Genomic DNA, 115343 nt, shown 5'->3' on the forward strand with positions numbered 1-115343 from the left:
ATTTGTCTTCCCCTATTACAGGGATTTGAGCTGCTCTTCCGGCAAGGCGAGCGCATCGTTGTGGTTTACACCCACCCCACGAGCCAGCACGTTGCGGGCAATATCCTGAGCTTCATCCAGAGAGTGCATGGCATAGGTGCCGCACTGATAGAGGTTCAACTCGGGGATCTGGGACTGATCCTGCACCTTGACCACATCCGCCATGGCCGCCAGCCAGGCTTTGCCAACCCGCGCCTCATCCGGCGCGCCTATCAGGCTCATGTAGAAGCCGGTGCGGCAACCCATGGGGGAGATATCGATGATCTCGACCCCGTCACCGTTGAGGTGATCGCGCATGAAGCCAGCAAAGAGATGTTCGAGCGTATGGATGCCACGCTCGGAGAGGATCTCCTGATTCGGCAAGCAGAAGCGCAGATCGAACACGGTAATAGTGTCTTTGCTCGGGGTCTGCATTGTCTTGGCCACCCGCACGGCAGGGGCTTCCATACGGGTATGGTCGACGGTAAAACTGTCCAATAACGGCATGTCTGAACTCCTGATTAGTTACGAAAACCAGCCCCCGCTGGAGAGCTGATCCTTGCATTGTCGATACTGGGCTCCGTAGCGCTGGGCACGGGCCTCTACCTTGCGGGAGACCTTCATCAGCCACCCCTTGCTGCGGTAGCTGCCACGGCGATAGCCACCCCAGCCTTCGTGATAATTCAGATACTGGCCGTAGGCATCCCACTTGGAGGTGCCATTGAGCTTCTGAGCCTTGTTAGTGTACCAGCCCATAAAATCGATGGCGTCGGCAAAGTCATCGCGGCTGCTCCAGCTGTTGCCGGTCTCCCGCTGATAATCATCCCAGGTATCATCTTTGACCTGGGCATAGCCATAGGCCGAACTGGCCCGTCCCGTGGGGATAAAGAGGAAATACCCCATAGGTGGCTGGGCATCATGTACGAAGGAGGACTCCTGATACATCATGGCCATCACCACCTGGACCGGCGTGCCCCAACGCTTCGACATGTCGAGGGCCGCCTCATGCCAGTCAGGCTTCTCACGAAAGATCTGACACAGATTTTCCGGCTGGGCCGGCGGCGAACTACTGCAGGCGGCGAGCCCCAACGACAGGCTCCCAAGCACGAGGCGCTTCCACATCAGATAGCGTCTTCGTTCTCTTCGCCGGTGCGGATGCGGATCACCCGTTCAACCTCACACACGAAGATCTTGCCATCCCCTATCTTGCCGGTGCGGGCCGTGTTCTGGATAGCCTCGATGCAGGCGTCCAGCTCCTCGTCTTGCACGATCAGCTCAACCTTGACCTTGGGCAGGAAATCCACCATGTATTCGGCGCCGCGATACAGCTCGGTATGACCCTTCTGGCGTCCGAAGCCTTTGACCTCGGAGACCGTCATGCCGTTGATGCCGATCTCGGCCAGGGCTTCCCGTACATCGTCCAGCTTGAATGGCTTGATGATGGCTTCAATCTTCTTCATGGTGACTCCTTACCAGTTCTGTTTGCCAAACCCGGATGTGATGGGGTAACGGCGATCCTTACCAAAATTACGGGGCGAGATACGTGGCCCCACCGCGGCCTGACGGCGCTTGTATTCGTTGATGTCCACCAGCCGGATCACCTTGCGCACCGTGGCTTCCTCAAAGCCCTCCGCCACCATGTCGGCGACCGAAGCATCTTGCTCCACATAGCGTTGCAAGATGGCATCGAGGATCTCATAGGGGGGCAAGCTGTCTTGATCCACTTGGTCAGGGGCCAGCTCTGCCGAAGGCGGCCTGTCGATGACCCGCTGCGGGATCACATAATCGACGCTGTTGCGGTATTCGCAGAGTTGGAACACCAGCGTCTTGGGTACGTCCTTGAGCACATCAAAGCCGCCCGCCATGTCACCATACAGGGTGGCATAACCCACGGCCATCTCGCTCTTGTTGCCGGTGGTCAGTACGATGCGGCGCCGCTTGTTGGAGAGCGCCATCAAGAGCACACCGCGGCAGCGCGCCTGCAGGTTCTCTTCCGTGGTATCTCGGGCGGTGCCCTCGAACAGGGGGGCAAGCTGAGTCATGAAGCCCTCAAACATGGGCTCGATGGAGATGATGTTGAATTCAACTCCCATTCGCTCGGCCTGCTCCTTGGCATCTTCCACGCTCATCTGAGCCGTGTAGCGGAACGGCATCATCACCGCCTGTACCTTGTCGTTGCCAATCGCATCGCCGGCGATAGCGAGGGTCAATGCCGAATCGATACCGCCGGACAGACCCAGCACGGCGCCCTGGAAGCCATTCTTGGTGACGTAATCACGTACCGCCAGCACCAACGCCTGATAGACCTCGGCCAGGGGAGCCAGAGGCGCCGCAGGCTCGCGCTCCTTGCGGGGCTGACCATTGTCAAAATGAACCAGCGCCAGCTCCTCTGCGAAGGGAGCCAATCTGTGAGTCAGCTCCCCCTGGCCGTTGAACACCTTGGAGCAGCCGTCGAACACCAGCTCATCCTGACCGCATACCTGATTGAGATAGACCAGCGGCAGGCCAGTCTGGCCGCAGCGCTCCGTCATCAGCTCACGGCGGATCCAGGGCTTGTCCTTGTCATAGGGCGAGGCGTTGATGGTGAGCAGCAGTTCAGCCCCCGCCGCCTTGGCGGCCATGGCCGGACCCGGTTGCCACAGATCTTCGCAGATAAGCAGGCCCAGTTGATGGCCTCGCAAGTTCACCACACAGGCCTCGTTGCCGGCGCTGAAGTAACGCTTCTCGTCAAAGACCCCGTAATTGGGCAAATCTTGCTTGAAATAGCGGGCCAGCAGTTCACCGTTATCGTACAAGGAAGCGGTATTGTAGAGTTTGCCATCCTCGCGCCAGGGGTGGCCCAGCAAGATGGCACAGGAGCCCTGCCAGGCGGCAACGCGAGCCAGGGCCGCCTCGACCCGTATCATGAGATCGGCGCGCAACAAGAGATCTTCCGGCGGATAGCCGGTCAGGGCCAGTTCGGAGCAGACCAGCAGATCGGCCCCTTGTGCTGAGGCTTGCTCGGCAGCGGCCAGAATTTTGTCACAGTTATCTTCGATGGCGCCTACCGTCAGGTTTAACTGGGCAAGCATCAGGGAGAGGGCTTTTGCCATGGCGATGATTCTTTCAACCGAAATGATGGGGAATGATAAAGAAAAGGCGCTGGCTGTGCCAGCTCAACCCTTGTACTTTGCCTGGCACTCTGGCGTGAAGCAGATAAGCTGTAGTCAATCAGCGGAGATTTCATCCATGGAAAGGCAGATGAAGGGGTTTACCTTGCTTGAACTGATGATAGCCGTCAGTCTGGGGGTCATTCTGCTCGGTATCGGTGCTCCCGCCCTGTCCAGTCTGGTAAATGAGAATACCCTCAAGTTTGAATCCCGCACGTTATTAAAGCACCTGCGCTTTGCTCGCAGCCAAGCCATTGACAATCAGTTCTCGGTCACTGCCTGCCTGGCCGATGCCAACGACAGTTGCGTCCTCGCCAACCCGACCCAGATGCTGATCTTTATTGATGATGATGCGAGCAATGCCTTCAATGGAGGAGAGCTGTTACTCGCTAGGAGTCACCCCTTCCCGGGCAACATGACCGTTGTCAATAACAGGCGTACCACACTGTTCAGCCCCGATGGTTCCAGCCTGGGTACAAATGCGACCCTCAATCTTTGCGCTCAAGGCATGGCTCAGATTAATCTGGTCATTGCCCCATCAGGACGCTCCACTCAGGCAACCCAGAACAACATCTGTCCTTAACGTTACCTCAGCTGATTCGCATCCTGCAGCTTCGCTTCTTTCGACTGAAAGACCTCCCCCAAAGGCAAGCACTCCAACACCTTGTTCACAGGTTGAATGACACCATTGACCTCGTATCCCTTGCCCTTGAATTTTTCCTGTATTGCCATGGGGGACGCGTCCCCCATAGTGCCCTGTAACACCACTCGCTGGCCGCTGGCCAACTCGACATAACACTTCATATCGGCAGCCTGCGCTCCTACCGGCATGCTCAGACCAAGCGCCACCATCCAAGAGAGAAGCCTCATTGTGTTTCTCCTTCATACAGGTAGATTTTCTTGGGCGACATATCCATCTCAGCTTCTTCCGCCCCCTGGACACATTCGCCAGCTCCGGTACAGCGCTCTGGTTCGCCGCTGCCATCATCTTTCAGGATAACTTCATCGCCAGTACCACCACCAATGATCCGAATTTTTGCGTCATCCCCTGCATGCACCACCAGATCATCGGCCACCTTGTTTTGCACTTCGACATACCTTTCTGGCGTCTTATTGCCATCCAAGTCGACCACATATTTAAATGAAGTGCCGTAGTGCATATCCACCATGTACTGACGAGCGGCCCCGATGGATTGAATGGTACATTGCTGGAAAGACTGAACTTGTGGCAAGAAGGAAGTGAAGTAGAGTTTTCCCTGCAGAACCACACCGGCACCCATGGATTTCTCGCCCGGCTCATTGAGCCAATTTACCCACCCCTTGGCACTGGTGATCCCCGCTTTAACTGTCAGTATGCCGTCATCTGTGGTTTGTGCTGACAAGGGATCGTTCGTCACATCATAAAGATTGGAGGCGAGAATGGGAGCAGGCACGGCACTAGTAGAACTTCGCACGGCCACATCATAGTCACGCAACATAAAGTAACCATTGTGGACCGTTGACTCCGATGAGGGACGGTTACGATCGCCACTGCCGATCAACACAGCATCGAAGGGACGCTCCTGGTAGGAGTATCTAGGGTCTCCTCCCACAACGGTACGGGTGACCTGCTTATTGATGGTTCGAACCACTATCGGTTGGGTAAAGAATCGACGATCATCGGCCTGAACATTGTCGGACCCCAAGTTTGCCAATTTGATCACACTGAGCCGGCTGAGGGTCAACGCTGCCTGTGGGCTGTTGGCATCAGTGAATATATCCATACGCCAGATATTACCGCCGGTGTCACCCACATAGACTCTATCTATCTTGCCATCACCGTCACTATCCAGTGTGGCAACAGAGCCAGGCATACTATCGTCCATACCTGACACCTGAAGGTTTTTAGTCGACGTCACACCAGGTGTGGCACTGAATAGCAAGTTGCCATTGGTCGAGTCCACGATATAAATCCCGCGCCCCAGGCTATCGCCACTTCCCAAGCCCAGCTCGTCCTTATTCACGTCATATCCACCTGCAAAAATCAGCACTGGATCCGTGACCCCTGGAATAAAGGCAACCTCCGGCACAGACCATGTCAACCCTAATCCGCCAAAGCCTGCTGTTTGAGCATTAAGATTCCATTTCAGACTTGGCGTATCTGGTGAGGATATATCGAACGCATAATAGGCATTACCACCACTGCGCAGTCCGGTGAAAAGCCAGACAAAATCCCCCTCCGATGATTTCAGAACACCATTTCTATTGGCATCTTTTATCAAGGCCACAGGGGAAGAATCAACACCATAAATATGCTCTGCCGATTCAGCGTTGATTCGCAGGGCTTGCTGGTTTCTCATAAATTCATAAGGGATGGTCGCCCAGCTTTCATCTACTGTTCTCCCCATATCTTTAAACATGTGCAGGAAGCCGGCATTTGTACCAAACAGAATCCTTAAGTCAGGGGCATCGCTAGGATTACCGGATTGGGGGCCATAGTTCAAAACCAAAGGACGAGAGTGGAGGGGGTCACCCATAATATGGCTTCGAATAAGGGTCGATGAATCAAAATCCTCATCATCGACATCAGACCCTTTGGACCAGTTAATTAACTTATCTAACTCAGTAGTATCACTGACCTCCATAAAGCTCATCAATGCAGCTTCACTACCCGCTTGCGCTACCAGATTAGCTTTAGTGAGCGAATCCAGCCTGCCTTGTCCTTTATTGATGACATAAAGGTTTCGATTGCTCTTGGCCGCTAACATCTCCTGAGCCCCACCCTCGGCGACTTTGTTACCATCTCTTCCAGATGACCAGAAGGTTTGTGCACTATCAATAATAGTTCCATCCGCTTTAATGGCTGGCAGCCCTCTACTGTCCACCACATAGCCATCGGCAGAAAACTCCAGTTTTTTGAGATTACCACGCCATCTGGGGCCATCATCTGGTTCGAACATGGCATAGTAAATATTGTTCAGACTTCGGGTACGGTCAAAGTTATTACTGGCGATAGCCGGTGACACTAAAGATGTATTTATACGAAGGATGGCCAACAAAGATGATTTAAGTGCATCCGTTAATGCTGACGCATTGGTCGCGGGATAGTACTCACCACCACCTCTTCTCGCTGCCTCGGCCAGTAAATTCCCCGCACCGGTAATCGCCTCATCACCAAACCCAACAGTAAAGGTCGTTACTGTTTGAGTTCCGGGTGACACACTATTAACATCCTTGTGCTTCATATAACCAGCCAAAGCAGCTAAATAACTACTCCTTCTGTTATTCCCTGAACCATAAGAAACAGTAGAGCCATAAGCCGCTTTCTCGTCGGCTGTGAGTGTGTTTACCAACCCCTGAACGAAAGTATCTGAAGAGGTATCTTGGGTCGGTTCACCGTCGGTGATATAAATAACATAACCATTATTTGAACAGTTATCATAGGGTGCCTCATAGGTTCCCTCTGGATTCTCGGCAGACTTATCTCGAGTTCCTCCTTGCAAGCCATATACGACTGACTTACCACCAAAAAACTGATATGCCTCACGCAACGTTTCACACAAAGGTGTATTGGTACTAGCTGTCAATTCTTCCACTCTATCCAGCAAATCTTGCTCACCCGTTTTACCATTTGCCAAGGTTATCTCGTTCCCTAGGATATCCCGTAAAATACGGCCACCATTGTTATCACTATCATCATTTCGATTGAACACCGCCAGACCGAAATCAACACCGGGCGTGGATGATATCAGCCCACTCACCGCATCTTTGGCAATGCGCAGCCTCGATTGAATAGAAAAACCTGTGGGCCCATAATACCAGCGAATATAATTGGCAGAATAGAGTAGCACGCTAGTGTTGCTGGCGTTATCATAGTTATTTATATTTGTGGTATAAAACCAAGTTCCGCTATTATTACCTGTTTTATCAACTGGATATCCACTCCCAACGGACCAGCTCCCTGTGTAAGGATTTGCAGGGTTACTGGCAAGAACGTCCTGTTTGCAGTCGACCAAATATATACTGCTTTCCCGATAACTACTGATTGAATTCCAATCACCTCGACCACGTCCAGGCGGGGTGCCGTTGTTGACCTCGTATGTCCAAACTTGCGATTGAAAATAGCCTATGTTAGCCAATGGTGTTTTTGATGTAGCGCAAGCATTTATCTTATCGGAAAAACGCTTGGTGCTGGTTATTTCTGGCACCGAACCATCTGTCGAAAAATATATATATTTTTTACTGCTATTTGTATCTGGATCACTGGAGAGAGGGGGGTAGGTTGTCGCTGGATTATAAGACTCTTTCACCTGCTCCATGGTTTCGCTCATGCTGCCGGAATTATCAAATATCAGCAGCACCTTGGGTCTGAAGTCACCAGCTTTATTGAAGTCATAGATAAACAGTTCGGTATCATCCGCCCTGACGGTCGTTGCACACAGCACCAGACAGCTCCAGCACAATGCCACTCCAGCTTTGCGTAACCACATATCTTTGCTCCTATTTGGTGAGCAGTGGTTGCTCAACCCCGACAGTCCAATCCATTGGTCGAGCATGCTTGCCATAATTCAGCTCCGCTTGCATCTCAACATATTTACAAGCGGGGATCACATTCTGGCTGCTGGCATCGAACTTGCGCTTGCACACGGTTTCGGCGCGATCGATCAAGGCAACGGATGCCGAGACATTGCTGCTGTTTACATTGACGGCCGCACTGGCGCCCATATTAGCGATCAGAGTCGAGACATTGTTACTTCGCATGGCAGCCTCAATGACTCCCTCCAACTGATGTTCGGCCTGGCGCAAGCTGGCGGCAGAGCCCGCCATCTTGAGATCTTGGCCTGATGACTGCATGACCACCACGGCAATCAGGGTCAACGGCAGCAGGATAAAGAGTGCAACAATCAACGCCACACCACGCTGGGTTTTCATGCCCCTCCCCCTAAGATCATCGCCGGGTTACGCAAGGAGACACTCGTCTCCAACAACAGCCGACGAAAGCCATCGCCATTCCCTTGTACGCTGACGCTGCCAACCTGATAGATATTGTTATTTACATAATTGGTCGAAGCGCGCAGCGATCGCACCAGAATAAAGACTCTGGCGGCAATAACACGCCCCTCACTCCACTCTTGGTCAGTCACATTATTGGTCGCTACATATCGCTCAATAGTTCCGTCCGGTACCAAGCTATCATCGACCCCAAACAGCACACTCAGCCTCTCGATCCCTTCGGCCATGGCACCACCAATGAGAAGTGACCCACCATTTGCAGTCAGGTAGCGCTTTCTCAGCTCTGGATTACCTGTCGCTGTATTTGGGGAGAGATAGTAGACAAAATGCTGGTATTCCCATAGCTGACGCGCTGGCATGGCCGCATCACTAGGCACAGCCTCACCCCCTTTAAACATCTGGGCCGCTTGGGTGGTTGTCGCAAGGTAGAAACGGTTTCCCGTGGCAACCCCATCAGCTAGAGGGCGCCCGATCAGTCTCTTGATGCTGATCACATCTGTATTGGCCATACGTGACGCTGCAGGTATGCAGGCAAAGGCGCCACCTGTGATCACTTTACTGTTATCAACCCTAGTCACCCAGAGTGGGCGGATTGAGCCTGCACTAGCTGGCAAACTGCCGCGTCCCAACTCATCCAAGCAGTCATCTGAACCCGCAATCGCAGCACCACTGCTAAGGGTCACCCCTTGCCCAACCGTCATGGGCAGACCAGTATAATCTCCCCAGAAGCCAGCCCACTTTAGATCCTGAGTCAACAAGCGCATTGCCACCCGGCCATTTTCCTGCAGTTCACTCTGGTCAAAGGAGTCTTCGGTAGTGGATCGAGACACCACAAAGATACTCAGTCCGCCTCCCACCAGAAACACGCCAATCACCATGGCGATCAGCCACTCAATCAACGTGAATCCCCCGGACTTCATAGCGTCGTCGTCAGGACAAACTGACGCCTTTGGTTATCTGCCACATCATCCACCCCACAGTCGTCCCGAACATCGGCCACGGCACTGGCTCCATCGGACAGCGCCTCCTTGCCACGCCAGAAGATACCGACAGTGAGACTATTGTTAGCACCCCGTATTACGCAGCCTACAGGGGCCTGCAAGGAAGAGGCCGCCCCCGATACCCCTGCGCCCAATAGCGACTGTTGCCAGTAAAAGAGGTCTAGGTTGCGCAAGTCGCTGCGGCTGCACGCGGCCATGGTGCCATCTGCGTTAGCGCATCCAGGCAGGGCCTGATTAGTGCCTCCGGAGATCAGGTCAACTGTTTGACCCGACCAGCTGTCTTTGTTGATCCTCACCCTCTCGACCAGATCGTTGGCGAGCCAGCTGGCAATAGTGCGTTGACGGGATTCGTAACTGGAGAATTTGGCAGTGGCCTGCATGGCAACCAGCCCCAGCAGACCGAAGGAGAGCACCACGGCGGCGATCATCACTTCCAGCAGACTAAAGCCATGCTGGAGTTGCCGCCTCTTCAGAAGAGTGCTGGTTAACATTGTCTCTTACCAGCATTCATCGTTTTGACTCCCGGCCAAATTTTCTGCCTGTGTGGCTCCATCTTGATCGAGGGAAAAGATAATACAGTCGCTGTCTTGCCCCTGAGCACCTGATGCCGTCGCAAACAGAATGTAGCTATTTGCTGCGGCAGAGATCACCAGATGGTAGTAGCCGGAATCAGAAACGTCAGGCATGTTGAGAGGACCTGCCGCCGAGGCGTAGCTGTTAAAGTCCATAAAATAGGTTTCTTGCCGGTTAGCGGCATCCAACAGCATCTTTTTGGCTTCAACACGGTGGCTAGACAGCACATAGCGCTGATAAGAGGGGTAACCAATTGCACCGAGGATCGCCACTATGGCGACCACGATCATCAGTTCAATGAGAGAAAAACCTCGAAAAGACCCAATCATGACCCATCCTTGGCGATTGAATATTTCTTAGTCTAACGCCAGATTTGTCATTGCAACAAACCTGGCGTCAGTATCTTCACACTTTGTTCTTAAGCCTGATCAGGGCTAACTAAATAATTCTAAGTTCAGGGGGAACTTCGAACACCACGTTCTCTTCGCGGCCCGGGTGTTCGGCTACGATCTTGCCCCCCAGCTCACGCAGCCGGGCGATGACATTCTTCACCAGTACCTCAGGCGCTGAGGCACCCGCCGTCACACCTATGGTCTTGACCCCCTCCAACCAGACTGGCTCTATCATGGTAGCGTCGTCGATCAGGTAGGCACGGGCCCCCACTTTCTCGGCTAGCTCGCGCAGGCGATTGGAGTTGGAGGAGTTGCGCGAACCGACCACCAGCATGGCATCCACCAGCCCGGCCATTTCCCGTACCGCATCCTGGCGGTTCTGGGTGGCGTAGCAGATATCGTCCTTGCGCGGCCCCTGGATCTTGGGGAACTGCTTGCGCAGGGCATCGATGACATCCGAGGTCTCATCCACGCTCAGGGTGGTCTGGGTGACAAAACAGAGATCATCCGGGTTCTTCACCTTGAGTTTGACCACATCGTCCGGCGTCTCCACCAGATACATGCCGCCCTCAGGGTTTTCATACTGCCCCATGGTGCCGATCACCTCAGGATGGCCTGCGTGGCCAATCAACACGGCTTCTGAGCCCTTGCGGCTAGCGCGGTGGACTTCCATGTGCACCTTGGTCACCAGCGGACAGGTGGCATCGAATACCTTGAGGGCACGGGATTTGGCCATCTCGCGCACTGTCTTGGCCACGCCGTGGGCGGAGAAGATGACGATGCTGTCGTCCGGCACCTCGTCGAGCTCCTCGACAAAGACGGCTCCCGCATCTTTCAGCTTGTTCACCACGTAGCGGTTATGCACCACTTCGTGACGCACGTAGATGGGAGCACCGAATTTTTCCAGCGCACTCTCGACGATGCTGATCGCACGATCGACACCGGCACAGAAGCCACGGGGATTAGCCAGTAGAATATCCATCAGATCACCTCACTCATGCTGAGGGCACCATCGACATCAACGCGACAAAAGCCACGGGGGTTAGCCAGTAGAATATCCACTATCCATGCACCTCTTCCACGTCATCGACGGCCAGGATCTCCACCTCGAAGGTGACGGTATGACCGGCCAGGGGGTGGTTGAAATCGACCGTGACCGATATGCCTTCCACCGCCCGCACTATGCCGGGCAGCTCGCCGCCATTGGGCTGGTCGAAGACGATGATGGCGCCGACGGTGGGCTCCACATCCGCACCGAATTTGGCTCGGTCCAGATGGTAGATGTTGTCCGGGTTGGACAGACCAAATGCCTGCTCCGGCGCCAAGGTGAAGCTCTTGGCCTCCCCTTGCCGCAGGCCCAGCAAACACTGCTCGAAGGTATCGGTCAGGCTGCCATCCCCCATTGTCAGACGGGCCGGTTTGCCGTGCAACTGAGTGCTGTCGGCGACGGAGCCATCTTCCAGCTTGATGGTGAAGTGGAACAGCACAGTGCTGTCATGGCTGATGAGCTTGCTCATACCGACTCCTTGCCGTGCTTGCTCGCCGCCTTTTCGCTTCGAAAACCTTCCAGCACTATCATGGTCGCACCGATGAAGATGAAGCTGTCGGCCAGGTTGAACGCAGGCCAGTGGGAACGCTGCCAGTAGAAATCGAGGAAATCGACCACATGGCCCAGCACCAGCCGATCGAACACGTTACCAAGGGCCCCGCCGATGATGAGCGAATAGGCGATACCGCTCCAGCGCATGCTCACCGGCTGCTTGCGCAGCCAATGTATCAGCAGGCCACAGATAGCGAAGGCCAACAGGGCGAAGAACCAGCGCTGCCAGCCCCCCTGTTCGGCCAGGAAGCTGAATGCCGCACCCTTGTTGTAGACATGCACCAGGTTGAAGAAGGGGGAGATCTCCACCCCCGGGTAGCCAAACGGCAGCATCTTGACCACAGCCAACTTGGTCGCCTGGTCAAGGATGAAGGCCACAGCCGCCAGCCACAGCCAGCGCAGGCCACTCTTTTCATGAGTCATCTTCATCAGGCAAATTGACGAGCTTCGCCGTCACCCTCAACGTTGCTGACGCAGCGGCCACAGATCTCTTCGTGACCTGCTATGGTGCCCACGTCTTCCACATGGTGCCAGCAGCGATCGCACTTGGCGGCCGCAGACTGGGCTACATTCAGCCACAAATCGTCACGCTCGGTCGCAACGCTACCTTCCGGCATGCTGTCTGCCAGGACTACGTTGGCCTTGGAGGTAAGCAGCACGAAACGTAACTCGTCGCTCAGGGCATTGAGACGCTCGGCCAGAGCAGGCTTGGCGAACAGGGTCAGCTCGGCCTGCAAAGAACCGCCGATACGCTTCTCACCACGGGCGGCTTCCAGGGCCTTGTTCACCTCACCGCGCACGGTCAGGAGCTCGGCCCAGAACTCATCCCCCATCTGTTCACCGGCAGCCAGGCCATAGAGGCCGTCATACCACTCTTCGGTGAACACGAACTCGGCACGCTCACCCGGCAGCAGCGCCCAGATCTCATCGGCGGTGAAGCTCATGATGGGCGCCATCCAGCGCACCATAGCCTCGGCGATGTGATACAGCGCGCTCTGGCAGGAACGACGGGCCAGACCATCAGCCTTGGCGGTGTATTGACGGTCCTTGATCACATCCAGATAGAAGGAGCCCATCTCGATGGAGCAGAACTGCATCAGCTTCTGAGTCACCCCATGGAAGTTGTAGGACTCATATGCTTCGATGATCTCGGCTTGGACAGCCTGAGCACGGCCCACGGCCCAGCGATCCACCACCACCATGTCGGCAGGTGCCACCATGTCGGTTGCCGGGTTGAAACCGCTGAGGTTGGCCAGCAGGAAGCGGGCTGTGTTGCGGATGCGGCGATAGGCATCCGCGCTGCGCTTGAGGATCTCGTCGGAGACCGTCATCTCGCCGGTATAGTCGGTGCTGGCTACCCACAGACGCAGTATGTCGGCACCCAGCTTGTTCATCACATCTTGCGGGCTGACCACGTTACCGATGGACTTGGACATCTTGCGACCCTGACCATCGACGGTGAAGCCGTGGGTCAGAACCTGGTTGTAGGGCGCCTTGTTATTCATGGCCACCCCTATCATCAGGGAAGACATGAACCAGCCACGGTGCTGATCCGAACCTTCCAGGTAGAGGTCGGCGGAGTGGCCGTTGAACTCGGGGCGTGCAGCGACTACAGAGGAGTGGGTCGAGCCCGAATCAAACCAGACATCCAGGGTGTCAGGCACCTTGTCGTAGTTGTCGGCATCGGCTCCGAGCAGCTCGGCCTTGTCCAGATCCCACCAGGCCTGGATGCCTTCTTGCTCGACCCGCTTGGCAACTTCGTGCATCAGGCGCACGGATTCCGGGTGCAGCTGCTGGGTCTCTTTGTGGACGAACAGGGAGATGGGCACACCCCAGGTACGCTGACGTGAGATACACCAGTCCGGGCGATTCTCGACCATGGCCTGGATGCGGTTCTTGCCCCAGGCCGGTACCCAGCCGCTCTGACCCTGCTGCGCGATGCCATCTTGTTCGATGCGCTCAATCTCGGCCAGCGCCTGCTTGCGCAGCCCTTTCTGTTCCATGCTGATGAACCACTGGGGGGTGGCACGGAAGATGATTGGGGTCTTGTGACGCCAGCAATGCGGATAGGAGTGATTGAACATCTTGTGATGGAGCAAGGCACCATGAGTCTTGAGCACTTCGACCACTGCGGTATTGGCCTTGAACACATGCTGGCCGGCGAACAGCTGGGTATCCGGCAGGTAGACGCCGTTGCTGCCAACCGGGTTAGCCACTTCCAGACCGTACTTCTGGCCGACCACGAAGTCTTCCTGACCGTGACCAGGTGCCGTGTGCACGGCGCCGGTACCGGCATCCAGGGTGACATGATCACCCAGTACTATGGGCACATCAAAGTTGTAGAACGGGTGCTTGAAGCGCAGCAGATCGAGGGCTGCGCCCTTGGCATAGCCCAGATTGTGGAACTTCTCGAACCCGGCACGATCCATCACGTCCTTGACCAGATCGGCGGCCAGGATCAGGCGCTCCGGGTGCTCACCTTCAACCTGGACCAAGGCATAGTCCAGATCCGCATGCAGCGCGACGGCACGGTTGGCCGGCAGGGTCCAGGGGGTGGTCGTCCAGATAACGACGGAGAGCGCGCCACGGCCAAAATGACCCTCGGCACAGTCGAACCTGGCCGCCACGTCAGCCTCATCGACGGCCCTGAAACGCACATCGATGGAGGGCGAGTCCTTGTCGTAATACTCCACTTCGGCTTCAGCCAGGGCGGAGCCACAGTCGGTACACCAGTGCACTGGCTTGGAGCCTTTGTGCAGGTGGCCGTTGTCGACGATCTTGGCCAGGGAGCGGATGATGTTGGCTTCGGTGCCAAAGTCCATGGTCAGGTAGGGTTTCTCCCAATCCCCCAACACGCCCAGACGGACGAAGTCGGTCTTCTGGGCCTCAATCTGGGTCTTGGCGTACTTGCGACACTCGGCGCGGAATTCGGCAGCGGAAACCTTGACGCCAGGCTTGCCAACCTTGCCTTCCACTTTCAGCTCGATGGGCAGACCATGGCAGTCCCAACCCGGCACATAGGGGGAGTCAAAACCGGACAGCCCCTTGGACTTGATGATGATGTCTTTGAGGATCTTGTTGACCGAGTGACCGATGTGAATGCTGCCGTTCGCATAGGGAGGGCCGTCATGCAGGATAAATGAAGGCTTGCCCGCTTTGGCGCGGCGAATGGCCCCGTAGAGATCCTGATCGTACCAACGCTTGAGCATACCGGGTTCGCGCTTGGCCAGATCGCCACGCATCGGGAACTCGGTTTCCGGAAGATTCAGGGTGTGTTTATAGTCGCTCATCAGTCCTGGGTTCCCTTCTTTTCTAAAAGAGTGCTGGGTAAATTGAATAACGGCAGCCCAAACCAGGCTCGGGCTGCCTGGGCATCTCGTTCGATCTGCTCTTTCAAGGCGGAGAAAGAGGCAAATTTTTGCTCTTCGCGCAGTTTGTGGCGAAGCAGCACCTTGACCTGTTGACCGTAGAGATCGCCAGAAAAATCAAATAAATGTACTTCCAATCTGGCCTGCGAGCCGCTCAACGTCGGCCTCACACCCACATTGGCGACACCGGGGAATAGATTGCCGGAACATACCACTTCCACCGCAAACACGCCACCGACCGGGCTGACCCGGCGCTTGAGGGCAAGGTTGGCCGTCGGAAAACCTATGGTGCGCCCCAGCTTGTCACCATGAGCCACCCGGCCAGTGATGGCATAGGGACGACCGAGCATCAGTTCCACCTCGGCCAGGCGGCCCGCGCTGAGGGCTTCCCGCACTAGGGTGCTGCTGACCCGCTGGCGGGCAAGCTGGAAACTCTGGGTGCTGACCACCTCGAAGCCGTGACGGCGCCCGGCTTGTTGCAGCAGTTGAAAATCCCCTTCCCGGCCCTTGCCGAAGCGGAAATCATCCCCCACCACCAGGTAGCGAACCCCCAGTTTCTCGACCAGCAGCTGCTTGATAAAGGTGTCGGCGGACTGGGCGGCAAACTCGCGGCTAAAGCGCACGCAAAGCAAACGGTCTATGCGCAGCGCCGCCAGCGCCTCCACCTTCTCTCGCAGGCGGGAGAGGCGGGCAGGTGCGTCATCCCCTGCAAACAGCTCCAGAGGCTGAGGCTCAAACAGCATGACGCAAGCTGGCAGCCCAAGCGCCGCAGCCTTCTCCTGCAAGCGCGTCAACACAGCCTGGTGACCCTGATGGACCCCATCAAAGTTGCCAATGGTCAACACACAGCCCTGGTGACGGGGCTTGAGATTGTGAATACCGCGGATAAGCTCCATCAGTGCCTTGTGTTCTGCTGCTGTCGAAATCGCCGGATTATATATCAGGCGGCGGTCTGGATCAGCCCTCGCGGCTGGATTTCAGGTGTCGTGGCCGAATTCCGAGCACAAGCAGGCAGATCCCGTAGACGCCGCCCCCTATCAGCAGCAGCAGCGTCAGCTCCCAACTCGCCTTGGCCATGCTCCAGGCTCCCCATTGAGCGAGATCCGGTGACAGGTAGCCAAGCAGCCCCCCCATCATCAGGGTCGCCGCCAATAACTTGAGGCAGAAGAACCCGGTCTGACGGGATGGGCGATAGACGCTCTGTTGATACAAGCCTTTGAATAACAAGGCGGCGTTCAGGGTCCCGGCACAGGCAGTGGCCAGCGCCAATCCCACATAGCCGAGGGGGTAGATGAAGATGAGGTTGCACACCATGTTGGTCACCATCGCCATGATGCCGATCCGCACCGGAGTCTTGGTGTCCTGGCGTGCATAGTAGCCTGGGGCCAGCACCTTGATCAGCATCAGTGACAACAGGCCCGTGGTAGAGGCCAGCAGACTGGCACTGGACATCGCCACCTCATGCAGACCGAACTCACCACGCATGAACAGCACCCGCAGTATAGGCTCACGGAGCATGGCAATCCCGATCATGGCGGGCAGGCCGAGCAGCATCACCATGCGCACCCCCCAATCCATGGTGCGGGAAAAATCGGCAGGATCTGAATCCACATGTTTTTTGGCCAAGGCAGGCAAGATGACGGTGCTGATAGCCACCGCAAACAGCCCGAGCGGGAATTCCAGCAGCCTATCCGAGTAGTAGAGATAACTGATGGCACCGGTGGCCAGGAAGGAAGCGAGCATGGTGTTGATCAACAAGTTGATCTGACTGACCGAGACGCCAAACAGCGCCGGGATCATCAGGGTACGGATCTTGACCACCCCGGGGTGATGCCAGCCCCACTTTGGCCATACCAACATGTTGATTTGGCGAAGGAAAGGATACTGGAATAGAAACTGTACCAAGCCGCCCAAGAAGACCCCGATTGCCAGGGAGAGCTCGGGCCTCTCCATTAGCGGGGCTATCCACCAGGCCGACGCTATCATGGTGATGTTGAGAAAGACGGGGGTAAAGGAGGAGACGGCGAAGCGGCCGAAGGTGTTGAGTATGGCCCCCGCCATGGCGGTAAAGGTGATAAACCAGAGGTAAGGGAAGGTTATCTTGAGCATCAAACTGGCCAGCTCGAACTTCTCGGCGGCCGGACCACCATGTAACCAGTCCCAGAACCAGCCCCAGCCAAACAGCGCCGTCAGCACACCGGAGCCCAGCACACCGAGCAGAGTCACTATGGTGACTATGCCGCCAAGGGTCCCCGCCACCGCCGCCAGCAGCTCGCGCACCTCCCGCTCATCGCCATTTTTTTTGTACTCGGTCATGACGGGGACGAACGCCTGGTTGAAAGCACCTTCGGCAAAGAGCCGCCGCAGGAAGTTGGGAATACGATTGGCAAAGAAGAAGACGTCGGCAGCCGCGCCGGCACCGAGCAGATTGGCGATGACCACATCGCGAACCAAGCCCATCACACGGGATACCAGTGTCATTGAGGACACTATCATACCGGATTTGATCAATTTCTTACTCAAGACGAGGCCTCTGGAACTGTCAGAATGGAAAGAATGCTGCTAGAATCGGCCGACAGTTTAACCGCCTCCCAACTGACACACCACCGGGGGGCGGTGTTTATTTGCACAAATCATTTGACAATATGTGGTTGAGAAGGCATATTTCCGGGCCTTTTCAATACACTCGCTAAGACAGTTTTAGGAGTTTTACCTTGGCTAATATCAAATCTGCTAAGAAGCGCGCGATTCAGTCAGAGAAACGTCGTCAACACAACGCCAGCCGTCGTTCAATGACCCGTACCTATCTGAAGAAAGTAATTGCTGCCATCGCTTCTGGCGACAAAGCTGCTGCCGTTGCTGCTTTCGCTACCGCTCAGCCGATCATGGATCGCATGGCTACCAAAGGCCTGATCCACAAGAACAAAGCTGCTCGTCACAAGAGCCGCCTGTCTGCCCAGATCAAAGCTATGGCTTAATCAGCTTCCGCTGAATAAAGCAAAAAAACCGGCCTCTGTGCCGGTTTTTTATTTATCTGTCGTGCAGTAAAGTGTGTGCAACAAACCTATCATCTCGCGCACCTCATGGCTGCGCAGCGAATAATAGACCGTCTGGGCCTCTTTTCGCGTCTCCACCAACTCATCCCGCCGCAGTACAGCCAAGTGTTGTGACAACGCAGACTGGCTCAAGCCAAGTACTTCATTCAATTCGCCCACCGACAACTCCTTGTCTAGCAGCTGACAAAGAATGAACAGCCTTCTCTCGTTGGCCAGCGCCTTGAGCAAGGCTACCGCCCTGCCTGCATTCGCCTCCAGTACCATGGCGCTCTCCTCTGACGTCAATGGCGATAATAGCTTGATTGGCCTCAATTTAAAACGACAGGGTCGCTGGCTGTATGGTGGAAAAGTTCTCCTGCCCGGCAAACAGGAAAGAGAAGTCACTCTCGCATACCCGCTTGACCGCCGGGTGCTGGATCATCCGCTCGGCAAAGATGACATAATACTCCTCCATCAAGTCCTGGGTCTCGCCGATCAGCATGACCCCCTCCCCTTCCAGTATCTCTTCCCGGTAGATGGTGGGCGCCATAAAGATACCCTGGTTGAAGAAACCGAACGCCTTCATCAACGCCGCGTCATCGAACTCGCCCAAAATGCTGGGGGAGATGCCTTGCTGCTCGAACCACTGGGTCAATTGACGCCCCATGGCGGTACGGCGACCCGGAATGAGCAACTTGCGCTCCTCCAGACAGGCGGGAAAGGGTTTCTCAGGCAATGGTGCCTTGCAGAAGAAGCTGACCCCACAGCCGCCGAGCCGCTTGGAGAGCAGGCCGGCATGCTGGCTGGAGTCCACCGGACAGTCGGAGAGGATCATGTCGAGCTTGTGCTCGCTCAATTGCTCGAGCAGCAACTCGTGGGTCGATTCGAAGCAACGCAGATGGATGGAGCCATCATTAGGAATGACGGAGAGCAGTACCCGGCTAGCCAGGCGCTTGGAGAGCGCATCGGCGATACCGACGTCGAACAGTATCTGGCTCTCCTTGCGGTAGTTGACGATATCCAGCATCTCGTAGGAGAGGCTGAACATCTTGTCGGCGTAACGAAACACCAGCTGGCCCAGCTCGGTGGCCTCCAGAGAGCGTCCCTTGCGTTTGAGCAGCTTGCCCCCCAGTCGATGCTCCAGCAGCTTGATCTGGCCTGTGACCGTCTGGGGAGTGAGGAAGAGTGCCTCCGCCGCCTGAGTGACGGAGCCCTTCTTCTGAGTCATCCAAAAATAGTAGAGGTGGTTGTAATTAAGGTGTGACATCCGATGGGGTTTCCGCGCTGCGCGGACTCCGGTAGCAGCTGAGTTCAACCGCCAGAATGTCATACATGTCGCTGACCGAGTCAACCTTGTTTGCCGCGAACTGGTTAATCAGGGTCTGTTTCAACTTGACGGCATCGGGTCGGCGCTGGTCACAGTAGCGTTTGTTGTCATGCTTGAGTCGCTCACCGACCCGGCTGCGCAGCGCTCGCTCCTGGAAGGTTTCCCCAAAGCGGGCGCGGGCCTGTTGATCGCCCATGCCCAGGGCGCCATCCACTACACCATCGAGATAGGCGGAGCAGTCAGGCGAAACGGCATCCTGCTTGCATTGTTCCAACCCGCTGGCCCATGCCATGGTCGGCCCAAGCAGCATCAACATCACCACAATCTTCCTCATAACCCCTCCGTACTCTGATTGGCGATCCCCTTGGGCAGGGACAAGCGCAGGGCGACATAGCCCACCACGGCGGCCAGGGTAGAGCCGACCAGTATGCCCAGACGCGAGTAGCTGCCGTAATCCATGCCGCCGTGCTCGAATGCCAGGGAGGCAATGAACATCGACATGGTAAAGCCTATGCCGCACAGAATGCTGACCGCAAAGATCTGGCGGAAGTTAACCCCAGGTGGCAGCTGAGCTATGCCCAGACGCACCGACAACCAGCTGATGGTGAATACGCCCAGTGGCTTGCCCACGAACAGACCCAGCACGATGCCCATTGGCACAGGGCTCAGCAAGGTGTCCAACCCTATGCCATCGAGGGAGACGCCAGCATTGGCAAAGGCAAACAGCGGCAAGATCAGATAAGCACTCCAGGGATGGAGCTGATGTTCCAGGTGCTTGAGCGGCGATACATGGCGCACCCCCTTGAGGGGGATCAGGAAACCAACCACTACCCCGGCAAGGGTCGCATGGACACCTGACTTGAGCACGGCAACCCAGAGCACCAAACCGACCAGCATGTAGAGGGAGATGCGATCCACACCCCGGCGATTCATCCACACCAGGATCAGCGTGGCCACCAGACCCACCGCCAGCGCCGTCAGTGACAACTGCTGGGTGTAGAAAAGGGCAATGATGATAATGACCCCCAGGTCATCCATGATGGCCAGCGCCAGCAGGAACACCTTGAGGCTGGTCGGTACCCGCTTGCCGAGCAGCGCCATGACACCGAGGGCAAAGGCGATGTCGGTAGCCGCCGGTATGGCCCAGCCTGCCCGGGTCACGTCGTCCGAGTAGTTAAAGAAGGAATAGAGCAGCGCAGGCACCAACATGCCCCCCACGGCAGCAATGGCCGGGAAGGTCGCCTGCTCCCTGGAAGAGAGTGCCCCTTCCATCATCTCCCGCTTCACCTCCAGACCGACCAGCAGGAAGAAGATGGCCATGAAGCCATCGTTGATCCAGAGCAGCAGGGGCTTGTGGATATCCAGTGCAGAAATACGCACCTGAACCGGGGTGTTGAGAAAGGCTTGATAGGCATCAGCCAAACTGGAGTTGGCGAGCAAGATAGCAACCAGTGCCGCCAGGATAAGAATAATCCCCGAAGCGGACTCCAGTTTCAGAAAGCGTTTTAATACATCACTCATGGTCAAGCTATCCCCCAAAAATCCTATTGGATTCAGTCTAGACAGGGATGGGAACAATGAAAAATCGTTTCTTACAGCCTAAACCAACGGAAAAACCGAAGGCAAAATCTTAATGAGCGGCTATAAGCATATATCAAGCCACTGGGCATTAGGTCAAACCGGCACTCTATCAATGAATAGTTACCTTCATATTTGCATATTTTGCATATAAAGAAGAGATGAAAAAGGCGCCCGCAGGCGCCTGAGTATTAGATGGCGACGGGCGCCTTGATGCCAGGATGGGGATCGTATCCCAGGATCTCGAAATCCTCGAACTGGTAGTCGAAGATGGTGCCCGGCTTGCGTTTGATTGCCAGTTGCGGCAGTGCGCGCGGTTCCCGGGAGAGTTGCAGCGCCGTCTGCTCCATGTGATTGGAGTAGAGGTGTACATCACCGCCGGTCCAGACGAAGTCGCCTACCGCAAGATCGCACTGCTGGGCCACCATGTGGGTCAACAGGGCATAGCTGGCAATATTGAACGGCAGACCCAGGAACACATCGCAGCTACGCTGGTAGAGCTGGCAGGAGAGCTTGCCGTCCGCCACATAGAACTGGAAGAAGGCGTGACAGGGGGCCAGCGCCATCTTGTCCAGCTCACCCACGTTCCAGGCCGAAACGATGATGCGGCGAGAGTCCGGGTTGTGCTTGATGTCATCGATGGCCTTCTGGATCTGATCGACCACGGTGCCATCGGCCGCCGGCCAGGATCGCCACTGAGCACCATAGACAGGGCCCAGATCGCCATTCTCATCGGCCCACTCATCCCAGATGCTGACGCCATGTTCCTTGAGATAGGCGGTATTGGTATCGCCATTGAGGAACCAGAGCAGCTCGTGAATGATGGAGCGCAGGTGGCACTTCTTAGTCGTGACCAAGGGGAAACCCTCGGCCAGATTGAAGCGCATCTGATGACCGAACAGAGACACAGTCCCCGTGCCGGTACGATCAGATTTGACCGTGCCCTCATCCAGGATTTTCTGCATCAGGTCAAGATAGGCTCTCATTTGGCCTCCTTGGGGGCATTACCAAACAGGCGAGGCTGCTTGTAGGCGACCCAGACCATGAGGGCACCGGCCAGTATCATGGGGGTAGAGAGGATCTGTCCCATGCTGATCTCCTGGAAATAGAGACCAAGCTGGGCATCCGGCTGGCGGACAAACTCCACCAGGAAGCGGAACAGACCGTAGCAGAACAGGAAGAGGCCCGAAATGGCACCACGGGGCGGCTGCTTGCGCCAGAACAGATTGAGGATGATGAACAGCACCACCCCTTCCAGGGCAAACTGGTAGAGCTGGGATGGGTGGCGCGGCTCGGGGCCAGCCTCCGGGAAGATGATAGCCCAGGGCACATCGGTGACCCGGCCCCACAGCTCGCCGTTCAAGAAGTTGCCGATGCGGCCAACGCCCAGTCCGAACGGGATCAGCGGCGCCACAAAATCTGCCACCGTGAAGAAGTGACGCTTGGTCTTGTGGGCAAACCAGACCATGGCGGTGATGACACCAATCAGGCCACCGTGGAACGACATACCGCCGGTCCAGATCTTGAACAGATAGAGGGGATCGGCCAGGAAGAGGTCGAAATTATAGAAGAGTACGTAACCGACTCGTCCCCCCAGGATCACCCCGAGGAAACCGTAGAACAGCAGATCCGAGACCTCATCACGAGTCCAGCCACTGTTGGGACTGTCGGCGCGGCGGCCAGCCAGCCACATGGCGAAGGCAAAACCGAACAGGTACATGAGGCCATACCAGCGTACCGACAACGGCCCCAGGCTGAATGCGACGGGATCAATCTGTGAGAAAACCCAATATCCATCGTGCTGCATAAGCGTCTCTGTCAAACGAAAAGCCGCATTTTGCGATGAATCTCGCAGGGGGACAAGGTTTGATGTTAATCAGTTAAGGCTTATGACCGGCTCGCAGCAGACCACCCAGGCCCTGTTCTTCCAGATAGCGGGCGAACAGACCGCGCAGCACATGGGGGTTGTCATGTTTGAGCCCCTCGGCCAACAGGCTGCTCAGCTCGCTCAGCCTTGATTGGCGCAACACATACTTGATGCGGGCTATGTTGTGGGTGTTCATGCTGAAGCGGCGATAGCCCATGGCCAGCAGCAGCAGCACGCCGACCGGATCCCCAGCCAGCTCGCCGCAGACCGACACCGGCTTCTTGTATTGATGGGACGCATCGACCAGCAGTTGCAGGGCCCGGATCACCGCCGGGTGGAAGGCGTCATAGATGTTGGCCACCCGGGCATTGTTGCGATCTACCGCCAGCAGATACTGAGTCAGATCGTTGCTGCCCACGGACCAGAAGTCGATGAGGGGGGCCATCTCCGGCAGGATGTAAAGGGCGGAAGGCACCTCTATCATGGCGCCAAGGCTGGGATAATTGATGGTGGCGCCGCGGGTGGCCGCCTCTTCCGAGACTTCCCGCCAGGCCTGATCAAGCAGACGACGGGAGGCTTTTATCTCCCCCACGCTACTGATCATCGGCAGCATGATGGTGAGGTTGTCCAAGCCTTCGCTGGCGCGCAGCATCGCCTTGAGCTGCACCAGGAAGAGCTCAGGGTGATCCAGGGTGAGCCGGATCCCCCGCCAGCCGAGGAAGGGGTTCTCCTCGACGATGGGGAAGTAAGGCAGGGGTTTATCGCCGCCGACATCCAGGGTACGCATGCAGACGGGGCGATCGCGATAGGTTTCGAGAATGCCGCGATATCGCGCCGTCTGCTCCATCTCCGAGGGGAAACTGTCTTGCAGCATGAAGGGGATCTCGGTGCGATAGAGTCCCACCCCATCGGCCAGCTGATTGAGGGATATCTCGGTGTCGGCGCTGAGGCCGGCGTTGAGCAGCAAGGAGACCTTGACGCCATCCGCCGTCTCGGACGGCAGGCTATCGACGCTGCGCACCAGGGTATCGAGGGCCCGCTCCTCATCGAGCAACTGGCGATATTCGGTCAGCAGCAGGGCGCTAGGTTCGATGAAGAGATCGCCGCTGTAGCCGTCCAGGATGAGCGGACGGCCGCCAATGTCACCGAGGGGCAGCTCGACCCCCATGATGGCGGTAATGCCCATGGCCCGTGCCAATATGGCGGCGTGGGAGTTGGTTCCCCCCTTGAGCGACACCACCCCGCTCAGAAACTCTCGCGGGATCTCGGCCAATATGGTGGCGGTCACCTCATCCGCCACCAAGATAACGGGTTCACCTATGGTGAAATGTTCGGGTTCATTCTGCACCAGACGGCTGATGAGCCGCTGGGCTATGTCCTTCACATCGGTGGAGCGCTCCCGCAGATAGGGATCTTTCATGCTCCGGAACTGATCGATCAGCCGATCGCTGACCAGCTTGACCGCCGAGACCGCAGTCCAGTGCTCCTTGCTGACCTTATGACGGATCGGCTTGATGTAGCTGGGATCATCGAGCAGATGCAGATAGATGTCGAAAATGGCGACCGAATCCTGGCTGTAGCTCTCGCGAAAGCGCAGCGCCAGACTCTCCAGATCGTGACGCACCTCTTCGACCGCCTCATCGAGACGGACCAACTGAGCCTGGTGATCCTCATCCTTGCGTGGATTGATGGTATTGAGCGCCTTGCGCGGGCGCCAGACCCAGGCCTTGGCGATGGCAATGCCACTGGCGCCAGCGATGCCGCGCAGTGGCTTGCTCCAGTCGGTTTTCTGCAACCAGCCCTTGGTCTGGGCATGGGCGATCCGGGCCGCCAGTTGGGCGGCCAGCGTCACGAGGAAGGACTCCTCGCTCTCATCAAACAGCCGGCTCTCTTTTTGCTGCACCACCAGGATGCCCACCACTTGGCGCTGATGCATGATGGGAGCGCCGAGGAAGGAGCGAAATGCCTCCTCGGCCACATCGGGCAGAAACTTGAAACTGGGGTGGGAGGGGGCATCGGCCAGGTTGATCAGCTCTTCGCGCTGACCCACCAAACCGACGATGCCCTGTTCGAACGGCAGCGTGGTCTTGCCTACCGCAGCCTGTGCCAGGCCGTCAGTGGCCGCCAGCCGGTAGCAGCGAGCCTCGGGCTCGGAGACGTAAACAGAACAGCAGGATACCTGCATGGCGAGCCGGGTCTGGCCCACCAATGCTTCCAGTGCCTGTTCGAGGGTGTTGGCCTGGGCCATGCTCTCGACGATACGCCTCAATTCCGTCAGCAAATACTCTGCTCCTTAGCGAGAACGGTGGCGCCGTCCTTCCTTCTTGTTACTCACCTGCTGCACCACTGGCATAGCCAGCGGAGCAAACTCCTTCATCACCCTGCGATACACCTCCCGTTTAAAGGAGACGACCTGCCGCACCGGATACCAGAAACTGACCCAGCGCCAGTCATCAAACTCAGGATGACCATAACAGCCAAATTGAATGTGCGACTCGCAACCAGCATTCAACTGCAGCAGAAACCATTTCTGTTTTTGGCCAACACAGACCGGTGAACTGTCCCAACGGACAAGACGTTTGGGTAAGCGATATTTGAGCCAGTTACGGCTGATAGCCAGTATGGTCACATCCTCGGGCTTGAGGCCAATCTCCTCATACAATTCCCGAAACATGGCCTGCTCTGGTGTCTCACCCTCATCCACTCCCCCCTGGGGAAACTGCCAGGAGTGCTGTCCATAGCGCTTAGCCCACAGAACTTGTCCTTCGCGGTTACAGATCACGATGCCGACATTGGGACGAAACCCGTCACCATCTATCACGTGATCACCTTATAAAGGCTGAATCTATAAGGAGATTGTTCCACATTCACCCCTTGGCAGCAAACGGCGGTTACATCCCGCGAATCATGAATAACTTTCAATTTCAACCCAAGTTATAAACAAACTCAGGGATCCTCATCCAGGAGTTGCTCACGCTAACTGTGTATAACACTGTGAGCAAACGGGTATACCCCCACATACTAGCAAACGAGATCCCGAACGAACAGTCATATCCACCTTGGAACAGTTAAGAATAACTTCTTTAAATACATATAAATAACCATAAACAACTGGATCAAGATCCATGACTTTATCGCCTCAGGATCCCGGATCCAGATTGTGAACAAGTCTGGGTGCTCAAAGATCCATCAAGAGGAAATTATCCACAAGGCCTGAGCTCTTTCTCATCAGGATCCCGGCTGAAAAAGCGGTCAGATCACATTTTTTTTCTCCCAAAGTAGGAACTGATCCCCATGGGGATCAGTTATCCAAGTTTTCTGTGGATAACTATGTGTAACAAGCAGGGCAAACCCTTGGACAAGTTCAAGGCCTGAGGATCCTGATAACAACAAAGCCAGATTTCCTCATCAAAATCATTTAAAATCATGGTGATAAGTAACAGCATCCCATTAAGAGCCCCCCACTTTTCCCATTCAGCCCACTGCTGATAAAATCAGCAGATCCAGATCCGGGTCGCGGATCCCAACCCTTTCAACCACAGGAGAAGCTATGCCTATGCCCATGCCACCCCAGTCAGAGCAGGAGCTGCTGACTCGTGCTCATGCCATCGCCGGGTTCACCCTGGCCCAACTGGCAGCTGAAGCCGGCATCAAGGTGCCCCGGGATCTGCGTCGGGACAAGGGCTGGGTAGGTCAACTCATCGAGTGGCAGTTGGGTGCCAGTGCTGGCAGCAGACCGGAGCAGGATTTCCCCGAGCTGGGCATAGAGCTCAAGACAATACCGGTGGATCCCAGAGGCAAGCCGCTGGAAACGACCTTCGTCTGCGTGGCGCCGCTGGTCGGCATCAGTGGCCAGCACTGGGAGGCATCGAATGTGCGCAACAAGCTCTCCCGGGTGCTCTGGATCCCGGTCGAAGGCTGTCGCGATATCCCGATAGGAGAGCGCCGGGTTGGCATGCCGTTGTTGTGGATCCCCAGTGCCGAGGAGGATGCCTTGCTGCGCCAGGACTGGGAGGAGCTGATGGACATGATAGTGCTGGGAGAGGTCGAACAGATCAGCGCCCGTCACGGCCAAGTGATGCAACTGCGCCCCAAGGCCGCCAACAACAAGGCACTGACCCGCGCCATTGGTAGATCTGGCCAGCCGATCATGACCCTGCCCAGGGGCTTCTATCTCAAGATCCCCTTCACCCACGCCCTGCTGATGCGCCATTTCGCCTTGCCCGAATGAGACTTTATCTATCGTCTTGTCATGAATTGGTATAAAAATAACCAATCTGGTTTCTTCGTAGCCAATGACAAGGAGGCGTCATGCCTATCAACAAGCAGTTCCTCAAGTCCCGTCCGGAAGTCAAGGTCACCTTCGAAGTGGAGAAAGCCGCCGCAGAGGGGGCTGAGCAGGTGTTACTGCTGGGGGAGTTCAACCAGTGGCAACCGATCGAGCTCAAGCGCATGAAAAGCGGCGAGTTCAAGGCGACCCTCAACCTGCCCACCGATGGGCCCAGCCACTTCGAGTACTGTTATCAGCTGGTTCACTCCGATGGAGAGAGCCGCTACGACAACGACTGGGCGGCGGATGCCTATGTGCCAGGCCCGTTCGGGCGTGACAACTCGGTGGTGCGAGTCAGCGCCTAGACCGCACGCCAGCAACAAAAAAGGCTCGCCATTGGCGAGCCTTTTCACTATCCGTCGATAAATCGACACCAATTCGAATCGAATTAGTTGAGCTTCTCTTTGATACGAGCAGCTTTGCCGGACAGGTTGCGCAGGTAGTACAGTTTGGCGCGGCGAACATCACCACGACGCTTCAGTTCTACACTGTGGATCAGCGGAGAGTGAGTCTGGAATACACGCTCAACACCTTCGCCGTTGGAGATCTTGCGAACGGTGAAAGCAGAGTGCAGACCGCGGTTACGCTTGGCAATAACGATGCCTTCGAAAGCCTGCAGACGCTCTTTGCCACCTTCTTTAACACGCACTTGAACACGTACGGTATCGCCCTGGGCAAAAGCCGGGATGTCGCTACGCAGTTGCTCTTGTTCAAGCTGCTGAATAATCTTGCTCATTGTCTTTCCTTACCTAGGATAAACTGAAAACTCTACTAAACGTTGTCACGCACTTCGCGGACATACTCGGCAAGAAGTGACTCTTGCTCGTCAGTCAGAGCTAGGTTGTTAATAAGTTCCGGCCTACGTTGCCAGGTTCGTCCGAGCGATTGCTTGAGCCGCCAGCGTCGAATCACTTCGTGATTGCCGCTTGTCAGCGCCTCCGGCACCGCCAATCCATCCAACACCTCTGGCCGAGTGTAGTGGGGATGATCCAGCAAGCCATCCGTAAAGGAGTCCTGCTCGGCACTGGCCTGATCCCCCAATACCCCTGGAACCAGACGCGAAACCGCATCGATCAGGGTCATGGCAGGCAACTCGCCACCACTTAGCACGTAATCGCCGATAGACCACTCTTCGTCGACTTCGGTTTGTATCACGCGCTCATCGACACCTTCGTATCGACCTGCGATCAGAATAAGCTTCTGATCCCTTGCCAGCTCGGTTACGCCCGCTTGAGTCAGCTTGCGTCCCTGAGGGGAGAGATAGATGACTTTCGCCCCGTCTCCCGCCGCTTGCTTGGCCGCATGAATCGCATCACGCAGCGGCTGAACCATCATTAACATGCCGGGCCCACCACCATAAGGACGATCATCGACCGTACGGTGTTTGTCGTGGGTAAAGTCCCGGGGGTTCCAGCACTCAATCTGCAGCAGGCCACTCTTGACGGCCCGACCCGTTACCCCGTGTTCGGTAATGACTCGGAACATTTCCGGGAAGAGGCTAATCACCCCAATCCACATAAGAAACCTCCGATACTCTGTTACCGCGGGAAACTAGAAACCAGGATCCCAATCAACTTCGATTGTGCGAGCAGTCAGGTCAATATGCTTGACCACCTGCTCTTCCAGGAACGGAATCAACCGCTCCTTTGCGCCAAAGGCATCTTTTACATTGGCCTCAACCACCAACACATCGTTGGAGCCGGTTTCCATCAATTCGGTCACCTTGCCAAGGTCATATCCTGTGGTGGTCTTTACTGCACAACCTATGAGGTCGCGCCAGTAGAACTCACCATCGGGCAGACTCGGCAACTGATCGGCGGGTACGCCAATCTCGACATTGGTCAATGCCAGGGCATCCTCGCGCACATCGATACCATCGAGTTTGCAGATCAGACCCTTGTTGTGACGCTTCCAGGCCGAAACCTTGAGTTCACGCCACACCCCGTTCTGATTGATCAGCCAGGGTTTGTAATCGAAAATCGCTTCGGCAACATCGGTGAAGGAGTTCACTTTCAGCCAGCCCTTGATGCCGTAGACGGTACCCAGGGTGCCCAGAACTATAGGTTTATCCACCTTAACTCCCTACCGTTTGACTGATTAAGCAGCTTTAGCAGCGTCTTTGATCAGCTTGGCAACACGGTCAGAAACAGTGGCACCAGTACCAACCCAATGCTCGATACGAGCCAGGTCCAGATTCAGCTTGTCAGCGGAACCAGAAGCAACCGGGTTGAAGAAACCAACACGCTCGATGAAACGACCGTCACGGGCGTTACGGCTGTCAGCAACTACTACCTGGTAAAACGGACGCTTTTTCGCGCCACCACGTTGTAAACGAATGGTTACCATATCGTCCTCATTAACATCTAATGAACAGGGCCCGCAAACACGCGAACCCTAGCTTAAAATAAGCCGCGTAATACTACTTGAATTCATGCTAATTGCAACTGAACCAGCCAATTTTTGCGCAGCTTGCAGACAAAAGAGGCTCCCTCGAGAGGAGCCTCTTGCAACAGAGGGGATGATACCGATTAGAAGGGGCCGCGGCCACCGCCACCGAAGCCCGGCGGCAGCATGTTCTTCATCTGGCCCATCATCTTGCGCATGCCGCCCTTGCCGGACATCTTCTTCATCATGCGCTGCATCTCGGTGAACTGCTTGAGCAGCTTGTTCACGTCCTGCACCTGCATGCCAGAGCCTGCGGCGATGCGGCGCTTGCGGGATCCCTTGATGAGATCGGGATGAGCTCGCTCCTTCGGGGTCATGGAGCTGATGATGGCCTCCATGCGAATGGTGAGCTTGTCATCCATCTGATCTTTCACGTTGTCCGGCAGACCAGACATGCCCGGCAGCTTGTCGAGCATGCCCATCATGCCGCCCATGTTGCGCATCTGGGCCAGCTGCTCGCGAAAGTCCTCCAGATCGAAGCCCTTGCCACTCTTGACCTTGCTGGCCAGCTTGGCCGCTTTCTCTTTGTCTACGGTGCGTTCCACCTCCTCGATGAGGGAGAGCACATCGCCCATGCCAAGAATGCGCGACGCCAGACGATCGGGGTGGAAGGGCTCGAGCGCATCGATCTTCTCCCCCATGCCGATGAACTTGACCGGCTTGCCGGTGATGTGACGCACGGACAGCGCGGCACCACCACGGGCATCGCCATCGGCCTTGGTGAGGATGACGCCGGTCAGCGGCAGCGCCTCATTGAACGCCTTGGCCGTATTGGCGGCATCCTGGCCGGTCATGGCATCGACCACGAACAGGGTCTCAACCGGCTTGATGCTGGCATGGAGATCCCGGATCTCGTCCATCATGGCGCCGTCGACGTGCAGGCGACCAGCGGTATCCACGATCACCACGTCATAGAATTTTTTGCGGGCCTGATCGATGGCGGCAGTGGCGATGGCCAGCGGCTTCTGGGTCGCGTCGCTCGGGAAGAAGTCGACGCCGACGTCCCCGGCCAGGGTCTCCAGCTGCTTGATGGCGGCAGGGCGATAGACGTCCGCACTGACCACCAGTACCTTTTTCTTGCTGCGCTCTTTCAGGAGCTTGGCGAGCTTGGCCACTGTCGTGGTTTTACCGGCGCCCTGCAGACCGGCCATCAATATGATGGCTGGCGGCTGGGCAGCCAGGTTGAGCTGCTCGTTGGCCTCGCCCATGACGGAGACCAACTCCCCATGCACTATCTTGATGAAGGCCTGGCCCGGGCTCAGGGACTTGGCCACTTCCTGGCCGACGGCTCTCTCTTTGACCCGCGCCACGAAATCGCGCACCACGGGCAGCGCCACGTCCGCTTCGAGCAGCGCCATGCGCACCTCGCGCAGAGTCTCTTTGATGTTCTCTTCGGTCAGTCGCCCACGGCCACTGACGTTGCGCAGGGTGCGCGAGAGTCGTTCTGTCAAATTCTCAAACATGACGCTTTCCGGTTCTTGGCATGGTAAATGGCGGCATTATACCTCAGCCATTGCCTGAGGACGATTATTCGCCGCAGCGACTGCGACGACCTGCTCCCTATATATGGGCAGATTGCCGATTGCACAACTGGCGAGCACCTCACCCGCAGGGTATACTGCCTCTCTTGTTCACCTAACTGCTTGTTCAACAACGACCTGGTTATGATCGTGATCTCTGTTCTGGCCCTGGCGTTTTACCTGCTGGCCATCATCGCCTCTCTGCATCTGTTGCTGAGCGCCAAGCCTGCGGGGCAGCACAAGCTGTTCGCCTGCGTGGCGTTCGCCCTGCTCGCCCACGGCATCACCCTGGGTGCCGAGGTGACTCAGACCAACTCGGGCCAGAATCTCAGCATGTTGAACGTGGCCTCGCTGGTGAGCCTCATCATCAGTACCTTCATGACCTGCGCCGCTCGCCGCTTCAACGGCTGGATCCTGCTGCCCGTAGTCTATGGTTTTTCCGCGCTGCTGCTCACGGCAAGCGCCCTGATCCCGAGTCGCTACATCACCCATCTGGAAGCCCATCCCCAGTTGCTGCTGCACATCGGCCTGGCGCTGATGGCCTATTCGGTGCTGATGATAGCCTGCCTGTTTGCCTTGCAGCTGGCCTGCCTCGACCGCCAGCTCAAGTCCCGCAAGCTCAGCCAGCTGCCGGCCATGCCGCCACTGATGACGGTGGAGAAACGGCTGTTCCAGCTCATCTCCGCCGGTCTGTTCCTGCTCACCCTCTCCATCGCCTCCGGCCTCTTCTTCCTGGAAGACATGTTCGCCCAGGGCAAGTCCCACAAGGCAGTGCTCTCCATTCTGGCCTGGTGCGTCTATGCGTTTCTGCTCTGGGGTCATCATACCCGTGGCTGGCGCGGCCGCCGGGTCATCAGTCTGAGCCTGATAGGTTCAGCAATACTGACCCTCGCCTATTTTGGCAGCCGCTTCGTCAAAGAAGTTCTGCTCAACTGAATCACTCATAAACCAGCACCTGTTAGGAGCCCTTTTTGGACAGCATATCAACGAGCACGTTATTGATTGTTCTCGTTATTCTGATCTTACTATCCGCGTTTTTCTCGAGTTCCGAAACCGGCCTGATGTCGATCAACCGTTACAAGTTGCGCCATCTGGCACAGACCAAGCACAAGGCTGCCCGTCGGGTAGAGCGCTTGCTGGCGCGTCCGGATCGCCTCATCGGCCTCATTCTCATCGGCAACAACCTGGTCAACATCCTGGCATCGGCCATCGCCACCATCGTCTGTATCCGGCTATTTGGTGACTTCGGGGTAGCCATTGCCACGTTCGGCCTGACCATAGTGGTGCTGATCTTCGGCGAAGTGACGCCCAAGACCCTGGCGGCCATGTACCCGGAGAAGATTGCTTATCCGGCGTCCTGGATCCTCAAGGGGCTGATGGTGCCCCTCTACCCCTTCGTCTGGCTGATCAATGGCATCACCAGCAGCCTGCTCAAGCTGCTCAAGATTGCTCCCAAGCAGCGCGACTCCCTCAACACGGAGGAGCTGCGCACCATAGTCAACGAGGCGGGCAGCATGATCCCCCAACGTCACCAGGACATGCTGCTCAGCATCCTGGATCTCGACAAGATGACGGTGGAGAACATCATGGTGCCGCGCAACGAGATCTATGCCATCGATATCAATGACGACTGGAAAACCATACTCCGTCAGCTGGTGCACTGCGCCCACACCAAGATCCTGCTCTACCGGGGCAGCATAGATGATGCGGTCGGTTTCCTGCACGCTCGCGACGCCCTGCGCCTCATCGCCAAGGATCAGTTCAACAAATCGAGCCTGCTGCGGGCGGTCAAGGAGATCTATTTCATCCCGGAGGGGACTCCTCTCAATGTCCAGCTTGCCAAGTTCCAGCGCAACAAGGAGCGGATCGGCCTCATTGTCGACGAATATGGCGACATCCAGGGATTGATCACCCTGGACGACATACTCGAGGAGATTGTCGGTGACTTCACCACCTCCATGACGCCCACGCCGAGTGACGAAGTCCACCCCCAGCCAGACGGCTCCTTCCTGGTCGAGGGCTCGGTCAGCATCCGCGAGCTCAACAAGGAGATGAACTGGCACCTGCCGACCGACGGCCCCCGCACCCTCAACGGCGTCATCCTGGAGTATCTCGAAGAGATCCCCCAGCCCAACATCAGCATAAGGCTGGCGGGTTATCCCATCGAGATCCTCGAGGTAGAGCAGAACATGGTCACCATGGCGCGCATCATGCCGCAGTTTTACCGCAGCACCGCATCGGACGAGGATGACGACGACTGATGCCAGCCGCGCCCTGACTGCCAAAATGAAGAAGGGCTGCCCGCAGGCAGCCCTTCTTCATTTTGGAGAGCGACTCAGAAGTCGTTATCGTCGGCGGGGATGTTGAGGGTCGGGATCAACTGGCCGAACACCTGCTCCAACTCGTCGCGGTTGGCCAGCAAGTCCTGCAGGCTATAGCCATCCATCACGGCCAAGAAAGCATTCATGGCATCCTTCAACGCCCCCTTGAGCAGGCAAACCGAGATGATGTGGCAGACGGGTGAATGACAGTCGATGCCATCCAGGTTCCCTTCCAGCTCGCGGATCACCTGACCAATGTTGATGGTATCGGGGGCACAGGCCAGCCGTATGCCGCCATGCTTGCCCCGCTGGGATTGCAGATAACCCAGTTTCACCAGCTGATTGACCACCTTCACCATGTGGTTACGGGAGACGCCATACAAGGCAGATACCTTGGCGACACTCGACAACTCACCCTCCGGCAGCGTTGCCAGATAGAGCAAGGCTCTTAATCCAAAATCCGTATAACTTGTCAGTCTCATAATGCCTGTTTAGCGCAAAGCGAAAGAGGGAGGATTGATCCTCATCAAATAAACATCTAGGATGCCACTTATAAAATGACATTCTGAATGCTCAATTAGAGAGGTCCTATGTTAGATCAAGCCACCATCGCCGTCATCAAAAGCACCATTCCCCTGCTCGAATCGGCCGGGCCTGCCCTGACCGAGCACTTTTACCAGCGCATGTTTCGCGATAACCCCGAACTCAAGGATGTATTCAACCTGGCTCATCAGCGCAGTGGCGGCCAACCGCTGGCACTGTTCAATGCCGTGGCGGCCTATGCCCGAAACATCGACAACCTGGGTGCCCTCGCTGGCGCCGTGGAACGCATTGCTCACAAACACACGGGTTTCCTGATCCAGCCAGCACAATATCACATTGTGGGTAGTCATCTGCTGGCCACCCTCAAAGAATTGGGCGGTGAAGCGGTCACCGAGGAGATACTGACCGCCTGGGGCAAGGCTTACGGGGTGCTGGCCAATATCTTCATCGGCCGGGAGAGCGAGATCTACCAGGAGAAGGCCGAGCAGCCCGGTGGCTGGCAAGGGGGCCGCCCCTTCGTCATCACACACAAGCAAGCCGAGAGCGACACCATCACCTCCTTTGTCCTGACGCCTGTCGATGGGCTGCCCGTCCTCGACTTCCAACCAGGTCAATACCTCAGCCTCAAGCTGGCGCATCCTGACCTGAGCTATCAGGAGATCCGCCAATATTCCCTCTCCGATGCGCCCAACGGGCACAGTTACCGCATCAGCGTCAAACGTGAGTCCCGGGGACAAGTCTCCAATCTGCTCCATGACAAGCTGCAACAAGGGGATCGATTGGAGGTGATGCCACCGGCGGGGGACTTCGTACTGACGGCCAGGCCCGATCAGGCCGTGGTGCTCATCTCGGCCGGTGTGGGCCAGACTCCCATGCTCAGCATGCTCAATCAGCTGCTGGCGATGGGTCATGGCGCCGACATCCGCTGGCTCCACGCCTGCGAGCAGGGCGCGCTGCATGGCTTCAAACAGGATATTCACACCAAGTCTCGCCAGCATGAGCGACTGCTCAGCCGGGTCTGGTATCGCGTCCCGACCGAGCAGGATCAACAGGGGGAGGACTATGACTTCACCGGCACCATGGTATTGGCGCAGGTGCAGGAGTTGTTGCCCGTTGACGCGCATTACTACTGCTGTGGCCCCCTGTCCTTCATGGCCAGTATCAAGCAGCAGTTGCTGGCCCTCGGGGTGAGTGGCGAGCGCCTTCATTACGAAGTATTTGGCCCGCATCAAGATCTATAACAACCGGCTATCCATACCAATGAAGGGGAAACAGCCTGCACAGCACGGCGGCTGACCTCCCCATAACAAGAGGGCCCCTGCTGCAAACAGGGGCCCTCTTCTCATCACTGGGAAAAAGGCATCAACCCATGGCCTTGGCCCGCGCCACGGCATTGGCGGGCATGCGACCGGCAAGACGCGACAGCAGGCTGGCCGCCCGACCATGGAGCGCCTTGTCGCCAATCACGGCCCCGTGCAGCAAATGGTAGGCTTCTTCATAATCGAGAGGGCTGCCGAGTCCCGCCAGCAACATTTCGACCCACTCCAACTGCGCCTTGAGCAGACCCTGGCTCGCCGCCTCCCGCATCAGGGTCTCGGCACGCAGCAGATCCTTCTGCACCAATATCCCCTTCCAGTAGTAGCGGCCCAGTTGTTCCAGCGCGGGCGCCAGGCCTTGATCCGCCGCAGCCCACAGGTACTTGACCCCCTGCTCGGCATCGGGCTTCACACAGACGCCCCAGGCCAGCATGTCCCCCCACAGAAACTGATAGGAAGGGATCTTCATCACATTGGCCCGCGCCTCTATATCCTGGGTCAGCTGACACCTGTCCTGTTTGACCTGCTTGAGGTGGCGGCCTTGCTCAATCCAGTCGAGCAGCTCGTCCTGACGATAGAGGGGCACAACCTGCAACGGTGCCACCGAGACCGGAGGCAACTTGGCCGCAGGATCCACGATCTCGACCAGGGTGGCGGGGGCCGCCGAGGTCTGGTTAACGGGGGCAGGCCACTGGGGCAGACCTGCACCGGGCAAGGCGGATGGCGTGGCGGCCTTGGCCTGGGTGAGCGGCTGACCAGAGTTGGATGTCGCGGTACTCTCGGCAGGCAATACAGTCGCCTTGGCAGGTGCCGGTTCAGATGCGGCCAACAACTTGGTGTCGGCCGAACTGGCGTCACTGGGTACTGCCTGAGCCTGACCAGCCAGCGCACACGTAAAGACAATGAGGGGGAATACGTTCATCATGGGTTCTCCTGCTGCTCTCCTGTATCGGCCGCAGGGAGCCATCCCTTGAGTCAGGATGAAATCCGGATGGCAATTCGCAGCGCCAAGATAACGAAAAGGGGGGCCTGAGCCCCCCTTTTTCAACCGTCAGGCGCTTTATTTGACGAAGTCGACACCCAGCTGGATGTCGGCTTTCAGGGTGGCCAGCATGCCATCCATCGCTTCCTGCTCGAAGGCGCTCAGCTTGCCGTAGTCCAGTATGGTCTCGACGCCGTGCTTGCCCAGCAGGATAGGTTGCGCGAAGAAGCTGGCGTGCTCGCCATTGCCTTCCACGTAGGCGCACTCGATGACGTTGGCCTCGCCTTGCAGACCCTTGATCAGCGACAGACCGAAGCGGCAAGCCGCCTGACCCATGGACAGGGTCGCCGAGCCGCCACCGGCTTTGGCTTCCACCACTTCGGTACCGGCATTCTGGATGCGCTTGGTCATGGCAGCCACTTCCTCGGCGGAGAAGTTGGCACCCTCAATCTGGGACAACAGCGGCAAGATGGTCACGCCGCTGTGACCGCCAATGACGTTGACTCGCACTTTATCAACGTTCAGGCCCTTGGCCTCGGCCACGAAGGTCTCGGCACGGATCACGTCCAGGGTAGTGATCCCGAACAGGCGGCGCTTGTCATAGACACCGGCTTTCTTCAACACTTCAGCGGCAATGGCGACTGTGGTGTTAACCGGGTTGGTGATGATGCCGATCAGGGCCTGCGGGCAGGATGCGGCACACTTCTCGACCAGATTCTTGACGATACCGGCGTTGATGTTAAACAGATCGGAACGATCCATGCCGGGCTTGCGCGCGACACCGGCAGAGATCAGCACAACATCGGCGCCGACCAGAGCAGGGCTAGGGTCTTCACCACAAAATCCTTTTACTTTCACGTCAGTCGGGATGTGGCTCAGATCGACGGCCACACCCGGGGTGACGGGGGCGATATCATACAGGCTCAATTCGGAGCCAGCAGGCAGGCGATTCTTCAGCAACAGGGCAAGGGCTTGGCCTATCCCACCGGCGGCACCCAGAACGGCAACTTTCATGATCAACTCCATGTTTAAGCAGGTTTAAGGTTGTTTCTTGTTGTGCGCCCAACCTTAAAGGATCCCCCCCTAAAAAACAATCTGATAACAGTTGCGATAACAGGTTCTGTGAGCTACGGAACAGCCAGCGCCGAAAGCGGGGGGGAAATGTGAAAAGTGGAAGGAGAAGCACAGATTTTCTGTGTTTCTCCTTCCATCAGAGGGTCAATATCTGGTGTTTAGCCTTGGAAAGCCAGGGCTCGGCGCTCGCACCAGCGAAAGCCAATTGTTAACAAACCATTCATGCAGAGGTAGAGGGCCCCCGCCACGGTAAACACCGCCAGGGTGTCATAGGTCTGGGCATTGAGACGCTGGGCCAGCCCCATGATATCCATGATGGTGATGGTGCTGGCAAGGGAGCTCCCCTTGAGGACCAGGATCACCTCGTTGGAGTAGGCAGGAACCAGGCGACGGGCGGCGTGACGCACCTTCATCCACAGGGTTTGGCCCGGCGTGAAACCCAGGGCACGACAGGCTTCCACCTCCCCCGCCGGAATCGCCTCCAACGCCCCCTTGAACAGGCGGGTCGAATAGGCGGCCGTATTGAAGCCAAGGGCCAACACGGCGCAGAACCAGGGTTGCTTGAGCAGGGGCCAGAGTGGCCCGCTCTTGAGCCACTCGAACTGGCCGGGCCCGTAATAGATAAGGAAAATCTGGATCAGCAGAGGGGTACCGGTGAACACCAGCACCCACAGTTGCACCAGCTGAGTCGCCAGCGGGATACGGCGCTCCAACACCCAGGTCATCAGGGCCGCCATGGCCACCCCGAGCAGCAGGCTCAGGGCGGTCAGCTGCAAGGTGGTACCAAGTCCACCGAGCAGAGTCATCAGATAGTCTTGCATCCCTAACCTCCGTAGCGCCGGCTATAACGGGACGCCTGCTTGAGCCCGAATTCACTGACCAGGCTGATCGCCAAATAGATGAGGGCCGCCGTGGCGTACCAGGTGAAGGGCTGGTAGGTACTGGCCGACGCCATCTGTGCCTGACGCATCATCTCGTTCACCCCGATGAGGGAGACCAGGGCGGTATCCTTGAGCAGCACCAGCCACTGATTGCCCAGCCCGGGCAGGGCGTGACGCCATGCCTGAGGCAGCACGATGCGAAAGAAGGTCCGCCCCCGTCCCAATCCCAGCGCCTCGGCGGCCTGCCGCTGACCGGTCGGCACCGCATTGAGGGCGCCGCGCAGGGTCTGGCAGGCATAGCTGGCAAACAACAGAGAGAGTGCCAGCACACCACAAGCGAAGGGGCTGAACTCCACATACTCCCCGGTGATGAGGAACAGCACCTGGGTCGAGCCAAAGTAGATGAACAGCACCACCAGCAGCTCGGGCAGGCCGCGGATCAGGGTGGTGAGGGTGGCAACGGGCCAGCCGAGCCAGGGCTTGCCGCTGAGTTCAGCCGCGCTGAATGCCAGCGCCAGCACCATACCCCCAACCAGAGAGGCCAGGGCCAGCCCCAGGGTCATCCAGGTTGCGTCGAGCAGCAGACTCAGCATGGCTTACTGCGCGAAGTACTTGTCAAAGATCTGCTGATAGGTGCCATTGGCCTTGATCTCGGCCAGCCCCTTGTTCAGCTGAGCCAGCAGCTCTTTATTGCCTTTGGCCACGGCGATGCCAAAACCCGTGCCGAAATACTTGGCATCGGTCACAGGCTTGCCCATCACCACATACTCTTTGTGCTGTTTGAGCCAATCGGCGGCCACGGCGGTATCGGCAAAGACGGCATCGGTACGACCGTTCATCATGTCGAGGAAGGCGCTTTGATAGCTGGCGTAAGGCACGGTGAGCAGGCCCTTGCTGACCCAGTTATCGACCAGATAGGACTGATGGGAACTGCCGTTCTGGACGCCGACCGTCTTGTCGACCAGCTCTTCCGGGCCCTTGAAAGCATCCTTCTTGGCCACGAATACGGCGGAGTTCTCGTAATAAATGTCGGAGAAATCGACCTGGGCGGCACGCTCCGGCGTCACGTCCATGGCGGCGATGGCGGCATCGAAGCGGTGGAACTTGAGGCTGGGGATCAGGCTGTCAAACGCCTGGTTATGGAAGCTGCACTCCAGCTTGGCCTGGGCGCAGATGGCGCGGGCCAAGTCGATGTCGAAGCCCTGAAACTCGTTCTTGTCATCCAGATACTCGAACGGGGCATACGTTGCCTCGGTGACAAATTTGATCTCTTTGGCCACAACGGTCGTGCTCAGCAGTCCCATGGCCACGGCCAGCAATATGCTCTTTTTCATGTGATTGTCCTTGTCAAAATGAAGGGATTCAGTGATTCAGAAACTCGGCAAAACGACGGGTTCGGGGTGAGGTGAAGATCTCGGCGGAGCCGGATTCCACAATCTGACCCCGCTCCAGGTAGATCACCTGGCTGGCCACCTTGCGGGCGAAATCGACCTCGTGGGTCACCACCACCTGGGTGATCCCGGTCTTTGCGAGACCACGAATGATCTGGGCGACCTCCTTGGTTATCTCGGGATCCAGCGCCGCCGTCGGCTCATCAAACAGCAGGACCTCGGGGTCCATCATCAGGGTACGGGCGATGGCCACACGCTGCTGCTGGCCACCGGAGAGCCGGGCCGGCCAGGCATCGCGCTTGTCGGCGAGCTGCAACTGGGTCAGCAGGTAGCCGGCCTTGTCGATGGCCGCCTGCTTGCCCATGCCGAGCACCTTGATGGGCGCCTCGATGAGGTTTTCCAGCACGGTGAGATGGGGCCAGAGGTTGTATTGCTGGAACACCATGCCGACTTTGCGACGCAGCGCCTGGGCTTCGCGGGCAAAGTCCCCCTTGGAGAGGGCCGACGGGAAAGAAAATTCACTCTTGCCGATGCGCAAAGTACCGGCATCCGGGGTATCGAGCAGGTTGAGCATGCGCAGCAACGAGCTCTTGCCCGCACCGCTTGGGCCCAGCAATACCAAGGTCTCGCCGGGATTGGTGCAAAAGGAGACCTGTTGCAGAACCTGCTGTTTGTGCCAGGACTTGTCGATAGCGTTTAATTCAATACCCATACAACCCGATTGAATAAGTTTTCAAAATTTCGTCCTGATTTTAATCTCAACATGGGTATATGCAAGCTAAACTTGCATCGATATGCAGTACAAACCGCAGTTCCTTGCCAAAAAAGGCATATGAATGCAAAATGGCCATGCTGAACAGCTGCCGCCTGCGTACCACAGGCCGCCACCCTCCCTCATTCGTGAGTCCAAGATGAAGCATAACGACAAGCAAGAAAAACTGGCGAAGGCCTTTAAAGCCTTGCTGAAAGAAGAAAGATTTGGCTCCCAGGCAGAGATAGTCACGGCCCTGCAAGAGATGGGTTTTGAAAACATCAACCAGTCCAAGGTATCGCGCATGCTGAGCCGTTTCGGCGCCGTTCGCACCCGCAATGCCAAGATGGAGATGGTCTACTGCCTGCCGGTCGAACTCGGCGTGCCCACCACCTCCAGCCCCCTCAAGAACCTGGTATTGGATGTCGACCACAACGGCGCCCTGGTGGTCATCCACACCAGCCCCGGTGCCGCCCAGCTGATCGCCCGCCTGCTCGACTCCCTCGGCAAGGCCGAAGGGATCCTCGGCACCATCGCCGGGGATGACACCATCTTCATTACCCCGACCAGCGATACCGATATCGAAGAGCTATACCTCTCCGCCCTCGAGCTGTTCGAACAGACCCCTTAGTCGCTCTGGCTCCGCTACGGCTGGGCTCCCTGAACGAACAATGGAACGAAAAATCCCGGCCTCGGCCGGGATTTTTGTTCATGCCTTGCCGGGATGCTCCTCGATGGGCTTATTGTCCCTGGCCCTGCAGGAACTCGACCGAGGGAGCGAAGAAGGCAGCCCCGGTCACAGCGCGGGTGAAGCGCAGCAGGTGATCGAAGTGGCCACCCTCGCCCTTGTACATGCTGGCCAGCATGGCATTGAAGTGCAGCGGGGTGCGGCAACAGGAGATGAAGTAGAGCCCCTGCTCACGCATGGTGCCCCAGGGCATGCTCTGGCGCAGTATCTCCATGGACTCCCCCTTGGGGGTCTTGAGATTGACCCTCTTTATATGAGCCGTGAGCGGCTTGGCGGCAGACTCATACTCCAGGTTGTCGACCTTGGTGCGGCCTATGATGTCCTCTTGCTCTTTGAGTGACAGCCGCTCCCAGTCGCTCATGGCATGCAGCCAACGCTGCACATGGACATAAGAGCCGCCCGCAAACTCGCCACCGGCCAGCAGCGCCACTTCTCCCTTGTGTTCATCCTGAGGATTCTCGGTGCCATCGACGAAACCGGTCAAGTCACGGCAATCCTGATTGCGGAAACCCCGCACCTCTTCCACCAGCTCAACCTGACCACCCAGCAGCGCCATCAGCCGTTGACCGGCATGATGCAGCACATCGACCCGGTCGGCGCGCAGTTGCACGAAGAGATCGAAGGGGGTATGGGGCGCCTGCTGGCCATTGGCCTCCTGGGCCAGGAAACTGCGAAACTGGGGAGGGCGCGCCATGGGATAGAGACCATCCCAGGCTTCGGATCCCACCGCCAGCAGACCAGAGAAGCCGACGTCCGGAAAGTCGGCGGTGACGGATTGCCACAGCGTTGGCACCTTGGCGAGGCGGCGAACCAATTCGGCACTGTCACCGACCCGGTTGAACATCAGATAGAGGGCATGCAGATTAGGCTCTGCGCAGATCCCGGTTTGGGCATTCATTCATCTCTCCCATGTGTGAGCATTGGTCGATCATAAAGTCGCCTGATTATAAAGCAATGGCCGATGGGATCCTTGATGTGACCCGGCACCCTGGCTCATCAGAGCGCGAACAGTACCAGAGGGTGTGGCGCCACCTGCACCCTGGCCTGCGCGGGGATCAGGGGTTCGCTGATACTGGCCTCCAGTGTCAACTCGCCACAGGCCAGCTGCACCCGGCAGTGATGGCCGAGAAACTGCTGATCCACCACCCTGAGCGGCCCCTCTTCATCCCCAATAAGCTGCAGCTGCTGGGGTCTGAGCATGAGTTGACGCCGCTCCCCCTGGGCCAGCCCATGGGGCTCGCTACCGCGGATCAGGCCAATGGCGGTCTGTACGCTATCGGCATCCACCACCTCGGCGGCCAGGTAGTTGACGCCACCGAGGAACTCGGCCACGAAGGGATTCTGCGGGCGACGATAGAGCTGCTCCGGCTCGCCCACCTGCTCGATGTGACCGGCGCGAAACAGCGCCAGCCGATCGGCGAAGGCGAACGCTTCCTCCTTGCTGTGACTGACAAAGACGGCCCCTATCCCCTGCCCCTTGAGCAAGGCACGGATCTCCAGGATCAACTTCATCCTCACCTGGGTATCAATGTTGGAGAAGGGCTCGTCGAGCAGCATGAGACGCGGCTTGCACACCAGCGCCCGGGCGATGGCGACACGCTGTTGCTGGCCGCCGGAGAGTTGATGAGGGTAGCGTTCCCCCAGCCCTTGCAGGTTCACCAGCTGGAGCGACTCCTCCACGGTCTGGCGGCGCTCGCTGCGCGCTTGCCTTCCCAGGCCGAAGCCGATGTTCTCGGCCACGGTCAGATGGGGAAAGAGGGCGTAATCCTGAAAGATCATGCCGATGTTGCGCGCCTCGGGAGGAACGCTCACCCCAGGGCCCTCCAGCAGATGCTCCCCGAGCCGGATCTCGCCCTCTGTCAGGGGCAGCAGGCCGGCGATGGCCTTGAGCAGCGTGGTCTTGCCGCAGCCACTGGCCCCCAGCAAGCAAACTATCTCGTTGTCAGCCACTGACAAGGAGAGCTGCTCCAACACGTTATGACCGTTATAACGGCAGCTCACTTTCTCTATTTGCAAGCAAGACACGACTCAAATCCTCTTGTGTGAGAGTGGCCAGGGCACCTCATTCAAATTGGCTCAATGGCCCTGGCTATCCAGGCTGCGGTTGACCCAGATGAGTGGCAGCAAGCCCACCAGTACGATGACGATGGCGCCAAGCGCCCCGCGCTCCAGCATCTCGTCCGAGACGAACTGATAGACATGGGTCGCCAGGGTCTCGAAGTTGAACGGCCTCAGCAGCAGGGCGGCGGGCAGCTCCTTCATGGATTCGATAAAGACCAGCATGGCGCCGGCGAACAGGCCCCGTCGCACCAGGGGCAAGTGCACCCGTCTGAGCATACCGCCCGCCCCCTGCCCCAGGGAGCGGGCCGCCATGTCGAGACTGGGGGAGACCTTGCCGAGGCTGCTCTCCACCGAACCGATGGCAATGGCGACGAAACGCACCAGATAGCCGAACACGATGGCGGTGAGCGTGCCGGTCAGCAGCAGGCCTGGCCCCTGAAGCCCAAGCCACTCGGCCAGATCGTTGATGCCAAAATCCAGGGCCGTGAGTGGCACCAGCACACCGATGGCCAGCACTGTCCCCGGCATGGCATAGCCCAGGGCGGCAAGACGCAGCGGGATCAGACTCTTGACCCCGCCATCGAGACGGCGGAAGAAACCGAGCAGCAGGGCCACCCCCATGGCAAGCAGCGCCGTCAGGGCCGAGATGAGCAGGCTGTTGCCGGCGAAGCGCACAAACTCCGGAGTCCATGACAGTGCAAAATAGCGCACCCCGTAGTCGAGCAGTATGGCGAATGGCAAGGCAAAACCGGCCAGTACCAGGCCCCAGCACCAGAGCCCAGCCAACCAGCGCAGCCCTCCCTTGAGCGGGTAGCGCAGCGGCGGTTCATGGCCCATGGATTTCTGGAAGACCTGCTGACGACTCCGGGAGCGGCGCTCAAAGGCGATCAGCAAGACAACCGCCAGCAGCATCAGGCAGGAGAGCTTGGCCGCCGTGGCCAGGCTGCCATAGCCGAGCCAGGTATCATAAACGGCGGTGGTCAGGGTATTGATGGCAAAGAAATGCACGGTCGCAAAGTCAGCCAGGGTCTCCATGGCCACCAGGGAGACGGCCACCATGATGGCGGGTCTGGCCAGGGGCAGACTGATGCGGCGAAAACTCTGCCAGGGCGAACTGCCGAGCAGCCGACTGGAGTGGATCAGGCTGACCGACTGCTCCAGGAAGGAGGCTCGCGCCAGCAGATAGACATAAGGGAACAACACCAGGGCCAACACCCAGGCGGCGCCCCCGAGGGAGCGGATAGCCGGGAACCAGTAGTCGCCAGGCCCCTGCCAGTCGAACAGGGTGCGCAGCCCCGCCTGCACCGGACCGGAGTAATCAAACAAGTCCGTATAGACGTAGGCAACGATGTAGGAGGGCATGGCCATGGGCAGCATCAGCGCCCACTGCAAGGCCCGGCGACCCGGCACCTGGCACATGGCGACCAGCCAGGCGGTCGGCACCCCGAACAGCAGGCTGAGCGAGACGACGCCCAGCACCAGCAGCAGGGTATTGACGAGGTAGGTGGAGAGAACGGTATCGGCCAGATGGGCGAACAGATCCCCATCCGCCGAGAGCGCAGAAAACAGCAGTGCCAGAACGGGCAAAACCAGCAGCAGGGCACAGGCCCAGCCGCTGGCTATCCAACCAAATTTTTTCATGAGTCCACAAAAATGGATGGGGCCCCTGGCCCCATCTGATTACAGATCGAACTTGACTTCGTCGAGCAGCTGCAGCGCATCCTTACGGTGCTTGGCATAGTCGCTGACCGGCAGGGCATCGACCTTGAAGCTGCCCCAGGATTTGACCATGGCGGACGGCTCAACACCCGGCTTGACCGGATACTCGGCGTTCACCTCGGCATACATGTGCTGAGCCTGATCACCGGAGAGGAACTCCATCAACTGCTGCGCTTGCACCTTGTTTTTGGCGTACTTGGTCATGGCCACACCGCTCACGTTGACGTGGGCGCCACGATTGGTCTGATTCGGGAAGTTGATCTCGACCGCCTCAGCCCAGGCCTTCTGCTCCGGATCCTTGAGCATGGCGCCCAGGTAGTAGCTGTTGCCCAGGGAGACATCACAGATGCCATCCTTGATCGCCTTGACCTGATCCCGATCGTTACCCTGAGGCGTGCGCGCCAAGTTGGCCTTGACCCCTTCCAGCCAGGTCTTGGTATCCGCCATGCCGTGATGAACGATCATGGAGGAGATCAGGGCGACATTGTACTCATGCTTGCCGCTGCGGGTACAAATTTTGCCTTTGAATTCCGGCTTGACCAGATCTTCGTAGCTGATCTCGGCAAGTTTGCCCAGACGCTCTTTGCTGGAGTAGATGGCCCGCACGCGAGTGGTCAGGGCAAACCAGCGATTATCCGGGTCGCGGTAGGCGGCCGGGATATTCTCCTGCAGCAGCTTGCTGTCTACCGGTTGCACCAGATCCTTGTCGACCAGATCGGTCAGACGGCTGATGTCCACGGTCAACATCAGATCCGCCGGGGAGAGCTTGCCTTCACGCTCCAGGCGCTCGTTGAGCCCCTCTTTGGCAAAGACCACATTGACCTTGATCCCTGACTCCTTTTCGAACTGCTGGATGATGGGCTTGATCAGCTCATCCTGACGGTTCGAATAGACATTAACTTCCTGTGCAGCCATGGCGGCGGGAGCAGAAATGGCCGTCAATGCCAGCGCCAATAGTGTCTTCTTGATCATGGAGTCAATTCCTTTGGATGAACGCGAATAGTGAGAATTATTGTTGTTTGCATTCTGCCTGAGGGAATTGCCATATCGCAAGCCGATTACCGCATCCGCATCACAAATTTACTCAACGATAAATAAAAGGGCCGGATGGAATCCCATCCGGCCCTTTCAGCTGAGTTAACCGTCAATTAATGGCTGCTTTTCACCGTCACAAACTCCGGATAAGCATCCACACCACACTCGTGCAGATCGACACCCATCATCTCTTCCTCTTCGCTGACCCGGATCCCCAGGGTCGCCTTGAGCAGGAGCCACACCACCAGAGATGCGAGGAACACCCAACCGAAGATGACAGCCGCACCGAGCAACTGAGCGCCAAAGGTGGTTGCTTCATTGCTGAAGGGCACGACCATCAGGCCGAAGAAACCGCAGACGCCGTGCACCGACAAGGCGCCGACCGGATCATCAATCTTCAGCTTGTCGAAGCTGACAATGGCATAAACCACCAGGCCACCGGCCAGGACACCGATCAGGCTGGCAAAGAGCGGGCTGGGTGAGGCAGGGTCGGCCGTGATGGCGACCAGACCGGCCAGCGCACCGTTCAATACCATGGTCAGGTCAGCCTTGCCCCAAGTCAGCTTGGTCACCAGCAGGGCGCCCAGGGCGCCGGTGGCGGCAGCGGCGTTGGTGTTGACGAACACCTTGCCGATGGCACTGGCGTTGGCCGCATCGGACAACATCAACTGCGAACCACCGTTGAAGCCGAACCAACCCATCCAGAGGATCAGGGTACCCAGGGTCGCCAACGGCAGGTTGGAGCCGGGGATGGGGTAGATCTCGCCATTCTTGCCATATTTGCCACGACGCGCCCCCAGTACCAGTACGGCGGCCAGGGCGGCGGCGGCACCCGCGAGGTGCACGATGCCAGAGCCGGCAAAGTCGGAGAAGCCAGCCTCTTTCAAGAAGCCGCCACCCCAGGTCCAGTAACCCTCAACCGGGTAGATGACCCCAGTCATCACCACGCAGAACAGCAAGAAAGACCAGAGTTTCATCCGCTCGGCCACGGCGCCGGAGACGATGGAGGTCGCCGTTGCCACGAACACCACCTGGAAGAAGAAATCAGACTCGAGCGAGTGACTTGCCCCCTCGGCCTGAGTACCGAGCAAGGTGCCAACACTCGGCAACCAGCCACCGGCACCGTTGTCGACGTACATGATGTTGTAACCGATCAGCAGGTACATCACGCAGGCGATGGTATAGAGCAGGACGTTCTTGGTCAGTATCTCCGTGGTGTTCTTGGCGCGCACCAGGCCCGCTTCCAACATGGCGAAACCGGCGGTCATCCACATGACCAGGACCCCGGACATCAACAGATAAAAGGTATCCAGCGCAAAACGCAGCTCACTGACACTCTTGGCTAACTCTTCCATGACAATCTCCTAACAGCTTCCCTAATTCCAATGACTCACAGCGCTTCGTCGTCTGTCTCGCCGGTGCGGATCCGCACCGCCTGCTGCAGCTCATAGACGAAAATCTTGCCGTCCCCAATCTTGCCGGTGTAGGCCGCCTTGCAGATCGCCTCGATCACGCTCTCCACGTTGTCGCTGATGGTGGCAATCTCCAGCTTGACCTTGGGCAGGAAGTCGACCTGATACTCGGCGCCACGGTATAATTCGGTATGTCCCTTCTGACGGCCGAACCCTTTGACCTCGGAGACGGTCAATCCCTCGACGCCGAGATTGGCAATGGCTTCACGCACATCGTCCAACTTGAAGGGCTTGATAATCGCAGTAATCAATTTCATCTGGTTGCTCCCAATCCATGGTGTGTCGATATAGTGCAATCAATTCTTGTGCCAAGAATTTTTATTGTTATATTTCAACAAGATAAAATAATCACTGCCTAGTCCCTCTCCGCAGACTCTCCAAGGGGGAGCAGAGCGCCCCACGATGAGGCACCATCCTTAAACAAGGTTAAAAAATGCACCAAATTGGTTCAGTCACTCCATGCTAGTCATCTCGGAACACGTCACCCTGCCCTGGCATGAGTTGCAGTTTCAGGCGATGCGCGCCCAGGGCGCCGGGGGGCAACACGTCAACAAGACAGACTCGGCGGTCTGGTTGCGCTTCGATTACCGAGGCTCCCCCAGCCTGCCAGAACTCTATAAAGAGGGGCTGGACAGGCTCAGTGACAGCCGGGTACATGACGGCTTCATCCTGATCCGGGTCGAGACCCATCGCAGCCAGGACATGAACCGCAAGGAGGCCATGAGCCGACTGGTAGAACTGCTGACCAAGGCCGCCTGGCGACCCAAGGCCCGCCGAGCCACCAAGCCGACCAAGGGCTCCCAGCGCCGCCGAGTCGAAGCCAAGAAGCGCAAGGGCGACATCAAATCCGGACGAGGCAAGATAGCCCTGGATTGACACAGGCTGGCTGAGTGAGGAGTGATCTCCCTTCCAAAAGAGAGGGCTTTGCGGCGAAAAGATGAACATCAGATGAAGGCCACTCTCAGAAGTGCTTCAGAAGAGCGGGGGCATGATGAGTGCGTACCTGGATGGACATCACCCATGCACGTGCACCCATGTGACACTTCCAATCTGTTTTCTCGCGCCTCTTCCCTGGGGCGCTTTTTTTGTGTCCTCTTCCCTGGCTAACCCGCCTCATTACATGGGCAACATCCGGGAACAAAAAGGCCCGCCGAGGCGGGCCATGACCGGAAGGTGCTAACTTCGGGGGTCAATCAGATAGCGAGGAACAGACCCGCCAGGGCGGCGCTCATCAGGTTGGCGAGCACCCCGGCCAGTATGGCCCGCATGCCGTAGCGAGAGATGAACGCCTTGCGCTCCGGCACCATGGATCCCAGGCCGCCGATCAGGATCGCCATGGAAGAGATGTTGGCGAAACCGCACAGGGCGAAGGTGACGATGGCCTTGCTCGACGGGTCCAGGGTCTGATCCTGCACCAGCGCGATGAACGCCACGAATTCGTTGATGACGACCTTGGTGCCAATCAGAGCGCCAGCAGCCTGAGCCTGATCCCAGGGCACACCGATGAGCCAGGAGACAGGGGCAAACAGCCAGCCCAGGATCAGCTGGAAGCTCAGCTCCCAACCCAGCAAGCCACCGGCCCAGCCAAGCAAGCCGTTGAGCAGGGCTATCACACCGACGAAGGCCAGCAGCGTGGCTCCCACGGCGACCGCAATATTCAGACCTGACATGGCACCATCGGCGGCGGCTTCAATCACGTTGGTCGCACGAGGGATCTCCACATCCTGATGATGATCCTGTTCATCCGCTGCCGGCGGCACCAATATCTTGGCCATGGCCAGACCGGCCGGGGCAGACATGAAGGCCGCCGCGATCAGATACTTGAGCTCCACCCCCAGGCTGGCATACCCCACCAGGGTGCCGCCCGCCACGGAAGCGAGGCCACAGCTCATCACCGCGAAGAATTGCGAGTCGGACATCTTGGCAAGGTAAGGTTTGACCACCAGCGGAGCCTCGACCATGCCGACGAAGATATTGGCGGTGGCTGAGAGGCTCTCGGCCCGGCCAGTGCCGAGCAGCTTTTGCAGACCGCCGCCGAGCAGGGCGATGATCCTGGTCATCAAGCCGATGTGATAGAGGATAGCGATCAGCGCCGAGAAGAAGATGATGACCGGCAGCACATTGAAGGCAAAGATGAAGCCGAGTTTGAACTTGGCCAGGTCCCCAAACAGGAAGGCGATCCCCTCCTGGCCGTAACCGATGACGCTGCTCACGCTGTCACTGACGGCATTCAATACCCGCTGACCGGCGGGAAGCCAGAGCACCAAGGCGGCGAATACGATCTGCAGGGTGAGGGCACCGCCCACTGTTCTCAGTGGGATACGACGGCGATTGTCAGAGCAGAGGGTGGCGAGCGCCAGTATGCAGAGCATGCCGAGCAGGGCTATCATGGGGACTCCATCGGGGGGATTTCAGATGGGCGCGGATTCTGCCCCCCTCCCCTGATGACTGCAAGCTGGCAAGGTTATCAGTCTGTTACCAACCACCTCTGCGCCAACCACCCGGATCCAAGCACTTGATTCCCCTCGTCTTATTTCGCTCCCACCCACAACTGTTTACGCATGGAAACAATCATTCCTCCAGGCCGGACAATGCTTGTCCCAACCAGGGCGCCAGACGCCGTTGCCAATAGGGTGGCGTACCGAATCCCTCTTTGAGGAAATCGATGAAGAGGCGGATCTTGGGATCCAGATGTTCTCGGCGGGCATACACGGCATGGACCGCCATCTTCTGGCTCGGACGCCACTCGGGCAGCAGCGGGATCAGGGCGCCCGATTGCAGCTCCTTGTCGAGCAGATAGTTGGCGATATAGGCCACCCCCAGCCCGGCCAGCGCGGCGTCGCGTACTGCCTCCGCCAGATCGACCCTGTAGTTGCCCGCCACCTGCACGCTCTGGCGCTCCTTCTCCTTACGAAAGTGCCACTCCTGATAGCGTCGCTCCCGGCTCTGATAGGTGATGCAGTTGTGGTCTAGCAGATCTCGCGGCGTGAGCGGCGTGCCGTGGCCGAGCAGGTAATCGGGGGAGGCCGCCAACACGAAGCCGATATCGGCCAGGCGCTGACCTATCAGCCCCAGGGGCTTGTCTTCATAGGTGGTGATCCAGAGATCCAGTCCCTCATCCACCAGATTGGTTCGGTGATCGAACAGGGAAACCTCCAGCTCCAACTCGGGATAGCGCTGCTGGAAGGCCTTGAGGCGGGGGATCACATGCAATCGGCCAAACGACTGACCCACCCCTAGATGCAGTACGCCACTCACCTTGCCGCGTCTGTCCGCCACCATGGACTCCGCCTCCTGCGCCTGGGCCACCAGGGCACGGCAGTGGCGGGCATACTCCTGCCCCAATTCGGTCAGGGCGAAGCGGCGGGTGGTGCGCTGCACCAGCTGGGCACCGAGATCGGCCTCAAGCTGGGCCAGCTGCTTGCTGATGTGGGACTTGGAGACGCCGAGCCGCCGGGCGGCGGCCGAGATGCCCTGTTCGCGGACCAGGGCATCGAAGATCAACATTTGCGGGAGTCGGTGCAGCACGATATGACCTGAACAAGGGAGCGGGGCACCATTATTCCAGAGCCGCCGCTCAGGGGGTAGCGGCGAGTGCCTGCCGTAGCTGCGCGAGCAGAGGATCCTCATCCGGGCGCTGACGCGATCCATAACTCGCCAACAGCTGGCCATCCCGCCCGATCAGATACTTGTGAAAATTCCAGGCTGGCGCCTCCCTGGCCGCCAGCGCCAGTCCCTTGAACAGAGGGATAGCCTGATCGCCACGCACCGAGACCCGGTTGAACATGGGGAAAGTGACCCCATAGTCCCGCTGGCAAACTGCGGCCGTCTCCCCCTCCTCCCCCGCTTCTTGCTGGAAGTCATTGGAAGGGAAGCCGAGGATCAGCAACCCCTGGTCACGATACTCTTGGTTGAGTGCCTCCAACCCCTTGAACTGTTTGGTGTAACCGCAATAGGAGGCGGTATTGACCACCAGCACCACCTTGCCTTGGGTGAGCTGGCACAGATTGTGGCGCTGGGTGCTGTTGAGCTCGCGCTGCTCCCCGGCAAAATAGTCGGGGCAGCCAGCCAGGGCAGAGTGACCCCAGAGCAGCAATATGAGTGCGATTCCCTTCATGTTCTTCTCCTTTTTTCATCTGACCCCGGGCTGCTCACCAAGAGCGGGCCAGTGGTTATGGTCAGCCTCTGAACTCTCTACGCAGCAGGCGGGGCTTTGGCTCAATCCACCCATGACTCAGCGTAGTGCCATGCCGGTCAGCCAGCCGTGCCCCCAGAAGATCAGTACAACTGTGGCCACCAGGCCCAGACCCAGGCTAGTCAGCGTCCCCTGCCAGCTTGCCTCGGGACGCGCCACCCCGCCCCAGTCACGGACCGATATCCAGATGATGCTGACCAGCGCCCAGAGCCCCAGGCCGCCAAACAGGATCAGAGAGCGAGCCTCGGCATTGACCAGCAGGTGAGCGCCACTCCAGATCAGGACACCGAGCAGCTGGGGATGGCGCAACCAGCGCCGGAAATGGTTCGCCCCCTGGCCCGAGCAGAGCAGGATCATCGCCAGGGGCATCAGCCCCTGTACGGCCGCCGGCCCCCAGGAGGGCGGGAAGTAGAGCGGCATCGGGTAGAGGCTGCGCCAACCGGCCACGATGCAGCCGATAGCGACCAGCAGCAGCAGGGAAAACATCCCCTTATAACGACTCTCCCCCAGACGCGCCCTGAGCCGCACCCTGTGGGCCTGGGCAAAGCAGGGGTAGAGATGCACCAGGGCGAACAGCAGCACTCCCAGCATCAGCAATAGCATGGCGACCTCCTTGAATGTCTGGGAACACTATGACGCAAACGGGCCTGATGGCCTATAGAAACAGCCGTCGGCTCCGTGGGGGGATTGAGAAGGGAAAGGGCGGATAAAAAGATGCCGGCCAGGGGCCGGCATTGAAAAGCGCCATACCTGGAGATATGGCGACGGGATCAGAGCTTCAGTTGGTAAAGAGCCGCCACGTTACGGGAGGTCAGCGTCAGATTGGTGCTGGCGGTTTCCAGTGCCTCCGGCAGCGACATGGCCCGGTTGACCACGGCGAAGACGGCATCTATGCCATGTGCGTGGACCACGCCACAGTCATCGGTCAGGCAACCGGCGATGCCGATCACCGGCTTGCCAAACTGCTTGGCGCAGCGCGCCACCCCCATGGGGGTCTTGCCATGTATGGTCTGGCTGTCGATGCGACCCTCGCCGGTGATGACGAGATCCGCATCTTGCAGCACGCTGGCCAGATCCAGGGCCTCTATGACGATCTGGATGCCCGGCTTGAGCTCGGCGCCCAGCAGACCCACCAGCGCGGCGCCCATGCCACCGGCGGCACCGGCCCCCGGAATGTCCTTCACCTGGCAACCCAGGGCCGCCTCGATGCAATCCGCGTAGTGGCTCAGGTTGTTGTCCAGTTGCACGACCATCTCGTAGTTGGCGCCCTTCTGGGGACCAAACACGGCCGAGGCCCCCTTGGGACCGCAGAGCGGGTTGTTCACATCGCAGGCCACCTCTATGGTGAGATCCGCCAAACGCGCATCCAGCCCACTCAAGTCGATCGTCGCCAGCTCGGCGAGGGCGGCGCCCCCGAAGCCAATGGCGCTGCCGTCTGCCTTGAGCAGTTTGCCGCCCAGCGCCTGGATCATGCCAGCGCCGCCATCATTGGTGGCGCTGCCCCCTATGCCGAGGATGAGGTGAGTCACCCCCAGATCCAGGGCGGCCAGGATCAACTCACCTGTACCGAAGCTGGAGGTCAGCAGGGGGTTGCGCTGCTCGGGCGCCACCAGATGAAGGCCGGAAGCAGCTGCCATCTCGATGACGGCGCGCTTGCCATCCCCCAGCAGGCCGAGGAATCCCTCGACCTTGTTACCGAGCGGGGCCGTCACTTCGGCGGTTACTATGCGACCATCGGTGGCATCGACCAGGGAACGCACCGTGCCCTCGCCACCATCGGCCATGGGCAGCTTGACGTAGGTCGCATCGGGCAACACCTGTTTGAAACCCGCCTCGATGGCGTCGGCCACTTCCATGGCACTCAGGCTTTCCTTGAAGGAGTCAGGGGCAATTACAATTTTCATATCAATTCCTTAGGCAACACCAAGTACGCCAAACATCAGGGTAGAGACAACTGCAATGGTCAAACCGACTGCCGTTTCGTAAGGGATAAGCTTCAAGCGCTCGCTGATGCCCATGTGGACGCTGCCGCCCGTTGCATGGAAGAAGGAGCCATGGGGCATGTGGTCGAACACTGTGGCACCGGCGTGGATCATGGCGGCACCCGCCAAGCCACTGATGCCGAGTTCGAGCAGGGTCGAACTGAAGACGTTGGAGGCGACCACAGTCCCGGCGGTGGTCGAGGCGGTCGCCAGGGACATCAGGGCACCGGAGATGGGGGCCAGCAGGTAGGAGGGCAGGCCCGAAGCAGTCAGGCCGCTGATCAGTACATCCTTCAGCCCCGAGTTGGCGATGATGCCTGCCAGGGTACCCGTACCGAGCAGCATGATGGCCACAGGTGCCATGCGGGCCAGACCCGAGACGGCAAACTGGTTCACCTTGCTGAATTTACCCATCATGAGGGCGCCGACCAGGCCACCCAGGGGCAGGGCGATGAGGGGATCCACCACTATGCCAGCCACGGGACGCAGGGCCAGCAGCAGTATGGCCACCAGGGGCGCACTGATGGCGGCGGCAAAGCCGGGCAGAGCAGCCTGATCGACGCTGACCACTTCCTCGGCGGTGACCTTGGTACCCTTGTTGTTCAGACGCTTGGCCAGCCAGTAGGCCATGACCAGACCGAAGATACCGGGGATGATGCCAGCCGCCATGACGGAGGTCAGGGGCAGATGGAAGGCGTCCGCCGCCGCGATGGCGTTGGGATTGGGGGACATGACGTTACCCGCCTTGCCGCCGCCTATCATGGCGAGCAGTATCGCTGGCTTGGAGAGGTCGGCGCGCTGGGCAATGGCCAGCGCGATAGGCGCCACTGTGATGACGGCGACGTCCACGAAGACGCCGACCGCGGTCAGGATCAGCGTCGCCAGGGCCAGGGCCAGCAGGGCCCGGGTCTCTCCCAGTTTCTTGATGATGGTCTCGGCGATGGTGGTGGCCGCCCCCGATTCAATCAGGACGCCAGCCAGCACACCGGCGGCCAGAATGCGCATCACCGCTGTGGTGATGCCCTGGGCGCCGCCTATCATCAGGGCGACGGTCTGGGTCAGGTCGGCACCGCCGATCAGCCCCCCCGCCAGGGCTCCGACTATCATGCCGTAGGCGGGCGGGACCTTCCTCAGGATGAGAAAGATGGCGATGGTGAGCGCCGCTAGGGCGCCGATGGCGGTAACTGGGATCATGACAGGCACCTTTTTTATGTGTGGGGTTCAGGTGTCGTCATTATCGGGAAATCAACCGGAAATGCCTTGTAAAAAAAGACAAAGACAACGGTTTTACATTGGCCTTATTTGTACATTACGACAAATTCACTCTCCGAGACTGAAACCGAGATAGAGTAAAAACTTATCATCTAACTTGTTGATATTTAAACCTGTTATCTGCTCAATCCGAGTAAGCCGATAGCGCAGGGTATTAGGATGAATGAACAACAATTCCGCAGTACGATGCAGATCACAATCCTGCAAGAAATATTGGCGCAGCGTCTTGTGCAGGACTCCCTTGCTGTCCTGTTTCGCCAGGGTGCGCAGGGGTGCCAGCAGCTGAGTCGCCTGCCAGGAGTCCGCCAGACTACCGAGCAGCACCGGCAGGCGGTAATCCTCGAAGAAGTAGACCTGCTTGCGCGGCGCCTGACGGCGACCCCGGCGCAGGGTATCCCGGGCAGTCTGGTAGGAGAGCACCAGACCCTCGATGCCAGGGAAGTAATCCCCCACCCCGATGCGCACCTTGAAGTCCGGGATCCGCGCCAGTAGCTGCTTGATGCGGGTCCGCTCCTGACTCGATTGCCAGACCCCATCGTTCAGTTGAGCGGGCTTGAGCACCACTATCTCGTCCAGACCATTGATGGCCACCAGGTTGTCCCGCTCCGGGTATTCGAGCAGCTGCACCAGCTCCCGTAGCCGGGCAGGATCGGCCTCTTCCAGGCTCAACACGGCCACCACCCTGGGCCTGGCCAGGTCCAGCGCGAGAAAATGGGCCGCCTGTTGCAACTGATCCACCCGCCCCTCCCCCCGAATGAGTTGCAGCACCAGCTCCTCCTTGTGGCGCTTGTCCCACTGCAGCTGCTCGGTGAGGGCGGCCTGTTCGAGGATCAGCTCAGCCGTCATCCGCACCAGCTCGGCATAAGCACGAACGATGTCCGGGTCACCGGAGATGCCGATGACACCGATGAGCGCCCCCTGATAGGCGATGGGCAGGTTGATGCCGGGCCTCACCCCCTTGAGCTGCTGGGCGGTCGCCTCACTGATCTCCACCACCCTGTTGTCGGTCAGGGCCAGCACGGCCCCTTCGTGGCGCTGATGCAGACGCTCCGGGTTACCGGAGGCAATGATCAAGCCCTGTTCGTCCATGACGTTGACGGAAAAAGAGAGAATTTTCATGGCCCGGGTCACGATCTGGCGGGCGAGCTGCTCATTCAATTGCACGGTAGGCTCCTGTGGATGGCTCCCCCGGAAGGATGGTCTGGCTGCATCCATTGTCACATCATCAAGACAAGCGAGGGGGGGATCGCTAGAATAGGCCACTTTACTCGATGTGAGCCTCGAGGTGGTGTCCCAATTCGGGCTCCTGTCTGGTCTCCATCCGAGCGCCAAGCTGACGAGAACCTCTTTTATGGACTATGAATTTCGACGCGATCCCTTCGGTGGCTATCGCGCCCGCTTCTCCATGGGCCATGAGGCCATAGGCCAGTGGCTGATCGACGAAGTGGGCAAGGATGAAGAGAAGCTCGACGAGCTCTTCGGCGTCATCGACCAGCTCTCCAATCGCACCCTGATGGAGTACAAGATGCTGGGCGGCGACTACTCGCTGCTGCTGACGATAGAGGAAGCCGAGGTCAAGGCCAATGTCCTCAACATAGCGCTGGATGAGGATCTCGACGACCTGGCCTACTACGATGATGAACAGCTGGCCATGTGCGGGCTGGAAGATTTTGCCCAGGTGCTCAGCTCCTGGCGCGCCTTTATCCGTAACGAGGATATGGGCTGAACAAACCGATCAAGGGCGAGCGTGCCCTTCGTAACCCAACAGGATTGACTATGTCTATTTACGATTTTGATGACGAATTGCCGGAAGAAGAAGATCAGGAAGAGAGTGGCAAGAAGCCTGCCGCTCCTGCCAAGAAGAAGGGCAAGCAGGTCATGAACACCCAGGTGAACCTGAGCCCCCGTGATGCCAGCCGCCTCAATGGCATGCATATCGAAGCCATCTCCACCCTGGACGATGTCAGCCTGCCGAAGAACGTCATCTTCAAGGCGGGCCTCATCGCCCTGGGCGAGCTGGCGCCGACCAAGCGGGCCGATATCATAGCCCGTGTGATTGCCGAGTCCGGCCGCTAAGCCGCGCCCTGCCTTCACCCATAAAAAAACCGGCTCAGTGAAGTGAACCCCATTTATTGGACACGTTAGTTGGCGGATAACATGGCCTGAGTTCGGTACTGTACCGGGCTCAGGCCGTTTAGTTTCACTTTGATCCGCTCATGGTTGTAGTAGTGGATGTATTCATCCACCACACGTTTCAACTGCTCTGTATCTTCGTACTCTTCGTTGAACCAGCATTCGCTTTTCAGCAGTCCAAAGAAGTTCTCTACCACCGCATTGTCCAGGCAGTTCCCTTTGCGTGACATGCTTTGCTTCACGTCCCTTGACGATAATCGCGTCTGATAGCTGGCCATCTGATATTGCCAGCCTTGATCCGAGTGCAGCACCGGCGCGTCTGTGGGCCCTAATGTCGCCAAGGCGTCATCCAGCATCTTGTCCACCAACCGCATCCCCTGGTGCGTTGCCATCTGCCAGGCGATGATCTCGCTGTTATAGAGGTCCAGCACCGGCGACAAGTACAACTTCTGCCCTTTGAGATTGAACTCCGTCACATCGGTGACCCATTTTTGGTTCGGGGCATCGGCGTGAAAATCACGCTGCAAGAGGTTCGGGGCGATATGGCCGTATGTCCCCTTGTACGACCGATATTTCTTGCGGCGCAGGTTAGAGGCAAGGTCCTGTTCTCGCATGAGTTTTCGCACTGTCTTGTGGTTAATTAGGCACCCTTCGTTGCGCAGCGCCAGGGTGATCCGCCGATAACCATAACGCCCCTTGTGGTGATGAAACAGCGCCTTGATCCGTTGCGCTTCATGCTCATAGGTCCCTGCGCTGGTACCTGACTTCACCTGCCAGTAGAAGGTGCTGCGTGGCAACCAAGCGATATGCAGCAGCGTTGCCAGCTGATGGTCCTGCCTTAGCTCGGAAACTATTTTTGCTTTCTCTGCTGCTTTTCCCGAGCCAAGGCATGCAGCTTTTTTAGATAGGCGTTCTCCGCCCGCAGGTATTCGAGCTCTTCCTGGGCACTGTGGAAAGTGGGATAGGGGGCGGTGAGCGGTTTGTTCGGTGGTTTTTTTCCTGAAGCCATGATGCGCTCTGTGCGTTTGTCACTAAGGGCCATGATACCGCCTTCACGATAAAGCCGCGCCCACCGACTGACGGTGCAGGCCGCGGCGATCTTGAATGCTGCGGCCGCCTTGCGAGAAGATGCATTATTTTCCTGCATCCAGTGCAGTACCTCCTCTTTGAACTCAGCAGAATAAGCTTTGGTCGTGATGGTCAAGCCATCTTCACCACTGACTTTCCAGTGCTCAGTCCAGCGGCGAACGGCGCCATGATCGACACCAAACAGGGCGGCCGTCTTTTTGGCACCGTCATGACCGTTGAGATAGTGAAGAACGACCTGACGCTTGAAGTCGGTCGAGTATTTTTGCTTTGCCATAGAAACGAAGAACCCCTACTCGTTGGGTGTCCAACTTTCGGGGTTCACTTCATCAGGCCGGTTTTTTTATGGGTAGCCGTGCCCCCTGTCTCTCCCCCTGTAACCAAAACCCCTCTGCCCCGGTCTGTGTTATTGATTGCCAGGACCACCAGAGGAGTTCCCCATGCCCGGTATTTCCCCCTGTTTTGCCCTGATATTGTGCACCCTCTCGGCCACCGCCGGTGCCGCCAGCCTGATCGTTGAGAACGGCCTGCCCTCTCCCCTTATTGGCTGGCCCGAAAAATCGTTTCAGGGGCACACCCGCTACAGCGACGTCGAGGAAGCAGGGAGCATAGTGCTGCGGGCCGAGGCCGATGGCAGTGCCTCCGGCAAGTTTCTGGATCACACCATCGATCTGAACAAGACCCCTATTCTGAGCTGGCGCTGGAAGGTGGCCACCGTCGCCGACGGGAATGCTGACGAGCGCAGCAAGGCGGGGGATGACTACCCGGCTCGCCTCTATCTGGTGGTCAAACGCGGCCTGTTCGGCCTCTCCAGCAAGGCCATCAACTATGTGTGGTCTGCCCATCAGCCCCTGGGCAGTCATTGGCCCAATGCCTTCACCGAGCAAGCCATCATGCTGAGCGTGGAGAGCGGCCCGGCTCATGCGGGGCAATGGGTCAGCTACCGCCGTGATGTCCGCGCCGACCTCGCCCGTCTGCTGGGGGAGCCGATCGACCAGATAGACTCCATCGCCATCATGACAGACAGCGACAACGGGGGCGGCCTGGCCCAAGCCTGGTACGGAGACATCCACTTCTCGGCCAGATAGGCAGGCCAGCTCGGACGACCGCCACGCCATTCACCCCACCTTTTCCATCCGTTTGCCACCCGGATACAGAAGGAGTCATTGTTGTCTTCTCTCTTCATCCCTTGCTATGCTCTGCGCCCTTTTAGTGCGCCGGAGCCCGGATTTGTCTCTCCCTATCGATATGCTTGTCTGGGCCCTGCTGGCTGCCAGCACAGGGCTCACCCTGGCCCGGCAGTGGCGCGCGGGCGCTCTGCTGCTCGTACTTTGTCTGTTGGCCGCCCTGCTGATGGGGCGACTCAGCCCCCTCGCCCTCAGTCTGGTCGTGATGGGACTCACTCTGGCGGGCAACCTGCATCGCCTGCCCGTCTCCTGTCGCCCCGCCGCCCGGGGGCTGGTGCTGCTCTGGGCATTGGCACTCATGCTCCACCAGCTCCCCGGCTTCGAAAATTTGAAGATGTTGGACAAGGTGCAGGCGGGACCGGCCAGCGTCCCCTTTAGCCTCTATCTGAATCTGGACAAGCCCCTGGCCCTGTTCGGCCTGCTGCTCGCCTGGCGAGATCTGCTGGGGCCGGGAGGCCTGATACGCTGGCGGCCGCTGCTCCTGCTCACCCTTCCCCTTGTGGGCTTGCTATTGACGGCCTGGGGAGTGGGCGCCCTCAAACCCGAGGTGGGCCTGCCCAGCTGGTGGTGGCTGTTTTCCCTCAATAATCTGCTGCTCACTTGCGTTTCGGAAGAGGCGCTGTTTCGCGGCTGCCTGCAACAGCGGCTGAGTGAGCGCTTCACCCCCTTGAAGGGCTTGCTGATCGCAAGCGGGCTCTTTGGCATGGCCCATCTGGCTGGCGGCCCGCTGCTGGTCGGCTTCGCCGCCCTGGCCGGGCTCTGCTACGGCTTGGCGTTTCACTGGAGTGGTCGCCTGAGCATCGCCATCGCAGTCCACTTTCTGTTCAACTTCGCCCACCTGGCCCTCTTTACCTACCCCCTGGCCAGTCGCTAAGCCATGAAAAAAGGGCCCCGATCGGCCCTATTTACACCCTCCACTCCCTCAGGCCAGCGGGTAGCTGGCCGCCAGACCATTTTCACAATGCCAGTTGGCCCACAGTTTGCCATCGCTGCCCATCTGCAGGGTGGCGAAGTTGCGAGTGCGCAGGTAGACGGGGGCGCCGAACGGCTTGATCAGCTCGGTGCGGATCAGCCGGCTCTCGTCGAGATACTCGGGGTCGTCATTGGTCATGGCGAGGATCCCCATCCACTGGAACTGGGTCGGACAGGGATGCACTATGCCGGAGGAGACCAGCTGGTGCACATTCATCACCCCCTTGCCCACCCGCCGGTCCTGGATCACCCCGAGGCAACCCACGTGCACATCCCCGGACAGGATCAGGGTTCTGGACGCCCCCTTGTCGGCCTTGCGCCGCTGCTGGGCGTTGTCCAGCAGTCGCATGATGAGGCGGGCCCGCTCCCCCTCGTGGGCCTTGGCGCGCCAATGATCCTTGAGATCGTCGGTCAGCTCCTCCTCCCAGGGGGTGGCATCCAGCGCCGCCTCGGTGAAGGAGAAGTCCCGATAGACCACCGGCACCCCCGCCATCACCAGCAGGTTCCCCTCGCTGCAGGCGGCCAGGGCGCTATTCACCTGATCCCACTGCCCCCGGCTCATCACCTGGGTTTGAGTGCGGGTTGCCCTGTTGTCCAGGGCCAGGATCTGGTAACCCCTAAAGGTCAGCCGCCAGGAGTGGTGACTCAGGGCCGCCGGATCCAGCAAGGATCCATTGGCGCCGGAGCGCAGCTGGAACAGCCGGAAATACTTGGCGGCGGCGGCATAGATGGCGCGATAGACCTCGCAGCCCTGCAAGTCGGCGGGGTAGCTGCCCCAGCCATCGAAGATGTCGTGATCGTCCCACATCATGGCGCTCGGCACCCTGGCCAGCATGCGCGCCACCTCGGGGCGGCCCCACTGTTTGCAGTAGAGCTCGCAATAGAAGCGGTCGAGCTGCTCCTCCATGGTGCGGGTCGCCTTGCGTTTGACCTTCTCGGCCCGGTCCAGCTCGTTCCAGGCTTTCAGGGTCGGCACCGTGGTCCAGAGGGAGTCGGCATAGACCTGATCCCCGCCCATCAGCAGCAGGGAGAATGGATGCGCCTGGTGTTCGGCGGCAAGCTTGTCCCACATGGCGTAGGGCTGGGAGGTGGAGGTGAGCAGCTTGAAGTCGGAGAAACCGTTGCAGGAGGCATAGCCAATCAGCACCTGATCTTTCAGGCCCGGCAGATGAAACTGCCACTGCTCAGCCCCGGCCAGATCCTGGGCGGGCACCCCATCCAGCAGGATCTCGTAGCCTATGGTGCTGGTCTTGGCCTTGGCGGGTGCCGACCAGAGCGCTCGCCAGAAGCCGCCTTTGGGGGTATCCGCCTGCTTGCTGGCGGCCAGCAGCTTGCCATTGACCCTGACGTCAGCCCCCTTGCACTCCGCCCCCGCCAGAAAACAGATGCTGTATTGTGTGTCGGATTCGAGCCCCAGCAAGGGGCCCATTACCAAAGTCGTCATCGCTTATCCCTCCATGATTTCACCCATGCAGCATAGCGAAACAGACCCCTTTTCATACTGACCAGCTGGGCCGCCCCACCTCAGACGGCGAAGAGGGAGGTCACGCCTTGCCCTTGAACTGCTTGACGCTACGTTTGTTGGCGGTGCGGCGATTCGCCTGCTTATCGCGGGGGGCGCGCTTGCCCTCCCCGCTCGCGGGCTGGTCGGTGACCGGGAAGCCTTCAAGCTCGGCCAGCGGCAGCTCACGACCGGTCAGGGTGCGGATGGCGGCGAGGGTCTCGGTCTCGCCGTGACAGACCAGGGACATGGCGAGCCCCTTGCGCCCGGCGCGGGCGGTGCGGCCGATGCGATGCACATAGACGAGGGCGCTGGCGGGCAGGTCCAGGTTGATCACCACCGGCAGCGCCTCCACATGGATGCCGCGCGCCATCAGCTCCGTGGCCACCAGCACCCGCACCTTGCCCGCCTTGAAATCGGCAAGCGCCTGCTCGCGCGCCCCTTGCTCCTTCTCCCCGTGCAGGGCCGCCACCGCGATACCCGCCTTGGCGAGCTTCCTGGCCACGGCGTCGGCATCGTCCCGCGCGCTGATAAAAACCAGCACCTGAGGCCAATCCTGCTCTTTCAGCAAGCCGATCAGCGCCGGCACCTTGCCGCTCTTGTTGACCAGATAGAGCCGCTCCTCGATATCCTCCACCAGGCCGTTGCGCGGGTTCGCCTCGATGCGTACCGGCTCGCGCAGCAGACCGCTCGCCAGGCTCTCCAGCTCGTCCGGCAAGGTGGCGGAGAACAGCAGATTCTGCCGCTGCGCAGGCATGGCATTCAGCAACCACTGGATATCGGGCCAGAAGCCCATCTCCAGCAGGCGATCCGCCTCATCCAGCACCAGCGCACGCAGGTTGCTCAACCCCAGCACGCGCTGGGCCAGCAAGTCGCGCAGCCGCCCCGGGGTCGCCACCAGCAGCTGTGGCCCCAGGGCCAGCTCGGCCTGTTGCTGCTCCTGGGCCACCCCGCCGCACAGGGTCAGGAGACGCAGCCCCAGCGCCTCGGCACCGCCCTGCAGCGCGGTACTCACCTGGCTCGCCAGCTCCCGGGTCGGCACCAGCACCAGCCCCTGCACCCGATCGCAGGCCGAGTCCAGCCCCTGCAGCAGCGGCAGGCCGAATGCCAGGGTCTTGCCGCTGCCGGTCTGGGCCAGGGCCAGCAGATCCTGTCCCGCCAGCGCCGCCGGAATGGCAAGCTGCTGGATGCGGGTCGGGGTATGCAAGTCGGCAGGCAGGGCGGCCAGCAGGGCGGGATCGAGGGCGAGTTCGTTAAAGGTCATGGGCTAGGCAGGCATCGGCTGAATGAAGAAGTGGGAGGCGAAGTCTAGCCAGCCTGACCCCATAAGTAAAAGGATGGTGCCGACTCCGGCGCCGCCAGGGGTCGTGGGGGCTGGATAAAGAAATGGGGGCCAAGCCCCTGCGCCAGAAATAAAAACGGCCTGCGCCTGTGTTGAAACAGGGCAGGCCGTCGGGCAATCAGGGTGCTAACGAGATTACAGCACGGCCAGGGCGGCGGCGTAGTTCGGCTCGTCGGCGACTTCGGCTACCAGCTCGCTGTGCAGCACCTTGTTCTGCTCGTCCAGCACCACGATGGCACGGGCGGCCAGGCCAACCAGCGGACCGGAGGAGAAGGCCACGCCGTAGTCTTGCAGGAAGGAGACGCCACGCAGGGTGGACAGGCTCACGACCTTGTCCAGGCCTTCGGCGCCGCAGAAGCGGGACTGGGCGAACGGCAGATCGGCGGAGATGCACAGCACCACGGCGTTGTTCAGGGAGCTGGCCTGCTCGTTGAACTTGCGCACAGAGGTGGCGCAGGTCGGGGTATCGACGCTCGGGAAGATGTTCAGGATCTTGCGCTGACCGGCGAAGGTCGCCAGGGTCGCATCGGACAGATCGCCAGCAACCAGAGAGAAGGGCTTGGCCTGCTCACCGGCAACGGGGAATTGGCCGGAAACGGAGACTGGGTTGCCTTGCAGGGTGACGGTATTGCTCATTTTTTGAGTCCTTGATGATTGAGGGGGGATCCAGGGTCCCAGTATAGGCCCAGCGGCGGGGGACAAACACCCGCCAACCACAGGGATATAAATCTGGGTAGGCCAACCGCCCCTCCGCCGATAGAAGGGGAAAAGGGGCTTGACCTTGGACTTAACACCAAGGTTTACACTGGGCTCAGACATAAGGGATCCCGCAGGGGCGGGATCCACTCAAGAGGGACTCATCATGAGCAAATCCTGCTGCAGCCATTCCCATGCCGCCCCCATCAAGGCCATCGGCAAGGCCGCACCCCATCAACACGAACACGGGCACGACAGCCACTGCTGCGACAATGCGGCCCCGGTCAGCTGCAGCGCCAGTACGGCCTCCCATGCCCATCAGGAGCAAGAGGTAAACGAATCACCGGGGGATGAAGAGCCCCCCAGAGGAAGTTGTCAGAGTCAGGGTTGCTGTGACTCGCAGCCAGCTCATGACCATAACGACCATGCGGGTCATGATCATCAGTCGGTCGCCGACAGCCCTGAGCCCCTGGCTTCGCCGACTCAGAACAGTCGCCGCCATAGCTGGCAGGTGCTGGGCATGGATTGCCCCAGCTGCGCCCGCAAGATAGAGACCGCCGTCGGTCGGGTGGCCGGCGTGCAGCAGGCCCGGGTGCTGTTTGCCACCGAGAAGCTGGTGGTGGATCTCGCCCCCGGCCTCTCCCCCGACCCCGTCACCGCCGCCGTGCGGCAAGCTGGCTTCCGACTCAAGGGCGAGGCCAGTGCCAAAGCCGCCGCCGGCCAGCCGCGTGGCCCTCTGCTGACAGCATTGGGCAACTTGTTCGGCAAATATGGGCAGCCCCTCTCCCTGGCCGCCCTGATGTTGGTGGCGGCCCTGCTGCCCGACACCCTCGGCCAGCCACTGTTCATCCTGGCGACCCTGTGGGGACTCTGGCCCGTGGCCCGCAAGGCCTGGGCCCTGACCAGGAGCGGCTCCCCCTTCGCCATCGAGACCCTGATGACGGTGGCAGCGCTCGGCGCCCTCTTCCTCGGCGAGACCGCCGAGGCGGCCATGGTGCTGCTGCTGTTCATGCTGGGGGAACATCTGGAGGCCTATGCCGCCGGTCGTGCCCGCGCCGGGGTCACCGCCCTGATGGCCCTGGTGCCCGATCAGGCGCTGCGCATTCGTACCACCGTAGATGGTGAAATACGGGAAGAGGTAGCCGCCGACGCGCTGCGTCCCGGTGACATCATCGAAATCGCCCCCGGCGCCCGCCTGCCCGCCGATGCCCGCCTGCTCGACCCCCTCGGGGCCTTTGACGAGAGCGCCCTGACCGGTGAATCCATTCCGATAGAGCGCCGCCAGGGGGACAAGGTGCCCGCTGGCAGTCTGGCGGCGGATAGAGTGCTGCGCCTCGAGGTGGTCTCAGAGCCCGGCAACAACGCCATCGACCGCATCCTGCACCTCATCGAGGAGGCCGAGAGCCAGCGCGCCCCTATCGAGCGTTTCATCGACCGCTTCAGCCGCTGGTACACCCCGGCGATGATGCTGGTCGCCCTGCTGGTGGTGATAGTGCCACCGCTGGCCTTCGGCCAGAGCTGGGATGAGTGGATCTACCGCGGGTTGGCGCTGCTGCTCATCGGCTGCCCCTGCGCCCTGGTGATCTCCACCCCGGCGGCGGTGACCTCGGCCCTGGCGGCGGCGACCCGGCAAGGAGCGCTGATCAAGGGGGGCGCAGCACTGGAGCGACTGGCCCATGTCGATACCATCGCCTTCGACAAGACCGGCACCCTGACCCTGGGCAAGCCGCGGCTGACCGAGCTTGTCAGCCTCAATGGCCAAGCCGAGACAGTGTTGCTGGCCCTGGCCGCCGCCATCGAGCAGGGTTCCCATCACCCGCTGGCCCGTGCCGTGGTGGCCGCCGCCAGCGAGCAGGGGCTGACCCTGACCAACGCCCAGGATCTGCGCGCCCTGCCGGGCATGGGGGTGGAGGGACGCATCGACGGCGCCCTCTGGCAACTGCTGGCCCCGAGCCGGATCCCCGATCTCAGCGAGGCCATCAGCCAGCAGATCACTCGTCTGGAAGCTCAGGGCAAGACGGTGGTCGTCCTCAGTCAGTCAGGTACAGTGCCGGTTGCCCTGCTGGCGCTGCGCGACCAGATCCGGCCAGACGCCGCTGCGGCCTTGCAGGAGCTCAGGGAGCTTGGGCTGCAAAGCATCATGCTGACCGGGGACAACCCGCGCGCCGCCGAGGCCATCGCCGGTGAGCTCGCCATGGAGTGGCGGGCCAGCCTGTTGCCGGAGGGCAAGGTGGAGGAGGTAGCCAGACTCGCAAAGACCCGCAAGGTGGCCATGATCGGGGATGGCATCAACGACGCCCCCGCCATGAAGCGGGCCAGCATCGGCATCGCCATGGGGGGCGGCACCGACGTGGCGCTGGAGACCGCCGATGCGGCCCTGACCCACAACCAGCTCGGTGGCCTCGCCGCCATGATCCGGCTGTCGCGCTCGGCGCTCGCCAACATCCACCAGAACATCGCGCTGGCGCTGGGGCTCAAGGCCATCTTCCTGGTCACCAGCCTGCTCGGCATCACCGGGCTCTGGATAGCGGTGCTGGCCGATACCGGCGCCACCGCCCTGGTCACCGCCAACGCCCTGCGCCTGCTGCGCAAGCGCTAAGCAGCAATATCACCGGCCACGGCACTGCCCCGCAGATGCCGGACATGAAAAAGCCAGTCCTCGGGCTGGCTTTTATTTTCTGAGGTGGCTGGGCGCTACCGCCCTGCCCCCAGCTCATGGCACCTTGGCCTACCCCTTCTTGCCCAGCGGCAGACCCGCCCCCTGGGCACCGGCTTGCGGTTTGACGAAGACGGCGGCGGACCAGGCCCCCAGGGTCAGCTGGCCGCTGCCAGCAGCCGCGCCATTGGCGATGCTGTTGCTACCGCGATGCTTGCCACTCAACACCATGCCGGACAGATCGATGACTTGACCCTTGCCGTCACGCAAATCGCCGATGCTCTGGCTGGTGTTGGTGGCGTTGATCATCACCACCAGACCATCGATGGCAGGATCCAGATCCGCCCCTGCGCTCGCGCCGTCATCCACCGACATCACGATGAGGCCGGGGATCTGGTCCGGCCCGGTGTTGCGGAAGTCGACCCGCTTGATCACCTCGGCCCCGCTGCCAAGACGCAGCAGACGGGAGGATTGACGCAGCTCGGCCAGCTCCTGGTAGAAGCTCACCATCTGCTGCATCTCGGCCGAGCCCGGCGTGGCGTGCTGGCCGAGCACCTGCTCGATCAACGGGTAGTTGTCGCCGTCTTTATCCTTGCGTGGCAAGCCCTTGTCGAAGTTGTTGTCGCCGAGGGTGTAATCGACTCTGTTGTACCAGTCACCGGAGTCGTAGCTGTCGCGCTCCATGGACTTGGAACGCAACAGTTCGCTGCCAGCGTGGGTGAAGGGAATGCCCTGCCCCAGCATGGCGGTGGCCAGCGACACCCCCTGCATCCGTACCAGATCGGCACCTTGTGGCGCCTTGTAGACCAGGTTGTCGAACAGGGATTGGTTGTCATGCTTGGAGACGTAGTTCTGAACTTCGGTCGGATCCTGGGCATAACCCGCGGCCTGACCGTTGTAGTCGATCTCCGCCCCCTTCTTCGCCACGCCATCCTTGTCGGTCAGCACGAACGCCTTGAGATTGCCGGCCATGCCCAGACGCACCAGATCGGACTGATGCAGGGCGGTGGCAAGCTCGACCCCGTCCAGCTCGTTGGCAGCCACGAAGGCGCCATTGCCGAAGCCCTGGGCTTTGCGAATGCCTTCACCGCCGTCGAACGGGCTGCCGCCGCGCACCGCGTCCCGCAACCGGTCGGAGAAGGAGCCGATACCGGTCCCGGCCAGGTGTTGCTGGGTGGCCTGCACGAAGCGCTTGTCGTTCTCCACCTCGCCGAAGTTCCAGCCCTCGCCGTAGAAGTACATCTCGGGGTTGACCTTCTTCACCTCCGCCAGGGCCTGCACCATCTGATCCTTGGGATGGTGACCCATCAAGTCGAAGCGGAAAGCGTCGACCTTGTAGTCCCGCGCCCAGGTCACCAGGGAGTCGTCGATCAGTTTGGCGAACATGGCGTGTTCCGGCGCCGTGTTGGAGCAGCAGGTGGAGTTCTCCACCGAGCCGGTCTCGGGATTGAGGCGCTGGTAGTACCAGGGCACTATCTTGTCGAGCACGGATTTCGAGCCGAGCCCCGCCTCGTTGGTGTGGTTGTAGACCACGTCCATCACCACGTTCATGCCGATGTTCTGCTTGATGGCCTGCACCATCTCGCGGAACTCCTTGATCCGGGTCGTGCCCTCGGCGTTGGTGGCGTAGGAGCCTTCCGGGGTGGTGTAGTGGTAGGGGTCATAACCCCAGTTGAAGGAGTCCACCCCGCGCAGATAACCGTAAAGCTCCTGCACCACAGGATTCTCCTTGCTGTCGCTCATCTGCAGATCGCCAAGCACGGCCGCTATGGTCTGGCCGCCGCCGCAGTGGCTGGCAAACCTGGAGTTTTGCACCTCAGGGTTGACCTGACACAGCTTGCTGAAGTCATCCTGGAGGTTGGCGACCTTGGCCGGATCTTCGTCAATGGTGGCGATGTCGAACACCGGCAGCAGGTGCAGGTGACTGACGCCGCTCTTGGCCAGGGATTTCAGGTGGGTGACGGGGACGCTGTCGCTGTCGGTCAGGCCGAGGAACTTGCCGCGATGCTCGGCCGGAGTGGAGTCGTCGTTGCCGGTCAAGTCCCGGACATGGGCCTCATAGATGACGATATCGGCGGGATTGGCCTGGCTGTGGGGGGCTTTCAGGCTATCCCAACCTACGGGTTTGAGGGCCGGATCGTCGAGATCCACCACCTGACTGAACTCGGAGTTCATGGCCAGGCTCAGGGAGTAGGGGTCGGTCACTTGATAGGACTCCAGCTTGCGGCTGAGGGGGTGATAGACCTCGACGGCATAGCGGTAGAACTTGCCCACCAGCTCGCTGCCACCCTGCAGGCTCCAGCTGCCGCTCGCCTCATCCAGCGTCATGGCGCGCTCGCCTAGGGATTTGTGCTGCTCATCGAACAGCGCCAGCTTGACCGACTTCGCCGTCGGTGCCCAGAGCCGGAAGCTGACGTTGCCCCCTTCCGCTATGGCGCCGTAGGCCAGCTTGGTGGCGGCCTCGGCATAGACGGCATCCAGGGCGCCAGCGCTCTGTACCAGGGTCGCCGCTTGCAAGATCCCCTCCTGGTCGGTACCAATTGCCACCAACTCCCCCTTGAGCAAGGGCTTGAGGTCCTTACCGGCAGGCAAAGCGAACGCGGTGGCGTCCTTGAGGTGCGGATACTTGGCCTGCTGCGAGGTCGAGAGGCTGGTCGGGGTCAGCTTGAGGTAGGGGAAGTCAAACACTCCCTCGCCATTGGCGGTGATGGTGCCTGATTCCGTGTAGTAGAGACGCACATGGGGTTTGTCCTTGCCCCCTTGCCAGATCAGGGTGTTGCCGTCGATCAGATGGGCACTGGCCCCCGCTACCCCGAAGGCGGCGTTGAACGCCTCGGCCCGGCTGCCATAGACATCCCCCTTGCCTGCCAAGATGGCGACGGTGCGATCCGGGTGATCCTGGAAGATCACCTTCATGTCGCTGCCCGTCAGGTTGCCGAGGGAACCATCCCGGGCGATAAAGTTGATGCAGCCTTCCAGCTTGTCGAGGGGCACAACCCAGGCCGGGCCGACGCTGTCGGCACTGGCTGGCGTCTTGCTCCCATCATCCCAGCTCGCATTCAGGCCGCCGGCGGCGGTGGCGCTGCAGGCATCGTTGTTCCACAGGTGCAGGCTGTAACTGGCGAAGGGGCCATCCACCCCGCGCGCCGCGGCAGACTGGGTGTCTACCAGGGCGATCACCGCCTCATTCGGTCCCGCTACCAGCAACTCCTTGGGAGGATCCATCTTGGGCAGCCGGGCAACCGGATCGGTGCCACTACCACTGTCGTTATCGGAGCCGCTGCCATTGCCATTGCAGCCGGACAATAGGGTCAGCAGTGAGGCTGTTACCAGCGCCACCTTGGTCTTTTTCATATCCATGTTTTTTATTATTCCCGCTGTGTGAGTCCCGACGGTCGAGACGTTCAGGCCCGGTCAGTGCCGAGCAGAACCATATTAATCAGCGGCCTGGGATGCAAACGTGAGCGGTTTTGCATAAAACTCATACACTTTCAACAAGATAACGTTTTCATAACAGAAGTTGGATCGGGCTCACAGACCGGGGGACTATTTAGCCTCACAACTGGGACAAGGCGACAAAATTCAGAAAAAACCAGATTAGGATCAAATAGATAGAGAGGGTATGCCATATGACAAGGATCGAGGAGCACGCCAGGCAGCTGGACAGGGAATATCAGGCCCTCAACCAGCTGTTTAACCAATTCTGCCAGCTGGCGGGGGCCCTGGCGGAGCAGTATCACTTCTTCAGCTGGCCCGATTATGAAGAGACACCACCCCTGTGCCGAGCCTTCACCCTGCTGGGAGAGCCCCGCGAGTTGCGGCTGCGCTGCCAGCCCACCAAGCACCCTGCCCTCGACGGCCTGCTCCAGATCCTGGATGAGACCGGCACAGTCCATGCCAGCCTGAGTTTTCGCGCCGATGGTCAGCTGCAACTGGAATCGGGCCACTTGCTGGACGATCCACCCAAGCTGTTCCTCAAGCTGCTGCTGGGGGCCGTCTGGCAACACAGCGCCGTCGAGGAACACCACCCTCACCCCTAGAGGGATCGTCAGGTAACGATGGATATTCCCTGCTCGCCGCTGCACAAGGGGCTGATGAGCCCCCTCCCCCATGAGATCGCCCAAGAGCAAGAGGAGAGCACCGCCCCAGCCTGGAGCATCAGGCCTGTGCTATCTCGATGGTGAGATGCACCAGCTCCTCGTGGATGGCGAGTTGCTCGCGGATCTGCCGGGCCGGCACCGGATCCGCCATGGCCAGTGACAGCACCCCGGCATATTGCCCCTGACCGACTCGCCAGACGTGCAGATCGCGGATCTCGGCGCCGGGCAGGGTGGCGATAAGCTCGCGGATCTCCGCCACCAGGGGGGCATCCATCTCGGCATCCAGCAGTACCAGCCCGGTGTCGCGCAGCAGGCCCTTTGCCCAGACGGCCACCAGCACGGCGCCCACAATGCCCATCAGAGGATCCAGCCAGTCGGCGCCCCACAGCATGCCCCCCACCAGCGCGAAGATGGCCAGCACCGAAGTCGCCGCATCCGCCAGCACGTGCAGGTAAGCGGCACGCAGGTTCAGATCCTGATGATGATCGTGATGATCGTGGCCATGGTGACGGTCATGATGGCCGTGGTGATGATCCTCCTTGAGCAACCAGGCACAGGCCAGGTTCACCAACAGACCGAGCAAGGCGATGGCGATCGCCTGTTGGTAGTGAATGGGGCTGGGATCCAGCAGCCGAGCCACCGACTCGAATAGCATCAAGCCCGCCACTCCCACCAGCAGCAGGGCACTGGTAAAGCCCTCCAGCACTTCGATCTTCCAGGTGCCGAAGCTGAAACGATAATCCCGGGCATAATGGCGGGCGGCACGATAGGCCAGCACCGAGAGACCGAGTGCCAGCGCATGGGAGCTCATGTGCCAGCCGTCGGCCAGCAGCGCCATGGAGTTGTAGAACCAGCCACCGCTGATCTCCGCCACCATCATGATGAGAGTCAGCAGCACGGCCCAGCGGGTCTTCTGTTCGGCCAGGGGATTACCCTGATGCAAGACGGGTTGATGACAGTGATGGGTAGCGACGGATGACATGGATTTCTCCTGCGGGCTTTGATGCAATATACTATACCCCAGTATAGTTTTTTCGATCATCAGGATTTCCCATGTCACACACCATTCACGACAAGAAGAAGCTGCTGGCCCGGGTCAGACGCATCAAGGGGCAGACAGGTGCGCTGGAGAGCGCCCTGGAGCAGGGGACCGACTGCACTGCCATCTTGCAGCAGATTGCCGCCATCCGCGGCGCCGTCAACGGCCTGATGCTGGAGGTACTGGAGGGCCATATGCGCGAACACCTCGGCGCCGAAGAGGCTACCCCGGCCGAGCGGCTGGAGGATCTGGATCAGGTGGTGCGGGTACTGCGTTCCTATCTGAAATAACGAGCCTCTCCCTGGGATACGGCCAACTTGGCAGCAGCATGATTAACCGCCGGTTTCAGGCTTGAGCCCTCGTCCGCTTTACGCCATGATGGCTGCCGATCATTGATCTCCGAATTCTGGATGCAACTTCGCAAGGATCCCCCATGTTTGAACACGTCGATGCCTACGCTGGCGACCCCATACTGACCCTGGTCGAGACCTTTCACAAAGACACCCGCGAGCAGAAGGTGAACCTGGGGATCGGCCTCTATTACGACGAGCAGGGCCGCATTCCGCTGCTGACTTCCGTGCAGCAGGCCGAAGCCCAGCGGGCCGCCGCGCCGGCGCCGCGCCCCTATCAGCCAATGGAGGGCGCCGCCAACTACCGCAGCGCGGTACAGCATCTGCTGTTTGGCGCCGAGCACGCCGCCGTCAAGGCGGGTCGTATCGCCACCATCCAGACCATAGGTGGTTCGGGCGCGCTGAAGATCGGCGCCGATCTGCTCAAGCGCTATTTCCCTGCCTCAGAGGTGTGGGTCAGCAATCCGACCTGGGACAACCACAAGGCGATGTTCGAGGGAGCCGGCATCAAGGTGCACGACTACCCCTACTATGACGAAACCAGTGGTGGTCTGAACTTCGGCGCCATGATCGACTGTCTGAGCGCGCTGCCCGCCAGGAGCATAGTGCTGCTGCACCCTTGCTGTCATAACCCGACCGGCGTGGACCTCTCCCGCGCCCAATGGGATCAGGTGATCGCCCTCATCGTGGATAAAGGGCTGATTCCCTTTATGGACATCGCCTATCAGGGTTTCGGTGACGGTCTGGAGGAAGATGCCTACGCCATCCGCGCCATGCTGAACGCAGGCGTCAGCTTCTTCGTCAGCAACTCATTTTCCAAGAACCTCTCCTTCTACGGAGAGCGCTGTGGCGGCCTGTCCGTCATCTGCAAAGATGCGGAAGAGGCGAGTCGGGTACTGGGTCAGATGAAGGCGACCGTGCGTCGCAACTACTCCAGCCCGCCCACTCACGGCGGTCAAATCACCGCAGCGGTGATGACTCAGCCTGAGCTGCGCGCCCTCTGGCTCGATGAGGTGACCGAGATGCGCACCCGCATCAAGGCCATGCGCCAGAAGCTGTTCGAGGTGCTCAGCGCCAAACTGCCAGGCCGGGATCTCAGCTACTTCATCAGCCAGCGCGGCATGTTCAGCTATACCGGCCTGACCCCAAGCCAGGTCGATCGCCTGCGCGAGGAGTTCGCCGTCTATCTGGTGCGCTCGGGCCGCATGTGCGTGGCGGGGCTCAACAGCCGCAATGTGGAATACGTAGCCGACGCCTTCGCCGCCGTGCTCAAGGATTAAGACCCCGCGTATTCATTGCCGCTGACAATCCTCACGAAAGAGCCCCGCCATGGCGGGGCTCTTTCTATGGATGACGGCCTCCGCGCTCACCGCTCAGGGCAGCATTGCCCACAAGGCATGGGCGCCACCCAGCCAGCGCAGCAGGAAGAAGCCGCCCATGCCGATCACCACCACTGCCAGCGTCGGCAGCCGCAGCAGGGTCAGCAACGTCACCAGCACGGCGGCCAGCAGGTAATCCAGATCCCAGCTCAGCCCCGCCGCAGGCTCGTAGCTGAACACTATGGGCAACCAGATGGCCGTCAGCACCGACTGGGCGGAGAAGCTGAGGAAGGTGCCCATCTCCTCCCCCGGCTGATAGCGAGTCAGGCGGGAGAAAAAGGCAAAACGGTTGAAGAAGGTGATCATGGCCAGCAGGCCTATCATGAGCCAGCTCATCTCCGGCGTCCTCCCCATTGCAGCGCGGAATCCCATGGGGTTGAAGGTACAGAAACGCGGATCGCTGCCCCCTTTATCACGTTGTTCATCGTCAATCCCTCGCCCGTTGCAACAGATATCCCACCAGCATGCCCGCCAGGGAGGAGATGATGATGTACACCTCGGCAAACCAGTGCTTGGTGATGACAGCCAGACCGCCGCTGACCAGGGTGGCGGCCACCATGGGCACACTCTTCATGGCCGGGATCGTCATGGCAATAAAGGTGGCGGCGATGGCAAAGTCGAGGCCGAGTTGTTCCAACCCCTGAATGTACTGGCCAGCGGCGATGCCGACCAGGGTCGCCAGGTTCCAGAACAGGTAGAAGACCACCCCGGCTACCAGGGCATAGGCGGGATTGAATACCCCCTGATGCTCCCTGTCTTTGAGGGCCACCGCAAACATCTCATCGGTGAGAAAGAAGGCGAGCCCGACACGCCAGCGCAGCGGCAGCCCTATCACCTCGCGCCTGAAGGTAAAGCCATACAGGAAGTGCTGGGAGGTGATGACGAAGGTAGAGCCCAGGATAGGCAACAGAGGGGTTCCCGCCCCGATCAGGGTGCTGGCAGAGAGCTGGGCCGCCCCGGCGAATACCAGCAGTGACATCAGCTGTGCCTGCAGGGGGCTCAGCCCCACCTGCAGCGCCAAGGCGCCGCAGAGGATCCCCCAGGGCACCACGGACACCGAGAGCGGCAATATATCCAGACTGGCCCGCACCAGGAGCGGGCGGGAGAAGCGAGAGGCGCTGGCTGCGTGCTGCGCGGAATTGACGGCCATATCTGTATTCCACTGCATAAAAAGGAGCAAGCAAACTACCACAGTCAAGGGATGAACTCTAACCCGGCGGGCGTCATTCAAGCCATTGATACATCACCCGGCTTAGCCCCTGGCAGCACAGCTGGTTAAGGCTGCTCACGCACTGCGTTCACGACGGTGACATATTTGCAGACACCCGGGCGCCATGACAGATATCTAGGCCGCCAGCGATGGCTGGTATAACGTCGCTTTAGCTGCTCCTATGAATAGGTGTGCCTGCCAGCGTTCATCAATCCGTCACCTTTGTGCACCATAAACAAACGAGCACGCGCCCCGTGACCCTCTTTACAAACTCGTAAATAGCTTCTTTATTAATCTTATATAAAACAATATATTGATATTTAACGACCTTTTTCATCCATTACCCGAAAAAAGACAAGTGGTTAAGCCTGGGGACAGGTAAATAATTAAAGAATGCCCTCCTAAAAATTACCGATACTTGATGACCTAACCTCACTTCCATCATGAGAGCCTGATATGCAACAAGATACTAACCCCGAACTGGAACGCCGCTTGTTTAACAAGCTGTTGGATGTGCTTATCAAGGCTGGTCTGATCCTGGCGCTGGTCATCACCTGCTACGGTATTTTTTCCCCCTTCCTGACCCTGATGTTATGGGCCCTGATCCTGGCAGTCACCCTCTACCCCTTCCACCAGAAGCTGGCGGCGCGACTGGGTAACCGCCAGGGGCGGGCAGCCACCCTGCTGGTGCTGTGCGGCATAGTCCTGATCGTGGGGCCAACGGCGGTACTGACCAGCTCCCTGGCCGATACCATCACGGGTTTCGTCCATGACATGAAGGCCAACAGCCTGGTGATCCCCATGCCCGCTGAATCCGTGGGCACCTGGCCCATCGTCGGCAAAAAGGTCTACGCCGTCTGGCATCAGGCTGCGACCGATCTGCCCGCCTTTATTCAGAGCATGCAGCCCAAGATAGGTAACCTGGCCAAGACAGCCCTCGGCATGGTGGCCAGCATGGGCACCGGCATGCTCCAGTTTATCCTCTCCTTCGCGGTCGCTGGCATCATCATGGCCTACGGCTTGCCGGGTCAACGGAGCGCGCGCGCCATCTCGGCCCGCATCATGGGTGAGCATCGTGGTGACGAATTCGCCACCCTCTGCACCGCGACCATACGCGCCGTGGCACAAGGGGTCATCGGGGTCGCCTTCATCCAGGCCATCTTGCTCGGTCTCTCGGTCGCCATCGCCGGTATTCCCGCCCCTGGCGTGATTGCGCTGATTGCGCTGATCCTGGGCATTGCCCAGATCCCGGCCGCCGTCATCTTCATTCCCTGCGTCATTTATATCTGGAGCAGCGGCGACTACGCGACTGCCCCAGCCGTTGCCTACACAGTGCTGCTGGTGATCTCAGGTCTGGCCGACAACGTGCTCAAGCCTCTGCTGCTCGGTCGCGGCGTCGATGCGCCCATGCCGATCATTCTGTTGGGCGCCCTGGGTGGCATGGTGTCAAGCGGCATACTCGGCATGTTCGTCGGGGCGGCCCTGCTCGCCATCGGCTACCAGATCTTCATGACCTGGGTAGCAGGGGATCATCTCACTCCGCTGAGCCGCAACACCCAGGAGACAGAGCAGCAAGATGCCCCCTGAACCATCGTCAGCCAACACAGATAGCATCAGTTACCGCAGGGCGCCCTTAGGGGTCGCCCTGTTCGGTAGTCTATTGCTGAGTGCTTGTACCACCCTCGGGCCCGACTATGTCAGGCCAGAGGGTGGTCCCGTTAGCCAGTGGCAGGGAGGCTCCCTCGGCCAGACTCAGGCCCAAAAATCAGCCGTAGCGCTTGATGAGTGGTGGACCCAGCTTCAGGATCCCGTGCTCAATAGCCTGGTACAGGAGGCCCTGACCAAGAACCCTAATGTGCGGATCGCAGGCCTGCGCATTCTGGAAGCCAGGGCACAACTTGGCATCGCCGATGCCAGTCGTTATCCCCAGCTGCAACAGGTGAGCGGCAGCGCCCTGCAGACAGGGCAGGTGCGGGACGGACCCGACAGTCACTTCATGAGCTATGGCCTGGGTGCCAATCTCGGCTGGGAGATCGACTTCTGGGGTAAATTCCAGCGCAGCATAGAGGCGGCCGACGCCAGCTACTTCTCGACCCTCGCGCAATATGATGATGTGCAGGTGTTGATGGCAGCCCAGGTGGCCAGCCTCTATGTCAACATCCGCACCCTGGAGTCGCGCCTGCAGATCTCCCGGGACAACGCCCAGTTGCAAAAGCGCAGCCTGGAGATCACCGAGAAGCTGTTCAAGAGCGGCAACAGCGATGAGCTGGACGTACAGCAGGCCAAGACCCAATACCTGAGTACGCTCTCCGGTATTCCCTCCCTTGAGGCCAGTCTGCGTCAGGGGCAAAACGCCCTGAGCACCCTGCTGGCCCGCGCCCCCGGTCCCCTGCCGGAGATGAGTGCCGACATTGGCATCATCCCTCACGCCAAACTTACCTTGGCGGCAGACTTGCCAGCGGATCTTATCCGCCGCAGACCGGATGTGCGCAGTGCCGAGCGGCTGATGGCGGCACAATCCGCCCTGATAGGCGTGAGCGAGGCGGAGCTCTACCCCTCCCTCACCCTGCTCGGTTCGGTCGGCCTGTCGGCCACCTCCTTGTCGGGCAGCAGCTCTACCCTGGACTGGGGCATAGGCCCCAGTTTCAAGTGGAATGTGTTTGACCATGGCCTGCTCAGCAATGCGGTGCTGGTGCAAGATGCCCGCTTCCAGCAGCTCAAGGAGAGCTACCAGAATACCCTGCTCGGCGCCGCGCGCGAGATCGACGATGCCGCCATAGGGTTTGCCAAGAATGAAGAGCAGATAGCGCTGCTTGAGCAGACCGAGCAGGCTGCCCGCCGCTCCCTCGACATCGCCAATATCCGTTACCGGGAAGGCATGGCGGACTTCCAGCGGGTGCTCGACTCCCAGCGGGCCCTGTTCAGCCAGCAAGAGCGTCTGGTCAGCAGCCGCGGCAATGTGATGCTCAGCCTGATCTCCCTCTACAAGGCAATGGGGGGAGGTTGGCAGCAAGGGCGAAATCGTCCACTGCTCGATGCACAGAGCCAGCAAGAGATGCAATCGCGCAGTGATTGGGGTCCATTGTTGACCGATCCGCTGCCCACTGCCGATGCCCCCTAACAAGATGACGAGAAGACCATGAGCCAAGATACCCCCATGCCCCCCGCCAATCCGCCAGCGTCGCCGCCCAGCCCTCAGCCGGGCAAGGGGAGCCGTATCGGCACCCTGCTGCTGCTTGCCCTGATCGCCATCAGCCTGCTGTGGTACTTCACCGCCGATCGTCTGACCCCTTATAGCTCCCAGGCCAGGGTGCAGGCCTTCGTGGTGCCCATCGCCGCCCAGGTCTCGGGTCAGGTGCAGCAGGTACTGGTGCAGAACAACCAGGATGTCGCGCTCGGTCAGCCGCTGTTCGAGATAGATCCCAGTCAGTATCAGATAGCCCTGCAGAGGGCCAAATCCGACTACGATTCGGTGTCGCGCTCGGTCAATGCGGCGGGGGCCGGTGTCATTGCCGCCGAAGCCTCCTTGCAGGCCGCCAAGGCCAATCGTCTCAAGGCCGAGCAAGACGCCAATCGCCAGGAGCGGCTCTATGCCGAGGATCCCGGAGCCATCTCGGTACGTCGCCTCGAAGTAGCCCGCGCCACTCGGGTGCAGGCCCAGAGTCAGGTCAAGGCCGCCGAAGCCAGCCTGATCCAGGCCAAGGAAGCCGCCGGCAATAGTGGCGACAACAACTCCCAGCTCATCAGCGCTCGCTCCGCCATCGAAAAAGCAGAGCTGGATCTCAGTCACACCCGGGTACTGGCCCCCTCCCGCGGCCTGGTCACCGACCTGCGCACCGATGCCGGTCAGTTCACCTCGGCCGGCACCCCGGCCATGACGCTCATCGCCATCCATGACGTCTGGATCAGTGCCGACATGACGGAGAACAACCTGGGTAATCTGGCTCCCGGCAATGAGGTAGCCATAGTGCTGGACGTCATGCCGGGCCGGGTATTCAAGGGCAAGATCCGCAGTCTGGGCAACGGGGTCAGTTCGGGTTCGCAGAGTGCGGCTGGCAGTCTGCCCACGGTGGAAAACAACCGTGACTGGCTACGTCAGGCTCAGCGTTTCCCGGTCGCCATCGAGTTTGAAAAAGATGAGCTCAAGGATATTCAAGGGATCCGGGTCGGCGGCCAGGCCGAAGTGCTGGTATACAGCGGCGACAACTGGCTGATGAATGGCCTGGGGGTATGCTTCATCAAGTTGATGAGCCTGCTCTCCTACCTCTATTGAGCGGAGAACGAATGCGATACGGAGCGACACCCTGATGCACAGGGCCGACAAAGCAGTACTGCGACTCACGTTGGGCATGGGCCTCAGTGTCATGGTGACCTACGGCCTGGCCCTGCCTCAGCCTCACTTGAGTTGTCTGGTGGTGATACTGCTGCTGTGCAAACCGGGCCCTCCTCTGCCCCTGCTCAAGGGGTTGCTGATGGGAGGGGTGCTCATGGTGCTGATGGCCAGCGGCGTGCTGATGGTTCCCCTGCTTGAACACTATGGGGTCAGTGCCCTGCTGCTGATTGCCCTGATACTGTTTGGCCTCTTCTACTCCGGCCTCAAGAGTGGCAACCCCTTACTGACGCTACTGGTCATCACCTTCACTCTGATCCCGGTAGCCGGGGTGGCGGATCAGGCCCTCGCCTTCATGGTGATCCAGGCGCTGGCAACCGGGGTCATGCTGGGGGCCTTCATCGGCACCGTCTCTCACAATCTGTTTCCCGATGAACCGAGCCAGGCTGCCAAGCCTGGCTACCTCAGCCCGGAGAACGCAGGCTGGGTCGCACTGCGGGCCGTCATCATAGTGCTGCCGGTCCTGGTGTTGGCGCTGCAAGACCCCTCCCACTATCTGGCTGCCATCATGAAGACGGTCGCACTTAGCCAGCAGGCCTGTACCACCAATGCCCGCAATGCAGGCAAGGAGCTGATAGGCTCGACCCTGGTCGGCGCCCTGGTCGCCGCCATTGCCTGGTCCGGGCTCGCACTCTGGCCCAATCTGTGGATGCTGATGCTATGGATCATGGCCACCAGCCTCTGGCTCGGCGTGCGACTATTCAGGATAAAAATGAGCCGGGTTGCCCCCTCCTTCTGGAGCAACGCCTTGATGACCATGATGATACTGCTGGGCCCGGCCATTCAGGACAGCGCCAACGGCAAGGATGTACTGCAGGCATCCCTGTTCAGACTGGGCCTTTTCCTGCTCGTCGCCTGCTACGCCTGGGGAGCGGTCTGGATACTTGAGCGCTGGCGCGCGAGCAGGCGATCCCCACAGACACTCAACCACGAGACGATGCCATGATCTTGATGAACCTGCTGGTGGGCTTGCCCACCATGCTCATTTGCCTCTCGTTGCAAGCCACAGTGACCTTCTGGGCCGTGCGCTTCTATATCAACCAGGTTCACAACAACACCACTCCGGGTTGGCTGGGGCGTGGTGTCGGCCCCCTGCTGGTTGTCATGGTGTTGCTGATGCTGGGTAATTTCATCCAGATCACGCTCTGGGGCACCTTGTTCCTGACCCTGGGGGAATTTACCCAGCTCTATGACGCCATCTACCACTCCGGGGTCAACTTCACCTCTCTCGGCTATGGCGACATAGTGATGAGTCATCACTGGAAGATGCTGGGCCCGCTCGAAGCCGCCAATGGCGTGCTGATGTTTGGCATGACGGGTGCTGCACTGATGGCCGTGCTGCAGGCGTTGATAAAGGCCCAGATAAGAGAGAGGGTCAAACTGGATTGAGACGACCAGCACCCCAATAAAAACGGCAGGCCAATGGCCTGCCGTTTTTATTCATCCAGCCCCTCAGGGGTTGATGATAATGGGGGTGCCCGGTTCGATGGCGCTCCACACCTCATCCATGTCCTTGTTGAGCATGGCGATGCAACCATTGGTCCAGTTGGACGGCTGCAAGCTGGAGCCATTGCCGTTGCGCTGGCCGTGGATCATGATCATGCCACCCGGCCTGACGCCCAGCTCGTTGGCCGTCTTGATATCGTCCAGACTCGGGTAGTTGATGTGGATGGCACGATAGAAGTTTGAGTCACTCTTCTTGTAATCCAGGGTATAGCGCCCCTCGGGGGTACGCTGATCCCCTTCTCGCTGCTTGTGTCCCCTGGGGGCTGGTCCCAGGGCTATCCAGTAGCGTTTCAACTCCTTGCCATCCTTCATCAGGCTCAGGCTATAGGAGGACTTGTTCACGACGACCATGTCGGCACTCATGCCCATACTGGCAAAGCTCAACGCGGGCCACAGGCCCAGCACACATAATATTACGGCTCTCATTCCATCCCTCGACGAGCCTCTGTTGCGGGCTCTTGACAGTACAACATCTGAATACCAGCGCTGGCTGGCGTGCGTCATCATATTGGATCGCCATCAATACTCAATATACCCAGAGAAACATATCAGGCGCCATTATGAGTCCATTTCGCGCGTCAGATTGGAAACCATAATCAAATCAGATGAGTAGCCAGGAGATATCGCCAGTGGGTCCGGCGACCTACCCGCAGATGGATGCAAGGCCGACCGGAGGAGCAAGGGTGCCAGTGGCCTGTGCACCTGAAGGTGTGCAGAGGATCCCAAGGGCGGGCATGGGCAGAGGAAGAGTCTGACAATACGGATGCATTGGTCGATCAGGTCAGATAAGAAACATGCACTTTGTTCCCTCCTTGACGGCTGACCCCAGATGAAAGCGCTGTGCCCCCGAGGGACACAGCACTTTGGCTCAATCAAACAACACCGTGACTGGCAGTCCCTCGACCAGCAAGCCCTGAGGCAGCTTTTCATCCAGTGACAAGGCGACCTTGAGTGTCGCCTTCTCCCCCTCGAACGGGGCGGCCAGTTGAGCCGGCAACTTGTCGGCCAGCTCTACCGGTCTGGCAACCCTGGCTGCCAAACGCTCTCCGCTTGGCAACTTGACGATCGCCTTGTGGCCCGTCTCCATCGAGGAGAGGTATTTTGGCAACACATACGCGATGACCAGGGGATCCTCATGCTTGGAGATCAGAGCAAGCGGTGCGCCCGAAAAGACCCAGTCACCCTCTTGCACCAGCACATCGGAGACTCTTCCCGTTGCCGGAGCCTGGGGCTGTTGCTGCCTTGCCGTGGCTTCCATCTCCGTTAGCTCCTGCTCCAGAGAGTGGCGAGCACTGGCCAATGGCCCCGTCAGGTGATCCTCTTGGATCTGCAACTCTTGCAGCGTCTTTTCTGACCTGGCCTTCTGCAGAAAAATGCGCGATTGAGTCCAGCTCAGCAGAGAGCTGGCATACTCGGCACTGGAGACCAGTTTTTCCTTCCTGTAATTCGCATACTCCTTGTAAATCCCCTCCTGCTCACGGGTGCCCCGATCGGCGATGGCGATCTGCTCATCCAGGTTGTGCAATATCGCCTGCTCGGCACTCCCCTTGTCCAGTTCGATCGCTTTCAGCCGGGCCTTGCGCCCTTCGATGTTGGCCATGAGCGTCGGTGACTCGAACCGCATCAATGTATCCCCTTGCAAGACGGACTGGCCGGGAGACATATAGATGCTGCGGATGAAACCATCACCATTGGCGACCACCAGCTGGGGTTCGGTGGTGATGATGGCTGGCGCCTGGGTCAGCCACCACTCTCGTCCCAGATACCAGAGCAGTATGATAACGGGGCTGAATGCCAGCAGCAGGATGAGATACCAGCGAAGCCGAAATGCGATGCGCTTGGCAGGGGCATACAACACCCGGATCCCTTCATCCGAGGTGGCATCCCGTTTCTTGGGGGGATTGAACGTGACTTTCATCAGAATTTGTTTCCTCGTTTTAATACCCACCAAGGCGCCATGCTGCTCTCTTCATGACCGCGTCGGAATATTTCATTGAGCAGAGCCACGGCGCACCACAGGCGCATCAGCAAGGTATAGACAGGGTACAGACACAACCATGGCAGCATGCGCAGATCCCTGTTGGGCCGCTCGGATATGGCGAGCAGAAATACCAGAAAATTGACCAGGGTGAGGAACAGATAGACCAGATAGAGACACAGCATCAAGGCAGTCACAAACTGGCCCGGATAGCTGAACACCAGCCACCAGCTGTATCCCATGACCAGCAGGGGCATCACCACGTTTTGCGCCACCCCATAGACCAGGGTGAACAGGAAGGTCTTCCATCCCAAGATGCGTGGCGTCAGCGACAACTTGTGCTTGCGCAGGTAAAGAAACAGCAGATCCCCATCCCAGCGCAGACGCTGGTTTGCCAGAGTCATCAGATCCGCAGGTGCATCCGTGTGACCTATGGCCCTGGGGGCGAACCCTATCTTCAGGTTGGGGTGGCGCTTGAGGTAGTGCTTGATCCGCACCGTCAGATCCAGATCCTCCGCCGTGTGGGTATCCCAACCACCAATCTGGCGCAGGAAGTCGCGGCGAAATGCCCCGAACGCCCCCGAAATATTATTGATCAGGTTCCATTCGCTCAGACCCGTCTTGCCTCCCTGCATGGAGATCATGTACTCGATCCCCTGCATTCGGGTGAGCAGGCCATCGCGCAAGTTACGCACCCTCAACGCACCGCCGACGGCCGGCACATCCGGATCATCGAAACAGGCCACCATCTCGTCGATCATGTTGTTGTCGAAGGAGGTGTCCCCGTCGGCATTCATCACTATCTCGCCGGTTGCCGCAGACAAGCCAGCATTGAGCGTCGATACCCGCCCACCACGCTGCCACTTGGGCAACAGCACCAGGGTACGCGTCTCGCATCCCTGAAATTCGGCGATGCAGTTCAAGGCAGCCTGATAGGTATGGGCGTTGGCCTTGGCACCATCGATCACCGCGATGATCTCCAGATGACCGCGATAAAGCTGCTCCTTGAGGGTCAGGATAGTGGATCGGATCGCCTCCCCCTCCCCATAGCAGGTGATGATGCAGGAGACCTTGGGACAGCGACGTGACAACGGCAGATCGGAGGCTTTGGGCACCTGACGGGAAAACCATTTGAGGATCCCGGTCAGCGTCAATGCCATCAGGGGCACCTCCATCAACAGCAGCATGGGCAGCAGCAGCAGGATCATCCTGGGTGAAAATTGCAGGCTGCCCAGGATCTCGGTCAGGATGTAACGGATAGTACTCATCCACTCAGGCATTCGGGAGGCTCCCATCCAACCAGTGGCTCAGCCAGACGCCAGCATCTTCACCCAGGGCGGTGGGCAGCGACTGTACCTTCACATTCAGCGTCAGCGCATCCAGTCCTTCAACGCTGTTGAGTGCCAGGATCCGCCCTTGCAGGACCTGCCAATCCTCCACACTGGTATGCGGCAACAGCAGCAACAGCTGATCGTCGGCATACTGGCACACCACATCGGTATCCCGGAACAGTGCCTGCAGACGGGCCAGCAGGGCAGCCAACCGCTGCTGGGTTTTCAACAGGCCCAACTCGGCGCGCAGCTCAGCAAGATGTTCGATCCGGATTGCCAGCAGGGTATGGTGACCGCCATGGCGCTGCAGCAGGCTGTTGTTCCACTGCAACAGCCAGGGGAAATGATCCATTGCCATGGGCGTCCCCCAGGTCAGGGGAATATGTAACTGCTGGATACCCTCGCGGGCTATATGGCGAGCCAATTTGCCGATGCGATACTCATAAATGGGCGCCACCACCAGATCGTCTGGCTTGTGGGCCTGGCCACACTCATGGCATCGCGCCAGAACGGCGGCCTCCATAAAACGGGCATGGCAAGAGAGGCAGCGGTACTTCTCCAGTGGCCGATCATAGTCGACTCCGATGTGACGCAGGGTTGTCACGCACTTGGGACAACGCATGACACCCTGCTGCATGAAGGCATCCTGATCATCCACATGGCCACAGGTGAAACAGTGCACCGCTGGCTTGGCCTGAATGGCGATATGGGAGCACTCCGGGCACACATCGACGAAATTGAGGTGAGCCGAGTTGCAGCTGTTGCACAAGCGCACCCGATCAACCAGTTGCTCATGTTGCAACAACCGTTCGGAAACCAGTTGTGGTAAGGATGCCCCGGCATCGGCTCCCAACAAGCAATCCAGCAGCGGATAGCTGTATCCCTGACGACAACCGGCCTGCCAGCGTGGCAGCAGGCGAAACCACGCACGGGGCCAGCTGTACCAGGCCAGCTTTTCCATGTCATCCGGATGCTCACGCGGCGTCAGCAGCGCCAAACGTTCCAGCATGTCGGGCACCCGCTCATCCAGCTGTGGCATAAGACCATCCGCCAGCATGGGAGAGAGCGGACTCTGCAATACGCAGAACACGGGATAGAGGTAGCGGGAAGGATCCCGGCGAACCGCCTGCAGCACCCGGTCTTGCTCATCGGCAGGCAGATTGAGCAGCAGCACAGGTTGCCGTGCCGGATCCCACAGGGAGAGATCGAGGAGAGACTGGGTAACACGATCCACCGCGCCTCCCAGCAGCGCAATCTGGCCGGGTTGTTCACTCATGATCATCATTGGGGAAATACCCTCTTTCCATTCGCTGGCATATTAGAGACCAAGTTAATAAACGGAACGACCTGTTGGCTGTCACCATCAAGGCCAGGGCAATACCGCTGGTATGGGTATTACCCTGGCCGGTGCAGCATCGGCAGGATTGTCAACGTTCTCGACAGATAGCATGAAACAGGCGGACGCACTGGAAGGGTTGAGAGCTGACGCCATTTTCATGTGCGGCTCAGCCATCTCGAGGACAAGAGATCTGAAGCTTTTCGAACCCGATTCACATCGGGGGTGGCGAAGTGGCCGATTTAGAGTCTGGCTGGGAATTAGTCAATGGGACGAGGCAATCTCCCTGCCATGACCCCGGATAGAGAGAGGGGGTTTATTTTCAGGATGAAGAAATTGCCCCTCGCCACAATACACTGCCATGGCTGGGGATATTGGAGTTGCCCTCTCAAAATGCATCCCATTGAACAAATAGTTTGTTACAACAATTAACAGCTTACAGAAAAAAGCATTGCGACAGAAATAGTCGCAATGCCGATATCAGCGCATGTCATCAAGGCCGGGCAGGTAGCGCAATGAGAAGAACCAGCGCTGGCTGCCGCAGCGAGTGGGGGCCGCCCAGAGTGCCCGTTGCTGTTGTTCAGGCAAAGGCTCGGCCTGAAAGGTACCGCTCTCACCTTGCTGGACAAACAGCTCATGAACCAGACCCGCCACTCGCCCCTCACAGGGTTCGAGGGCGCTCAGGTAGAGCCCTCGTTCTGCGGGGCTCAAGACCCCGGTACCGCTGCCATCCTGCACCATCAGATTCACCCCCTGGCCTGCCAGGCGAGTCAGCAGTTCCCGATAAGCTTGCGGACTCATCTTGCCCGTAAAGAAGCTGCTGATATAAACGGGGGCTGTGCTTAGTTCGCGCAGCCCCTTGACCGAGCGAGCCAGATGCTGAGCCAGCAACTGCTGGCGCTGGGGGTCGCGCCAATTGAGATCATCCAACTCGGCCGGCAGATACCAGCCGGCGATGCGATCCTTGCCAAGGCGCTCTTGCCACACCTTGGCCAGGGCCAGATTGCGGCTCTCCTGCTGCCCGAGATAACGCGTGAGCAGACCACCACTCTGATCCTGACGCTGGAAGAACTCAGGGTCCGAGTAGAGCCCCAGGATCAGGGTTAAACCTGCTGCCTGGGCACGCTGTAGCCGGGCCGCCAACCAGTCGCTCTGTTCAGGCTGCTCGAAGGCATCACCATAGCGGGTCCACTGCACCACCAGGGTATCGAAGCCATGCTGTTTCACCTTGGCCACTATCTGATCCCAACGGGCTTCGCTCAGAGCGGCATCCCGCAGCTGGGGCTGATAGAAAATGCCCTGGCTGGCCTGGGCTGGCAACACCATCCACATCAGGAGCAGCATCATACCCTTTATCAATTGCCTCATTACCACCTCACTCCCATGGTCATCATCAGGGTGCCCTTGTCATACTCCTCGCCGGTCTCTAACTCTTTCAGGTCTTGATCACTCTTCAACCGCCGTTGGTACTCGAGCCCCAGACTCAGCTTGTGGGGCCAGGCGTCGTATGTCGTCTCCCCAAACCAGTGATTCCAGCGCACACCGACCCCGCCTATCAGCAGCCTGTAGTCATCAGAGCCCGAGGAGAACTCCTGGATACTGCCATCGTCATCTTTGACATAATCCTTGTCGGAACTCTTGTCATTCCAATACAAATGCCCCTGCAGGTGAGCGTAAGGCTCGATGGTATCCCCCCACCGGATCTTGTGGTGATAGCTGAGCCGGTAGTCGGCCACCAGACTCGTCTGTTGTGAGCGCAGATAGCGGGCCCCATCCAGATAGAGATTCTGGGCCCACCAACCGCTCTCCCCCAGATGCCATTCGTCGCTGTATTGACCCTCGTTGAGGAAGGAGGCACTGGCCCGGAGCAGGGTGTCATGTTCGCCCCCCTGGCTGCGGTTGAGCGGCAGCAACTCTTCGGCCGCCAGGAAGAGGGCCTGATCACCCAGCGGCTTCCAGCGCAGCCCCACCCCCAGAGAGGGGTTCCGGAAGTCGAGCGGATTGCTACTACTCTCATCCACATAAGTCCCATCGTCTTCCCCACCTTCATCGAGGTGGTAGAGCCGCTGGCTCTGGCTGCTGCCATAGAGGCGGCCATAGACGGAGAGGGTCTTGCCATTGCGAATGGGCTCCTCGCCGAGCCGGTACTCCACCTCGGTCTGGGCATAGCTCCGGGCCACGCTGTTGGCACCAATGCCGCTCACCGTGCCCTGACCGTTCCCCGTCCAGGCATCGAAGCTCATGGTCCAGCGCCGGCCCAGATCCTCGTGCAACCGCCTCAGGTCATACCGCAGTTGCGCCGATTGCTCGCCGTCGATCGCCTTGGCCGCATAGTCCCGCGCCTTCTGGTTATGAGCCAGTGACTGGTTGATGTAGGTCAGCTGCTCGGCAAGTTCGGTGTCTCCCGGCCGGTAGAGCGGCTCCAGCCAGTCACTGGCTGCCTGCCGCTCATCATTGTTGAGCAAGGCATAGCCATAGGCGAGCTGGTATTCCCTGTTGTCTGGTTCGAGTCGATTGGCCGCCCGCAACGCATCACGGGCCTGGGGCCTGTGGCCGAGCCGCTGCTGATGTTGGGCCAGCTCGGCATAGTCTTGCGCCGCGGGCGCCAGGGCGATGGCCCGACCCAGGCTGGCAATGGCTTGCTCATCTTGCTGGGTACGGGCCAGGGCGCGCCAGTAATCGCCATCCTGGGGCAAACCAGCCTGCTGGTACTGGTTCAGCCATTGCCGTGCCTGAGGCAGATCCCCGGCCTCCAGCGCCGAGCGAATGGCGGCCATCTGCTCCTGCTCATCCCGGGCCAGTGTCACTTGCTGCCAAGCCTGCAGCGCCGCATCAAAGTGGCGGTTTTCATAGGCTTGATAGGCAAGCTGACGCCTGTCCTGGGGCAAACCGAAGCTGGCCGCCCGGGCGAAGGCATATTCGGCCAGCCCTGGTTTACTCTGGCGATAACAACTGCCGAGGGCACGCCAGCTGTCGGCATCATAATCAGCGCTGAGATCCCCCAGCACCCGCACCACCCCATCGCACTGACCCGACTGGGCGAGCAGAGTCGCTTGCAGGCTGCGCAAGGCCGGGGTCGGCAGCGGGTCAGACAGGCGTGCGGGCAGTGCTGGCGCCCCAGCCTGCCCCTGCAGCAGGGTCAGGCGCCTGATCAGGGTCTCTCGCCCGGCCTGGCTGGCGCCCCTATAGGGCCAGTAATCGATGAGCAGGGCACGACTCGCCGCCAGTTGCCCCCTCTGTTGCAGCTGGTAGCTCACCCGCTCCAGGGCGGCCATGGGCTGGCGCGACTCACGCACCAGTTTGCGCCCATCTCGCGCCAATTTATCCCACTGCCGCTGATGCAGGGCCAGCTCAAACCCAAGTTCGGCGCTGGCTTGCCCTGGCGACTTGGCGAGCAGATGTTCCATCTCCTGCCAACGCCCCTCACGTCGCAGGACCGGCAGCATCAAGCCGATATAAAAATCCTGATTTTCAGTAAATTGCAGAGTCTGATCGCTCTTGAGGGTGCCGTTGTTGGCGGCCAACTGCAGCCATTCACGCTCCTGGGCTGCACGCGCAAAATTCGGCGTGCGGGCCTGCTGATAATGGGTCAGCGCCTCTTTATTGCCCCCCTTGCCAAGGGCCAGGGCGATGGCAAGGTCGAGTTCGCCATCCTGCATGGGCAGCCGGCGACGCAGGGCGACGGCCTGCTCTACCTTCCCCTCGGTCAGCAGCATGGTGACCCACTGCTTCTGCTCACCCTGACCCAGCTTGCCTGCCCGATCGAGCCAGGCAAACTGCTCTGCGGCCAGAGGCCACTCTTGCTCCCCCAAGGCGCGTTGCAACAAGTCATGACGCAGGCTCAACCCCTGGGGACTGTTGGCCAGTTCCGCCTCTTGCAGCGCAGCCGCCAATCCGTTCAAGTCATCGCCGAGCAAGGATCGCTCGGCACGGGCCACCTTGCATTCGAGCAGGCCACAGGCCGGATCCAGTGGATCCTTGCGCTGCAACCCCTCGGCGAAGGCGAGCAACTCGCTATCTTGCGGGGTGATGGCCAGCTGCTGCGCTATCACTGCCGCGGCTTGTTTATCCTGACCAAATTTCTCGTAGGCTCGCGCCAGGTAGAGGGCAATCACGGGATTCTTGGGCTGCAGCTTGCGGGCTTGCTCGAACTCGGCGATAGCACTGTCACGATGGCCCCGCGCCAGGGCAGAGAAGCCCTTCTGCAGATGGGGATAGAGCACGAAGCGCTGATAGCTGCTGACATCGGGCCCCAGTTCGTAGTCGACCTGGGCCGCCAGGGCCCCCTGACCCAGCAAGATGCCACATAAGGCAAAGACAACAGGGCGCATCAGACAACTTCCTTCTGGTAGTGGCACAGTAACTGATCGTCGATGCCAGCCTCTCGCAGCAGCTCAGCCAGATCGTGCTGATACACCTGTTGCAAGGCCTGAGCCTGGCTCAACACCGACTCACTGATCACCTCTTGTTCGACCAGGAAATGGGCCAGGGTGGCCTCACTGCGCTCATGCCGCAGCAACAGGGAGCGCAGCGCAGCCTCGTCGATGTGACCGAGGGAGATAAGGATCTCGGGCAGCATGACCTGGCTCGCCAGATAGCGGGTCCAGATTTCGCCAAGCTGAGCGTCATCAAGCAAGCCATCGGCCAGCACTTTTTGCAGCAACCGCTTAGGATCCTGACGCTGGCCACGCACGTACCAGCGCCGCAGCCCCACTGTCACCTCACCCTTGCAGGCGATCACATAGGAAACCGGAGACTTGAGCTTGCGGGACAGGGCGCCGAGGGAAACCGGGTCGAGATAGGTCTCGCAGGCGAGGATCAAGACGCCGTGCTCGATGCGCAGCGGCAAGACACTGTAGTGCACAGCAACGTTGGGGGAGACCTTCTGCAGCAAGCTTTTGGGCAGGGCATAGGCATCCACATGCTCCCAGGCCACCCCGCTCTGCTCGGCCACCCCGGCCGCCAGCTGCTCGCTGTCTATCCAGCCCTGGTGTACCAGGCTGCTGCCCAGACGCAGGCCGGGTTCGCGGTTCAACAGCGCCTGTTCCAGCTGGGCCCGGCTCAAGACCCCCTGGCTCACCAGTATCTGACCCAGGGGACGACGGGCGCGGTTCTCTTCTCCCAGGCTTGGGAAATCATGGGTGGTCTTGTCCCAGGCGACCCGGCGTGGGTCCCCCTGGGCGATGATCTGGGAGAGGGCACGCCAGTTCGCCATAAAGTTGATGATGTTGCCCCAAAACAGCCGGGGTAAGGACATCAGCCCCTGCATCAATCCGTAGTAGCGGGTCACGAAGATAAGGCGCTGCAACATGCGATTCAGCATCAGGAACATATTGATCCAGAGCAGGGTCACCAGCCAGCTGTCGCCCTCGAAGATCGAGAGGAAATAATAGGGATCGGGCGCCAGCCACTGATACAGGATCAGCGCCAGCAGTTGCAGCAGGATCAGGCTGGCGGAGAAGCTGAGGAAATTGGTCAGCGCCCCCTTGCGATCCCGCCACAGGAAGTAGTTGAGCCGCCAGTTGCTGCTCCACTTGTGGGTTTTGAACCCCTGATAGACGATGCCGATGATCCAGCGAGACTTCTGGCGCACCGCCGTCTGGAAGGTATCGGGAAAATATTCGCGCACGCAGATGACATTGGTGTCCCGCTCGTGCATCCCGAATCGCCACCGCTGATTCGGGGTGCTCCTGGCTTCCCGGATCACCGGGAAGCGGACGAACACCTCCTCCATTCCCTTCTCCTTGAGGCGAAAGCCGATGTCATAATCTTCGGTCAGGCTCTGCACATCGAAGGCGATACCGTCACCATCTTCCAGCAGGGCTATGATGGCGCGGCGGCTAAAGCAGGTGCCGACCCCGGCGCTCGGTACCTGCCCCGAGACGGCCTCACGCACCGGCACATCCTTGCTGTGCAGTTCCGCGAACTCGTCCAGATAGTGGAGGCTGGTGAAGTTGTACCAGGGACGCTCGAAGGGGTAGACGGGGATCTGGATCAGATCCTTGCGCTCCACCAGATAATTGAACAGCCGCAACTCCATGTCGGAGATGACATCCTCGGCATCGTGCAGGATAAAACCGGCAAACGACAGGTTGGCCTTGCGCTCAAACTGGAAGATGGCATCGAGCACATTGTTGAGGCAATCCGCCTTGCTGGTCGGGCCGGGACGAGCACAGACCACCTTGTGCACGTTGGGGAAGCGGGCACAGACCTCATCCACGTCCTTCTGGGTATCGGGATCATTGGGATAGGTGCCGACGAAAATCTGGTAATTTTCGTAATCAAAGCGCGTCGCGGCCAGCTCAGCCATCTGGCCAATGACGCCGGTTTCGTGCCAGGCAGGCACCATGATGGCCAGCGGCTGCTCCTCCCGCTCGTAGAGTGCCTGATACTCCAGTCGATCGTGGCGACGATAGACAGTCAAGCGGCGCCAGCTGGTGCGCAGCCAGTAGATGATGTCGATGAAGAGATCATCCACCCCGCTTATCAACATGGCGACAGCTACCACTATGGCAATCAGTTTCAGAGCATAGAGATAGGTGGCAATGCCATCAACCAACCAAAATTCCGGCATCATCATTACCCCAGCAAGACGTCAGCCATGATGCCGACGATACGTGCACAGGCCTGACCATCCCCAAACGGATTCGCCATGGCACGGGGGGCAAAATCCCCGGCCTGCCACAACTCGGTCACCCGTTTGACGATCCGCTCCTCGTCCGTGCCCATCAGCTCGGCATAACCCGACTCCACGGCCTCGGGCCGCTCGGTCTCTTCGCGCAATACCAGCAAGGGGACCCCGAAGGTGGGCGCCTCTTCCTGCAAGCCGCCAGAATCCGTCATCACCAGCCAGGCATCGGCAATGGCCTGCTGCATGGCCAGGTAATCGAGCGGCTCGGTCAGGGTGACATTGGGCAAGTGCCCGAGCAGGGGATAGACCACCTGCTTGATGACGGGATTGAGGTGCACGGGGAAGAGCACTTGCATCTCGGGATTGGCTTGGGCGAGACGCGCGATGGCACGGCAAATCCCGGCCACTTCATCACCCCAGTTTTCTCGCCTGTGCACCGTGACCAGCAGATGGCCGGGCTGAGGTTTGTGCCGGTTCAGGCCATGACGCTCTGCGGCCCACAGCTGGGCATCGATGACGGTGTTGCCGGTCACATGTACCCGCTCTGCCGGAACTTGCTCGGCCAACAGGCAGGCGCTGGCCCCCTCGGTCGGAGCCAGGTGCAGACTAGCGATGCGGCCAATCATCTGACGTAGCCCCTCTTCGGGGAAAGGCCTATCGAGGCGGTAGGTGCGCAGTCCCGCCTCCACGTGGGCCACGGGAACCTGATGGTAGAAGCCGGTCAAGGCGCCGAGGAAGGCGCTCTCGGTATCCCCTTGTACTATCACCATGTCCCATTGCGCTTGCGCCATCAGGGCCTCAAGCTGACCACGGCAGCCTTGGCTGAATTCGAACAGGCTGGCCCCCTGGCGGGTCAAGCTCCAATCCGGCGTGATATCAAAGCAATCGAGGAGCTGAGTCGCCATGCTGTCGTGCTGGCCGGTGTGCACCCAGCGCACATCGGCCCAGGGTGCCTGCTTGAGCCCATGATAGAGGGGGGCCATCTTGATTATTTCCGGGCGAGTACCCGATACCATCATGATCTTTTTCATCGCAACGAACTCCGTTCATAGACTGACATCACAGCAGGAGTCTAGACGACCAACATGTCATTGGTTCGCACTCACTGCCGGATAATATCAATAGATTACAAGTCTCTAGGGAGGGTCAGCAAGTCAATGGGGCTTACTCATCCGACGGATGCTCGCCCGATAGATATCCAGATGCCATGAGTCAGGCGGGTACTTGTCTCTACAACAGCACCCTGTTCGCACGACCCTTGCGGAGTCGGCCATCATCATGAATGGATATGGAACGAGATATAGCGGCAGATCGTCGAACCCTCGTCACAGGCAGCCCAGCCATCTCGAGAGGGAGATCTGTGACTTTCCGAGCCCGGTTCACACCGAGGGTGGCGTTAATATGCTCTGATCCTGAACAGAAAAAATCTACATTTAAAATGTAAAAAATCCAACAAACGAAATATAAAATACACACTTTGTTTAATTGTGAATTTAATTCTAATTTTTAGCTATCGCCCAATACCTGTCATCACAAACGTCCTGTTTTGTTCAATGATAAGCAATTGTGAAAATTCAGTTTACCTGTTGAAACTGAACCGGGACTGACTCAGGCCAGCTAAGCCTGGATAAAAATAGCCCAAATGACCCCAACCCCACATGATAGCCTCCATAAAAAGAGCCCCTTTCGGGGCTCTTTTAGCGATTTCGCGATCACATAAGGTGAGGCGGGTTGACCCTATCAAGCCGAGTCGGCCGCGGCACTCTGACTCTCGGTTTCCCGGCCACGGATCCAGGCAGCAAAATCGGTCAGCATCCGGGTTTCGGACTGGCTGTTATCCGCCACCAGTTTGTCCCCATGCACCACACGAATATGGGCATTGAGGGGGGCGCCTTCCCCGGCCGGTTGCCGCTCGCGGGCCGCGGCCATGCAAGCCTGAGCCTGCTGCCAGGCCTGGGCCACATCCAGATTGCAGGCATCGGCCAGGGGTCTGGCGCTAAAGCCCTCGCCGGTCAGGCTCTGCAAGGTCTGATCATGGCTCATGCCATTGCCCGGCCCCCAGTAGTGAGCGGCGAGATCCGGGCCTATACGCGGATTGTCGGTCAGATAACCGTCGCGTTTGAGGAAATAACTGCGGGTCTGCTCCACCGCCATCAGCGCCAGCAGATAACCATGATAGGCACAGGCTGACTCCTGATTGAGCAGATGGGGAATGGCGAGCAAGGGACGGGGACTCTCGACCCCCAGGATCTGCCGCTCCCATTGGCGAGCCAGGGTCAACACGGCCTCCGGGCTGCGCGCGTCATCCTTCATGGCATAGAAATCCCGCTCGAAATAGGCGACCAGGGCTATCTGGCGCTCGTTGAAGGCCCGAAACGGCTGGCGCGCCGCAATCATCTCCTCAATCAGCGCATCCGGGATGGCACGGCCTTGCTCATCCTTGGCATAGCGTTTCAGCCAGTCCGCATCCTCGAGCAGGCTGTCGCAGAACATGGACTGAGTCTCGGCATACGCCATGGAAGTGGGCGGGAACTCCTGGGAGAAGCAGGGGGCATTGCCGGTCACGTTGGCAAAATGAGCCGCATGGCCACCTTCGTGGAACAGAGTGTTGAGCCCGCTCCAGCCGCTGCCGACCTGACCCGGGTTGGCCAGGCTGGTGAAGTTGACCACGGCGGGCACCCACTGCCCCTCCTGCCAGAAGCTCGGCACCGGACCATGGCAAAAACCATTCTCGTACTTGCCGGGTCTGTCCAGCAGATCCAGGGTCAGCACCGCATCTCGGTATTGAATGCCGAGACGGCGGAAGCTCTGCACCCAGTCTTGCAAGGCGCGGGAGAAGGGCACATAGGGATCGAGCTGACGGGTCACGTCACCACTGACCGAGAAGCGCAGATTATGGGGCAGCAGCGCGGCCTCCCCCTTGGCCTGTTCAAGCTCGACCAGGCTCTGGCGGGTACGCGCCTCGGTGCGGGCGATGAAGTCATCCAGGATGACGAACAGCTGCTCTGGGCTCATCTGCTCGTTCTTGCGCACCTTGTATTCGAAATAGTCGCGATAACCCATGGTGCGGGCAAAGCGATTGCGCAATTGAACGATCTCCAGGAAGCCCGAGTCCAGGGCCCACTGCTCCAGGGTATGGAAGAGTGCCACGGCGCTGGCTCGCACCGCCTCGATCGGGCTCGCGACCAGGGAGGCGCTGGCGGCGGGCAAGCTGCCGGGAACTGTCCGGCCCTGCTCATCCAGCAGCTCGAGTTTGAGCTCCTTGCGACGGGCAAAGAGCGCGGCCTCCGCGGCCACCAGCTCGTCCATCAGGGCAGCGGCGGCCGGATCCTCGATGACGTTGCACTCGAAGAAGGCGAGCCACCCCGACAAGCCGCGCTTGAGACTCGTCTCCTCGGCCTGGCCCAGCATCTCCCTGAGCTCGGGCAACCGGGCCGGATTGGCACAGAACCCCTTGTAGGCCTGCTCGGCTGCGGTGAAGCCCGCCTGATCATCGCTGGTGCCCATATAAGTCGACCAGAACAGATCCTCCTTGCGCCTGTGCAGCGCCAGATAGTCCTGATTCAACCGGTTGAAGTAATTCCTGGCAATGGAATTCATAAGTTCCCTCTTGTTGTTATAGGGCCAATCCAGGTTGACCCCGTTGCTATGTGCGCTGGGATGCGCAGCTCCACGCTAGCAGAAGCCAACCCCTCTGTCAGCGCCCACCATCACCTCTGAACAGTGACTGTGATGTCACACCATGCGCGGCTCTGGCCAGCAACTCTTCTGCCGCTGGCAAGCCACCCGTTGTCGCAAAAAGGTGGCTGGCAGCTCAGTTCAGTCCCTTTTTTGAAATTAATGTTAATTTTTTGTTCAAAATTAGCCATGATAAGTTGTCGAGTGAAACCGACACCCAGACACAGTCAGTTGGCAAACCGGTCGAAAGGCCAGGACGCAAAGCCTCCGGTCCCGGGCTCAAGCACGGGATAGCGGGGTTGCAGCAGGTGTTCGGGGGCTCCCCGCCAAGCTGACTGCCCAGACAGACTCAACACAAGGAATCTATGGCAGTGAATCAACCACTTCATCGTCTTGCCGTCATCACCGCCCTGTTGGCCAGTGGTGGCGCCCTTGCCCACGGCTACATCAGCAGCCCGGAAGCCCGCAACACCCTTTGCAAGAACGGGGGCAACATAGGCTGCGGCGCCATCCAGTGGGAACCCCAGAGCCTGGAAGCGCCGTCCGGCTTCCCGAACGGCGGGCCCGCCGATGGCGATATAGCCTCGGCTGGCCATGCCCAGTTCGCCGAGTTGAATGCCCAGACCAGCGATCGCTGGACCAAGCGCACAGTGAGCGCCGGTGCCATCGATATCAGCTGGACCTTTACCGCCAACCACGTCACCCGCAACTGGCGCTACTACCTCACCAGGCAAGATTGGGATCCCAATCAGCCCATCAGCCGCAGTAGCTTCGATCTGACCCCCTTCTGTGTCATCGACGGCGGCATGGTACAACCCCCCAAGCAGATGACCCACAGCTGTACCCTGCCAGCTCGCACCGGCTATCAGCTGATCTTGGGGGTCTGGGAGGTGGGGGATACCCCCAACAGCTTCTACAACCTGATCGATGCCCGCTTCCAGGATGGCGAGCTGCCGCCGCTGGCCTGGAGCCAGAGCGGTACCATCTACCCCTCGGTGGATCTCAAGGCCGGAGACAGAGCCATGACCCGGGTGTTCGATGCCAACGGCGAGCGCCCCGAGTTGCAGACGGTGCTCACCGTCGCCAGTGACGAGCAGGGGCTCAAAAATAACTGGGCCCAGGCGCTGGCCAGCAAGATAAACGCCGAGCAGAGCGAGATCCGTGCCGGCCAACCGGGTAGCGGTGACAACTTCAACCCCGTCTATGGCCAGAACCCCGTCTACCTGAAGGCAGGCAGTGGCCTGGCCCGGGTCGAGATCCAGCTTGAGCAGCAACCTGCCCCCGTGGCCGACAGCCTGGTGGTGAGTGGTCTCGCCGATAGCTACCCGCTCGATGGCGGCAACCTCAAGCTCGACTTCACCCTGGCAGTGCAGGGGGACTTGAGTGTAACGGCCACCCTCTATGACCATGGCGGCGCCGCCAAGGGTCAGGTCAAGACCGATATCAAGGACGCCAGCCAGAGCCTGAGCCTGGCCCTGACCGGTCTCAGCGCCGGTCATCACCAGCTGGTGCTCGCAGGCACCCCCAAAGGGGGCGGCGCCCTGTTGCAACAGACCCATGATCTGATGCTTCAGGATCCTGTCAGTGGCGACTACCAGTATGTTTTCCCGGCCTCTCTCTCCTCTTACAAGGGTGGGGTCAAGGTGCTGCAGCCCAAAGATGGCAAGATTTACCAATGCAAACCCTTCCCCGCCGAAGGTTGGTGCAGCCAGTGGAGCAGCAACGCCACTCACTATGAGCCTGGGGTAGGCAGCCATTGGCAGGAGGCCTGGTTGTTGGTGCAGTGATGGCCTGATACGAGCATGAAGAAGGGGAGCCATGGCTCCCCTTCTTCATGAGGTGACTGGCGCCACCGATAACCTGAGCGCTCAGATCTGATAATCGATGAGCGGCTCACCATGGAGCGCCCGGGCCTGGATGTCGGCCAGCGCCAGCTCGGGGTTGCAGAGCTGGATAAACTGCCAGGCGAAGTTGTGTTGGAACTGCCCCTGCTTGAGGCCAATCCAGGCGGTGTGAGGGGCGAACAACCGGCTGCCGTCGAGCTGGTGGAGCCCCAGATCGCGCTGAGGATCGAACGCCATGTCCGCCAGGATGCCCACCCCCATCTCCAACTCCACATAGGTCTTGATGACATCCGAATCCTGGGCGGTCAACAGGATCTGGGGCGAGATCCCCGCAGCGGCAAAGGCCTCATCGACCCTGGCCCGTCCGGTCAAACCCGCCTGATAGGTGATGATGGGCCACTGGGCCAGGGCCCCCAGACTCAGCTCTGTCTCCTCGCTGAGGGGGTGCCCCCTTGGTACCACTATGTTGTGATGCCAGCGGTAGTAAGGAAAAGCCACCACCCCTTCGCTGCGATCGAGCTGCTCGCTGCTGATGCCGATATCCACTTCACCGGTTTGCAACAGCCGCACTATCTCCTCCGGCCCCCCCTGACGCAGCTCCAGCTGCACCTCGGGGAAGCGCTCACGGAACGCCTTTACCACCTTGGGCAAGGCGTAACGCGCCTGAGTATGGGTGGTCGCCACCAGCAGCCGCCCCGACTCGCGGTTGGCGAAGGCGCTGGCCAGCTTGCGGATATTGCCCGCATCATTGAGGATGCGCTCGGCGATCACCAATAGCTCCTTGCCCGGCTCCGTCATGCCAAGCAACCGCTTGCCGTAGCGCACGAACAGGGCGATGCCGAGTTCCTCCTCCAGCTCGCGGATATGGCGACTGACCCCGGACTGAGAGGTGAACAGGGCGTTCGCCACCTCGGTCAGGTTGTAGTCGCGCCGGGCCGCTTCCCTGATGATCCGTAACTGCTGAAAATTCACCCTCGCCTCCTCCATGCCAAGGGTTGCCCCTTATCCGTGATGAAACCGTTACGGTTCCCATGTTTGTGTTTGCCTTGCCCAACCTGGAGGGACGCCACATTCAGGAGTCAGTCATCGCCCCCTCAGATCTGATAATCCGGGTAGAGCTGAGCCTGTCTGGCCACTAACCGAACTCGCTGACCGGCACTGAAGTGGCTGGCCTCGGCACGGCTCAACTCGGCTGCGACACAGCGCCCCATTCGTGACTCGTTGTCAGCGCCCTCAGATCTGATAATCCGGGTAGAGCTGAGCCTGTCTGGCCACTAACCGAACTCGCTGACCGGCACTGAAATGACTGGCCTCGGCACGGCTCAATTCGGCTTCGATTCGAAACAGCGCCCCATTTGCGATGCCAAGGTCAGATCTGATAATCCGGGTAGAGCTGGGCCTGTCTGGCCACTAACCGCACCGTCTGACCGGCACTGAAATGACTGGCCTCGGCACGGCTCAACTCGGCTTCGAATAGTGCCCCATTTGTCTCCCCGCCGCCACGCAGTTCGACCCGGATGCGCGGCCCCATCGGCAGCAACCGGCTGATGGTGGCCTCCACCCCTCCCTGGGTTTCGAGGGGATGCAGTTCCAATTCGTGGGGACGCACATAGGCGATGGCCGCACTGCCCTGACTGAGATCGGCACGGCCACCGGCAAGCAACTGCTCGCCGACCCCAAACCCCTGAGCCGCCACCCGGCCATGAAACAGATTCACGCTGCCGAGGAAACTGTGTACGAAGGCGCTGGCCGGCTTGTCATAGACCTCGGACGGGGTGCCTATCTGCTCCACCTTGCCGGCATTCATCAGCACCACCCGATCCGCCACTTCCAGCGCCTCCTCCTGATCGTGGGTGACGAACAGGCTGGTGACGTGCAACTCGTTGTGCAACTCCCGCAGCCAGCGGCGCAACTCCTTGCGCACCTGGGCATCGAGGGCGCCGAAGGGCTCGTCGAGCAGTAACACCTTGGGTTGCACCGCCAGGGCGCGCGCCAGGGCAACTCGCTGGCGCTGACCACCGGAGAGTTGCGTCGGATGTCTATCCGCCACATGGCTGAGCTGTACCAGATCTAGCAGCTCCCTGACCCGGGCACGGATGACCGGCTCGCCGGGGCGCTCGGCTCTGGGCTTCACCCTCAAGCCGAAGGCGACGTTCTCGAACACCGTCATATGGCGAAACAGGGCGTAGTGCTGGAACACAAAACCCACATTGCGCTCACGCACATGGAGGGCGCCTGCGTCCTCGCCCCGGATCACTATGCGGCCCGAATCCGCCTGCTCCAAGCCGGCGATGATGCGCAGCAAGGTGGTCTTGCCACAGCCGGAGGGGCCGAGCAGCGCCACCAGTTCACCATCCTTGAAGTCGAGGTTGATGTCACTGAGCGCCGCATATTGGTTGAAGCTCTTGGTTAACTGTTGCACCTGTATGCTCATGACGGCCTCTTACGACGTGCTATGGGATGATGGAGTCCGGCTACGCAGCCGGTTCAGCAGGGTTTCCCCCACCAGGGTGAAGATACCAAACAGGGCGAGCAGGCTGGCCACCGCGAAGGCGGCACCGGTCTGATACTCGTTGTAGAGGATCTCGATATGGAGCGGCAGGGTGTTGGTCTGGCCGCGAATGTGGCCCGAGACCACTGACACGGCGCCAAACTCCCCCACGGCCCGGGCGGTACAGAGCAGGACGCCATACATCAGGCTCCAGCGAATGCCCGGCAGGGTGACGCGCCAGAACATCTGCAGGCCGCTTGCCCCCAGCATGATGGCAGCCTCCTCCTCTTCCGGGCCTCGCGCCTCCATCTGCGGCAACAGCTCGCGCACCACGAAGGGCACAGTGATGAAGGTGGTCGCCAATATGATGCCGGGGGTGGCGAAGATGACCTTGATATCATGTTCGCTCAGCCAGTCGCCAAACCAGCCCCGGCTGCCAAACAGCAGCACCAGCATCAGGCCCGCTATCACCGGCGACACCGAGAAGGGCAAGTCGATGAGGGTGATGAGCCACTGGCGCCCCGGGAAGCGAAAGCGTGCTATGGCCCAGGCCGCAGCCAGGCCGAACAGCACATTGAGCGGCACCGAGCACAGGGTCACCAGAGCGGTGAGGCCCAAGGCGCTCAAGGCGTCGGGATCGCTGATCGCCTGCCAGAAGAAGGCCAGCCCCGGGCGCAGCGCCTGGATAAAGATAGTGGCCAGGGGCAACAGCAGCAGGACACTGAACCAGCCCAGTCCCAGGCTAATGAGCAGCCACTTGACCCAGCGCGGATCCCGGGTAGGTGACTGGGACGGGTCGGCGACCATGGGGGCATGGGTGGCCGCATTCACTGCGATGGCGGATGAATTCATGCTCGGCTTCCTCCTATGCGGGCCCAGCTCCAGGCTTGCAGCTGGTTAATCAGCAACAGCATGACGAAAGAGATGAGCAGCATGACCAGGGCGATGGCGCTGGCCCCTGCATAGTCGTACTCCTCCAGGTGACTCATGATCATCAAGGGGGCTATCTCGGAGACCATGGGCAGGTTGCCGGCGATGAAGATGACGGAACCGTATTCGCCGACCCCACGGGCAAAGGCCAGGGCAAAACCGGTGATCAGCGCCGGGATCAGGGTCGGCAGCAGCACCCGCAGGAAGGTCTGCCAGCGATCGGCCCCCAGACTGGCCGCGGCCTCCTCCTGCTCTGCTTCGGCCTCGCGCAACACGGGTTGCAGGGTGCGCACCACGAAGGGCAGGCCAATGAAGGTCAGGGCTATCACCACCCCGGCCGGGTTGTAGGCGAGGGTGATATCGAGGGGGGCCAGAGCCTGGCCTATCCAGCCATTGGGCGCGAAGATGGCGCACAGGGCGATGCCGGAGACGGCCGTCGGCATGGCGAAGGGCAGATCGATCAGGGCATCCACCAGACGGCGACCCGGGAAGCGGTAGCGCACCAGTACCCAGGCCAGGATCAGGCCAAAGAGCGTGTTGAGCAGGGCCGCGACCAAGGCGGCAACGAAACTCAATCTGAAGGAGGCGAGCACCCGGGGGGAACTGATCACCTGCCAGAACTCGGCGGCGCTCATATGGTTGACCGCAAACAGCAGCAGCGCGGCGATGGGCAAGAGGACCAGCAGGCCCAGATAGAGCAGGCTGAACCCCAGGGTGGTGCCCAGACCGGGCAGGACGGAGTAAGAACTAAAACGCATAACGAGTCCGTTTGTTATAAGTCGCTTTCGATAAGACGATTCTGCGCACTCCAGACCCCACAACAAACTGCCAATAACGGCTTTGCTAAGCACTTTTTTGGCTAAGCGGCACCCGTCCATAAAAAAGACCCGCATCGTCCAGATGCGGGTCAGAAAGGAGCTTGCCAAGCACTATCAAAAATCTCCTGCCCAGGGGGCTATCCATGCCCACCGCTTTATCTCTCCTCTGCCGATAGCAACGACCACCACCACGATCAACGCCCTGCAAAAGGGGGGATCCCGGCTCTCAAACCGTGTCGGCGACCAGCTCGGCCCGGCGATAGAGCTCGCCGAGCAGTTGCAGACCACTAGCCCACGCCCCATGCCCGGATTGGGCATTGAGATGACCCACCTCACCGGCATCATGGAGGGGAAGCTGCCACTGTTGACGCCAAAATTCTGCTCGCTCGAAGCTCATCCAGGGGTCGCTGCGGCTCGCTACCAGCTGGGCGCAGACCCCGAGGGGCCCGGCCAGCAACTCATCTGCAATCCCGAAGCGGGCGGGATCGGCGGGCGCGACCAGGAAGAGCGAGGCGACCTTGTCCGGTTGCAACTGGCTGGCGCGGATAGCCGCCAGGGCGCCGAAGGAGTGAGCCACCAGATGGGCCTTGCCGCGCCGACTCCTGAGCTTGCCCGCCAGCTTGGCACTCCACACCGTCAGATCCGGTTTATCCCAGGGCAGCCCCACCATGCGTTGCCAGTGGGGAAAGTCGTGATGCCAGCGGCTCTGCCAGTGATCCGGGCCGCTGTCGTGCAGGCCGGGAACCAGTAGGATCTTGTTCATCATGTCGCTCCTCTGCTTGCTCGCCCCAGGGTATCAAGGCACCAGCGGCTGCTGCTCAGCGGCCCGGCTGGTAGATCTGGTCGAACAGCCCGCCCTGGGCAAAGTGTCTCTTCTGCGCCTTCTCCCAATCCCCTTCCAGCTCCTTGACGGTGAACAGGGTCAACTGGGGGAACTGGGCCGCCGTCTCCTGCTGAACCTTCGGCTGGCTTGGGCGGTAGTGATACTTGGCGATGAGGCGCTGCCCTTCGTCGGAATAGAGGTACTCGAGATACGCCTTGGCCACCGCCTCTGTGCCATGTTTCCTGGCGACCTTGTCGACCACGGCCACCGGCGGTTCGGCCAGGATGGAGACCGACGGCACCACCAGCTCGAACTTGTCGCCGTTACCGGGCTGATCCAGCACCAGCAGCGCCTCGTTCTCCCAGGCGAGCAGCACATCCCCCAGCCCCCGCTCCGTGAAGCTGGTGGTGGCGCCCCGGGCACCGGAATCGAGCACCTTGACGTTCTTGAACAGCTCGCCGACGAACTGCTTGGCCCCCTCCTCGCTCCCCGTGCTCTTCAGGGCATAACCCCAGGCGGCGAGGTAGTTCCAGCGCGCGCCACCCGAGGTATTGGGATTGGGGGTCACTATGCCGACATCGGGGCGAACCAGATCGTCCCAGTCCTTGATCTGCTTGGGATTGCCCTTGCGCACCAGGAAGACGATGGTGGAGGTGTAAGGCGCGGCGTTATTGGCGAGCCGACTCTGCCAGTCGGTGGCAATCAACCCCTCCTTGGCAATGGCATTGACGTCGTAGGCCAGGGCCAGGGAGACCACATCGGCCTCCAGCCCCTCCGTCACGGCGCGGGCCTGCTTGCCGGATCCGCCATGAGACTGGCTCACCACCACCTGGTCCCCGGTCTTGGCCAGCCACTGCTTGGCGAAGGCGGCGTTGTACTCATGGAACAGCTCCCGGGTCGGATCGTAGGAGACGTTGAGCAGCCGGATCTCGGCGGCCTGGGCCTGACTCAGGGTCAGCAAAGAGAAGAGGGTGAAGGCGGTCTTGGTTAATGTCATGGCGATACTCCTTTATCTGGGATGTATTCAGCATGCCCATGATCCGTTATGCCCAGAACCAAGAAATTACGCTTTGCTTATCTCATTTACTCATATCAAGTCCGCTCCCTCGCCCTCTCTCCGGACTCTGTGAGACAGCGCCCAGGCCCCGGCATCAGCTTGTGCCATCCTCAGCACAGGGCGATGGCACAAGCGGCCATGAGGGTCAGACGATCAGGAGGAGAACCCCATGTGGATCGAGGCGGAACCCGTCTACGGCGCTCTGGTGTCACTGGCCATAGGGCTCATCATAGGACTGGAGCGGGGCTGGCAGGTGCGCCAGCTGGGGGACAACCAGCGCATCGCCGGGATGCGGACCTATGGTCTCATCGGCCTGCTCGGCGGCGTCTGCGCCCTGCTGCTGCCGACCCTGGGATCCTGGTTGGCCCTGCTCGGCCTGCTGGCTGTGGCGGCTGGCTGCGGCCTCTCGGTCTGGCTGGCCCAGCGCTGGCAGGGGGAATTTGGCCTCACCAGTTCGGTGGCCATGGTGCTCACCTACCTGCTGGGGCTGATGTCTGTGCTGCAAAGCCCGAGCGAGGCGGTGGCCTGCGCCGTGCTGGCGGCGCTCTTGATGGGGCTCAAGGGCCAGATCCAGCAGGGCATGCTGTTTCTGAGCGAGACGGAATTTCACGCCACCCTGCGCTTCCTGCTCATCTCTCTGGTGCTGCTGCCGGTGCTGCCCGACGTCGAGATGGGCCCCCTCAACGCCTTCAACCCCTTCAAGATCTGGCTGATGGTGGTGGTGATCGCCGGCATCTCCTTCTCTGGCCACTTCGCGGTGCGCCTGCTCGGCACCCGCGCCGGCCTGGTGCTCACCAGCATGCTGGCGGGGCTCGCCTCCTCCACCGCCCTCACCCTGCAGTTTGCCCGCCTCAACAAGGAGCAGCCCGGGCTGGAGCGGCTGCTGGCCACCGGCATACTGCTGGCGGGCGCCACCATGTGGTTGCGACTGCTGGTGCTGGTGCTGCTCATTCACAACGAGCTGGCCATGCGCCTGACCCTCCCCCTGCTGCTGCTGGCGGCCATCGTCTATGGCTTCGCCTTCTGGTTCTGGCGCCAGCGCGAGGAAATGACCGACAACCCGGTGCAGCCCGAAACCCGCAATCCGCTGGATCTCGCCACCGCCATCAAGTTCGGCCTGCTGCTGGCGCTGATCGGCTTCATGGCCACACTGCTGCAGAGCAAGGTGGGCAACTCCGGGGTCTATCTGCTGGCGCTGGTCTCCGGCATCACCGACGTGGACGCCATCACCTTGTCTCTCTCCCAGCTCGCCCACAAGGAGCTGGCGCTGGAGGTGGCGGCCCGGGCCATTCTGCTGGCCGGGCAGGTCAACTCCCTGGTGAAGGGGCTGCTGGCCCTGGTGATCGGCGGCCGCCGTCTGGGGCTGAGGGTGATGCTGCCCTACCTCCTCTCAGTGCTGCTGATCCTGCCCCTGCTCTGGCTGGGCTGACCTGGTCATCAGGGATCCCCTGACGCCGCACTGCCCGTCACGTATACTGGCGCCTCTTGGCACATGAGAGGAGGTGAGCATGGCAAGCGACTGGGACAAGGTACTGGCGGGCGGCGCCCTGAACAGCCAGAGCGAGGAGATAGCGAACGACCGCATTCGCGGCCAGGCCCTGCTGGCGAGACTCAACGCCACACCGGCGGGGGATCACCAGGGGCGCCAGAGCCTGTGCGCCGAGCTGTTCGGCCACTGCCCCGACTCCTGCTGGATAAGCTCCCCCTTCATCTGCGAATTTGGCCGCAACATCCATCTGGGGGAGAAGACCTTCTTCAACTTCAACGTCACCATACTGGACGTGGGCGAGGTGCACATCGGCAGCCATGTGCTGCTGGCCCCCAACGTGCAGATTTACACCGCCACCCACAGCATGGACTATCTGGAGCGCCGCAACTGGACCGCCTACAACAAGCCGGTGCGCATCGGCGATGACTGCTGGATTGGCGGCGGCGCCATCATCTGCCCCGGCGTCACCATAGGGCCGCGCTCCATCATAGGCGCAGGCGCCGTGGTGACCCGGGACATACCGGCGGACTCACTGGCGGTGGGCAACCCGGCCCGGGTGATCCGCACCCTCAGCCCGGACGAGCCCCGGGATCCGGCGCTGCTGTCATGATGGGGCTGGCCCTGATCCCGCTTGGCTGGGCCAGCTGGCTTGGCGTGCAGAGCGGCCTCTGGTGGCCCCTTGGCCTGATAGTGCTGATGAGCCTGCTGACCCTGACCGCCTACGCCTGGGACAAGCGCCAGGCGGTGCGCGGCGGCTGGCGCATCCCGGAATCCCGCCTGCACCTGCTGGAGCTGCTCGGCGGCTGGCCCGGCGCCCTGGTGGCCCGCCACTGGCTGCGCCACAAGACCCAGAAGGGCAGCTACCGCCTCCGATTCTGGGCCATCGTCTGGGGCCAGTTGTTCTTGCTCGGGCTCTGGCTCAGCCGCCCCTTCTGGCTAGCCTGACCCATCACTTGCACCAAAAAGAGAGGGCCCCACCAGCGGTGGGGCCCTCTCTTTTTTTCAGACCTTTCCATGGGGCGGATCACACCGCCAATCCCCGCCATCCCGGCCTTGAGATGGCCTGAGCGACGAGCACACTGGCCCCGGCGTACATCACTCTGATCCTGAGGCGCTTACACCGCCAGCGCCGCCGATATCTCGGTCTTGATGTTGTCGGATCGGGTGCCGAAGATGGCCTGCAGGTTGTTGCCCACCACCAGTACGTCGATGGCGCCAAGGGCCTTGATGCGGGCAATATCGGCCAGCTTGATGTCATGCAGAGTGACCCTTAGCCGGGTGATGCAGGCATCCAGGTGCTCTATGTTTGCCGCCCCCCCCATGGCCTCGACCAGATCCAGCGCCAACTCGTCTTGCTCCTTGATGTCCACCGCCTGCAGCGGCTGGCTCTCCCGCCCCGGGGTCTTGAGGTTGAACTTCAGGATGAAGAAGCGGAACAGGAAGAAGTAGAGCAGCGCCCAGAGCGGCCCGATGATCAGGAACCACCAGGTGTTGTGGGTCTGGGGCAGATTCAGGTAGAGGAAGAACTGCAGTGCGCCATGGGCAAAGTCGGTGCTGTGCACTATGCCCAGGTAGTTGGTCAGTGCGAAGGCGACCCCGGTCAGCAGGGTGTGAACCACATAGAGCATCGGCGCCACGAACAGGAAGGCGAACTCCACCGGCTCGGTGATCCCGGTCAGCCAGGAGGTGAAGGCCGCCGACAGCATCAGGCCGCCCACCAGCTTGCGTTTCTCGGGCTTGGCGCAGCTATAGATGGCCAGGGCCGCGGCAGGCAGGGCCCACATGGAGTACATGTAGCCACCGGCCAGACCACCGGCATTGGGATCCCCCTTGAAGAAGCGCACCAGCTCCCCCGTTACCACTTCCCCGGTCTGCGGGTTGGTCCAGCTGCCCAGCTCGTTGAAGAAGAAGGCGTTCCAGATGTGGTGCAAACCGGTCGGGATCAGGGCGCGCTCGACCAGACCATAGATGCCGAAGGTGATCGATTTGTTCAAGGTGCCCAGGTAGGCGGTGAACTCGAAGATGGCGGAGCCAACCACGGGCCAGATGAAGCCAAGCATGACCCCGAGGAAGATGCCGCTAAAGCCGGTAATGATGGGCACGAAGCGCTTGCCGGCGAAGAAGCCCAGGTATTCGGGCAGCTTCAAGGTGTGGAAGCGGTTGAAGAAATAGGCCGCCAGGGATCCCATCAAGATGCTGCCGAGGATCCCCATGTTGAGGGTGGGAATGCTCATCACCTCTGTGTTGGTCTCAAGGCCGCGCAACACCACCGTCTTGCCGAGGGCCGCGTTCATGGTGATGAAGCCCACCACGGCGGCCAGGGCGGCCGTGCCGTCATTGTTGCGGGCAAGGCCGATGGCGATGCCGATCAGAAACAGCAGCGGCATGTTGCCGAAGATCCAGTCCCCCGACACCATCAGCACGCTCCAGAAGGACTCCGGCAGGAAGAGGTGCCCCTGGGCACCAAAGTTGCCTATGCCCAGCATCAGGCCGGCGGCGGGCAGGGTCGCCACGGGTAGCATCAGACTGCGGCCGACCCGCTGCGCCTGGGAGAAAAACGATCCGGACATGGCTCAATTCCTTTTTGATGGTTGTCCGGAAGATGTTACCGGGTCGGCGCGGCCCGCGAGTATCAATAGGCTATCGGATTGTAATGAAACGGTTACAAAGCCGACATGTTCACCCCTTGGCGGAGGCCGTGCGTGCCACGGCGCCGAGGCGGCGGATCACCCCCTCCCTGTCGAGATCGGGCTGATTGAAGAAGCGATAGAGCTCGCTCTCGACCGCCTTCTGATAGAGGGGATGCAACGCCATGGAATCCGCCACGCTCGGCATCAGATTGCCGGCGGCCTCGGCCCTGTCGTAGTCGATGCGCGACAACTGGGCACAGGGATTGAAATCGGCCAAGGAGAGATCCCGGCGCACCGGGATCGAGCCCTTGGCGCGGTTGAAGGCGAGCTGGAAATCCGGGCTGGCCAGCGCCCTGGCAATCCCGAGATGGTCTTTGGGCAGGTTGGCGTTGAACATCACGAAGCTGTCCATGTTGTAGACATAGAGCCCCTGGGTGCCAGGTGCCGGCAGGCACTGGATCTGCTCGGGCACGGCCACACCTCGGGCCAGCAGATCTCCCAGAACCCAGTCCCCCATCAACTGGAAGGCGGCCTTGCCCTCGGCAAGATCGGCGGTGGCCTGATCCCAGCTCTGCTGGCTCAGGGTCGGCAACACCAGCTCGCTCAACTCGCGAAAGCGGTCCAGGATCTGGCGACTGGTATCACTGCCGAGCGCCACCGGGTCCAGCTCGACGAAGGCCTTCTGGTAATACTCCTTGCCCCCCATCCCCAGCGCCAGGCTCTCGAACAGCAAGGCCACCTGCCAGGGGTCGTTGCCGAGCGCCAGCGGTTTGATGCCCTTGGCCTTGAGGGCCCGCACCGCATCGAGAAAGCCGGGCCAGTCGGTGGGCGGCGCAATGTCGAGCCGGGCCAGCAGGGCGCGGTTGACCCACATCCAGTTGAGGCGATGCACGTTGACCGGTATCCCCATGTAGTGGCCCTTTATCTTGTTTACTTGGGGAGCGACCCCCAGCAGTTGCTGATCCCAGTGCTGTTCGACTGCCACCTCATCCTGGGGCTGGATGAAACCGAGCAGGGTCCAGGAGGCGATGGCCTGCCCCTCAAGCTGGGCCAGGGCCGGGGGATTGCCCGCGATGGCTCTGGCCTGCAGCACATCCATGGCGCTGTTGCCTCCGCCGCCAAGGATGGCGGCATTCTTGAGCTCCACTCCGGCCCCTTGCAACTGGGTCGTCACCACGGCGAAGGCAGCCTGCTCCCCCGGGGAAGTCCACCAGTGCAACATCTCCACCTCGCCGGCCAGGGCGTCATGGAGCGGCAGGGCCAGCAACCAGGCCAGGGCCCGCAGGGAATTAGTCAAGGTTGAGCTCCAGTACCAGGGTCAGACCATGGGGTTGATGATTGTGAAGATGAATGTCGCCGCCGTGGATGCGGGCGAGGGTGAGCTGCCGGGCAGGGCCCGCAGGGAATCAGTCAAGATTGAGCTCCAGTACCAGGGTCAGACCATGGGGTTGATGATTGTGAAGATGAATGTCGCCGCCGTGGATGCGGGCGATGGTGAGCTGCCGGGCAGGGCCCGCAGGGAATCAGTCAAGGTTGAGCTCCAGTACCAGGGTCAGACCATGGGGTTGATGATTGTGAAGATGAATGTCGCCACCGTGGATGCGGGCGATGGTGAGCTGCCGGGCAGGGCCCGCAGGGAATTAGTCAAGGTTGAGCTCCAGTACCAGGGTCAAACCATGGGGTTGATGATTGTGAAGATGAATGTCGCCGCCGTGGATGCGGGCGATGTGGCGGGCTATGGTGAGGCCGAGCCCGCTGCCGGGCAGGGCCCGGGTCGAGGCCACCCTGAAGTAGGGATCAAACACCCGCTCCATCAGCGCCGGACTGATGCCCGGCCCTTGGTCACTGAATGCGATCCTCACCTTGTCCCCCTGGCGCGCCACCTGCACCGAAAGGCGCTCTCCATACTTGATGCCGTTGTCTATGATGTTTTGCAGGCAGCGCTTGATGGCCAGCGGCTTGCCGACCAGCATCAGGATGGAGGGCCCTTGCAGCGTCATCCTCAGCTCATCGTGGTTATGGAGCTCGCCACAGCGGCGCAGCATGCCCATCAGATCCAGCGCCTCTATCTCCTCGTGGATATGGGTCTCTTTCATGCACTGCAAGGCACCCTTCACCATCAGCTCCATCTCGTCCAGATGGGCTGCGAACTTGTCCCGCACCTCGGCATCATCCAGCATCTCGGTACGCAGCTTGAGGCAGGCCAGCGGGGTTTTTAGATCATGGGACATGGCGCTGAACAGCAGATCACGCTCATGCAGGTGGCTGCTGATGCGCCGCTGCATCTTGTTGAAGGCGTGGATGGCGGCGCGGGTCTCGCTGCTCCCCTCCTCCTGCACCTCGGGCACCTCCCGCTTGCTGTCGAGCAGGGTGGCGGCCCGCGCCAGGTTGCGGATGGGCCTTATCTCCTTGCGCACCACCCACCAGGTGGCGATCAGTATGATGAGCGCCGAGCCCAGCATGAAGCCGAGCTGATTCAGGGTGAAGAAGCGGGGATCAAGGCTGTCATAAGGGGCGGGCAGCGCAGCCGCCAGATAGAACCAGGCGGTGGGCGACACGGCGATCTGTATCACCAGAATGGGCGGATTGAGCTCCCCCAGTGCCAGGCTGTAGTGGGCCCAGTTCAGGGGCAAGTCGTCGATGGGGAGCTCGGTGTTGAACACCCGCAGATCGGCGCGATTGGTAAACTCGACCCGGGTGGTCACCTCGCTGCCCAGCTCCTGCTGCAGCACGCGCCGCACCTCGGTCACCATGTGCTCGCGGCGGGACGAACCCGAGATGGGGGTCACCGGCAGCGGGTGATTGTTGAGGGAGACGAAGAAGCGGGTGCCCCCCATGTTGCGCAGCTGCTCCAGCACCAGATGGCGGTAATCCTGGGGCAGCTTGCGAAAGAAGGCGATGGTGGAGGAGGCGCTCAGGGCCATGCTGCGCACAGTGCTGATCAAGCCCTGCTCCTGAGCCTGGTTGCTGTGGCGATACCAGAAATAACCGGCGCACAGCTCGGCGGCCAGGATGACGCACAGCAGGAACAGGCTGGTGCGGCTGGCCAGGGAGCGGGGCCCCCAGCCACGGCTAGGCCTCATAGACGGTCTCGGTCGCCAGCATGTAACCCTTGTTGCGCACCGTCATGATCAGGGTGCGATCCTTGTCATCCAGGGCCTGGCGCAGCCGGGAGACCTGTACGTCTATGCCCCGCTCGAACGGGTCGCTCTCCCTCCCCCAGATCTCATGGGAGATGAGATCCCGGCTGAGCAGCTCATTGGGGTGGCGAATGAAGAGGCCGAGCAGGGTGTAGTCGGCCCCCGATAGCTGACGCGGCACCTCCCCCGCACGGGAGAGCTGACGGGTCACGCTGTCCAGGGTCCAGGGGCCGAAGCTGATGCGCCGGGCAGTCGCCGCCTGCTGGGTGAGACGGCTGCGCCGCAGCAGCGCCTTGATCCGGGCCAGCAGCTCCCGGGGATTGAAACTCTTGGTGAGGTAATCATCCGCCCCTATCTCGAGCCCGGCGATACGATCGGCATCCTCGGTCACGGCGGTCAGCATCATGATGGGCACGTTGGAGAGGCGGCGCAGCTGAGAGCAGAGGGTGAAGCCGTCATCCCCGGGCAGCATCACGTCCAGGATCACCAGATCCGGCATGCCCTGGCGCACCTGCTGCCACATGGCCTCGCCATCGCAGGCGGTGCGCACCTCGAAGCCCGCACGGCCCAGATACTCGGTGAGGGTATCGGTCAGCGCCTGGCTGTCATCGACGATGAGAATGACTTTACTGTCCATGGCATTATCAATCTGGCTACGAAGATCGGCCCTAAGTTACCAGCACAGGCGCGCCAGGGTCGAGGCAATTGGCGGGCTTTTTGTAACCAGATGCTTACAAATCGCCGTCACCCCGACCGGTCACTGGGCAAGGTTCCCCCAGGGTGACAAAATGGCTCTACTCACCCCGAGCGGGGATCAGATGCCAGGGAGGCAATATGAGTCTGTGGACCGCCATCGTTCTGATCGTCTTTATCAGCGTGCTGTTCGGCTATCTTGGCAAACGCGCCCGCTACCAGCTGGGGGATGCCCGAATCACCGACCGCCTCGGCAAGCAGGATCTCATCATCAAGGAGTTGCAGGAGCGGGTCGCCAACCTGGAGGCCATCGTCATCGAGGAAGAGAAGCGCCGGCCATTCAGGGATCTCTGAGCCGGGCACCCAGCCTCCGTTATCCAGAGAGGAAACAATGAACATTCGACGATTCAACATCGGGGATGAAGCCACGTTATTTAAGGTTTTTTTATCGGCAGTGCATGAGGTTGCATCGGCTGACTATACAGCGGAGCAGATTCAGGCATGGGCACCCGAGGATATTTCCCCGACGCTGTGGGCTGAGCATATCAGGACATTACGCCCCTTTGTCGCCGACATTGATGGTGACATCGCCGGGTATGCTGACGTTCAGCCCAATGGCTATATCGACCACTTTTTCGTGTCGGGCTCTCATGCACGACAAGGGGTCGGCACCCGCTTGATGATGCGCCTTCATGAAGAGGCCAGGTTATTGGGTATTGGCGAACTGACGGCCGATGTGAGCAAGACGGCGGAACCCTTCTTCGCACTGCATGGCTTTCATGTGGAAGAGCGAAGGTATCCCGTCCGCCGCGGCGTCATGATCCCCAATGCATTGATGCGCAAGGCATTGTAGTCCAGGCAGCCAGCCCCATGGCTGGTCGCGAAATGGACGCTATCGCGCCAGCCGCCTGGCCAATGATGCTCTGAACGGACGCACCATCAACAACGGCAACCCATGGGTTGCCGTTTTGCTATCTATCCACATAGCGGAATGTATCGCTATCGCGGCGAGAGTGGTGACTGTTGCATCGCCGCTGCCAGCGCGGTCTGGCCCTTGGCCTGCAAAGCATCGACGACCCCCAGCCGGTCCCCCTCCTCCTTGTTCTGACTCAACTTGAACTTGCCCACCAACCCGGTTATCTCGATTTCGATGCCCACCACGGCCTGCACCATGGCCTCGAGATAGTCTCTCGGCGCGTCCGCCATCTTCCAGGGCGCGGGCTCGGCAGCCTCCTGGGTGCGGGTCAGGGTGGCGAGCAGGCGGCGCACGAAGCGGGCATCGTCCCGCACCCGGATGCGACCGTGGGCATGCACCACCGCATAGTTCCAGGTGGGCACCTGTTTGTGGTGCACCTGCTTGCTCGGATACCAGTTGGGGGAGACGTAGCCCTCGGCGGCCCTGAAGATCACCAGCACCTCCTGCCCTTCCTTCACCTCCTGCCAGAGCGGGTTGTTGCGCGCCACATGGGCCCGCAAGATGCCATGCTCCCCCTCCCCGGCATCGAACTCGAACGGCAGGTGATTGGCATCCAGCCCTGCCGGGCCATGCACCACCAGAGCCGCCAAGGGATGGGCCTGCATCAGCTCGTGGATCACTTGGGTGTTGGGGGCTTCGAAGTGAGGGGGTAGATACATGACAACTCCTTGAATGATGACAGGCCTGTATCCTCTCCCACATCGGCACGGTGGGCCAGGCAAGATCCTGGATCAGTGTCCATGTTCGGTACCCGACTGACACGCCGGAGAACAATAGAAGACGGCAACCCCGAGGTTGCCGTCTTGTGCGCATTGGAATCAAGCCGCAGCGGTTGGGTTAACCCGCCCGCTTGGCCAGCCACTGTTCGGCGACAGTGAGGGCAGCTTCTATCTGCTCGCGGGCGACGCCGCCCTTGGCGACCCGCTTGGCCAGGGTGGCTTCCAGCTCCAGGTTAGGATAGACATCCTCGCCAATGACGGGGCTGAAGCGCTGGAACTCAGGCAAAGAGAGTTCTTCCAGCGGTTTCTTCAACTTGATGGCCTGCACCACCACTTCACCGACGATATGGTGCGCCTCGCGGAAGGGGATCCCCTTGGCCACCAGATAGTCCGCCAGCTCGGTGGCGTTGGCATAGCCGCCCTGGGCCGCCGCCTTGGTGCGCTCGACGTTCACCTTGAGATCGATCAGCACCAGGGCCGCCATGTCGAGGCAGTCGTGCCAGGTGTCCAGGGCGTCGAACAGCCCTTCCTTGTCTTCCTGCATGTCCTTGTTGTAAGCCAGCGGCAGCGCCTTGAGGCTCATCAGCATGGCCATCTGGGCGCCGACTACCCGGCCGGTCTTGCCACGAATCAGCTCAAGGGCATCCGGGTTCTTCTTCTGGGGCATCAGGGAAGAGCCGGAAGTGACCGCATCGGAGAGCTCCACGAAGCCCGCCTCGCCGGTGTTGTAGAAGATGAGATCCTCGGCGAAGCGCGACAGGTGCGCCATGGACAGCGACGCCACGTGCATCAGCTCCACCACGTGGTCCCGGTCCGAGACCGAGTCCAGGCTGTTGCGGGTGGCGCCGCTGAAACCCATGTCCAGCGCCAGCGCTTCACGGTCGATGGCATAGGCAGTCCCGGCCAGGGCGCCGCAGCCGAGCGGGCTGGTGTCGAGGCGCTTGAGGGCATCCTGCAGGCGGGAGTGGTCGCGCTCCAGCATCTCCACATAGGCCAGGGCCCAGTGGGCGAAGGTGACCGGCTGGGCACGCTGCAAGTGGGTGTAACCGGGCAGCACCGCGGCCTGATTGGCACGGGCGGAAGCGACCAGCCCCTGTTGCAGCGCCGTGATGGAGCCGAGCAGCAGCTCACCCTGGGCCTTGCACCAGAGTTTGAGATCGGTGGCGACCTGATCGTTGCGCGAGCGGCCGGTGTGCAGCTTCTTGCCGAGGTCGCCGACGGCGGCGATAAGCGCGCTCTCGACCCAGGAGTGGATGTCTTCGGCATCGGAGCTGAGGATCTGCTGGGGATCCTGCTGCACCGAAGCGAGCAGCACCTCCATCGCTTGTTGCAGTTTTCCCTGCTCATCGGCGGTCAGGACACCGACCGTGACCAGGGCGCGGGCCCAGGCCATGGAGCCCTGAATGTCCTGCTCCGCCAGCCGGTAATCGAAGCGCAAGGAGTCATTGAACTGCTTGAACCTGCTATCTGCCCCCTGACTGAAGCGTCCACCCCAAAGTGCCATACTGCTCTCCTTGAATCAGTTGTCGGTGGCGCCACTTGCGCCCGCCGCTCGTTATCTCGATGAAGGGTTATCTCATAAAAAGGGGCGCGCTGGCGCCCCTTTCGTCACGCTTGAGGGTCGGTCTGCCGACTCTCCCACCCCGATGGCTAAGGGCTGACCCTTAGCCATCACGGCGTCTTGATAAATGAGGGGGCCAGGCCCCCTCGCTTATCTGGTCATGAAGGTGACGATCAACCGTGGGTATGGTCGCCGCCCACCGCCAGATTCTGCTCTTTCAGGGCACGAATGCGGCTGGCCAGGGTGTAGAGGCGGATAAAGCCTTCGGCATGGCTCTGGTCGTACACCTCGTCGGCGCCGAAGGTGGCGAAATCTTCGGAGTAGAGGCTGTTGGCGGAACGCTTCTGGGTCGCGCTCACCTGGCCCTTGTACATCTTCAGCACCACTTCACCGTCCAGATCCTCGGCGATGGCATTGGCAGAGGCCAGTACCGCCTTGCACAGCGGGGTGAACCAGCGGCCGTCATAGACCAGATGGGAGAACTCGGCGCCGAGCTTCTCACGCCAGGAGCGGGTCGGCTTGTCCAGCACCAGCTCTTCGATGGCACGCAGGGCCGCCATCATGACGGTGCCGCCCGGGGTCTCGTAGCAACCACGGGACTTCATGCCCACCAGACGGTTCTCTGTGATGTCGATACGACCGACGCCGTGCTTGCCGGCGCGCTCATTCAGGGTCACCAGTACCTGGTAGGGGCTCAGGGCCTGGTCATCGACCGCGACGATTTCACCCTGCT

At 59.9% G+C, this 115343-nt stretch carries 106 protein-coding genes, 1 pseudogene and 1 riboswitch (1 of these 108 cut by a window edge); of the genes and pseudogenes, 28 read left to right on the forward strand and 79 right to left on the reverse strand.

Annotation, left to right across the window (positions count from 1 at the left end):
• Positions 1–15 precede the first annotated feature (15 nt).
• The 4 genes from luxS to KYK33_RS17180 are packed head-to-tail and all read right to left on the reverse strand — an operon-like array spanning position 16 to position 3110.
• Complete coding sequence (gene luxS / locus KYK33_RS17165) at positions 16–525, reverse strand: S-ribosylhomocysteine lyase (RefSeq protein ID WP_005895411.1); 510 nt, start codon at positions 523–525, stop codon at positions 16–18.
• Positions 526–543: 18 nt separating this feature from the next.
• The gene (locus tag KYK33_RS17170; RefSeq protein WP_042044188.1) at positions 544–1140 is read right to left on the reverse strand and encodes a transglycosylase SLT domain-containing protein; all 597 of its coding nucleotides are present in this window, start codon (positions 1138–1140) and stop codon (positions 544–546) included.
• The gene (gene glnB / locus KYK33_RS17175; protein ID WP_005895417.1) at positions 1140–1478 is read right to left on the reverse strand and encodes a nitrogen regulatory protein P-II; all 339 of its coding nucleotides are present in this window, start codon (positions 1476–1478) and stop codon (positions 1140–1142) included. The genes KYK33_RS17170 and glnB overlap by 1 nt, the downstream gene beginning before the upstream one ends.
• 9 nt (positions 1479–1487) lie before the next feature.
• On the reverse strand, positions 1488–3110 hold the full coding sequence (locus tag KYK33_RS17180; protein ID WP_224431297.1) for an NAD+ synthase: 1623 nt from the start codon (positions 3108–3110) through the stop codon (positions 1488–1490).
• Here KYK33_RS17180 and KYK33_RS17185 point away from each other — a divergent pair.
• The gene (locus tag KYK33_RS17185) at positions 3109–3750 is read left to right on the forward strand and encodes a GspH/FimT family pseudopilin (RefSeq protein ID WP_224431298.1); all 642 of its coding nucleotides are present in this window, start codon (positions 3109–3111) and stop codon (positions 3748–3750) included. The two genes, KYK33_RS17180 and KYK33_RS17185, sit on opposite strands and share 2 nt — an antisense overlap.
• A gap of 2 nt (positions 3751–3752) precedes the next feature.
• Here the strand turns inward: KYK33_RS17185 and KYK33_RS17190 are convergent, their stop codons facing one another.
• The 12 genes from KYK33_RS17190 to murJ form a co-directional block, all read right to left on the reverse strand.
• On the reverse strand, positions 3753–4037 hold the full coding sequence (locus tag KYK33_RS17190; protein WP_224431299.1) for a TapY2 family type IVa secretion system protein: 285 nt from the start codon (positions 4035–4037) through the stop codon (positions 3753–3755).
• Positions 4034–7636 (reverse strand): PilC/PilY family type IV pilus protein, encoded by a 3603-nt coding sequence (locus tag KYK33_RS17195; protein ID WP_224431300.1) that lies wholly within the window; start codon positions 7634–7636, stop codon positions 4034–4036. The genes KYK33_RS17190 and KYK33_RS17195 overlap by 4 nt, the downstream gene beginning before the upstream one ends.
• A gap of 10 nt (positions 7637–7646) precedes the next feature.
• On the reverse strand, positions 7647–8078 hold the full coding sequence (gene tppD / locus KYK33_RS17200) for a type IVa pilus pseudopilin TppD (RefSeq protein ID WP_224431301.1): 432 nt from the start codon (positions 8076–8078) through the stop codon (positions 7647–7649).
• Complete coding sequence (locus tag KYK33_RS17205) at positions 8075–9058, reverse strand: PilW family protein (RefSeq protein ID WP_310504072.1); 984 nt, start codon at positions 9056–9058, stop codon at positions 8075–8077. The genes tppD and KYK33_RS17205 overlap by 4 nt, the downstream gene beginning before the upstream one ends.
• Positions 9059–9075: 17 nt before the next feature.
• The gene (gene pilV / locus KYK33_RS17210; protein ID WP_224431303.1) at positions 9076–9651 is read right to left on the reverse strand and encodes a type IV pilus modification protein PilV; all 576 of its coding nucleotides are present in this window, start codon (positions 9649–9651) and stop codon (positions 9076–9078) included.
• Positions 9652–9657: 6 nt separating this feature from the next.
• A complete protein-coding gene (gene tppA / locus KYK33_RS17215; RefSeq protein ID WP_224431304.1) occupies positions 9658–10062 on the reverse strand; it encodes a type IVa pilus pseudopilin TppA in 405 nt (134 codons plus the stop codon).
• Between the two features lie 109 nt (positions 10063–10171).
• The gene (gene ispH, locus KYK33_RS17220; RefSeq protein ID WP_042044194.1) at positions 10172–11107 is read right to left on the reverse strand and encodes a 4-hydroxy-3-methylbut-2-enyl diphosphate reductase; all 936 of its coding nucleotides are present in this window, start codon (positions 11105–11107) and stop codon (positions 10172–10174) included.
• A gap of 79 nt (positions 11108–11186) precedes the next feature.
• The gene (gene fkpB / locus KYK33_RS17225; RefSeq protein WP_224431305.1) at positions 11187–11642 is read right to left on the reverse strand and encodes an FKBP-type peptidyl-prolyl cis-trans isomerase; all 456 of its coding nucleotides are present in this window, start codon (positions 11640–11642) and stop codon (positions 11187–11189) included.
• The gene (gene lspA, locus KYK33_RS17230) at positions 11639–12154 is read right to left on the reverse strand and encodes a signal peptidase II (RefSeq protein WP_224431306.1); all 516 of its coding nucleotides are present in this window, start codon (positions 12152–12154) and stop codon (positions 11639–11641) included. The genes fkpB and lspA overlap by 4 nt, the downstream gene beginning before the upstream one ends.
• The gene (ileS, locus tag KYK33_RS17235) at positions 12154–15015 is read right to left on the reverse strand and encodes an isoleucine--tRNA ligase (RefSeq protein WP_224431307.1); all 2862 of its coding nucleotides are present in this window, start codon (positions 15013–15015) and stop codon (positions 12154–12156) included. The genes lspA and ileS overlap by 1 nt, the downstream gene beginning before the upstream one ends.
• On the reverse strand, positions 15015–15989 hold the full coding sequence (ribF, locus tag KYK33_RS17240; protein WP_042044198.1) for a bifunctional riboflavin kinase/FAD synthetase: 975 nt from the start codon (positions 15987–15989) through the stop codon (positions 15015–15017). Before ribF ends, ileS begins: the two co-directional genes overlap by 1 nt.
• 61 nt (positions 15990–16050) lie before the next feature.
• Positions 16051–17616, reverse strand: a complete 1566-nt coding sequence (gene murJ / locus KYK33_RS17245; RefSeq protein ID WP_224431308.1) for a murein biosynthesis integral membrane protein MurJ — start codon at positions 17614–17616, stop codon at positions 16051–16053.
• 191 nt (positions 17617–17807) lie between these two features.
• Here murJ and rpsT point away from each other — a divergent pair, with 191 nt between their 5' ends.
• Positions 17808–18071, forward strand: a complete 264-nt coding sequence (gene rpsT / locus KYK33_RS17250; protein ID WP_005892298.1) for a 30S ribosomal protein S20 — start codon at positions 17808–17810, stop codon at positions 18069–18071.
• Positions 18072–18119: 48 nt separating this feature from the next.
• On the opposite strand, the gene KYK33_RS17255 is transcribed toward rpsT, so the two are convergent.
• The 8 genes from KYK33_RS17255 to rppH form a co-directional block, all read right to left on the reverse strand.
• Positions 18120–18413, reverse strand: a complete 294-nt coding sequence (locus KYK33_RS17255; protein ID WP_224431309.1) for an ArsR/SmtB family transcription factor — start codon at positions 18411–18413, stop codon at positions 18120–18122.
• Between the two features lie 49 nt (positions 18414–18462).
• Positions 18463–19395, reverse strand: a complete 933-nt coding sequence (nhaR, locus tag KYK33_RS17260) for a transcriptional activator NhaR (protein WP_042044201.1) — start codon at positions 19393–19395, stop codon at positions 18463–18465.
• Positions 19382–19771: a hypothetical protein gene (locus KYK33_RS17265; RefSeq protein WP_370736623.1), complete on the reverse strand. Its 390-nt coding sequence runs from the start codon at positions 19769–19771 to the stop codon at positions 19382–19384. The genes nhaR and KYK33_RS17265 overlap by 14 nt, the downstream gene beginning before the upstream one ends.
• Positions 19772–19785: 14 nt before the next feature.
• Entirely contained in the window at positions 19786–20976 is a 1191-nt protein-coding gene (gene nhaA, locus KYK33_RS17270; protein WP_224431310.1) for a Na+/H+ antiporter NhaA, read from the reverse strand.
• Positions 20977–21224: 248 nt separating this feature from the next.
• Positions 21225–22019: a thymidylate synthase gene (gene thyA, locus KYK33_RS17275; protein WP_224431311.1), complete on the reverse strand. Its 795-nt coding sequence runs from the start codon at positions 22017–22019 to the stop codon at positions 21225–21227.
• On the reverse strand, positions 22016–22840 hold the full coding sequence (gene lgt / locus KYK33_RS17280; protein WP_224431312.1) for a prolipoprotein diacylglyceryl transferase: 825 nt from the start codon (positions 22838–22840) through the stop codon (positions 22016–22018). The genes thyA and lgt overlap by 4 nt, the downstream gene beginning before the upstream one ends.
• A gap of 73 nt (positions 22841–22913) precedes the next feature.
• Positions 22914–25181, reverse strand: coding sequence for a phosphoenolpyruvate--protein phosphotransferase (ptsP, locus tag KYK33_RS17285; RefSeq protein WP_042044206.1), 2268 nt, complete (start codon positions 25179–25181; stop codon positions 22914–22916).
• Between the two features lie 12 nt (positions 25182–25193).
• Positions 25194–25721 (reverse strand): RNA pyrophosphohydrolase, encoded by a 528-nt coding sequence (rppH, locus tag KYK33_RS17290; protein WP_084218272.1) that lies wholly within the window; start codon positions 25719–25721, stop codon positions 25194–25196.
• A 735-nt stretch (positions 25722–26456) separates the two neighbouring features.
• On the opposite strand from rppH, the gene mutH reads away from it, so the two are divergent.
• A complete protein-coding gene (gene mutH, locus KYK33_RS17295) occupies positions 26457–27131 on the forward strand; it encodes a DNA mismatch repair endonuclease MutH (RefSeq protein WP_224433045.1) in 675 nt (224 codons plus the stop codon).
• A gap of 80 nt (positions 27132–27211) precedes the next feature.
• The gene (locus KYK33_RS17300) at positions 27212–27535 is read left to right on the forward strand and encodes an isoamylase early set domain-containing protein (RefSeq protein ID WP_042044208.1); all 324 of its coding nucleotides are present in this window, start codon (positions 27212–27214) and stop codon (positions 27533–27535) included.
• An 83-nt stretch (positions 27536–27618) separates the two neighbouring features.
• Here the strand turns inward: KYK33_RS17300 and rplS are convergent, their stop codons facing one another.
• The 5 genes from rplS to ffh all read right to left on the reverse strand — a co-directional run bounded on the left by rplS (position 27619) and on the right by ffh (position 31138).
• Positions 27619–27966 carry a 50S ribosomal protein L19 gene (gene rplS, locus KYK33_RS17305; RefSeq protein WP_005892418.1) on the reverse strand — a complete coding sequence of 116 codons (348 nt, stop codon included), beginning with the start codon at positions 27964–27966 and terminating at the stop codon, positions 27619–27621.
• A gap of 35 nt (positions 27967–28001) precedes the next feature.
• The gene (trmD, locus tag KYK33_RS17310) at positions 28002–28748 is read right to left on the reverse strand and encodes a tRNA (guanosine(37)-N1)-methyltransferase TrmD (RefSeq protein WP_224431313.1); all 747 of its coding nucleotides are present in this window, start codon (positions 28746–28748) and stop codon (positions 28002–28004) included.
• A gap of 33 nt (positions 28749–28781) precedes the next feature.
• Positions 28782–29303 carry a ribosome maturation factor RimM gene (rimM, locus tag KYK33_RS17315; RefSeq protein WP_224431314.1) on the reverse strand — a complete coding sequence of 174 codons (522 nt, stop codon included), beginning with the start codon at positions 29301–29303 and terminating at the stop codon, positions 28782–28784.
• A 24-nt stretch (positions 29304–29327) separates the two neighbouring features.
• The gene (rpsP, locus tag KYK33_RS17320) at positions 29328–29576 is read right to left on the reverse strand and encodes a 30S ribosomal protein S16 (protein WP_005892422.1); all 249 of its coding nucleotides are present in this window, start codon (positions 29574–29576) and stop codon (positions 29328–29330) included.
• A gap of 182 nt (positions 29577–29758) precedes the next feature.
• The gene (gene ffh, locus KYK33_RS17325; protein ID WP_042044211.1) at positions 29759–31138 is read right to left on the reverse strand and encodes a signal recognition particle protein; all 1380 of its coding nucleotides are present in this window, start codon (positions 31136–31138) and stop codon (positions 29759–29761) included.
• Between the two features lie 201 nt (positions 31139–31339).
• Here ffh and KYK33_RS17330 point away from each other — a divergent pair, with 201 nt between their 5' ends.
• Together KYK33_RS17330 and KYK33_RS17335 are read left to right on the forward strand one after the other, a co-directional pair.
• Positions 31340–32131, forward strand: a complete 792-nt coding sequence (locus KYK33_RS17330) for a cytochrome C assembly family protein (protein ID WP_224431315.1) — start codon at positions 31340–31342, stop codon at positions 32129–32131.
• A 35-nt stretch (positions 32132–32166) separates the two neighbouring features.
• Positions 32167–33456, forward strand: a complete 1290-nt coding sequence (locus KYK33_RS17335; protein ID WP_042044212.1) for an HlyC/CorC family transporter — start codon at positions 32167–32169, stop codon at positions 33454–33456.
• A 74-nt stretch (positions 33457–33530) separates the two neighbouring features.
• Here KYK33_RS17335 and KYK33_RS17340 read toward each other — a convergent pair whose 3' ends face one another.
• On the reverse strand, positions 33531–33998 hold the full coding sequence (locus tag KYK33_RS17340; RefSeq protein WP_042044214.1) for an Rrf2 family transcriptional regulator: 468 nt from the start codon (positions 33996–33998) through the stop codon (positions 33531–33533).
• A gap of 108 nt (positions 33999–34106) precedes the next feature.
• Here KYK33_RS17340 and hmpA point away from each other — a divergent pair, with 108 nt between their 5' ends.
• The gene (gene hmpA / locus KYK33_RS17345; protein WP_224431316.1) at positions 34107–35300 is read left to right on the forward strand and encodes an NO-inducible flavohemoprotein; all 1194 of its coding nucleotides are present in this window, start codon (positions 34107–34109) and stop codon (positions 35298–35300) included.
• A 121-nt stretch (positions 35301–35421) separates the two neighbouring features.
• Here the strand turns inward: hmpA and KYK33_RS17350 are convergent, their stop codons facing one another.
• The 6 genes from KYK33_RS17350 to KYK33_RS17375 form a co-directional block, all read right to left on the reverse strand.
• Entirely contained in the window at positions 35422–36015 is a 594-nt protein-coding gene (locus KYK33_RS17350) for a tetratricopeptide repeat protein (protein WP_224433046.1), read from the reverse strand.
• A gap of 420 nt (positions 36016–36435) precedes the next feature.
• On the reverse strand, positions 36436–37371 hold the full coding sequence (gene mdh, locus KYK33_RS17355) for a malate dehydrogenase (protein ID WP_005904838.1): 936 nt from the start codon (positions 37369–37371) through the stop codon (positions 36436–36438).
• A 218-nt stretch (positions 37372–37589) separates the two neighbouring features.
• Positions 37590–38252, reverse strand: a complete 663-nt coding sequence (artM, locus tag KYK33_RS17360) for an arginine ABC transporter permease ArtM (RefSeq protein ID WP_042044217.1) — start codon at positions 38250–38252, stop codon at positions 37590–37592.
• A 2-nt stretch (positions 38253–38254) separates the two neighbouring features.
• The gene (gene artQ / locus KYK33_RS17365) at positions 38255–38905 is read right to left on the reverse strand and encodes an arginine ABC transporter permease ArtQ (protein ID WP_224431317.1); all 651 of its coding nucleotides are present in this window, start codon (positions 38903–38905) and stop codon (positions 38255–38257) included.
• Positions 38906–38908: 3 nt separating this feature from the next.
• The gene (locus KYK33_RS17370) at positions 38909–39646 is read right to left on the reverse strand and encodes a transporter substrate-binding domain-containing protein (RefSeq protein ID WP_042044219.1); all 738 of its coding nucleotides are present in this window, start codon (positions 39644–39646) and stop codon (positions 38909–38911) included.
• A 28-nt stretch (positions 39647–39674) separates the two neighbouring features.
• Entirely contained in the window at positions 39675–40415 is a 741-nt protein-coding gene (locus KYK33_RS17375; protein ID WP_224431318.1) for an ATP-binding cassette domain-containing protein, read from the reverse strand.
• A 199-nt stretch (positions 40416–40614) separates the two neighbouring features.
• On the opposite strand from KYK33_RS17375, the gene argR reads away from it, so the two are divergent.
• On the forward strand, positions 40615–41085 hold the full coding sequence (gene argR, locus KYK33_RS17380; protein ID WP_005308670.1) for a transcriptional regulator ArgR: 471 nt from the start codon (positions 40615–40617) through the stop codon (positions 41083–41085).
• 109 nt (positions 41086–41194) lie between these two features.
• Here argR and KYK33_RS17385 read toward each other — a convergent pair whose 3' ends face one another.
• From KYK33_RS17385 to glnK, 6 genes are all read right to left on the reverse strand, one after another.
• Entirely contained in the window at positions 41195–42100 is a 906-nt protein-coding gene (locus KYK33_RS17385; protein WP_224431319.1) for a Dyp-type peroxidase, read from the reverse strand.
• Positions 42101–42198: 98 nt separating this feature from the next.
• Positions 42199–43227, reverse strand: a complete 1029-nt coding sequence (locus tag KYK33_RS17390) for an ABC transporter ATP-binding protein (RefSeq protein WP_224431320.1) — start codon at positions 43225–43227, stop codon at positions 42199–42201.
• A gap of 51 nt (positions 43228–43278) precedes the next feature.
• Positions 43279–44904, reverse strand: coding sequence for an ABC transporter permease (locus tag KYK33_RS17395; RefSeq protein WP_042044223.1), 1626 nt, complete (start codon positions 44902–44904; stop codon positions 43279–43281).
• A 39-nt stretch (positions 44905–44943) separates the two neighbouring features.
• Positions 44944–45951, reverse strand: coding sequence for a Fe(3+) ABC transporter substrate-binding protein (locus KYK33_RS17400; RefSeq protein ID WP_224433047.1), 1008 nt, complete (start codon positions 45949–45951; stop codon positions 44944–44946).
• A 179-nt stretch (positions 45952–46130) separates the two neighbouring features.
• Positions 46131–47372 carry an ammonium transporter gene (locus tag KYK33_RS17405; RefSeq protein WP_224431321.1) on the reverse strand — a complete coding sequence of 414 codons (1242 nt, stop codon included), beginning with the start codon at positions 47370–47372 and terminating at the stop codon, positions 46131–46133.
• A gap of 35 nt (positions 47373–47407) precedes the next feature.
• Positions 47408–47746, reverse strand: coding sequence for a P-II family nitrogen regulator (glnK, locus tag KYK33_RS17410; protein ID WP_005904813.1), 339 nt, complete (start codon positions 47744–47746; stop codon positions 47408–47410).
• 202 nt (positions 47747–47948) lie between these two features.
• Here glnK and arfB point away from each other — a divergent pair, with 202 nt between their 5' ends.
• Complete coding sequence (arfB, locus tag KYK33_RS17415; protein ID WP_042044226.1) at positions 47949–48365, forward strand: alternative ribosome rescue aminoacyl-tRNA hydrolase ArfB; 417 nt, start codon at positions 47949–47951, stop codon at positions 48363–48365.
• A 317-nt stretch (positions 48366–48682) separates the two neighbouring features.
• Here arfB and KYK33_RS17420 read toward each other — a convergent pair whose 3' ends face one another.
• The 7 genes from KYK33_RS17420 to KYK33_RS17450 form a co-directional block, all read right to left on the reverse strand.
• Positions 48683–49879 carry a NupC/NupG family nucleoside CNT transporter gene (locus KYK33_RS17420; RefSeq protein ID WP_042044227.1) on the reverse strand — a complete coding sequence of 399 codons (1197 nt, stop codon included), beginning with the start codon at positions 49877–49879 and terminating at the stop codon, positions 48683–48685.
• A 181-nt stretch (positions 49880–50060) separates the two neighbouring features.
• Positions 50061–50996 carry a LysR family transcriptional regulator gene (locus KYK33_RS17425; protein WP_224431322.1) on the reverse strand — a complete coding sequence of 312 codons (936 nt, stop codon included), beginning with the start codon at positions 50994–50996 and terminating at the stop codon, positions 50061–50063.
• 70 nt (positions 50997–51066) lie between these two features.
• Positions 51067–51606, reverse strand: coding sequence for a glutathione peroxidase (locus tag KYK33_RS17430; RefSeq protein WP_042044229.1), 540 nt, complete (start codon positions 51604–51606; stop codon positions 51067–51069).
• A gap of 117 nt (positions 51607–51723) precedes the next feature.
• Positions 51724–52287 (reverse strand): NnrU family protein, encoded by a 564-nt coding sequence (locus KYK33_RS17435; protein WP_224431323.1) that lies wholly within the window; start codon positions 52285–52287, stop codon positions 51724–51726.
• Between the two features lie 167 nt (positions 52288–52454).
• Entirely contained in the window at positions 52455–53588 is a 1134-nt protein-coding gene (locus KYK33_RS17440; RefSeq protein WP_224431324.1) for a glycerate kinase, read from the reverse strand.
• A 9-nt stretch (positions 53589–53597) separates the two neighbouring features.
• Entirely contained in the window at positions 53598–54860 is a 1263-nt protein-coding gene (locus tag KYK33_RS17445; protein WP_224431325.1) for a GntP family permease, read from the reverse strand.
• Between the two features lie 126 nt (positions 54861–54986).
• Positions 54987–56102, reverse strand: a complete 1116-nt coding sequence (locus tag KYK33_RS17450; protein WP_224431326.1) for a sugar diacid recognition domain-containing protein — start codon at positions 56100–56102, stop codon at positions 54987–54989.
• A 187-nt stretch (positions 56103–56289) separates the two neighbouring features.
• On the opposite strand from KYK33_RS17450, the gene KYK33_RS17455 reads away from it, so the two are divergent.
• Both KYK33_RS17455 and KYK33_RS17460 read left to right on the forward strand, forming a co-directional pair.
• Positions 56290–56664 (forward strand): YacL family protein, encoded by a 375-nt coding sequence (locus KYK33_RS17455; protein WP_042044234.1) that lies wholly within the window; start codon positions 56290–56292, stop codon positions 56662–56664.
• 50 nt (positions 56665–56714) lie between these two features.
• Positions 56715–57014: a hypothetical protein gene (locus tag KYK33_RS17460; protein WP_005905686.1), complete on the forward strand. Its 300-nt coding sequence runs from the start codon at positions 56715–56717 to the stop codon at positions 57012–57014.
• Between the two features lie 65 nt (positions 57015–57079).
• Here KYK33_RS17460 and KYK33_RS17465 read toward each other — a convergent pair.
• Positions 57080–58434, reverse strand: a protein-coding gene (locus KYK33_RS17465; protein WP_224430502.1) for an IS3 family transposase whose coding sequence is annotated in 2 segments (ribosomal slippage) — positions 57080–57975 and positions 57975–58434 — 1356 coding nt in all. Because the reading frame shifts where the segments join, the coding sequence is not laid out codon by codon here.
• Positions 58435–58597: 163 nt separating this feature from the next.
• On the opposite strand from KYK33_RS17465, the gene KYK33_RS17470 reads away from it, so the two are divergent.
• Together KYK33_RS17470 and KYK33_RS17475 are read left to right on the forward strand one after the other, a co-directional pair.
• Entirely contained in the window at positions 58598–59245 is a 648-nt protein-coding gene (locus tag KYK33_RS17470) for a DUF3047 domain-containing protein (protein WP_224431327.1), read from the forward strand.
• A gap of 106 nt (positions 59246–59351) precedes the next feature.
• Complete coding sequence (locus tag KYK33_RS17475) at positions 59352–60218, forward strand: CPBP family intramembrane glutamic endopeptidase (protein WP_318010402.1); 867 nt, start codon at positions 59352–59354, stop codon at positions 60216–60218.
• A 48-nt stretch (positions 60219–60266) separates the two neighbouring features.
• Here KYK33_RS17475 and KYK33_RS17480 read toward each other — a convergent pair whose 3' ends face one another.
• From KYK33_RS17480 to tpx, 3 genes are all read right to left on the reverse strand, one after another.
• Positions 60267–61760 (reverse strand): alkaline phosphatase D family protein, encoded by a 1494-nt coding sequence (locus tag KYK33_RS17480; RefSeq protein ID WP_224431328.1) that lies wholly within the window; start codon positions 61758–61760, stop codon positions 60267–60269.
• A 100-nt stretch (positions 61761–61860) separates the two neighbouring features.
• Positions 61861–63081 (reverse strand): DEAD/DEAH box helicase, encoded by a 1221-nt coding sequence (locus KYK33_RS17485; RefSeq protein WP_224431329.1) that lies wholly within the window; start codon positions 63079–63081, stop codon positions 61861–61863.
• A 213-nt stretch (positions 63082–63294) separates the two neighbouring features.
• On the reverse strand, positions 63295–63795 hold the full coding sequence (tpx, locus tag KYK33_RS17490) for a thiol peroxidase (protein ID WP_224431330.1): 501 nt from the start codon (positions 63793–63795) through the stop codon (positions 63295–63297).
• Between the two features lie 226 nt (positions 63796–64021).
• Here tpx and KYK33_RS17495 point away from each other — a divergent pair, with 226 nt between their 5' ends.
• Positions 64022–66454 (forward strand): zinc/cadmium/mercury/lead-transporting ATPase, encoded by a 2433-nt coding sequence (locus KYK33_RS17495; RefSeq protein WP_224431331.1) that lies wholly within the window; start codon positions 64022–64024, stop codon positions 66452–66454.
• Between the two features lie 135 nt (positions 66455–66589).
• On the opposite strand, the pseudogene pulA reads toward KYK33_RS17495, so the two are convergent.
• Positions 66590–69871: pseudogene (pulA, locus tag KYK33_RS17500) on the reverse strand (pullulanase-type alpha-1,6-glucosidase); the annotation flags it as partial.
• A gap of 269 nt (positions 69872–70140) precedes the next feature.
• Between pulA and KYK33_RS17505 the strand changes: the two are divergent.
• Complete coding sequence (locus KYK33_RS17505; RefSeq protein ID WP_042044241.1) at positions 70141–70551, forward strand: hypothetical protein; 411 nt, start codon at positions 70141–70143, stop codon at positions 70549–70551.
• A gap of 118 nt (positions 70552–70669) precedes the next feature.
• Here KYK33_RS17505 and dmeF read toward each other — a convergent pair whose 3' ends face one another.
• Positions 70670–71593: a CDF family Co(II)/Ni(II) efflux transporter DmeF gene (dmeF, locus tag KYK33_RS17510; protein ID WP_224431333.1), complete on the reverse strand. Its 924-nt coding sequence runs from the start codon at positions 71591–71593 to the stop codon at positions 70670–70672.
• A gap of 71 nt (positions 71594–71664) precedes the next feature.
• Between dmeF and KYK33_RS17515 the strand changes: the two genes are divergently transcribed.
• Both KYK33_RS17515 and KYK33_RS17520 read left to right on the forward strand, forming a co-directional pair.
• Positions 71665–71940 carry a metal/formaldehyde-sensitive transcriptional repressor gene (locus KYK33_RS17515; protein ID WP_224431334.1) on the forward strand — a complete coding sequence of 92 codons (276 nt, stop codon included), beginning with the start codon at positions 71665–71667 and terminating at the stop codon, positions 71938–71940.
• A 143-nt stretch (positions 71941–72083) separates the two neighbouring features.
• Positions 72084–73280 carry an amino acid aminotransferase gene (locus KYK33_RS17520; RefSeq protein WP_224431335.1) on the forward strand — a complete coding sequence of 399 codons (1197 nt, stop codon included), beginning with the start codon at positions 72084–72086 and terminating at the stop codon, positions 73278–73280.
• Positions 73281–73373: 93 nt separating this feature from the next.
• Here the strand turns inward: KYK33_RS17520 and KYK33_RS17525 are convergent, their stop codons facing one another.
• Both KYK33_RS17525 and KYK33_RS17530 read right to left on the reverse strand, forming a co-directional pair.
• The gene (locus KYK33_RS17525) at positions 73374–73715 is read right to left on the reverse strand and encodes an AzlD domain-containing protein (protein WP_042044246.1); all 342 of its coding nucleotides are present in this window, start codon (positions 73713–73715) and stop codon (positions 73374–73376) included.
• A 91-nt stretch (positions 73716–73806) separates the two neighbouring features.
• On the reverse strand, positions 73807–74529 hold the full coding sequence (locus KYK33_RS17530) for an AzlC family ABC transporter permease (protein ID WP_042044247.1): 723 nt from the start codon (positions 74527–74529) through the stop codon (positions 73807–73809).
• Between the two features lie 516 nt (positions 74530–75045).
• Between KYK33_RS17530 and KYK33_RS17535 the strand changes: the two genes are divergently transcribed.
• Genes KYK33_RS17535 through KYK33_RS17555 form a run of 5 tightly spaced genes read left to right on the forward strand, consistent with a single transcriptional unit; the run spans position 75046 to position 80368 of the window.
• Positions 75046–76176 (forward strand): AI-2E family transporter, encoded by a 1131-nt coding sequence (locus tag KYK33_RS17535; RefSeq protein ID WP_042044248.1) that lies wholly within the window; start codon positions 75046–75048, stop codon positions 76174–76176.
• Positions 76166–77710: an efflux transporter outer membrane subunit gene (locus tag KYK33_RS17540; RefSeq protein WP_052448275.1), complete on the forward strand. Its 1545-nt coding sequence runs from the start codon at positions 76166–76168 to the stop codon at positions 77708–77710. The genes KYK33_RS17535 and KYK33_RS17540 overlap by 11 nt, the downstream gene beginning before the upstream one ends.
• Before the next feature lie 18 nt (positions 77711–77728).
• Positions 77729–78862 (forward strand): HlyD family secretion protein, encoded by a 1134-nt coding sequence (locus KYK33_RS17545; protein ID WP_224431336.1) that lies wholly within the window; start codon positions 77729–77731, stop codon positions 78860–78862.
• A gap of 34 nt (positions 78863–78896) precedes the next feature.
• Entirely contained in the window at positions 78897–79925 is a 1029-nt protein-coding gene (locus KYK33_RS17550; RefSeq protein ID WP_224431337.1) for a DUF2955 domain-containing protein, read from the forward strand.
• Positions 79922–80368 (forward strand): ion channel, encoded by a 447-nt coding sequence (locus KYK33_RS17555; protein ID WP_224431338.1) that lies wholly within the window; start codon positions 79922–79924, stop codon positions 80366–80368. The genes KYK33_RS17550 and KYK33_RS17555 overlap by 4 nt, the downstream gene beginning before the upstream one ends.
• A gap of 63 nt (positions 80369–80431) precedes the next feature.
• On the opposite strand, the gene KYK33_RS17560 is transcribed toward KYK33_RS17555, so the two are convergent.
• From KYK33_RS17560 to KYK33_RS17600, 9 genes are all read right to left on the reverse strand, one after another.
• On the reverse strand, positions 80432–80911 hold the full coding sequence (locus KYK33_RS17560; RefSeq protein WP_224431339.1) for a L,D-transpeptidase family protein: 480 nt from the start codon (positions 80909–80911) through the stop codon (positions 80432–80434).
• A gap of 442 nt (positions 80912–81353) precedes the next feature.
• Positions 81354–82403: an HlyD family secretion protein gene (locus tag KYK33_RS17565; protein ID WP_224431340.1), complete on the reverse strand. Its 1050-nt coding sequence runs from the start codon at positions 82401–82403 to the stop codon at positions 81354–81356.
• Positions 82403–83743: a glycosyltransferase family 2 protein gene (locus KYK33_RS17570; protein ID WP_224431341.1), complete on the reverse strand. Its 1341-nt coding sequence runs from the start codon at positions 83741–83743 to the stop codon at positions 82403–82405. The genes KYK33_RS17565 and KYK33_RS17570 overlap by 1 nt, the downstream gene beginning before the upstream one ends.
• Positions 83736–85079, reverse strand: a complete 1344-nt coding sequence (locus tag KYK33_RS17575; RefSeq protein WP_396021366.1) for a TackOD1 domain-containing metal-binding protein — start codon at positions 85077–85079, stop codon at positions 83736–83738. The genes KYK33_RS17570 and KYK33_RS17575 overlap by 8 nt, the downstream gene beginning before the upstream one ends.
• Positions 85080–85610: 531 nt before the next feature.
• Positions 85611–86477, reverse strand: coding sequence for a DUF4434 domain-containing protein (locus KYK33_RS17580; RefSeq protein WP_224431343.1), 867 nt, complete (start codon positions 86475–86477; stop codon positions 85611–85613).
• A gap of 20 nt (positions 86478–86497) precedes the next feature.
• Positions 86498–89461, reverse strand: coding sequence for an NfrA family protein (locus tag KYK33_RS17585; protein WP_224431344.1), 2964 nt, complete (start codon positions 89459–89461; stop codon positions 86498–86500).
• The gene (nfrB, locus tag KYK33_RS17590) at positions 89461–91707 is read right to left on the reverse strand and encodes a cyclic di-3',5'-guanylate-activated glycosyltransferase NfrB (protein WP_224431345.1); all 2247 of its coding nucleotides are present in this window, start codon (positions 91705–91707) and stop codon (positions 89461–89463) included. Before nfrB ends, KYK33_RS17585 begins: the two co-directional genes overlap by 1 nt.
• 2 nt (positions 91708–91709) lie before the next feature.
• A complete protein-coding gene (wecB, locus tag KYK33_RS17595) occupies positions 91710–92792 on the reverse strand; it encodes a non-hydrolyzing UDP-N-acetylglucosamine 2-epimerase (protein ID WP_224431346.1) in 1083 nt (360 codons plus the stop codon).
• Positions 92793–93501: 709 nt separating this feature from the next.
• Positions 93502–95361, reverse strand: coding sequence for a M3 family metallopeptidase (locus KYK33_RS17600; protein ID WP_224431347.1), 1860 nt, complete (start codon positions 95359–95361; stop codon positions 93502–93504).
• Positions 95362–95662: 301 nt separating this feature from the next.
• Positions 95663–95746: riboswitch (cyclic di-GMP riboswitch) on the forward strand.
• A gap of 58 nt (positions 95747–95804) precedes the next feature.
• Between KYK33_RS17600 and gbpA the strand changes: the two genes are divergently transcribed.
• A complete protein-coding gene (gene gbpA / locus KYK33_RS17605; protein ID WP_396021367.1) occupies positions 95805–97226 on the forward strand; it encodes an N-acetylglucosamine-binding protein GbpA in 1422 nt (473 codons plus the stop codon).
• 81 nt (positions 97227–97307) lie between these two features.
• Here gbpA and cbl read toward each other — a convergent pair whose 3' ends face one another.
• The 6 genes from cbl to KYK33_RS17635 all read right to left on the reverse strand — a co-directional run bounded on the left by cbl (position 97308) and on the right by KYK33_RS17635 (position 103342).
• A complete protein-coding gene (gene cbl / locus KYK33_RS17610; protein ID WP_224431349.1) occupies positions 97308–98255 on the reverse strand; it encodes an HTH-type transcriptional regulator Cbl in 948 nt (315 codons plus the stop codon).
• Between the two features lie 397 nt (positions 98256–98652).
• On the reverse strand, positions 98653–99717 hold the full coding sequence (locus KYK33_RS17615; RefSeq protein ID WP_224431350.1) for a sulfate/molybdate ABC transporter ATP-binding protein: 1065 nt from the start codon (positions 99715–99717) through the stop codon (positions 98653–98655).
• A 9-nt stretch (positions 99718–99726) separates the two neighbouring features.
• Positions 99727–100581, reverse strand: coding sequence for a sulfate ABC transporter permease subunit CysW (cysW, locus tag KYK33_RS17620; protein ID WP_370736624.1), 855 nt, complete (start codon positions 100579–100581; stop codon positions 99727–99729).
• A 41-nt stretch (positions 100582–100622) separates the two neighbouring features.
• Positions 100623–101462 carry a sulfate ABC transporter permease subunit CysT gene (cysT, locus tag KYK33_RS17625; protein WP_224431351.1) on the reverse strand — a complete coding sequence of 280 codons (840 nt, stop codon included), beginning with the start codon at positions 101460–101462 and terminating at the stop codon, positions 100623–100625.
• Between the two features lie 286 nt (positions 101463–101748).
• Positions 101749–102285 (reverse strand): RBBP9/YdeN family alpha/beta hydrolase, encoded by a 537-nt coding sequence (locus KYK33_RS17630; RefSeq protein WP_224431352.1) that lies wholly within the window; start codon positions 102283–102285, stop codon positions 101749–101751.
• A gap of 55 nt (positions 102286–102340) precedes the next feature.
• Positions 102341–103342, reverse strand: a complete 1002-nt coding sequence (locus tag KYK33_RS17635) for a sulfate ABC transporter substrate-binding protein (RefSeq protein ID WP_224431353.1) — start codon at positions 103340–103342, stop codon at positions 102341–102343.
• Positions 103343–103571: 229 nt separating this feature from the next.
• Here KYK33_RS17635 and KYK33_RS17640 point away from each other — a divergent pair, with 229 nt between their 5' ends.
• The 3 genes from KYK33_RS17640 to KYK33_RS17650 all read left to right on the forward strand — a co-directional run bounded on the left by KYK33_RS17640 (position 103572) and on the right by KYK33_RS17650 (position 105836).
• Complete coding sequence (locus KYK33_RS17640) at positions 103572–104831, forward strand: MgtC/SapB family protein (protein WP_224431354.1); 1260 nt, start codon at positions 103572–103574, stop codon at positions 104829–104831.
• Positions 104832–104910: 79 nt separating this feature from the next.
• Complete coding sequence (locus KYK33_RS17645) at positions 104911–105501, forward strand: sugar O-acetyltransferase (protein ID WP_224431355.1); 591 nt, start codon at positions 104911–104913, stop codon at positions 105499–105501.
• Positions 105498–105836, forward strand: coding sequence for a DUF1294 domain-containing protein (locus tag KYK33_RS17650; protein ID WP_224431356.1), 339 nt, complete (start codon positions 105498–105500; stop codon positions 105834–105836). The genes KYK33_RS17645 and KYK33_RS17650 overlap by 4 nt, the downstream gene beginning before the upstream one ends.
• Before the next feature lie 170 nt (positions 105837–106006).
• Here the strand turns inward: KYK33_RS17650 and ptsG are convergent, their stop codons facing one another.
• The 4 genes from ptsG to KYK33_RS17670 all read right to left on the reverse strand — a co-directional run bounded on the left by ptsG (position 106007) and on the right by KYK33_RS17670 (position 111298).
• On the reverse strand, positions 106007–107461 hold the full coding sequence (gene ptsG, locus KYK33_RS17655) for a glucose-specific PTS transporter subunit IIBC (RefSeq protein WP_224431357.1): 1455 nt from the start codon (positions 107459–107461) through the stop codon (positions 106007–106009).
• Between the two features lie 109 nt (positions 107462–107570).
• Complete coding sequence (locus KYK33_RS17660; RefSeq protein WP_224431358.1) at positions 107571–108818, reverse strand: ABC transporter substrate-binding protein; 1248 nt, start codon at positions 108816–108818, stop codon at positions 107571–107573.
• A gap of 343 nt (positions 108819–109161) precedes the next feature.
• Entirely contained in the window at positions 109162–110604 is a 1443-nt protein-coding gene (locus tag KYK33_RS17665; protein WP_224431359.1) for a sensor histidine kinase, read from the reverse strand.
• A complete protein-coding gene (locus tag KYK33_RS17670; protein ID WP_042044269.1) occupies positions 110594–111298 on the reverse strand; it encodes a response regulator in 705 nt (234 codons plus the stop codon). The genes KYK33_RS17665 and KYK33_RS17670 overlap by 11 nt, the downstream gene beginning before the upstream one ends.
• A gap of 197 nt (positions 111299–111495) precedes the next feature.
• Here KYK33_RS17670 and KYK33_RS17675 point away from each other — a divergent pair, with 197 nt between their 5' ends.
• Positions 111496–111708: a hypothetical protein gene (locus tag KYK33_RS17675; protein ID WP_224431360.1), complete on the forward strand. Its 213-nt coding sequence runs from the start codon at positions 111496–111498 to the stop codon at positions 111706–111708.
• A gap of 37 nt (positions 111709–111745) precedes the next feature.
• Entirely contained in the window at positions 111746–112207 is a 462-nt protein-coding gene (locus tag KYK33_RS17680; RefSeq protein ID WP_224431361.1) for a GNAT family N-acetyltransferase, read from the forward strand.
• Between the two features lie 146 nt (positions 112208–112353).
• On the opposite strand, the gene KYK33_RS17685 is transcribed toward KYK33_RS17680, so the two are convergent.
• The 3 genes from KYK33_RS17685 to KYK33_RS17695 form a co-directional block, all read right to left on the reverse strand.
• Positions 112354–112989 (reverse strand): FMN-binding negative transcriptional regulator, encoded by a 636-nt coding sequence (locus KYK33_RS17685; protein ID WP_224431362.1) that lies wholly within the window; start codon positions 112987–112989, stop codon positions 112354–112356.
• Between the two features lie 178 nt (positions 112990–113167).
• Positions 113168–114553 carry an argininosuccinate lyase gene (gene argH, locus KYK33_RS17690; RefSeq protein ID WP_224431363.1) on the reverse strand — a complete coding sequence of 462 codons (1386 nt, stop codon included), beginning with the start codon at positions 114551–114553 and terminating at the stop codon, positions 113168–113170.
• A gap of 230 nt (positions 114554–114783) precedes the next feature.
• Positions 114784–115343: the 3' portion of an argininosuccinate synthase gene (locus KYK33_RS17695; protein ID WP_042044275.1), read on the reverse strand. 676 nt of this gene lie beyond the right edge of the window; only the last 560 of its 1236 coding nucleotides appear in the window; its start codon lies beyond the right edge, outside the window; its stop codon occupies positions 114784–114786.

The organism is Aeromonas rivuli, from assembly GCF_020149575.1.
Classification (GTDB): Bacteria; Pseudomonadota; Gammaproteobacteria; order Enterobacterales; family Aeromonadaceae; genus Aeromonas; species Aeromonas rivuli.

Bases quoted from the DNA above. Each gene is read 5' to 3' on its own strand.
- luxS (WP_005895411.1), bottom strand. From the start codon at position 525: ATGCCGTTATTGGACAGTTTTACCGTCGACCATACCCGTATGGAAGCC.
- KYK33_RS17170 (WP_042044188.1), bottom strand. From the start codon at position 1,140: ATGTGGAAGCGCCTCGTGCTTGGGAGCCTGTCGTTGGGGCTCGCCGCC.
- glnB (WP_005895417.1), bottom strand. From the start codon at position 1,478: ATGAAGAAGATTGAAGCCATCATCAAGCCATTCAAGCTGGACGATGTA.
- KYK33_RS17185 (WP_224431298.1), top strand. From the start codon at position 3,109: ATGGCGATGATTCTTTCAACCGAAATGATGGGGAATGATAAAGAAAAG.
- KYK33_RS17180 (WP_224431297.1), bottom strand. From the start codon at position 3,110: ATGGCAAAAGCCCTCTCCCTGATGCTTGCCCAGTTAAACCTGACGGTA.
- KYK33_RS17190 (WP_224431299.1), bottom strand. From the start codon at position 4,037: ATGAGGCTTCTCTCTTGGATGGTGGCGCTTGGTCTGAGCATGCCGGTA.
- KYK33_RS17195 (WP_224431300.1), bottom strand. From the start codon at position 7,636: ATGTGGTTACGCAAAGCTGGAGTGGCATTGTGCTGGAGCTGTCTGGTG.
- tppD (WP_224431301.1), bottom strand. From the start codon at position 8,078: ATGAAAACCCAGCGTGGTGTGGCGTTGATTGTTGCACTCTTTATCCTG.
- pilV (WP_224431303.1), bottom strand. From the start codon at position 9,651: ATGTTAACCAGCACTCTTCTGAAGAGGCGGCAACTCCAGCATGGCTTT.
- tppA (WP_224431304.1), bottom strand. From the start codon at position 10,062: ATGATTGGGTCTTTTCGAGGTTTTTCTCTCATTGAACTGATGATCGTG.
- ispH (WP_042044194.1), bottom strand. From the start codon at position 11,107: ATGGATATTCTACTGGCTAATCCCCGTGGCTTCTGTGCCGGTGTCGAT.
- fkpB (WP_224431305.1), bottom strand. From the start codon at position 11,642: ATGAGCAAGCTCATCAGCCATGACAGCACTGTGCTGTTCCACTTCACC.
- lspA (WP_224431306.1), bottom strand. From the start codon at position 12,154: ATGAAGATGACTCATGAAAAGAGTGGCCTGCGCTGGCTGTGGCTGGCG.
- ileS (WP_224431307.1), bottom strand. From the start codon at position 15,015: ATGAGCGACTATAAACACACCCTGAATCTTCCGGAAACCGAGTTCCCG.
- ribF (WP_042044198.1), bottom strand. From the start codon at position 15,989: ATGGAGCTTATCCGCGGTATTCACAATCTCAAGCCCCGTCACCAGGGC.
- KYK33_RS17255 (WP_224431309.1), bottom strand. From the start codon at position 18,413: ATGGTACTGGAGGCGAATGCAGGCAGGGCGGTAGCCTTGCTCAAGGCG.
- nhaR (WP_042044201.1), bottom strand. From the start codon at position 19,395: ATGTCACACCTTAATTACAACCACCTCTACTATTTTTGGATGACTCAG.
- KYK33_RS17265 (WP_370736623.1), bottom strand. From the start codon at position 19,771: ATGTTGATGCTGCTTGGGCCGACCATGGCATGGGCCAGCGGGTTGGAA.
- nhaA (WP_224431310.1), bottom strand. From the start codon at position 20,976: ATGAGTGATGTATTAAAACGCTTTCTGAAACTGGAGTCCGCTTCGGGG.
- thyA (WP_224431311.1), bottom strand. From the start codon at position 22,019: ATGAGAGCCTATCTTGACCTGATGCAGAAAATCCTGGATGAGGGCACG.
- lgt (WP_224431312.1), bottom strand. From the start codon at position 22,840: ATGCAGCACGATGGATATTGGGTTTTCTCACAGATTGATCCCGTCGCA.
- mutH (WP_224433045.1), top strand. From the start codon at position 26,457: ATGCCCATGCCACCCCAGTCAGAGCAGGAGCTGCTGACTCGTGCTCAT.
- KYK33_RS17300 (WP_042044208.1), top strand. From the start codon at position 27,212: ATGCCTATCAACAAGCAGTTCCTCAAGTCCCGTCCGGAAGTCAAGGTC.
- rplS (WP_005892418.1), bottom strand. From the start codon at position 27,966: ATGAGCAAGATTATTCAGCAGCTTGAACAAGAGCAACTGCGTAGCGAC.
- trmD (WP_224431313.1), bottom strand. From the start codon at position 28,748: ATGTGGATTGGGGTGATTAGCCTCTTCCCGGAAATGTTCCGAGTCATT.
- rpsP (WP_005892422.1), bottom strand. From the start codon at position 29,576: ATGGTAACCATTCGTTTACAACGTGGTGGCGCGAAAAAGCGTCCGTTT.
- ffh (WP_042044211.1), bottom strand. From the start codon at position 31,138: ATGTTTGAGAATTTGACAGAACGACTCTCGCGCACCCTGCGCAACGTC.
- KYK33_RS17330 (WP_224431315.1), top strand. From the start codon at position 31,340: ATGATCGTGATCTCTGTTCTGGCCCTGGCGTTTTACCTGCTGGCCATC.
- KYK33_RS17340 (WP_042044214.1), bottom strand. From the start codon at position 33,998: ATGAGACTGACAAGTTATACGGATTTTGGATTAAGAGCCTTGCTCTAT.
- hmpA (WP_224431316.1), top strand. From the start codon at position 34,107: ATGTTAGATCAAGCCACCATCGCCGTCATCAAAAGCACCATTCCCCTG.
- mdh (WP_005904838.1), bottom strand. From the start codon at position 37,371: ATGAAAGTTGCCGTTCTGGGTGCCGCCGGTGGGATAGGCCAAGCCCTT.
- artM (WP_042044217.1), bottom strand. From the start codon at position 38,252: ATGCAAGACTATCTGATGACTCTGCTCGGTGGACTTGGTACCACCTTG.
- artQ (WP_224431317.1), bottom strand. From the start codon at position 38,905: ATGCTGAGTCTGCTGCTCGACGCAACCTGGATGACCCTGGGGCTGGCC.
- KYK33_RS17370 (WP_042044219.1), bottom strand. From the start codon at position 39,646: ATGAAAAAGAGCATATTGCTGGCCGTGGCCATGGGACTGCTGAGCACG.
- KYK33_RS17375 (WP_224431318.1), bottom strand. From the start codon at position 40,415: ATGGGTATTGAATTAAACGCTATCGACAAGTCCTGGCACAAACAGCAG.
- argR (WP_005308670.1), top strand. From the start codon at position 40,615: ATGAAGCATAACGACAAGCAAGAAAAACTGGCGAAGGCCTTTAAAGCC.
- KYK33_RS17385 (WP_224431319.1), bottom strand. From the start codon at position 42,100: ATGAATGCCCAAACCGGGATCTGCGCAGAGCCTAATCTGCATGCCCTC.
- KYK33_RS17395 (WP_042044223.1), bottom strand. From the start codon at position 44,904: ATGAAAAAATTTGGTTGGATAGCCAGCGGCTGGGCCTGTGCCCTGCTG.
- KYK33_RS17405 (WP_224431321.1), bottom strand. From the start codon at position 47,372: ATGGAAGAGTTAGCCAAGAGTGTCAGTGAGCTGCGTTTTGCGCTGGAT.
- glnK (WP_005904813.1), bottom strand. From the start codon at position 47,746: ATGAAATTGATTACTGCGATTATCAAGCCCTTCAAGTTGGACGATGTG.
- arfB (WP_042044226.1), top strand. From the start codon at position 47,949: ATGCTAGTCATCTCGGAACACGTCACCCTGCCCTGGCATGAGTTGCAG.
- KYK33_RS17420 (WP_042044227.1), bottom strand. From the start codon at position 49,879: ATGATAGCCCTGCTCGGCATGCTCTGCATACTGGCGCTCGCCACCCTC.
- KYK33_RS17425 (WP_224431322.1), bottom strand. From the start codon at position 50,996: ATGTTGATCTTCGATGCCCTGGTCCGCGAACAGGGCATCTCGGCCGCC.
- KYK33_RS17430 (WP_042044229.1), bottom strand. From the start codon at position 51,606: ATGAAGGGAATCGCACTCATATTGCTGCTCTGGGGTCACTCTGCCCTG.
- KYK33_RS17435 (WP_224431323.1), bottom strand. From the start codon at position 52,287: ATGCTATTGCTGATGCTGGGAGTGCTGCTGTTCGCCCTGGTGCATCTC.
- KYK33_RS17440 (WP_224431324.1), bottom strand. From the start codon at position 53,588: ATGAAAATTGTAATTGCCCCTGACTCCTTCAAGGAAAGCCTGAGTGCC.
- KYK33_RS17445 (WP_224431325.1), bottom strand. From the start codon at position 54,860: ATGATCCCAGTTACCGCCATCGGCGCCCTAGCGGCGCTCACCATCGCC.
- KYK33_RS17455 (WP_042044234.1), top strand. From the start codon at position 56,290: ATGGACTATGAATTTCGACGCGATCCCTTCGGTGGCTATCGCGCCCGC.
- KYK33_RS17460 (WP_005905686.1), top strand. From the start codon at position 56,715: ATGTCTATTTACGATTTTGATGACGAATTGCCGGAAGAAGAAGATCAG.
- KYK33_RS17470 (WP_224431327.1), top strand. From the start codon at position 58,598: ATGCCCGGTATTTCCCCCTGTTTTGCCCTGATATTGTGCACCCTCTCG.
- KYK33_RS17475 (WP_318010402.1), top strand. From the start codon at position 59,352: ATGCTCTGCGCCCTTTTAGTGCGCCGGAGCCCGGATTTGTCTCTCCCT.
- KYK33_RS17480 (WP_224431328.1), bottom strand. From the start codon at position 61,760: ATGACGACTTTGGTAATGGGCCCCTTGCTGGGGCTCGAATCCGACACA.
- KYK33_RS17485 (WP_224431329.1), bottom strand. From the start codon at position 63,081: ATGACCTTTAACGAACTCGCCCTCGATCCCGCCCTGCTGGCCGCCCTG.
- tpx (WP_224431330.1), bottom strand. From the start codon at position 63,795: ATGAGCAATACCGTCACCCTGCAAGGCAACCCAGTCTCCGTTTCCGGC.
- KYK33_RS17495 (WP_224431331.1), top strand. From the start codon at position 64,022: ATGAGCAAATCCTGCTGCAGCCATTCCCATGCCGCCCCCATCAAGGCC.
- KYK33_RS17505 (WP_042044241.1), top strand. From the start codon at position 70,141: ATGACAAGGATCGAGGAGCACGCCAGGCAGCTGGACAGGGAATATCAG.
- dmeF (WP_224431333.1), bottom strand. From the start codon at position 71,593: ATGTCATCCGTCGCTACCCATCACTGTCATCAACCCGTCTTGCATCAG.
- KYK33_RS17515 (WP_224431334.1), top strand. From the start codon at position 71,665: ATGTCACACACCATTCACGACAAGAAGAAGCTGCTGGCCCGGGTCAGA.
- KYK33_RS17520 (WP_224431335.1), top strand. From the start codon at position 72,084: ATGTTTGAACACGTCGATGCCTACGCTGGCGACCCCATACTGACCCTG.
- KYK33_RS17525 (WP_042044246.1), bottom strand. From the start codon at position 73,715: ATGAGCTGGCTCATGATAGGCCTGCTGGCCATGATCACCTTCTTCAAC.
- KYK33_RS17530 (WP_042044247.1), bottom strand. From the start codon at position 74,529: ATGGCCGTCAATTCCGCGCAGCACGCAGCCAGCGCCTCTCGCTTCTCC.
- KYK33_RS17535 (WP_042044248.1), top strand. From the start codon at position 75,046: ATGCAACAAGATACTAACCCCGAACTGGAACGCCGCTTGTTTAACAAG.
- KYK33_RS17540 (WP_052448275.1), top strand. From the start codon at position 76,166: ATGCCCCCTGAACCATCGTCAGCCAACACAGATAGCATCAGTTACCGC.
- KYK33_RS17545 (WP_224431336.1), top strand. From the start codon at position 77,729: ATGAGCCAAGATACCCCCATGCCCCCCGCCAATCCGCCAGCGTCGCCG.
- KYK33_RS17550 (WP_224431337.1), top strand. From the start codon at position 78,897: ATGCACAGGGCCGACAAAGCAGTACTGCGACTCACGTTGGGCATGGGC.
- KYK33_RS17555 (WP_224431338.1), top strand. From the start codon at position 79,922: ATGATCTTGATGAACCTGCTGGTGGGCTTGCCCACCATGCTCATTTGC.
- KYK33_RS17560 (WP_224431339.1), bottom strand. From the start codon at position 80,911: ATGAGAGCCGTAATATTATGTGTGCTGGGCCTGTGGCCCGCGTTGAGC.
- KYK33_RS17565 (WP_224431340.1), bottom strand. From the start codon at position 82,403: ATGAAAGTCACGTTCAATCCCCCCAAGAAACGGGATGCCACCTCGGAT.
- KYK33_RS17570 (WP_224431341.1), bottom strand. From the start codon at position 83,743: ATGCCTGAGTGGATGAGTACTATCCGTTACATCCTGACCGAGATCCTG.
- KYK33_RS17575 (WP_396021366.1), bottom strand. From the start codon at position 85,079: ATGATGATCATGAGTGAACAACCCGGCCAGATTGCGCTGCTGGGAGGC.
- KYK33_RS17580 (WP_224431343.1), bottom strand. From the start codon at position 86,477: ATGATGCTGCTCCTGATGTGGATGGTGTTGCCAGCCCAGGCCAGCCAG.
- KYK33_RS17585 (WP_224431344.1), bottom strand. From the start codon at position 89,461: ATGCGCCCTGTTGTCTTTGCCTTATGTGGCATCTTGCTGGGTCAGGGG.
- nfrB (WP_224431345.1), bottom strand. From the start codon at position 91,707: ATGATGCCGGAATTTTGGTTGGTTGATGGCATTGCCACCTATCTCTAT.
- wecB (WP_224431346.1), bottom strand. From the start codon at position 92,792: ATGAAAAAGATCATGATGGTATCGGGTACTCGCCCGGAAATAATCAAG.
- KYK33_RS17600 (WP_224431347.1), bottom strand. From the start codon at position 95,361: ATGAATTCCATTGCCAGGAATTACTTCAACCGGTTGAATCAGGACTAT.
- gbpA (WP_396021367.1), top strand. From the start codon at position 95,805: ATGGCAGTGAATCAACCACTTCATCGTCTTGCCGTCATCACCGCCCTG.
- KYK33_RS17615 (WP_224431350.1), bottom strand. From the start codon at position 99,717: ATGAGCATACAGGTGCAACAGTTAACCAAGAGCTTCAACCAATATGCG.
- cysW (WP_370736624.1), bottom strand. From the start codon at position 100,581: ATGGTCGCCGACCCGTCCCAGTCACCTACCCGGGATCCGCGCTGGGTC.
- cysT (WP_224431351.1), bottom strand. From the start codon at position 101,462: ATGCGTTTTAGTTCTTACTCCGTCCTGCCCGGTCTGGGCACCACCCTG.
- KYK33_RS17630 (WP_224431352.1), bottom strand. From the start codon at position 102,285: ATGAACAAGATCCTACTGGTTCCCGGCCTGCACGACAGCGGCCCGGAT.
- KYK33_RS17635 (WP_224431353.1), bottom strand. From the start codon at position 103,342: ATGACATTAACCAAGACCGCCTTCACCCTCTTCTCTTTGCTGACCCTG.
- KYK33_RS17640 (WP_224431354.1), top strand. From the start codon at position 103,572: ATGTGGATCGAGGCGGAACCCGTCTACGGCGCTCTGGTGTCACTGGCC.
- KYK33_RS17645 (WP_224431355.1), top strand. From the start codon at position 104,911: ATGGCAAGCGACTGGGACAAGGTACTGGCGGGCGGCGCCCTGAACAGC.
- KYK33_RS17650 (WP_224431356.1), top strand. From the start codon at position 105,498: ATGATGGGGCTGGCCCTGATCCCGCTTGGCTGGGCCAGCTGGCTTGGC.
- ptsG (WP_224431357.1), bottom strand. From the start codon at position 107,461: ATGTCCGGATCGTTTTTCTCCCAGGCGCAGCGGGTCGGCCGCAGTCTG.
- KYK33_RS17665 (WP_224431359.1), bottom strand. From the start codon at position 110,604: ATGAGGCCTAGCCGTGGCTGGGGGCCCCGCTCCCTGGCCAGCCGCACC.
- KYK33_RS17670 (WP_042044269.1), bottom strand. From the start codon at position 111,298: ATGGACAGTAAAGTCATTCTCATCGTCGATGACAGCCAGGCGCTGACC.
- KYK33_RS17675 (WP_224431360.1), top strand. From the start codon at position 111,496: ATGAGTCTGTGGACCGCCATCGTTCTGATCGTCTTTATCAGCGTGCTG.
- KYK33_RS17680 (WP_224431361.1), top strand. From the start codon at position 111,746: ATGAACATTCGACGATTCAACATCGGGGATGAAGCCACGTTATTTAAG.
- KYK33_RS17685 (WP_224431362.1), bottom strand. From the start codon at position 112,989: ATGTATCTACCCCCTCACTTCGAAGCCCCCAACACCCAAGTGATCCAC.
- argH (WP_224431363.1), bottom strand. From the start codon at position 114,553: ATGGCACTTTGGGGTGGACGCTTCAGTCAGGGGGCAGATAGCAGGTTC.